This is a genomic window from Streptomyces sp. NPDC045287 (assembly GCF_056432325.1).
Map to the genome: position 1 here is coordinate 1 of NZ_JBWKJG010000007.1, position 111,368 is coordinate 111,368.

General features: G+C 74.0%; 107 protein-coding genes, 1 tRNA gene, 1 rRNA gene and 1 pseudogene (1 of these 110 running past the window's edge). 53 read left to right on the forward strand and 57 right to left on the reverse strand.

What is annotated here, in order from left to right:
* A 5S ribosomal RNA gene (rrf, locus tag AC07D6_RS13480) occupies positions 1-93 on the forward strand; the annotation flags it as partial.
* A gap of 69 nt (positions 94-162) precedes the next feature.
* On the opposite strand, the pseudogene AC07D6_RS13485 reads toward rrf, so the two are convergent.
* A pseudogene (locus tag AC07D6_RS13485) lies at positions 163-759 on the reverse strand (ATP-binding cassette domain-containing protein); the annotation flags it as partial.
* 132 nt (positions 760-891) lie between these two features.
* Between AC07D6_RS13485 and AC07D6_RS13490 the strand changes: the two are divergent.
* Positions 892-1,485 (forward strand): GNAT family N-acetyltransferase, encoded by a 594-nt coding sequence (locus AC07D6_RS13490; protein WP_315880268.1) that lies wholly within the window; start codon positions 892-894, stop codon positions 1,483-1,485.
* Between the two features lie 156 nt (positions 1,486-1,641).
* Here AC07D6_RS13490 and AC07D6_RS13495 read toward each other — a convergent pair whose 3' ends face one another.
* From AC07D6_RS13495 to AC07D6_RS13525, 7 genes are all read right to left on the reverse strand, one after another.
* Positions 1,642-3,261: a type IV secretory system conjugative DNA transfer family protein gene (locus tag AC07D6_RS13495; RefSeq protein WP_479044058.1), complete on the reverse strand. Its 1,620-nt coding sequence runs from the start codon at positions 3,259-3,261 to the stop codon at positions 1,642-1,644.
* 1 nt (position 3,262) lies between these two features.
* Positions 3,263-4,672 carry an ATP-binding protein gene (locus tag AC07D6_RS13500; protein ID WP_315880267.1) on the reverse strand — a complete coding sequence of 470 codons (1,410 nt, stop codon included), beginning with the start codon at positions 4,670-4,672 and terminating at the stop codon, positions 3,263-3,265.
* 163 nt (positions 4,673-4,835) lie between these two features.
* The gene (locus AC07D6_RS13505) at positions 4,836-6,392 is read right to left on the reverse strand and encodes an SCO6880 family protein (RefSeq protein WP_315880266.1); all 1,557 of its coding nucleotides are present in this window, start codon (positions 6,390-6,392) and stop codon (positions 4,836-4,838) included.
* Entirely contained in the window at positions 6,389-7,738 is a 1,350-nt protein-coding gene (locus tag AC07D6_RS13510; RefSeq protein WP_479044061.1) for a hypothetical protein, read from the reverse strand. Before AC07D6_RS13510 ends, AC07D6_RS13505 begins: the two co-directional genes overlap by 4 nt.
* Complete coding sequence (locus AC07D6_RS13515) at positions 7,728-8,591, reverse strand: hypothetical protein (RefSeq protein ID WP_315880264.1); 864 nt, start codon at positions 8,589-8,591, stop codon at positions 7,728-7,730. The genes AC07D6_RS13510 and AC07D6_RS13515 overlap by 11 nt, the downstream gene beginning before the upstream one ends.
* 132 nt (positions 8,592-8,723) lie before the next feature.
* Positions 8,724-9,032 carry a hypothetical protein gene (locus AC07D6_RS13520; RefSeq protein WP_149179851.1) on the reverse strand — a complete coding sequence of 103 codons (309 nt, stop codon included), beginning with the start codon at positions 9,030-9,032 and terminating at the stop codon, positions 8,724-8,726.
* 361 nt (positions 9,033-9,393) lie between these two features.
* Positions 9,394-9,516, reverse strand: coding sequence for a hypothetical protein (locus tag AC07D6_RS13525; protein ID WP_315880263.1), 123 nt, complete (start codon positions 9,514-9,516; stop codon positions 9,394-9,396).
* A gap of 821 nt (positions 9,517-10,337) precedes the next feature.
* On the opposite strand from AC07D6_RS13525, the gene AC07D6_RS13530 reads away from it, so the two are divergent.
* Both AC07D6_RS13530 and AC07D6_RS13535 read left to right on the forward strand, forming a co-directional pair.
* Positions 10,338-11,351, forward strand: coding sequence for a C40 family peptidase (locus AC07D6_RS13530; protein ID WP_479044063.1), 1,014 nt, complete (start codon positions 10,338-10,340; stop codon positions 11,349-11,351).
* Positions 11,352-11,499: 148 nt separating this feature from the next.
* The gene (locus AC07D6_RS13535; RefSeq protein ID WP_479044065.1) at positions 11,500-12,219 is read left to right on the forward strand and encodes a phosphatase PAP2 family protein; all 720 of its coding nucleotides are present in this window, start codon (positions 11,500-11,502) and stop codon (positions 12,217-12,219) included.
* A gap of 67 nt (positions 12,220-12,286) precedes the next feature.
* On the opposite strand, the gene AC07D6_RS13540 is transcribed toward AC07D6_RS13535, so the two are convergent.
* Together AC07D6_RS13540 and AC07D6_RS13545 are read right to left on the reverse strand one after the other, a co-directional pair.
* Positions 12,287-13,927: an FAD-binding oxidoreductase gene (locus AC07D6_RS13540; protein ID WP_479044067.1), complete on the reverse strand. Its 1,641-nt coding sequence runs from the start codon at positions 13,925-13,927 to the stop codon at positions 12,287-12,289.
* A gap of 4 nt (positions 13,928-13,931) precedes the next feature.
* The gene (locus AC07D6_RS13545; protein ID WP_479044538.1) at positions 13,932-14,189 is read right to left on the reverse strand and encodes a hypothetical protein; all 258 of its coding nucleotides are present in this window, start codon (positions 14,187-14,189) and stop codon (positions 13,932-13,934) included.
* 148 nt (positions 14,190-14,337) lie between these two features.
* On the opposite strand from AC07D6_RS13545, the gene AC07D6_RS13550 reads away from it, so the two are divergent.
* A complete protein-coding gene (locus AC07D6_RS13550; protein WP_479044069.1) occupies positions 14,338-15,213 on the forward strand; it encodes an SCO4651 family lipoprotein in 876 nt (291 codons plus the stop codon).
* Positions 15,214-15,490: 277 nt separating this feature from the next.
* Positions 15,491-15,679, forward strand: a complete 189-nt coding sequence (locus AC07D6_RS13555; RefSeq protein WP_315880271.1) for a beta/alpha barrel domain-containing protein — start codon at positions 15,491-15,493, stop codon at positions 15,677-15,679.
* A 76-nt stretch (positions 15,680-15,755) separates the two neighbouring features.
* Here AC07D6_RS13555 and AC07D6_RS13560 read toward each other — a convergent pair whose 3' ends face one another.
* Complete coding sequence (locus AC07D6_RS13560; RefSeq protein WP_315880257.1) at positions 15,756-16,109, reverse strand: metal-sensitive transcriptional regulator; 354 nt, start codon at positions 16,107-16,109, stop codon at positions 15,756-15,758.
* 191 nt (positions 16,110-16,300) lie between these two features.
* On the opposite strand from AC07D6_RS13560, the gene AC07D6_RS13565 reads away from it, so the two are divergent.
* Positions 16,301-16,921 (forward strand): DUF47 domain-containing protein, encoded by a 621-nt coding sequence (locus AC07D6_RS13565; protein WP_189533102.1) that lies wholly within the window; start codon positions 16,301-16,303, stop codon positions 16,919-16,921.
* A 6-nt stretch (positions 16,922-16,927) separates the two neighbouring features.
* On the forward strand, positions 16,928-17,926 hold the full coding sequence (locus AC07D6_RS13570) for an inorganic phosphate transporter (protein WP_315880256.1): 999 nt from the start codon (positions 16,928-16,930) through the stop codon (positions 17,924-17,926).
* A 122-nt stretch (positions 17,927-18,048) separates the two neighbouring features.
* On the opposite strand, the gene pstB is transcribed toward AC07D6_RS13570, so the two are convergent.
* The 8 genes from pstB to mshD all read right to left on the reverse strand — a co-directional run bounded on the left by pstB (position 18,049) and on the right by mshD (position 27,845).
* Positions 18,049-18,825: a phosphate ABC transporter ATP-binding protein PstB gene (gene pstB / locus AC07D6_RS13575; protein WP_479044073.1), complete on the reverse strand. Its 777-nt coding sequence runs from the start codon at positions 18,823-18,825 to the stop codon at positions 18,049-18,051.
* A 53-nt stretch (positions 18,826-18,878) separates the two neighbouring features.
* Positions 18,879-19,958: a phosphate ABC transporter permease PstA gene (gene pstA, locus AC07D6_RS13580; RefSeq protein ID WP_479044075.1), complete on the reverse strand. Its 1,080-nt coding sequence runs from the start codon at positions 19,956-19,958 to the stop codon at positions 18,879-18,881.
* Entirely contained in the window at positions 19,955-20,953 is a 999-nt protein-coding gene (gene pstC, locus AC07D6_RS13585) for a phosphate ABC transporter permease subunit PstC (RefSeq protein ID WP_315880253.1), read from the reverse strand. Before pstC ends, pstA begins: the two co-directional genes overlap by 4 nt.
* Before the next feature lie 107 nt (positions 20,954-21,060).
* Positions 21,061-22,191 carry a phosphate ABC transporter substrate-binding protein PstS gene (gene pstS / locus AC07D6_RS13590; protein WP_479044078.1) on the reverse strand — a complete coding sequence of 377 codons (1,131 nt, stop codon included), beginning with the start codon at positions 22,189-22,191 and terminating at the stop codon, positions 21,061-21,063.
* Positions 22,192-22,701: 510 nt separating this feature from the next.
* Complete coding sequence (locus AC07D6_RS13595) at positions 22,702-23,109, reverse strand: NUDIX hydrolase (RefSeq protein ID WP_315880251.1); 408 nt, start codon at positions 23,107-23,109, stop codon at positions 22,702-22,704.
* Positions 23,106-24,059: a CHAD domain-containing protein gene (locus AC07D6_RS13600; RefSeq protein ID WP_479044080.1), complete on the reverse strand. Its 954-nt coding sequence runs from the start codon at positions 24,057-24,059 to the stop codon at positions 23,106-23,108. The genes AC07D6_RS13595 and AC07D6_RS13600 overlap by 4 nt, the downstream gene beginning before the upstream one ends.
* Entirely contained in the window at positions 24,046-26,289 is a 2,244-nt protein-coding gene (locus AC07D6_RS13605) for an RNA degradosome polyphosphate kinase (RefSeq protein WP_479044082.1), read from the reverse strand. The genes AC07D6_RS13600 and AC07D6_RS13605 overlap by 14 nt, the downstream gene beginning before the upstream one ends.
* A gap of 581 nt (positions 26,290-26,870) precedes the next feature.
* Complete coding sequence (mshD, locus tag AC07D6_RS13610) at positions 26,871-27,845, reverse strand: mycothiol synthase (protein WP_479044084.1); 975 nt, start codon at positions 27,843-27,845, stop codon at positions 26,871-26,873.
* Positions 27,846-28,028: 183 nt separating this feature from the next.
* Between mshD and AC07D6_RS13615 the strand changes: the two genes are divergently transcribed.
* Positions 28,029-29,852 carry a bifunctional metallophosphatase/5'-nucleotidase gene (locus AC07D6_RS13615; RefSeq protein ID WP_479044087.1) on the forward strand — a complete coding sequence of 608 codons (1,824 nt, stop codon included), beginning with the start codon at positions 28,029-28,031 and terminating at the stop codon, positions 29,850-29,852.
* Between the two features lie 419 nt (positions 29,853-30,271).
* Here the strand turns inward: AC07D6_RS13615 and AC07D6_RS13620 are convergent, their stop codons facing one another.
* The 5 genes from AC07D6_RS13620 to AC07D6_RS13640 form a co-directional block, all read right to left on the reverse strand.
* Entirely contained in the window at positions 30,272-31,786 is a 1,515-nt protein-coding gene (locus AC07D6_RS13620; RefSeq protein WP_479044091.1) for a sensor histidine kinase, read from the reverse strand.
* On the reverse strand, positions 31,783-32,511 hold the full coding sequence (locus tag AC07D6_RS13625; RefSeq protein WP_315880245.1) for a response regulator transcription factor: 729 nt from the start codon (positions 32,509-32,511) through the stop codon (positions 31,783-31,785). Before AC07D6_RS13625 ends, AC07D6_RS13620 begins: the two co-directional genes overlap by 4 nt.
* Positions 32,512-32,544: 33 nt before the next feature.
* Positions 32,545-33,621 (reverse strand): S1C family serine protease, encoded by a 1,077-nt coding sequence (locus AC07D6_RS13630; protein ID WP_479044093.1) that lies wholly within the window; start codon positions 33,619-33,621, stop codon positions 32,545-32,547.
* 103 nt (positions 33,622-33,724) lie between these two features.
* On the reverse strand, positions 33,725-34,753 hold the full coding sequence (locus AC07D6_RS13635; RefSeq protein ID WP_315880243.1) for a LacI family DNA-binding transcriptional regulator: 1,029 nt from the start codon (positions 34,751-34,753) through the stop codon (positions 33,725-33,727).
* Positions 34,754-34,777: 24 nt separating this feature from the next.
* Positions 34,778-35,584: a winged helix-turn-helix transcriptional regulator gene (locus AC07D6_RS13640; RefSeq protein ID WP_315880242.1), complete on the reverse strand. Its 807-nt coding sequence runs from the start codon at positions 35,582-35,584 to the stop codon at positions 34,778-34,780.
* A gap of 252 nt (positions 35,585-35,836) precedes the next feature.
* Here AC07D6_RS13640 and AC07D6_RS13645 point away from each other — a divergent pair, with 252 nt between their 5' ends.
* The 8 genes from AC07D6_RS13645 (at position 35,837) to AC07D6_RS13680 (ending at position 41,461) form a co-directional block, all read left to right on the forward strand.
* Positions 35,837-36,730 (forward strand): alpha/beta hydrolase, encoded by an 894-nt coding sequence (locus tag AC07D6_RS13645; RefSeq protein ID WP_315880241.1) that lies wholly within the window; start codon positions 35,837-35,839, stop codon positions 36,728-36,730.
* 34 nt (positions 36,731-36,764) lie between these two features.
* A complete protein-coding gene (locus AC07D6_RS13650; RefSeq protein ID WP_315880240.1) occupies positions 36,765-37,019 on the forward strand; it encodes a MoaD/ThiS family protein in 255 nt (84 codons plus the stop codon).
* A gap of 10 nt (positions 37,020-37,029) precedes the next feature.
* A complete protein-coding gene (locus AC07D6_RS13655) occupies positions 37,030-38,436 on the forward strand; it encodes a hypothetical protein (protein WP_479044096.1) in 1,407 nt (468 codons plus the stop codon).
* A 146-nt stretch (positions 38,437-38,582) separates the two neighbouring features.
* Positions 38,583-39,272: an LmeA family phospholipid-binding protein gene (locus AC07D6_RS13660; RefSeq protein WP_479044099.1), complete on the forward strand. Its 690-nt coding sequence runs from the start codon at positions 38,583-38,585 to the stop codon at positions 39,270-39,272.
* Between the two features lie 427 nt (positions 39,273-39,699).
* Entirely contained in the window at positions 39,700-39,780 is an 81-nt protein-coding gene (locus tag AC07D6_RS13665) for a putative leader peptide (RefSeq protein ID WP_350203226.1), read from the forward strand.
* Between the two features lie 151 nt (positions 39,781-39,931).
* A complete protein-coding gene (locus AC07D6_RS13670; protein ID WP_315880237.1) occupies positions 39,932-40,777 on the forward strand; it encodes a sulfurtransferase in 846 nt (281 codons plus the stop codon).
* A gap of 36 nt (positions 40,778-40,813) precedes the next feature.
* Complete coding sequence (locus AC07D6_RS13675) at positions 40,814-41,101, forward strand: DUF1416 domain-containing protein (protein ID WP_315880236.1); 288 nt, start codon at positions 40,814-40,816, stop codon at positions 41,099-41,101.
* 96 nt (positions 41,102-41,197) lie between these two features.
* Positions 41,198-41,461: a DUF3099 domain-containing protein gene (locus tag AC07D6_RS13680; RefSeq protein ID WP_479044101.1), complete on the forward strand. Its 264-nt coding sequence runs from the start codon at positions 41,198-41,200 to the stop codon at positions 41,459-41,461.
* Positions 41,462-42,475: 1,014 nt separating this feature from the next.
* On the opposite strand, the gene AC07D6_RS13685 is transcribed toward AC07D6_RS13680, so the two are convergent.
* The 3 genes from AC07D6_RS13685 to AC07D6_RS13695 all read right to left on the reverse strand — a co-directional run bounded on the left by AC07D6_RS13685 (position 42,476) and on the right by AC07D6_RS13695 (position 44,132).
* Positions 42,476-42,772, reverse strand: coding sequence for a hypothetical protein (locus tag AC07D6_RS13685; RefSeq protein ID WP_315880234.1), 297 nt, complete (start codon positions 42,770-42,772; stop codon positions 42,476-42,478).
* 224 nt (positions 42,773-42,996) lie between these two features.
* On the reverse strand, positions 42,997-43,239 hold the full coding sequence (locus AC07D6_RS13690) for a hypothetical protein (protein WP_315880233.1): 243 nt from the start codon (positions 43,237-43,239) through the stop codon (positions 42,997-42,999).
* A gap of 530 nt (positions 43,240-43,769) precedes the next feature.
* Positions 43,770-44,132, reverse strand: a complete 363-nt coding sequence (locus AC07D6_RS13695; protein ID WP_315880232.1) for a DsrE family protein — start codon at positions 44,130-44,132, stop codon at positions 43,770-43,772.
* Between the two features lie 123 nt (positions 44,133-44,255).
* Between AC07D6_RS13695 and AC07D6_RS13700 the strand changes: the two genes are divergently transcribed.
* The 4 genes from AC07D6_RS13700 (at position 44,256) to ygfZ (ending at position 46,961) form a co-directional block, all read left to right on the forward strand.
* Positions 44,256-44,492, forward strand: coding sequence for a hypothetical protein (locus AC07D6_RS13700; RefSeq protein WP_479044104.1), 237 nt, complete (start codon positions 44,256-44,258; stop codon positions 44,490-44,492).
* Positions 44,493-44,686: 194 nt separating this feature from the next.
* A complete protein-coding gene (locus tag AC07D6_RS13705; RefSeq protein WP_315880230.1) occupies positions 44,687-45,259 on the forward strand; it encodes a heme-binding beta-barrel domain-containing protein in 573 nt (190 codons plus the stop codon).
* A gap of 56 nt (positions 45,260-45,315) precedes the next feature.
* Positions 45,316-45,765: a Fur family transcriptional regulator gene (locus tag AC07D6_RS13710; RefSeq protein WP_315880229.1), complete on the forward strand. Its 450-nt coding sequence runs from the start codon at positions 45,316-45,318 to the stop codon at positions 45,763-45,765.
* Positions 45,766-45,977: 212 nt separating this feature from the next.
* Entirely contained in the window at positions 45,978-46,961 is a 984-nt protein-coding gene (ygfZ, locus tag AC07D6_RS13715) for a CAF17-like 4Fe-4S cluster assembly/insertion protein YgfZ (protein WP_479044108.1), read from the forward strand.
* Positions 46,962-47,119: 158 nt separating this feature from the next.
* On the opposite strand, the gene dtd is transcribed toward ygfZ, so the two are convergent.
* Entirely contained in the window at positions 47,120-47,545 is a 426-nt protein-coding gene (gene dtd, locus AC07D6_RS13720) for a D-aminoacyl-tRNA deacylase (RefSeq protein ID WP_479044111.1), read from the reverse strand.
* A gap of 114 nt (positions 47,546-47,659) precedes the next feature.
* Here dtd and AC07D6_RS13725 point away from each other — a divergent pair, with 114 nt between their 5' ends.
* Together AC07D6_RS13725 and AC07D6_RS13730 are read left to right on the forward strand one after the other, a co-directional pair.
* Positions 47,660-48,343 carry an RsiG family protein gene (locus AC07D6_RS13725; RefSeq protein ID WP_315880226.1) on the forward strand — a complete coding sequence of 228 codons (684 nt, stop codon included), beginning with the start codon at positions 47,660-47,662 and terminating at the stop codon, positions 48,341-48,343.
* 520 nt (positions 48,344-48,863) lie between these two features.
* The gene (locus AC07D6_RS13730) at positions 48,864-50,132 is read left to right on the forward strand and encodes a GNAT family N-acetyltransferase (RefSeq protein WP_479044113.1); all 1,269 of its coding nucleotides are present in this window, start codon (positions 48,864-48,866) and stop codon (positions 50,130-50,132) included.
* Positions 50,133-50,164: 32 nt separating this feature from the next.
* Here AC07D6_RS13730 and AC07D6_RS13735 read toward each other — a convergent pair whose 3' ends face one another.
* The gene (locus AC07D6_RS13735) at positions 50,165-50,917 is read right to left on the reverse strand and encodes an ABC transporter permease (protein WP_479044116.1); all 753 of its coding nucleotides are present in this window, start codon (positions 50,915-50,917) and stop codon (positions 50,165-50,167) included.
* A complete protein-coding gene (locus AC07D6_RS13740; RefSeq protein ID WP_479044119.1) occupies positions 50,910-52,106 on the reverse strand; it encodes an ABC transporter ATP-binding protein in 1,197 nt (398 codons plus the stop codon). The genes AC07D6_RS13735 and AC07D6_RS13740 overlap by 8 nt, the downstream gene beginning before the upstream one ends.
* Positions 52,107-52,209: 103 nt before the next feature.
* Here AC07D6_RS13740 and AC07D6_RS13745 point away from each other — a divergent pair, with 103 nt between their 5' ends.
* From AC07D6_RS13745 to AC07D6_RS13760, 4 genes are all read left to right on the forward strand, one after another.
* A complete protein-coding gene (locus AC07D6_RS13745) occupies positions 52,210-52,971 on the forward strand; it encodes a TetR/AcrR family transcriptional regulator (RefSeq protein WP_315880222.1) in 762 nt (253 codons plus the stop codon).
* A gap of 61 nt (positions 52,972-53,032) precedes the next feature.
* Positions 53,033-53,719: a TetR family transcriptional regulator gene (locus AC07D6_RS13750; RefSeq protein ID WP_479044122.1), complete on the forward strand. Its 687-nt coding sequence runs from the start codon at positions 53,033-53,035 to the stop codon at positions 53,717-53,719.
* 48 nt (positions 53,720-53,767) lie between these two features.
* Positions 53,768-55,906 (forward strand): HelD family protein, encoded by a 2,139-nt coding sequence (locus AC07D6_RS13755; protein WP_479044125.1) that lies wholly within the window; start codon positions 53,768-53,770, stop codon positions 55,904-55,906.
* A 117-nt stretch (positions 55,907-56,023) separates the two neighbouring features.
* The gene (locus AC07D6_RS13760; protein WP_479044127.1) at positions 56,024-57,211 is read left to right on the forward strand and encodes an ATP-grasp domain-containing protein; all 1,188 of its coding nucleotides are present in this window, start codon (positions 56,024-56,026) and stop codon (positions 57,209-57,211) included.
* Between the two features lie 200 nt (positions 57,212-57,411).
* Here AC07D6_RS13760 and AC07D6_RS13765 read toward each other — a convergent pair whose 3' ends face one another.
* Positions 57,412-58,173, reverse strand: coding sequence for a DUF5710 domain-containing protein (locus AC07D6_RS13765; protein WP_315880219.1), 762 nt, complete (start codon positions 58,171-58,173; stop codon positions 57,412-57,414).
* A gap of 155 nt (positions 58,174-58,328) precedes the next feature.
* Between AC07D6_RS13765 and AC07D6_RS13770 the strand changes: the two genes are divergently transcribed.
* The 3 genes from AC07D6_RS13770 (at position 58,329) to AC07D6_RS13780 (ending at position 59,947) form a co-directional block, all read left to right on the forward strand.
* The gene (locus AC07D6_RS13770) at positions 58,329-58,730 is read left to right on the forward strand and encodes a helix-turn-helix domain-containing protein (RefSeq protein WP_315880218.1); all 402 of its coding nucleotides are present in this window, start codon (positions 58,329-58,331) and stop codon (positions 58,728-58,730) included.
* A 61-nt stretch (positions 58,731-58,791) separates the two neighbouring features.
* Complete coding sequence (locus AC07D6_RS13775; protein ID WP_479044130.1) at positions 58,792-59,481, forward strand: hypothetical protein; 690 nt, start codon at positions 58,792-58,794, stop codon at positions 59,479-59,481.
* Between the two features lie 136 nt (positions 59,482-59,617).
* Positions 59,618-59,947: a DUF2516 family protein gene (locus AC07D6_RS13780; RefSeq protein ID WP_315880216.1), complete on the forward strand. Its 330-nt coding sequence runs from the start codon at positions 59,618-59,620 to the stop codon at positions 59,945-59,947.
* Between the two features lie 296 nt (positions 59,948-60,243).
* Here AC07D6_RS13780 and AC07D6_RS13785 read toward each other — a convergent pair whose 3' ends face one another.
* From AC07D6_RS13785 to AC07D6_RS13795, 3 genes are all read right to left on the reverse strand, one after another.
* On the reverse strand, positions 60,244-61,479 hold the full coding sequence (locus AC07D6_RS13785) for a PP2C family protein-serine/threonine phosphatase (protein ID WP_315880215.1): 1,236 nt from the start codon (positions 61,477-61,479) through the stop codon (positions 60,244-60,246).
* 254 nt (positions 61,480-61,733) lie between these two features.
* Positions 61,734-62,792, reverse strand: a complete 1,059-nt coding sequence (locus AC07D6_RS13790) for a C40 family peptidase (protein WP_479044133.1) — start codon at positions 62,790-62,792, stop codon at positions 61,734-61,736.
* Positions 62,793-63,047: 255 nt separating this feature from the next.
* A complete protein-coding gene (locus AC07D6_RS13795; protein WP_315880213.1) occupies positions 63,048-63,866 on the reverse strand; it encodes a class I SAM-dependent methyltransferase in 819 nt (272 codons plus the stop codon).
* 766 nt (positions 63,867-64,632) lie between these two features.
* On the opposite strand from AC07D6_RS13795, the gene mshA reads away from it, so the two are divergent.
* Together mshA and AC07D6_RS13805 are read left to right on the forward strand one after the other, a co-directional pair.
* Positions 64,633-65,979, forward strand: a complete 1,347-nt coding sequence (gene mshA / locus AC07D6_RS13800; RefSeq protein ID WP_315880212.1) for a D-inositol-3-phosphate glycosyltransferase — start codon at positions 64,633-64,635, stop codon at positions 65,977-65,979.
* A complete protein-coding gene (locus AC07D6_RS13805; RefSeq protein WP_315880211.1) occupies positions 65,972-66,460 on the forward strand; it encodes a type III secretion system chaperone family protein in 489 nt (162 codons plus the stop codon). Before mshA ends, AC07D6_RS13805 begins: the two co-directional genes overlap by 8 nt.
* 152 nt (positions 66,461-66,612) lie before the next feature.
* On the opposite strand, the gene AC07D6_RS13810 is transcribed toward AC07D6_RS13805, so the two are convergent.
* The gene (locus AC07D6_RS13810; RefSeq protein ID WP_479044136.1) at positions 66,613-68,160 is read right to left on the reverse strand and encodes an MDR family MFS transporter; all 1,548 of its coding nucleotides are present in this window, start codon (positions 68,158-68,160) and stop codon (positions 66,613-66,615) included.
* 126 nt (positions 68,161-68,286) lie between these two features.
* Between AC07D6_RS13810 and AC07D6_RS13815 the strand changes: the two genes are divergently transcribed.
* Positions 68,287-69,048, forward strand: coding sequence for a phosphoglyceromutase (locus tag AC07D6_RS13815; RefSeq protein WP_315880209.1), 762 nt, complete (start codon positions 68,287-68,289; stop codon positions 69,046-69,048).
* A 344-nt stretch (positions 69,049-69,392) separates the two neighbouring features.
* On the opposite strand, the gene helR is transcribed toward AC07D6_RS13815, so the two are convergent.
* The 3 genes from helR to phoU form a co-directional block, all read right to left on the reverse strand.
* A complete protein-coding gene (helR, locus tag AC07D6_RS13820; RefSeq protein ID WP_479044138.1) occupies positions 69,393-71,540 on the reverse strand; it encodes an RNA polymerase recycling motor ATPase HelR in 2,148 nt (715 codons plus the stop codon).
* Positions 71,541-72,958: 1,418 nt separating this feature from the next.
* Positions 72,959-73,108: a hypothetical protein gene (locus tag AC07D6_RS13825; protein ID WP_479044140.1), complete on the reverse strand. Its 150-nt coding sequence runs from the start codon at positions 73,106-73,108 to the stop codon at positions 72,959-72,961.
* Positions 73,109-73,266: 158 nt separating this feature from the next.
* Entirely contained in the window at positions 73,267-73,947 is a 681-nt protein-coding gene (gene phoU / locus AC07D6_RS13830; protein ID WP_315880206.1) for a phosphate signaling complex protein PhoU, read from the reverse strand.
* A gap of 206 nt (positions 73,948-74,153) precedes the next feature.
* Between phoU and phoR the strand changes: the two genes are divergently transcribed.
* Positions 74,154-75,386: a two-component system sensor histidine kinase PhoR gene (gene phoR / locus AC07D6_RS13835; protein WP_315880205.1), complete on the forward strand. Its 1,233-nt coding sequence runs from the start codon at positions 74,154-74,156 to the stop codon at positions 75,384-75,386.
* Positions 75,383-76,063 (forward strand): two-component system response regulator PhoP, encoded by a 681-nt coding sequence (gene phoP, locus AC07D6_RS13840; protein ID WP_315880204.1) that lies wholly within the window; start codon positions 75,383-75,385, stop codon positions 76,061-76,063. The genes phoR and phoP overlap by 4 nt, the downstream gene beginning before the upstream one ends.
* Positions 76,064-76,195: 132 nt before the next feature.
* On the opposite strand, the gene AC07D6_RS13845 is transcribed toward phoP, so the two are convergent.
* Positions 76,196-76,876: a DUF461 domain-containing protein gene (locus AC07D6_RS13845; protein ID WP_315877078.1), complete on the reverse strand. Its 681-nt coding sequence runs from the start codon at positions 76,874-76,876 to the stop codon at positions 76,196-76,198.
* A 612-nt stretch (positions 76,877-77,488) separates the two neighbouring features.
* Between AC07D6_RS13845 and AC07D6_RS13850 the strand changes: the two genes are divergently transcribed.
* The 3 genes from AC07D6_RS13850 to ispF all read left to right on the forward strand — a co-directional run bounded on the left by AC07D6_RS13850 (position 77,489) and on the right by ispF (position 79,541).
* On the forward strand, positions 77,489-77,971 hold the full coding sequence (locus tag AC07D6_RS13850) for a CarD family transcriptional regulator (RefSeq protein WP_003953493.1): 483 nt from the start codon (positions 77,489-77,491) through the stop codon (positions 77,969-77,971).
* Positions 77,972-78,316: 345 nt separating this feature from the next.
* Positions 78,317-79,057, forward strand: coding sequence for a 2-C-methyl-D-erythritol 4-phosphate cytidylyltransferase (gene ispD, locus AC07D6_RS13855; protein ID WP_315877079.1), 741 nt, complete (start codon positions 78,317-78,319; stop codon positions 79,055-79,057).
* On the forward strand, positions 79,047-79,541 hold the full coding sequence (ispF, locus tag AC07D6_RS13860) for a 2-C-methyl-D-erythritol 2,4-cyclodiphosphate synthase (protein WP_315877080.1): 495 nt from the start codon (positions 79,047-79,049) through the stop codon (positions 79,539-79,541). Before ispD ends, ispF begins: the two co-directional genes overlap by 11 nt.
* Positions 79,542-79,702: 161 nt before the next feature.
* Here the strand turns inward: ispF and AC07D6_RS13865 are convergent, their stop codons facing one another.
* The gene (locus AC07D6_RS13865) at positions 79,703-79,951 is read right to left on the reverse strand and encodes a DUF5133 domain-containing protein (RefSeq protein ID WP_479044144.1); all 249 of its coding nucleotides are present in this window, start codon (positions 79,949-79,951) and stop codon (positions 79,703-79,705) included.
* A gap of 143 nt (positions 79,952-80,094) precedes the next feature.
* Here AC07D6_RS13865 and cysS point away from each other — a divergent pair, with 143 nt between their 5' ends.
* The 4 genes from cysS to AC07D6_RS13885 all read left to right on the forward strand — a co-directional run bounded on the left by cysS (position 80,095) and on the right by AC07D6_RS13885 (position 85,158).
* Positions 80,095-81,495 (forward strand): cysteine--tRNA ligase, encoded by a 1,401-nt coding sequence (gene cysS / locus AC07D6_RS13870; RefSeq protein ID WP_479044146.1) that lies wholly within the window; start codon positions 80,095-80,097, stop codon positions 81,493-81,495.
* A gap of 84 nt (positions 81,496-81,579) precedes the next feature.
* The gene (gene rlmB / locus AC07D6_RS13875) at positions 81,580-82,530 is read left to right on the forward strand and encodes a 23S rRNA (guanosine(2251)-2'-O)-methyltransferase RlmB (RefSeq protein ID WP_479044149.1); all 951 of its coding nucleotides are present in this window, start codon (positions 81,580-81,582) and stop codon (positions 82,528-82,530) included.
* Between the two features lie 165 nt (positions 82,531-82,695).
* Positions 82,696-84,387 (forward strand): DoxX family protein, encoded by a 1,692-nt coding sequence (locus AC07D6_RS13880; protein WP_479044152.1) that lies wholly within the window; start codon positions 82,696-82,698, stop codon positions 84,385-84,387.
* A gap of 195 nt (positions 84,388-84,582) precedes the next feature.
* Positions 84,583-85,158, forward strand: coding sequence for a helix-turn-helix domain-containing protein (locus AC07D6_RS13885; protein ID WP_315877251.1), 576 nt, complete (start codon positions 84,583-84,585; stop codon positions 85,156-85,158).
* Here the strand turns inward: AC07D6_RS13885 and AC07D6_RS13890 are convergent.
* The 3 genes from AC07D6_RS13890 to AC07D6_RS13900 form a co-directional block, all read right to left on the reverse strand.
* The gene (locus AC07D6_RS13890; RefSeq protein ID WP_315877085.1) at positions 85,155-85,871 is read right to left on the reverse strand and encodes a nucleotidyltransferase family protein; all 717 of its coding nucleotides are present in this window, start codon (positions 85,869-85,871) and stop codon (positions 85,155-85,157) included. The genes AC07D6_RS13885 and AC07D6_RS13890 overlap by 4 nt on opposite strands.
* A gap of 49 nt (positions 85,872-85,920) precedes the next feature.
* Complete coding sequence (locus AC07D6_RS13895) at positions 85,921-86,337, reverse strand: hypothetical protein (RefSeq protein WP_315877086.1); 417 nt, start codon at positions 86,335-86,337, stop codon at positions 85,921-85,923.
* A 230-nt stretch (positions 86,338-86,567) separates the two neighbouring features.
* Entirely contained in the window at positions 86,568-87,704 is a 1,137-nt protein-coding gene (locus tag AC07D6_RS13900; protein WP_315877087.1) for an ABC transporter ATP-binding protein, read from the reverse strand.
* Positions 87,705-87,887: 183 nt separating this feature from the next.
* Here AC07D6_RS13900 and AC07D6_RS13905 point away from each other — a divergent pair.
* From AC07D6_RS13905 to AC07D6_RS13915, 3 genes are all read left to right on the forward strand, one after another.
* A tRNA-Thr gene (locus AC07D6_RS13905) sits at positions 87,888-87,964 on the forward strand.
* A 177-nt stretch (positions 87,965-88,141) separates the two neighbouring features.
* Complete coding sequence (locus AC07D6_RS13910; RefSeq protein ID WP_479044155.1) at positions 88,142-88,393, forward strand: hypothetical protein; 252 nt, start codon at positions 88,142-88,144, stop codon at positions 88,391-88,393.
* 215 nt (positions 88,394-88,608) lie between these two features.
* Positions 88,609-89,082 (forward strand): GNAT family N-acetyltransferase, encoded by a 474-nt coding sequence (locus tag AC07D6_RS13915; RefSeq protein ID WP_315877089.1) that lies wholly within the window; start codon positions 88,609-88,611, stop codon positions 89,080-89,082.
* 388 nt (positions 89,083-89,470) lie between these two features.
* Here the strand turns inward: AC07D6_RS13915 and AC07D6_RS13920 are convergent, their stop codons facing one another.
* From AC07D6_RS13920 to AC07D6_RS13935, 4 genes are all read right to left on the reverse strand, one after another.
* Positions 89,471-90,673, reverse strand: a complete 1,203-nt coding sequence (locus AC07D6_RS13920; protein WP_479044158.1) for a phytoene desaturase family protein — start codon at positions 90,671-90,673, stop codon at positions 89,471-89,473.
* Positions 90,674-91,113: 440 nt separating this feature from the next.
* Entirely contained in the window at positions 91,114-91,614 is a 501-nt protein-coding gene (locus AC07D6_RS13925; RefSeq protein ID WP_479044161.1) for a hypothetical protein, read from the reverse strand.
* Between the two features lie 34 nt (positions 91,615-91,648).
* Complete coding sequence (locus AC07D6_RS13930) at positions 91,649-92,278, reverse strand: response regulator (protein WP_479044164.1); 630 nt, start codon at positions 92,276-92,278, stop codon at positions 91,649-91,651.
* Positions 92,275-93,414, reverse strand: coding sequence for a sensor histidine kinase (locus AC07D6_RS13935; protein ID WP_479044527.1), 1,140 nt, complete (start codon positions 93,412-93,414; stop codon positions 92,275-92,277). Before AC07D6_RS13935 ends, AC07D6_RS13930 begins: the two co-directional genes overlap by 4 nt.
* Positions 93,415-93,990: 576 nt before the next feature.
* Here AC07D6_RS13935 and AC07D6_RS13940 point away from each other — a divergent pair.
* The gene (locus tag AC07D6_RS13940) at positions 93,991-94,596 is read left to right on the forward strand and encodes a GlcG/HbpS family heme-binding protein (RefSeq protein ID WP_315877093.1); all 606 of its coding nucleotides are present in this window, start codon (positions 93,991-93,993) and stop codon (positions 94,594-94,596) included.
* Between the two features lie 178 nt (positions 94,597-94,774).
* Complete coding sequence (locus AC07D6_RS13945) at positions 94,775-96,166, forward strand: M1 family metallopeptidase (protein WP_479044167.1); 1,392 nt, start codon at positions 94,775-94,777, stop codon at positions 96,164-96,166.
* Between the two features lie 12 nt (positions 96,167-96,178).
* On the opposite strand, the gene AC07D6_RS13950 is transcribed toward AC07D6_RS13945, so the two are convergent.
* Positions 96,179-96,691, reverse strand: coding sequence for a GNAT family N-acetyltransferase (locus AC07D6_RS13950; protein WP_315877095.1), 513 nt, complete (start codon positions 96,689-96,691; stop codon positions 96,179-96,181).
* A 126-nt stretch (positions 96,692-96,817) separates the two neighbouring features.
* On the reverse strand, positions 96,818-97,393 hold the full coding sequence (locus tag AC07D6_RS13955) for a TerD family protein (RefSeq protein ID WP_315877096.1): 576 nt from the start codon (positions 97,391-97,393) through the stop codon (positions 96,818-96,820).
* 149 nt (positions 97,394-97,542) lie between these two features.
* Between AC07D6_RS13955 and arfB the strand changes: the two genes are divergently transcribed.
* Positions 97,543-97,980 carry an alternative ribosome rescue aminoacyl-tRNA hydrolase ArfB gene (arfB, locus tag AC07D6_RS13960; protein WP_315877097.1) on the forward strand — a complete coding sequence of 146 codons (438 nt, stop codon included), beginning with the start codon at positions 97,543-97,545 and terminating at the stop codon, positions 97,978-97,980.
* Between the two features lie 32 nt (positions 97,981-98,012).
* Here arfB and AC07D6_RS13965 read toward each other — a convergent pair whose 3' ends face one another.
* A complete protein-coding gene (locus tag AC07D6_RS13965; RefSeq protein WP_391653105.1) occupies positions 98,013-98,558 on the reverse strand; it encodes a flavin reductase family protein in 546 nt (181 codons plus the stop codon).
* 273 nt (positions 98,559-98,831) lie between these two features.
* Between AC07D6_RS13965 and cdgB the strand changes: the two genes are divergently transcribed.
* Positions 98,832-100,553, forward strand: coding sequence for a diguanylate cyclase CdgB (gene cdgB, locus AC07D6_RS13970; RefSeq protein WP_479044170.1), 1,722 nt, complete (start codon positions 98,832-98,834; stop codon positions 100,551-100,553).
* A 65-nt stretch (positions 100,554-100,618) separates the two neighbouring features.
* The gene (locus AC07D6_RS13975; protein WP_479044172.1) at positions 100,619-101,608 is read left to right on the forward strand and encodes a carbohydrate-binding protein; all 990 of its coding nucleotides are present in this window, start codon (positions 100,619-100,621) and stop codon (positions 101,606-101,608) included.
* Here AC07D6_RS13975 and AC07D6_RS13980 read toward each other — a convergent pair.
* From AC07D6_RS13980 to AC07D6_RS14000, 5 genes are all read right to left on the reverse strand, one after another.
* The gene (locus tag AC07D6_RS13980) at positions 101,605-102,471 is read right to left on the reverse strand and encodes a class II fructose-bisphosphate aldolase (protein WP_479044175.1); all 867 of its coding nucleotides are present in this window, start codon (positions 102,469-102,471) and stop codon (positions 101,605-101,607) included. The genes AC07D6_RS13975 and AC07D6_RS13980 overlap by 4 nt on opposite strands.
* 81 nt (positions 102,472-102,552) lie before the next feature.
* Entirely contained in the window at positions 102,553-103,479 is a 927-nt protein-coding gene (locus tag AC07D6_RS13985) for a 1-phosphofructokinase family hexose kinase (RefSeq protein ID WP_479044177.1), read from the reverse strand.
* 139 nt (positions 103,480-103,618) lie between these two features.
* Positions 103,619-104,791 carry an N-acetylglucosamine-6-phosphate deacetylase gene (gene nagA / locus AC07D6_RS13990; protein ID WP_315877103.1) on the reverse strand — a complete coding sequence of 391 codons (1,173 nt, stop codon included), beginning with the start codon at positions 104,789-104,791 and terminating at the stop codon, positions 103,619-103,621.
* Positions 104,791-105,729, reverse strand: coding sequence for an ROK family protein (locus tag AC07D6_RS13995; RefSeq protein WP_479044180.1), 939 nt, complete (start codon positions 105,727-105,729; stop codon positions 104,791-104,793). Before AC07D6_RS13995 ends, nagA begins: the two co-directional genes overlap by 1 nt.
* Before the next feature lie 133 nt (positions 105,730-105,862).
* The gene (locus AC07D6_RS14000) at positions 105,863-106,771 is read right to left on the reverse strand and encodes an SIS domain-containing protein (protein ID WP_479044182.1); all 909 of its coding nucleotides are present in this window, start codon (positions 106,769-106,771) and stop codon (positions 105,863-105,865) included.
* A gap of 139 nt (positions 106,772-106,910) precedes the next feature.
* Between AC07D6_RS14000 and AC07D6_RS14005 the strand changes: the two genes are divergently transcribed.
* The 3 genes from AC07D6_RS14005 (at position 106,911) to otsB (ending at position 109,527) form a co-directional block, all read left to right on the forward strand.
* Complete coding sequence (locus AC07D6_RS14005) at positions 106,911-108,194, forward strand: ABC transporter substrate-binding protein (protein WP_315877106.1); 1,284 nt, start codon at positions 106,911-106,913, stop codon at positions 108,192-108,194.
* Positions 108,195-108,208: 14 nt separating this feature from the next.
* Positions 108,209-108,448 carry a DUF3263 domain-containing protein gene (locus AC07D6_RS14010; RefSeq protein WP_479044184.1) on the forward strand — a complete coding sequence of 80 codons (240 nt, stop codon included), beginning with the start codon at positions 108,209-108,211 and terminating at the stop codon, positions 108,446-108,448.
* A gap of 236 nt (positions 108,449-108,684) precedes the next feature.
* Positions 108,685-109,527, forward strand: coding sequence for a trehalose-phosphatase (gene otsB, locus AC07D6_RS14015; RefSeq protein WP_479044187.1), 843 nt, complete (start codon positions 108,685-108,687; stop codon positions 109,525-109,527).
* Positions 109,528-109,625: 98 nt separating this feature from the next.
* Here the strand turns inward: otsB and AC07D6_RS14020 are convergent, their stop codons facing one another.
* Positions 109,626-111,029 carry an alpha,alpha-trehalose-phosphate synthase (UDP-forming) gene (locus AC07D6_RS14020; protein ID WP_479044189.1) on the reverse strand — a complete coding sequence of 468 codons (1,404 nt, stop codon included), beginning with the start codon at positions 111,027-111,029 and terminating at the stop codon, positions 109,626-109,628.
* A gap of 44 nt (positions 111,030-111,073) precedes the next feature.
* Positions 111,074-111,368 carry the 3' portion of a glucosyl-3-phosphoglycerate synthase gene (locus AC07D6_RS14025; protein ID WP_315877110.1) on the reverse strand. It continues 674 nt past the right edge of the window, so the window shows 295 of its 969 coding nt (coding positions 675-969); the start codon falls outside the window, past its right edge; its stop codon occupies positions 111,074-111,076.

Genomic DNA, 111,368 nt, shown 5'->3' on the forward strand with positions numbered 1-111,368 from the left:
ACGCCCGGTTACATTCCGAACCCGGAAGCTAAGCCTTTCAGCGCCGATGGTACTGCAGGGGGGACCCTGTGGGAGAGTAGGACACCGCCGAACAAATTGTGACGGGAAGCCCCGTGCCGGAAGGCACGGGGCTTTTCGCATTCCCGGGCCGGAAGCCCGCCAGATGATCAGGCGGTCGGCGGTGAGGGCCGTCTCGGACATCTGGTGGGAGGAGACGAGGACGGTGCGGCCCTCGGCGGCGAGGGACTTTAGGAGGGTGCGGATCCACAGGACGCCCTCCGGGTCGAGGCCGTTGACCGGCTCGTCGAGGACGAGTGTCGCCGGGTCGCCGAGGAGGGCAGAGGCGATGCCGAGACGCTGGCCCATGCCGAGGCTGAAGCCCTTCACCCGGCGGTCCGCGACGGCCGTCAGGCCGGTCGTCTCCAGGACCTCGGCGACGCGGCGGCGCGGCAGGCCGTGGGTGAGGGCGAGGGAGTGCAGGTGGGCGCGGGCGGTGCGGCCCGGGTGGACGGCGCGGGCCTCCAGGAGGGCGCCGACCCGGGTGAGCGGCGCCGGGTGGGAGGCGTAGGAGCGGCCGTTGACGGTGGCGCGCCCGCGGGTCGGCGCGTCCAGGCCGAGGAGCATGCGCAGGGTGGTGGACTTGCCGGCGCCGTTCGGGCCGAGGAAGCCGGTGACGGTGCCGGGGCGGACGGTGAAGGTGAGGTCCTCGACGGCGGTTCTCGCGCCGTACGTCTTGGTGAGTTCGTGTGCCTGGATCATGCCGTCGACGCCAAGGAGCGGGGCGCGGCGGGGCGTCCGACCGGGGGTGGGAGCGCGGGCGGGGCCGTCGTACCGGGGTACGACGGGATTATGCGGTTGCTCCGGGGCGGGGGCGGTGGGGAGGATCGGGGGATGACCTATCTGGTGCGCCCCGTGCGGGCCGAGGAGTGGCGCGAGGTGCGGGACCTCCGGCTGGACGCCCTGCGGGACCCGGCTGCGCGGCTCGCCTTCCTGGACACTTACGAGGCCGCCGTGACGCGGTCCGACGCGTACTGGCGGGAGCGGACCGAAGGCGCCGCTGAGGGCAGCGCGACCGGGCGGCAGGTCGTGGCCGTCGCGCCCGACGGGCGGTGGATCGGGTCGGCGACCGCGCTGCTCGAACGGCGCGGCCAAGAGGTGCTGTTCGGCGAGGTGCCGGAGGTGGACCAGACGCACCTCGTCGGCGTGTACCTGCGGCCCGAGGCGCGGGGCGCCGGCGCGGCGGAGGAACTGCTGCGGGCGGCCGTGGACTGGTCGTGGTCGCTGCGGGAGCCGGTGGTGCGACGGGTACGGCTGTACGTGCACGAGCGGAACGCGCGGGCGGCGGCGCTGTACCGGAAGGCGGCGTTCGCGCCGAGCGGGCGGTCCCTGCTGGTGGAGGGGGATCCGGGCGGGGTGGAGCACGAGTACGAGATGTGGCGGCCGGGTGTGCGCGTGGGCGCCGAGGAGGGGTCGCCGGGGCGCTGAGGGGCCGGCTGCCCCGTGCTGGGGGTTCCCTGGGTGGCCTGTGCCGCGGCCGGGCTCGTGGGTGGGCTGGTGGTCCCGGGGCCTGTGTCTCGGTCGGGTTCGTGGGCGGGGCTGGTGGTCCCGGGGCCTGTGTCTCGGTCGGGTTCGTGGGCGGGCTTACGGGGCCGGCGCGGTGAGGGGTTCCTGCCAGCGGGCGCGGGCCTGTTCCCGGGAGCGGAGCAGGACGAGCACCGGGAGGCCCCGGTCGTGGCCGGTGGCGAGGAGCTCCGGAAGGTGGGGGAGCGGAGCGACGGCGGCCACGTCGTCGAGGACCAGGGTCATTGGTGGGTCGAGCCGACCGTCGGATGACCGTGCGGCCATGCGGCGGCCGTGCTCGACCACGTGCGAGGCGAGGGCGGTGAGGAGGGGCATCGCCCCGGGGTTCGTCCGGGGGTCCTCGATCGGTTCGCCCACCACATAGAGGGTGCCCCCTTCGGCGGCGAATGATGCCAGGGTCAGCGCATCGGTTCGATGCGGGGTGCACGCCTCGCGGATGTGGACCGAGGAAAGGGCGGAGAGGGCACGGGAGGTCAGCGCCCGCGCGGCGTCGCGGCGTTCGGGGTGGGCGGTGAGCGCCGACTCCAGGAGACCGGCGTGGCTGTTGGTGGCCTTGGGGTGCGTACGGAGGATGCGTACCGGCTCGTGGGCCGTGCCGTGGTGCTGTGCCCAGCGGTGCACCTGCTTGAACGGCCGGCCGTCGACGGCCGCGGCGTGCAGCCAGCAGCGCAGCAGGGTCTCGGCCGTGTCGGCGACGGCGGCGTCCACGCGGGCCCGGGGGCGTACGGGGGCGAGGAGCGCGGCGGCGCGGGCCGCTGCCGTGGCGGTGTCGTCGCAGCCGTCCGCGGGCGACCAGTGGAGGCGCGCCGGGGTGTCGCAGAGGTGGCCCGGGTCGTAGAGGACGACCGGGCCCAGCTTGGCGCGGGCGTCCTTCGTCTCCGCCCACAGCGTGGGGTCGGACGTGACGACGAGGACGGGGCCCTCGGCGTCCAGGACGGCCTGGAGGGCGCGGGGGCGGCGGGCGGCGCGGTCGCCGTAGAGGAGGCGCGGAGCCGGGGTGCGGGGCGCCGGGAAGGCGGCGGGGGCGGGCGGGACGGTGGCGCCGCGGGGGAGGGGGGCCGGGGCGGCTTCGACCGGGGCCGTACGGGGCTCCGGTACCGGATCGGGCGCGGGCACCGGGGCGGATGCGGGCTCTGGTACGGGCGCGGGCCCTGGGGCGGGCGCCGGTTCTCGTACGGGCGCGGGCGCCGGGGCGGGTGCCGCGGCGGCCGGTTGCGGGGCGGCGGCGGCCGGGGTGGTCGGGGCGGTCGTCGTGGGGGCCACCGGGGCGGTGGCCGGGGTGACCGTGGCAGGGCGGCCGTGCCGGGCGCGGGCCGCCGCCCGTACCGCTCTCCAGCGGGCCACCGTACCCACCACGAACACCGCCAGCACCACGGCCACCATCAGTTCGCCGATCAGCAGCCCCCAGAACACCCCGTACCCGGGTAGCTGATCGGCCGGCGTCAGCGGCCACGCGCCCGCCAGGTCCTGCGGGTCGGTGACCAGGTGGCGCAGGGCCAGCGGGGTGCGGGTGAAGGTGACCCCCGGCGGCCAGGAGCCGTGCGCGAACAGCCCGGCCAGGCCGGTCGCCGTCCACACCGCCAGCGTCATGCCGAGCAGGAACCCCAGCAGTCCCACGAGCAGGCCGTCGGGGACGCCCCGCTCGGCGCCTCCGCCCCGTACGTCCGGTGCGCGGTCCACGTCACGCCACCGTCGACTCGGGCGAGCCGTTCATCTGCCGCTCCATGAGGGCCGCCCGCTGCTCCGCCTCCCACTCGGCGGCCTTGAGGTCCTCCGGCAGTTCGGGCGCGGAGGACTCGGTCATGGCGCGGTCGGTGTAGACGAGGGGCCGTTCCGCCTCGGTGACCAGGTGTTTGACGACCTGGACGTTGCCGTTGACGTCCCAGACGGCGATGCCGGGGGTGAGGGTCGGGATGATCTCCACGGCCCAGCGGGGCAGGCCGAGGACCCGTCCGGTGGCCCGGGCCTCGTCGGCCTTCTGGGCGTAGATGGTCCTGGTGGAGGCCATCTTGAGGATGGCCGCCGCCTCCCGGGCCGCCGCCCCGTCGACCACGTCGCTGAGGTGGTGGACGACGGCGACGAAGGACAGGCCGAGGCGCCGGCCGAACTTCAGCAGCCGCTGGAAGAGCTGGGCGACGAACGGGCTGTTGATGATGTGCCACGCCTCCTCGACGAGGAAGATGCGCTTCTTCCGGTCGGGGCGGATCCAGGTGTGCTCCAGCCACACGCCGACGATCGCCATGAGGATGGGCATGGCGATGGAGTTGCGGTCGATGTGCGACAGGTCGAAGACGGTGAGCGGCGCGTCGAGGTCGATGCCGACGGTCGTCGGCCCGTCGAACATGCCGCGCAGGTCACCGTCGACGAGCCGGTCGAGGACGAGCGCGACGTCGAGGCCCCAGGCGCGTACGTCGTCCGTGTCGACGTTCATCGCCGCCGCCGACTCGGGCTCCGGGTGGCGGAGTTGCTCGACGATGTCGGTGAGGACGGGCTGGCGGTCGGTGATCGTCTCGTTGACGTACGCGTGGGCGACCTTCAGGGCGAAGCCGGACCGCTCGTCGAGGCTGTGGCCCATCGCGACCTCGATGATGGTGCGCAGCAGCGCGAGCTGGCCGGTGGTGGTGATGGCCGGGTCGAGCGGGTTGAGGCGGATGCCGTCGTCGAGGGCGGCCATCGGGTCGAGGCGGATGGGCGTTATCCCCAGCTGCTCCGCGATGAGGTTCCACTCGCCGACGCCGTCCTCGCCCTGCGCGTCGAGGACCACGACCTGGCGGTCGCGGAAGCGGAGCTGGCGCAGGACGTACGTCTTCTCCAGCGCCGACTTGCCGTTGCCGGACTCGCCGAGGACCAGCCAGTGCGGGGCGGGGAGCTGCTGCCCGTAGAGCTGGAACGGGTCGTAGATGTAGCCCTTGCCGCTGTAGACCTCCCGGCCGATGATCACGCCGGAGTCGCCCAGGCCGGGTGCCGCGGTCGGCAGGTAGACGGCCTGGGCCTGGCCGGTGGAGGTGCGGACGGGCAGGCGGGTGGTCTCCACCTTCCCGAAGAGGAAGGAGGTGAAGGCTTCGGTGAGGACGGACAGCGGATCGCGCATCATCAGGCCCCTATCGTCCTATCGTCTCGTCCTGGTCGCCCGTACGGGCCGTGTGAGCCGTGCGGCCCGTACGGTCCGTGTGGCCGCCGCGGCTCCTGCGGCCCGTACGGTGTCGGTGTCTGCGGCCCGTACGGCGTCCGCGTCCGTGCCGCCGGCCGTCGGTTCACCGGCGGATGCCGGTCGCGAAGGGGAGCGTGTTCACGAACGCGCGGTGGTGTTCGCGGTCGCACCACTCCAGCTTCAGGTACGACTTGCCGGCGGACGCCCTGATCGTCCGCTTGTCCCGGGCGAGGGCCTCGGGCGAGCGGGACGACACGGTGATGTACCCGACGAGGTTGACACCGGCCGCGCCGCTGGCGAGGTCTTCACCCCGCTGGTCGAGCCTGCCGTGGGCGGCGATGTCACGGGGGTCGACGGTGCGGTTCATCTTGGCGGCGCGGCTCGCCTCGGCCTCGTCGTTCGTCTTCTCGGTGAGCATCCGCTCGATGGCGACCTCGGTCGGTTCGAGGTCCATGGTGACGGCGACCGTGCGGATCACGTCGGGGGTGTGGACGAGCAGCGGCGCCAGGAAGTTGACGCCGACGGGGGTCATCGGCCACTCCTTGACCCAGGCCGTGGCGTGGCACCAGGGGGCGCGGGTCGTGGACTCGCGGGTCTTCGCCTGGAGGTACGTCGGTTCGACGGCGTCGAGCTCGGCCGGCCAGGCGTTGCGCTTCGACATGGCCTGGATGTGGTCGATGGGGTGGTCCGGGTCGTACATGGAGTGCACGAGCGACGCGAGGCGGGACTGGCCCAGCGGCTGGCGGACGCGGATGTCGGCCTCGGCGAGGCGGGCGCAGATGTCGGTCAGTTCGCGGGCCATGACGACGGCGAGCCCGGCGTCCTTGTCGAGCCTCTGCCGCCTGCCGCCGGCGTGGCGGGTGGCGCGGGCGATGGCGTGGGCCTCGGCGGCCAGTTCGCGCGTGTAGTGCATGCAGGCGACGAGGTACGCGCGGTGCTGCTCGCTGGAGGTCGACACCATGGAGAGCAGCTGGTCGTACGAGTCGAGGAGCCAGCGCGGGGCGTGGGGGTCGCCGCGCTGGGCGACGTCCTTGGCGTGGGCGTCGGGGTCGGCGGGGAGGGTGCGGGCGAGCATCTGGATGCGGGTGACGAAGCCGTCCCCGTTGGCGACGTGCTTGAGGAGCGTACCGAAACGGTCCACCAGGGCTTCCTGGTCCTCGCTGTCGCGCAGGCCGACTCCGGGGCCCTCGATCTCGATGGCGGCGGTGACGGTGCGGCGGTCGGCGTGGAGGAGCACGGCGATCTCGTCGGGGCCGAAGGGGGCGGAGAGCCAGTTGATGCGGCCGATGCCGGGCGGGGGGCCGATCTCGACCTCGCGGCCGTCGAGGCGGGTGCCGGCCTCCATGGCGGCGGAGCGGTACGTGGTGCCCTTGCGGAGGACCCGCTTGTAGCTGCGGTTCACCTCGTACCAGCGGTAGAAGGTCCGGCCGCGGTAGGGAACGTACACGGCGGCGAGGGCGAGCATCGGGAACCCGGCGAGCAGCACGATGCGCAGCGAGAGGACCGGGACGAGGAGGCCGCACATCATGCCGACGAACGCGCCGGCGATGATCAGGGCGATCTCGCCGGTCTCGCGGTTCTTGCCGATGATCGCGTTCGGCCGGGCGCGGCCGATGAGGTACGTGCGGCGGGGCGTGATCGGATGGGACTGGGTCGTCACCGCCCTCCACCTCCTGAGCTGTTGTTGCTGTTGTTACCGGTGTTGCTGGTGCCGCGGCTGGTGTGCGGGCTGTTGGCGGTCGCCGAGGGGCTGGGCGCGCTGCGCGGCGGGGGCGTGCCCGTGGGCGTACCGCTGCCCCGGCCGCTGTGGGCGGCGACACCGCCGGAGACGGCGTGGGACCCGGCCGGGGCGCCGGCGCTCTGCTGCTGGTGGCTGCGGGAGCTGTGGGTCTTGATGCCCTGGGAGACCAGTGCGGCGGGGGAGGAGATGACGGCGGCGGCCTGCGCGCCGTCGGTGGCCTGCTTCCGGTTGGTGCGGGCGGTGGCGATCTCGTCGCCGAAGCCGGGCACGAAGCGGTAGATGGCGGCGGACGCGAAGATCGCCAGCAGGATGATCGCGAGGCCGGAGACGACGGCGGAGAACGCGTCGGGGCCGTCACCGGAGGAGAGCGCCCCGGCGAGGCCGAGGACGATCACGATGACGGGCTTCACCAGGATGATCGCGATCATGATGCCGGCCCAGCGGCGGACGTGGCCCCACATGTTCTTGTCGACGAGCCCCGCGTACACGACGGTCCCGAGGAGCGCGCCCACGTAGAGCAGGGCGGCGCGGATCACGAGCTCCAGCCACAGGATGCCCGCGGCGAGGATCGACACGAGCGCGACGACGATCAGCATGATCGGCCCGCCGCCGATGTCGTCGCCCTTCTTGAGGGCGGCGGAGAACGACCCGAAGAACTCGTCGGTCTGGCCGCCCGTACCGGAGGCGATGACCTCGGTGACGCCGTCGGTCGCGGAGACGACGGTGTGCAGGATCAGCGGCGTGAACGCGGAGGCGAGCACGGTCAGCCAGAGGAACCCGACGGCCTCGGAGAGCGCGGTGCCCAGCGGCACGCCCCGGATGGCCCGCTTGGCGACGGCGAGCAGCCACAGGACGAGGGTGAGGATGGTGGAGGCGGCGAAGACGACGGCGTACTGCTTGAGGAACTGCGGGTTCGTGAAGTCGACGGCGGCGGTGCTGTCGACGGCGGCGCTCAGCTTGTCGACGGTCCACGCGGCGGCGTCGGCGCAGCCGCGGGCGAGGGAGGAGAGCGGGTCCACGGCGTCGCCGGGTTCGAGGGGGTTGACGGAGCGGGAGGTGCTCCCGCCGTCCTCGCTCTCGCAGAAGTCGCGGGAGGGGCCGTGGATGAGGTCGCAGGGGTCGTTGCTCCGGCCGGGGGAGGGGGTGGGTGACGGGGTGGGCGTGGGTGCCGCCACGGCGTGCCCGGCCAACAGGACCACGGACGTCTGAACGGACACCAGCAGTGTGCCGAGGGCAGCGGCGCGGCGCCGGGCGTCAGCGGGCATAGGTGAATCCTCCGAACCCGATCACAGCGTCAGCGATTTCTTCTGCGCTGGAGGCACGGGTGTCACCGCCTACCGGGGCCGGCCCCTCCTTCTGCGAGTGGGACACTGCCTTCCAGTCGTTGTTCACCCACTCCAGCTCCATTGTGATGGTGAACCAGCCATTCGTGACCGGCTTGGTGGAACCCTCCCCGGCCAGGCCGAAGAGACCAGCGCACCAGACTTCGACCGTGGCCCGGCCACCGTTGAGACTCATGATCTTCGTACCGATGGGGGCCGTGCGGGAGACGAACGTGAACCCTTCGGGCGCGGTGCCGTCGGACTTGAGACCGACGTTCTGGTAGAAGGACGGCGAATACGCCTTGTCGAGGGTGCTCTGGAAGTGCTTCAGACGCGACGGGGTGATGATGGCGGTCAGGATCTCGTCGCGCTTCACCCTGTCGAACATCTCGGCGGAGCCGAGCGCCACCGCGTAGTTCGCCGCCGCGCTCTGTGCTCCCTGCTCGTCCCGGGCGAAGCCGGCCGGGATCGTGCCGTTCCTGCCGGTGACGGGTTTCGTGCCGGTCGCCGCCGTGGGCGCGGCGGCCCCCTCGCGGGGGCCCTTCGCGGTGTCCTCGCCGTCGCCGCCGCCGGAGCGGTTCGCGAAGGCGATCGCGGCGATCAGCAGGACGACCACGCCGACGACCGTCACCAGCGACCGCGAGGCGCGCGGCGGGCGCCGCGCCGGGCCGCCGAAGCCGTCGCCGAAGTCGTCGGCGGGCTCGTTCCCGGGGAGGCGGGTGCGGGTCCGCCCCGTGCCGCTCCGGCCGCCCCTGCCCCGGCCGCTCCCGCCCTCGTACTCGTCGCCGAAGCTCATGACGGGTACGCCTCCTCGAACGACGACTGCTGCCGTGCTGCTGTCCGCGACACGTGCGCGGTGGGGTGAGTGGACATCAGGAGACGCATCCTCTGCGGGCGCCGGAGCCGAAGGCGGGGCGGGCGGGGCGGGTTAGACGGCCATCCCGTACACGATGGTGAACAGCGTGCCGAGCGATCCGATGATGAAGACGCCGGTCAGGCCGGCCACGATCAGGCCCTTGCCCTGCTCGGCGCTGAACGTGTCCCGCAGCGCGGTCGCGCCGATGCGCTGTTTGGCCGCCCCCCAGATGGCGATGCCGAGGCACAGCAGGATGGCTACGGCCATCACGATCTCGATCATTACGCGGGCCTGGTTGCCCAGGCTTCCGAAGGGTCCCCAGTTCGGGGCGATTCCGCCAATGATGGTGGTGATGTCGCCCTTTTCGGCCGCCAGGTACATGTAACTCACCGCCCCTGTTCGGTAATCTGACACCCCGCCGGATGGCATGGGTCGTCAACTATCTTCGCTGATGGAACCGCCGGCGTACGACGTCTTGGCGGGTCTCTTTACCCGATCCCCGCACGTTTGACCGAGCCGACCCCTCTGACCTGCGTCGGTGGGGGATCGGGCTCGTACGGATACATGTGTGGTCACTCTGTGTATCACGGAGCGTGACTGCGGGCAATGACCGTCGTTGTCCCTTGGGTGGGAGTTTGTCCGTGAACGGCGACGCCGCCGGCGGAATGCTTCCGGCGGCGGCGGTTGCGCGGTACGCGGCGCGCGTGGGTGGGCGCGGGCTGATCGCCCGTCAGGGTCGGGGCTACCCGGTCTGGCTGAGGAGGAAGTAGCCCAGGACCACGATGGCGACGGCGGTCAGTGCGATGACGGCGATCGCGGCGGCCGTTCCCCCGGAGTCTCCGAGACGGCTCACCTTGTTCCCCATGGTGCTCTCCTGTGGTGCTGGCCCCGGCCTGGTCGTCGGCCGGGATGTGGCACAGCCGTTTGCGGCTGCACGCCCAGAGTAGCGCAGTGGTCCAGACCACTTGGCGGGGGTCGGTCGGAGGTCGGACGGAGGTGGAGGGGGGCCGGGTGGAGGGGTTCGGGGCGGGATGGGACCGGGGTGGCGCGATGGTCGCTCTCCCCGTGCGGCCTCATCTGACGAAGTGGAAGCGCCGGCCGTCACCGCAGGTCAGCGCGGGGTAACGCGGATTTGTCCCTCGGGGCCGCGCGGCAGGAAGGGGTGAGCCGAACGGGGCGCCGGGGTCGCCGGCCGTGCTGCTCACGGTCGCCGTGACGGCGGTGGCGGCGGCACTGGACGGGGTGGACGTTCCGGGTGGCGCCGGGCCCCTCCTGTTGGCCCGATGTTCATGTGCGTACACCGGAACCGCCCGGGCGGACGGCCCGGGCGGCAGTCGCCGGCCCGCGGGGCGGCCGGCCGCGGTCACCCGCGGGCCCCCGCAGACCACTCAGCCGCGGTCGCCCCTCCGCGGCCCCCGTGGGCGCTCCCGTACGGCCGGGTGTCGACCCGACCCGGTCTGACCGATCGCGCTGGTCGGCAGGCCCCCGCGCAGCCGGGTGTCGGGGCGGCGGGGAGGCCGCCGAGGAGTTCACCGGCAGGCCACCTCCCCCGCCCAGTCGGATGTCGGACCGTCACATCTGCTGATTTTCGGCTGTGGTGGGCCTCCGCACCTGCTCGGGTGGGCGTCCGGCGCCTAAACTGGCGGAGGCGCGGATGAGGCCCTACTGCCGACGGGGGTTTTGACGGTGCGTAAGACGTGGCTGGTGGGCGGGGTCGTCTTCGGGGCCTGCCTGAGTTTCGTCGCGCTCCTCGTCGTCGGCACCTACATCGTCGCCGCCCAGCTCGTCGGCGGGGGTGGCGTGCGAGGGGTCGTCGGGCTGGCCAAGGGGGCCGTCCCGGCCGCGTACCAGCCGCTCGTGCAGCGGTGGGGGAACCTCTGCCCGGCCGTCAACCCGGCCTTGCTCGCCGCGCAGTTGTACCAGGAGAGCGGCTGGAACCCCCGTGCGCAGAGCCCCGCCCAGGCGCAGGGCATCGCGCAGTTCATCCCCGGCACCTGGGCCGCGCACGGCGTCGACGGCGACAAGGACGGCGACCGGGACGTGTGGGACCCGAACGACGCCATCCCGTCGGCCGCCTCCTACGACTGCTCGCTCGCCACGTACGTGAAGGACGTGCCCGGCGATCCGACCGACAACATGCTGGCCGCCTACAACGCCGGGGCGTACGCCGTCATCAAGTACGGGGGCGTCCCCCCGTACAAGGAGACGCAGAACTACGTCCGGATCATCCGCTCCCTGGAGAAGAGCTTCGCCCGGCCCGTCGGTCCCGTCGAGCCGTCGCGGCAGGCGGCCGGGGCGATCTACTTCGCGCAGAAGCAGCTCGGCAAGCCCTACCTGTGGGGCGGCGAGGGCACGCCCGAGCACGGCGGCCGGTTCGACTGCTCCGGGCTCACCCAGGCCGCGTACAGGACCGTGGGCATCGACCTGCCGCGCGTCGCCAACGACCAGTACAACGCCGGGCCCCACCCCTCCCGGGACGAGCTGCTCCCCGGGGACCTCGTGTTCTTCTCCGACGACCTGACGGACTCCCGGGCCATCCGGCACGTCGGCATGTACGTCGGCGGCGGGTACATGATCAACGCGCCCTACACCGGCGCCGTCATCCGCTTCGACAAGATCGACACGCCGGACTACTTCGGCGCCACCCGCGTGACCCGGGACGGGGCGGAAGCCCTGCCGCAGCACGGGACTGACGCCTGATCGGGCAGACCCGGCCGCAGCGCGGGGATCTCTCTTCGGTAACGTCGTGTGAGCGTTCCGTGGAGGGTGGAACGTACCCTCCGCGCGGGTCGTTCCCCCGACTGACCGCACCCACCGCACCGCAGTACAAGGCAAGGGGCCGCAGCGCATGGCCGGACTCGCATCGGACGGCACGAACCCCGATGTCAGCCTGCTCTACGACATCAACGGGCTGGCGAAGGCCGCCCCGGGCTGGTTCGACCGCGTCATGGGGTTCGTCGGCGAGTACGGGATCATGCTCGGTCTCGTCCTCGTCGCCCTCTGGTGCTGGTGGAGCGTCCGGCGGCGCGGCGCGCCGGAGGACTCCGTCGCCGCGGCCGCCGCGATCGTCTGGGCGCCGCTCGCCGCCGCGGTCGCCGTGCTGGTCAACGTCCCGATCCGCGGCTTCGTCGAACGGCCCCGGCCGTTCTACGACCACGACGGGCTGGAGGTCCTCGTGGAGGGCAAGACGGACTTCTCGTTCGTCAGCGACCACTCCACCATGGCCATGGCCATCGCCGTCGGCCTGTTCATCGCCAACAAGCGCTTCGGCCTCGCCGCCATCGCCCTCGCCCTCGCGGAGGGCTTCTGCCGCGTCTACATGGGTGTCCACTACCCGACCGACGTCGTCGGCGGCTTCGCCCTCGGCACCGCCGTCGCCCTGCTCCTCGCCCCCGTCGCCCTGGCGCTGCTGACGCCGCTCGCCTCCGCCGTCGCCCGCTCCCCGCGCGCGGGGTGGCTCGTACGGTCCCGGAAGGCGACCCAGGGCGGTGCGCGGCACGAGACGGTCGAGTTGACGGACCCGCGCCGGGAGCCGGACGGCGGCGCGGAGCGCGACCTCGCCGCCTAGCCGTTCCAGCCGCACGGCCGTTCCGGCCTCCTGGCCGTTCTGCCCGGGGCGGCCGGGCCGGGGCCGGCTACGGCGACTGGGCGTGGGCGAAGAGGCCCGCAGGGTCGTACCGGCCCCGCAGCGCCGCCAGGCGGTCCGCCGCCTCCCCGTAGTACGCGCGCCGCCAGCCGGCCAGTGCCGGGTCCGGGTAGTTCTGGTACGCCCGCCCCGACGCGTACCGCCGCATCGCGTCCCGCGTCCGCCGCAGCCACCGCTCCTGTGCCGTTCCCGGCGTGCCCGGGCGCCACGACGCGTTGTACTGCGCGAGCATCCGCGACCGGCGGTGGACGAACGCCGTCGCGGACGGGGCGACCCGGTTCACCGCGCCGCCCAGCGCCGTCAGCGCCACCGAGCCGCCGCCCCCGCCCTCCTCCACCGTCGTCCGCGCGAACGACTCGACCGCCGTCGTCAGCGCCGCCCGGGCGGCCCGCGGCAGCGGGCGGTCGAAGAAGTCCGACAGCGCCGTGTACGTCTCCCGGCCCAGCGCCCCCCGCGGGCTCCGCCCCGGCAGCGAACCCGGCAGCCGGCACTGCTCGTCCGTCAGGTCGGCGCACCCCGCGAACGCCAGCATCGCCTCCAGGAACCCCCGCTCCCGCAGCGCCACCGACGGCGCCGGGGCGCCCACCCGGTCCACGAGCCGGTCCAGCGCGTCCTCCAGGTCACCGCGACCGCCCAGGGTCAGCGCCGTCACGGTCACCGACGGGGTCCCGCCGCCCGCGCCGGCCGACAGGTGGAGCTGCGACCAGACCTCGTCCGGCTGGTCCGGGCCCCACTCCTGCCAGGCCGCCAGCACCGCCCGCGCCCGCGGCCAGGGCCAGCCCAGGTAGGCGGTCACCGTGGGCGGCGCCGGGTGCGTACGGAACCGCAGCCCCGTCACCACGCCGAATCCGGCGAGCCCGCCGCCGCGCAGCGCCCACAGCAGGTCCGGGTCCTCGTCGGCGGACGCCCGCACGGTGCGGCCGTCTGCCGTCACCAGGGTCGCCGCCTCCAGACTGTCGCAGGTCAGGCCGTACGCGCGGGAGACGACCCCGTGCCCGCCGCCCAGCGTCAGGCCGGTCACCCCGACCGTGGGGCACGAGCCGGCCGGCACGGTGCGGCCCCGGGCGGCCAGCGCCCGGTACACGGACACCAGCCGCGCGCCCGCCCCGACGACGGCGCCGGACCCGCCGTCCGCCTCCACCCCCGCCAGCCGCGACACGTCCACGACGAGCCGCCCGTCGCCGCTGGACCAACCGCCGTACGAGTGTCCGCCGTTGCGGGCCGCGACCCGGATGCCGTGGCGGCGGGCGAACGCCAGGCACTCCCGTACGTCCTCCTCGCCGGCCGGGTACGCGACCGCCGCCGGGCGCAGGCCGTCGAAGCGGCGGTTGTAGAGCTGGCGCGCCGTCGCGTACGCCTCGTCGCCGGGCAGGACGAGGAGCCCGTCCAGGCCCTCGGCCAGGGCCTTCCAGGAGGGTGCCCGACCCGCCCCGGTCGACGGGGCCGGGGAGCCCGGAGGGGGCGCGGAGGAAGAAGGGGAGGGAGGGGCGGAAGGGACGGACGGGGAAAGTGGGGAGGAAGGGGCGGGGCGCGGGTCCGCGGGGCCGGGCCCGGCGCAGCCCGCCGTCGCGGCCAGTGCCGTGGTCAGCCCTGTCGTCAGGCCCGTGGTCAGCAGCGCGCGCCGGTCCATGGCGTCACTGTGGCACGGGCCGCTCCTGCTCCGACACGTGCGCGACGGATTCCGGTCCGTGCGCGACGGTGTTCGGCCCGTACGCGACGGCTTGCGACACGTGTGCGGCGGCGTCCGTCCGGGCCCGTTCGCGGGAGCGGCGGGCCGGGCCCGACCAGCCGCAGGTGCAGCGCGCCAGGGCGAAGGCGCCGCGTTCGATGGTGTTCGTGTGGTGCGGGACGCCGGTGACCGGCGGAGGCGGGGACGCGTCATGCGGGTGCACGGGGTCCACGGTACCGGGGGTTCCGGAAGGCGTGACGGGTGGCGGGAGCAGTCGTTATGCGAGTGGGTCGTCCCCCGGTCGTGGAGGCCGCGGGCCGAAGGGCGGGGGGTTCGGCAGGCAGCGGCACGGTGTTGGGGGTAGGCAGGCGATGGTGGTGCGGAAGCTCAGGCGGGCGGGTGGCGCGGACGCCGTCACCGCCACCGCGGCGGTGGTGGCGGCGGTGGCCACGGGACTCACCGGGTGCTCGCCGGGCGCGGCCGACGCCGCCCCGCCCGCAGGGGCGGTCGTCGCGAACGGGGGGAAGGCCGGCGACGGCGCCGCGGGCGGGTCGCTCGACGCCGTGCGCGCCGTGCCCGGTCTGCTGGTGCGGGCCGGCACGTCGAAGGCCAGGACGGCCCTGGAGATGGCGACGGGCGGGACGCGGCTCACCATCGAGGGCGAGGGCGGCTACGACTTCCGCGCCGGGCGCGGCCGGGTGCGGGTGCTGCTCCCCGAGGACGGCGACCGGCCGCGCCGGAGGATCACGGAGCTGTTCACGCCGGGCGCGCTGTACATGAAGAACCGCGGCGCCGGCGTCCCCGCCGACAAGTGGGTGCGGATCGACACGACCACCCTCGCCGACGGCAACCTGGTCACGGGCGGCGCCACCGACCCGGGCGCGGCGGCCGAACTGCTGCGGGCGGCGCGGCGCGTCACGTACGTGGGCGAGGCCCGCATCGGGCGCGTGCCGGTCGCGCACTACCGGGGGACCACCGACATCGCCGCCGCGGCGAGGCTCGCCCCGCCGCGCGTGCGCGGGGCGCTGGCGGCCGCGGCGAAAGGGTTCGCCACGGACACGGTGCCGTTCGACGCGTACCTGGACGAGGAGGGGCGGCTGCGGAAGGTCCGCCACCGGTTCAGCTTCACGAACGGGGAGCGGGAGGTCGACGTGGAGTCGACGACGGAGCTGTACGGGTTCGGCGCGCCCGTCGACGTGCCGCTGCCGCCGCAGCGGGACATCTACGCCGGGAAGATCGCCGGTTGAACCGGGGGCCCGGACGTGGACCGGAAGCGGAGCGGGCGCGGAGTGGGCGCGGGGCAGGCGCGGACCGGCCGCGGAGTGGATGCGGAGCAGGTGCGGACCGGCCACGAACCGGAAGCGGAACAGGCGTGGACCGGAAGCGGAACAGGCGCGAACCGGCCGCGGAGGGCCGCGGGAGGCCATCCGGACGGCCCCGAGAATGGTCCGGACGAGTCATGCGAGGTGCGTGTCGCGCTCCCTACGCTGGGAAGCCGACACCGGCTGGAAGAGGTGAACGCGCGTGGCTCGGCCCCTCCGTACGACGACCGTCCAGGACCACATGGCACTCGCCGAGATCGAGCTGTGCGGCGATCTGATGATCGCCGCCTCGGCGACCGAGGCGGAGCGGCTCAGCGCCGACCGGATCGACGAGGTGCTGAAGGTGTCCCCGGGAACCGGTCGTTCCGGAGGCGGCCCGGCCGGGGCGTGAGCGGATGCGCCGGTGCGTACCGCGGGGAGGGACGTACCGGCGGGGAGGGGCGATCGGTTTCGGACAGATCCGAAAGTCAGGTCCGCAGCATCCGGGCGATCGCCTTCGTGGCCTCCTCCACCTTCGCGTCGATCTCGTCGCCGCCCTTGACCGCCGCGTCGGCCACGCAGTGGCGCAGGTGCTCCTCCAGCAGTTGGAGCGCGAAGGACTGCAGCGCCTTCGTCGACGCCGAGACCTGGGTGAGTATGTCGATGCAGTAGACGTCCTCGTCGACCATCCGCTGCAGGCCCCTGATCTGGCCCTCGATCCGGCGCAGCCGCTTGAGGTGTTCGTCCTTCTGCTTGTGGTACCCGTGCACCGCGTGATCGTGGTCACCGTGGGTCCGCTGGGCCTCCGTGACCGGAAGGCCGGCCGGCTCGGTGGTCGTCATGGGGGTCCTCCCGTGGTCCACAAAGGGCGGTATACCCCTCGCGGGTATATGGTACCGATCCTCGCGGGATTGTGCGGGGCCGGTTCTGTTCTCTGTGTCCGATGCGCGACACTGAGGAACGCCGGTTCGCCGTGGCCGGATGATGCGCCTAGCATCAGCCTGACCGACATCCATGCACCGAAGGACCCCACGTGCGCTTTCGTCTGACCCCCCGGGAGACGAGCTTCTACGACATGTTCTCCGCGTCGGCGGACAACATCGTCACCGGCTCGAAGCTCCTGATGGAACTGCTGGGAGCGGAGGCGTCCGCGAGGGCCGACATCGCGGAGCGGATGCGGGCGGCCGAACACGCCGGGGACGACGCCACCCACGCGATCTTCCACCAGCTGAACTCCTCCTTCATCACGCCGTTCGACCGCGAGGACATCTACGCCCTGGCCTCGTCGCTCGACGACATCATGGACTTCATGGAGGAGGCCGTCGACCTCGTCGTCCTCTACAACATCGAGGAGCTGCCGAAGGGCGTCGAGCAGCAGATCGAGGTGCTGGCCAGGGCCGCCGAGCTCACCGCCGAGGCGATGCCGCACCTGCGGACGATGGACAACCTCACCGAGTACTGGATCGAGGTCAACCGGCTGGAGAACCAGGCCGACCAGATCCACCGCAAGCTGCTCGCCCAGCTCTTCAACGGCAAGTACGACGCCATCGAGGTGCTGAAGCTGAAGCAGGTCGTGGACGTGCTGGAAGAGGCCGCCGACGCCTTCGAGCACGTGGCGAACACGGTGGAGACCATCGCCGTCAAGGAGTCCTGAGGTCCCGTGGACACCTTCGCACTGGTCGTGACCGTCGGGGTCGCGCTCTTCTTCACGTACACGAACGGCTTCCACGACTCGGCGAACGCGATCGCCACGTCGGTGTCGACCCGGGCGCTCACGCCGCGCGCCGCGCTGCTGATGGCGGCGGTCATGAACCTCGCCGGCGCCTTCATGGGCAGCGGCGTCGCCAAGACCGTCAGCGAGGGCATCATCGCCACGCCGATCGGCGACAAGGGGATGGGCATCCTCTTCGCCGCGCTGGTCGGGGCGATCGTCTGGAACCTGATCACCTGGTACTTCGGCCTGCCCTCCTCGTCCTCCCACGCGCTCTTCGGCGGCATGGTGGGCGCGGCGCTGGCGGGCGGCACGGAGGTGATCTGGTCCGGGGTGCTGGAGAAGATCGTCATCCCGATGTTCGTGTCGCCGTTCGTCGGCCTGATCATCGGTTACCTGGTGATGGCCGCGATCATGTGGATCTTCCGCAAGGCGGGGCCGCACAAGACGAAGCGCGGCTTCCGGATCGCGCAGACCGTGTCGGCCGCCGCCATGGCGCTGGGCCACGGCCTCCAGGACGCCCAGAAGACGATGGGCATCGTGGTGATGGCGCTGGTCATCGCCGACGTCGAGCAGACCGGGGACCCGATCCCGCTGTGGGTGAAGGTCGCCAGCGCGCTGATGCTGTCGCTCGGTACGTACGCGGGCGGCTGGCGGATCATGCGGACGCTGGGCCGCCGGATCATCGAGCTCGACCCGCCGCAGGGGTTCGCCGCGGAGACGACGGCGGCGTCCGTCATGTACTCGGCGTCGTTCATGTTCCACGCGCCGATCTCCACGACGCACGTGATCACGTCCGCGATCATGGGCGTGGGCGCGACGAAGCGGGTCAACGCGGTGCGCTGGGGCGTCGCGAAGAACATCATCCTGGGGTGGTTCATCACCATGCCGGCCGCCGCGGTGGTGGCGGCGGTGAGCTTCTTCGCGGTGCGGGTCTTCTTCGGCTAGCGGCCCCCGCCGCGGTACGGGACGGAAGCGGGCCCGCCCCCTCTGGGAGTGAGGGGGCGGGCCCTTCGTCGTGCGGTGGCACCGCCATGCAGCACCGCAGGACGTCTGTGGGGCGGGGAGGGTCAGCCGAAGCGGCCGGAGATGTAGTCCTCCGTGGCCTGGACCGACGGGTTGGAGAAGATCCGCTCCGTCTCGTCGATCTCGACCAGCTTGCCGGGCTGGCCGACGGCGGCCAGGTTGAAGAACGCGGTGCGGTCGGAGACGCGGGCGGCCTGCTGCATGTTGTGGGTCACGATGACGATCGTGAACCGCTCCTTCAGCTCGCAGATCAGGTCCTCGATCGCCAGGGTGGAGATCGGGTCCAGGGCGGAGCAGGGCTCGTCCATCAGCAGGACCTCCGGCTCGACCGCGATGGCGCGGGCGATGCACAGGCGCTGCTGCTGGCCGCCGGAGAGGCCGGAGCCCGGCTTGTTGAGGCGGTCCTTGACCTCGTTCCACAGGTTGGCGCCCTTGAGGGAGCGCTCGACGACGTCGTTGAGGTGGGACTTGCGGTACTTGCCGTTCAGCCGCAGGCCCGCCGCCACGTTGTCGAAGATCGACATGGTGGGGAACGGGTTCGGCCGCTGGAAGACCATGCCGACCGTGCGGCGCACGGCGACCGGGTCGACGTCCTTGCCGTACAGGTTCTGGTCGTCCAGCATCACCTTGCCCTCGACGCGACCGCCGGGTGTGACCTCGTGCATCCGGTTCAGGGTGCGCAGGAACGTGGACTTGCCGCAGCCGGAGGGGCCGATGAAGGCCGTGACGGAGCGGGGCTCGACGGTCATCGAGATGTCGTCGATCGCCTTGTGGTTGCCGTAGTACGCGGAGAGGCCGCTGACGTCGATTCGCTTGGCCATCTGAATCACTTCCCAGGGTGCTCCGCCGACCGGCGGAGCCGAATGTCGTGGCCTCAGCGGCCGGTCTTCGGGGCCTTCCAGCGGGCGATGCCGCGGGCCACCAGGTTGAGGATCATGACGAAGGCGATCAGGACGAGCGCGGCGGCCCAGGCGCGGGCCACGGCGGCGTCCGTGCCGACGGCGTACTGCTCGTACACGTAGAGGGGCAGCGACGCCTGGGCGCCTTCGAACGGGTTCGGGTTGATCAGCTTCGTACCGAAGACGAGGAGCAGCACGGGGGCCGTCTCGCCGGTGATACGGGCGATCGCGAGCATGACGCCCGTGGTGATGCCGCCGATCGCGGTCGGCAGGACCACCTTGAGGATCGTCTTCCACTTGGGGACGCCCAGCGCGAGGGACGCCTCGCGCAGCTCGTTCGGGACGAGCTTGAGCATCTCCTCCGTGGAGCGGACGACCACCGGCATCATCAGGATGGCCAGCGCCATCGAACCGGCGAAGCCGGAGGGCCCGAAGCCCAGCATCAGGTTCCAGGTGGCGAGGATGAAGAGGCCCGCGACGATGGACGGGACGCCCGTCATGACGTCGACGAAGAAGGTCACGGCCTGGGCCAGCCGGCCTCGGCCGTACTCGACCAGGTAGATCGCGGTCAGCATGCCGATCGGGGCGGCGATGACCGCGGCGATGGCGACCTGCTCGATGGTGCCGAGCAGCGCGTGGTAGACGCCGCCGCCCGTCTCGGCGTCGAGGACGCCGTTCATCGAGTGGGTGAGGAAGTACGGGTCGAGGACCTCCAGGCCCTTGCTCACCGTGACCCAGGAGAGGGAGGCGAGCGGGACGACGGCGAGGACGAAGCAGACCCAGACGAGGCTGGTCGCGACGCGGTCCTTGGCCTGGCGGGCGTTCTCGACCTTGGCGGTGATGGCGTACGTGGCGGCGACGAACAGCAGGGCGGAGATCATGCCCCACTGGACGCGGCTCTCCCAGCCGGCGGCGAGGCCGATGCCGACGCCGGCGGCGACGGAGCCGGCGGCTATGGCGGCCGGGGCCCAGCGCGGCATGCGCGCGTGGGCGAGCGGGGAGTGGTGGCGCACGGGGACGGCGGCCGGGCGCTGGTCCTGGATGACGTGGCTCATGCGTTGGCCCCCGAGTACTCCTTGCGGCGCGCGATGATCCAGCGGGCGGCGCCGTTGACCAGCAGCGTGATGACGAAGAGGACGAGACCGGAGGCGATCAGCGCGTCGCGGCCGTACTCGTTCGCCTCGTTGAACTTGGCGGCGATGTTCTGCGCGAACGTGCCGCCGCCCGGGTCGAGGAGGCGCCCGGAGATGATGAAGTTGGGGGAGAGGACGACGGCGACGGCCATCGTCTCGCCGAGCGCGCGGCCCAGACCCAGCATGGAGGCGCTGATGATGCCGGAGCGGCCGAACGGCAGGACCGACATGCGGATGGTCTCCCAGCGGGTCGCGCCGAGGGCCAGGGCGGCCTCCTCGTGCATGCGCGGGACCTGGAGGAAGACCTCGCGGGTGACGTTGGTGATGATCGGCAGGATCATGATCGCCAGCAGGATGCCGACGGTGAACATGTTCCGCGCGACGCCCTCGCCGGACTTGTCGAAGACGTACGTCCAGCCCATGTACTGGTCGAGCCACTTGTTGAGGCCGTCCAGGTAGGGCACGAGGAATATCGCGCCCCACAGGCCGTAGATGATGCTCGGCACGGCGGCGAGCAGGTCGACGACGTACGCGAGCGGCGTGGCGAGCCGGCGCGGCGCGTAGTGCGAGATGAACAGCGCGATGCCGATGGCGACCGGCACGGCGATGACCATGGCGATGACCGAGCTGACGATCGTGCCGAAGGCCAGGACGGCGATGCCGAAGACGGGCGGGTTCCCGGCCGGGTTCCACTCGGACGTGGTGAGGAAGTTGCCCTCGTTGTCGGCGATGGCGAGGACCGCGCGGTACGTCAGGAAGACGGCGATCGCCGCCATGATCACCAGCAGGGTGATGCCGGAACCGCGGGACAGCCCGAGGAAGATCCGGTCACCGGCCTGGGACGGGGAGGTCGACTTCGGGGACGCTAGCGGGTCCCGCCCGGAGGGCGGCGGGGTGTGTGTGGTGGCTGTGGCCATCGTTGTGTTCTCCGGTCTGCGAAGCCGTGGCGGCTTCTGGCGGCGGTGCACCGGATGCCGGGGCCGGCCCGGCCCCGAGGGTGGGTGGGCCGGCCCCGGCGGGGTCGTCAGGAGAGCGTGGGGACGATCTCGCGGACCTTGGCCGCGATCTCGGCCGGCAGCGGGGCGTAGCCCGCGTCGGCGAGGACCTTCTGGCCCTCCTCACTGGCCGTGTAGTTGAGGAACGCCTTCAGGGTCGGCAGCGTTTCCGCCTTGTTGCCCTTGTCGCAGGCGATCTCGTACGTGACGAGGATGATCGGGTAGGCGCCTTCGGCCTTGGTCTTGTAGTCGAGGGACAGGGCCAGGTCGCTGCCCGTGCCCTTGATCTTGGCGGCGGCGATGGCCTTGGAGGCGTTCTCCGTGGTGGCCTCGACCGGCTGGGCGGCGCCCGTGTTCAGCTTGACCGTGTTGATGCTGCTGGCGGTGGCGTACGAGAGCTCGAAGTAGCCGATCGCGCCGTTGGTGTCCTTGACGGCGGCGGCGACGCCGGACGAGCCGTTCGCGGCCTGGCCGCCGGGGGCGGGCCACGACTTCGTCTTCGGGTCGTGCTTCCAGTCGGCGGCGGCGGCCTCGCTGAGGTACTTGCCGAGGTTCTGCGTGGTGCCGGACTCGTCGGAGCGGTGGAAGGCCTGGATCGCCACGTCGGGCAGCTTGGCGCCCGGGTTCAGCTTGGCGATGGCGGGGTCGTTCCACTTCTTGATCTTCGAGTCGAAGATCTTGGCGAGGGTGGAGGCGTCGAGGACGAGGTCGTCCACGCCGTCCAGCTTGTAACCGATGGCGACGGGGCCGCCGACCATCGGGAGGTTGACGCCCTTGCCACCCTTGCAGATCTTCTGCGACTCGGCGACCTCCTCCTCCTTCAGGGCGGAGTCGGAGCCGGCGAACGCGACCTGGCCCTGGTTGAACTTGGTGATGCCGCCACCGGAGCCGATGGCCTGGTAGTTCACCTCGACGCCCTCGCAGGCCGCCTGGAAGTTCTTGACCCACAGGTCCATGGCGTTCTTCTGGGCGGTCGAGCCCGCCGCGAGGAGCTGGCCCTTGGCGCCGGCGCAGTCGATGTCCGACGCGGCGGCGGTCTTCTTCGCCCCGTCCGGGCTCGTGTTGTCGTCCGAACCACACGCCGTGAGAACCAGGGCGCCGGAGACGGCGAGGGCGCCGAGCGCGGTGGCGCGAAGCCCGGTCTTGCGATGAAGCTTCACTTTCGGGTGTTCCTTCCAGTAACCGCCGGACTGCGTGGCCGTATGGAGGCTGGTGTCGTGATCCATGTCCATGGCCGGTTGTACGACGGCGTGTGTCGGGGTGGGTGGTGGTGGCGTCTGTCGGTCACCTCGTACGGCTGAAATTAGGCAGATCAGGTGAAGTGGTCGGCGGGGGCGAGTGAACGCGAGGTGAACCGTGCTGTAAGTGCCGGTGAGTATCCCCGGAGGCTGCTCCCACTCGTCCCACCTGCCCCGTACGCCACAGGCTGACCAGGCGGCGCGGGCCGGTCGGGGGGAGGCGGCCGGAGGGGAGGAGGGCACGGACCGGCCAGGACCGGTCGGTGGTCACGGAGCGTTGAGGGGCGGGCAGGACCGGTGAGGGGTCGCGGAGGGGGCGGCGTGGACCGGTGAGGGGTCACGGAGCGTTGTGGGGCGGCGAGGACCGGTCGGGGGTCATCGAGTGTCAGGAGCGGCAGAGGCCGGCCGGGACCGGCCAGGACCGGCCGGGAGTCACCGAGCGGCCAGGAACCAGGTGACCAGGACGCGGTCCTGGGGGTGGCTCAGCAGCCGCCGCGCCTCCTCCGGGGGGAGCCACCGCACGGCGTCGACCTCCCGGTTGGGCGTGAAGGCCCCCGGCCCGGCCTCCGCCGACCAGTACGTGACCTCCTTCTCCCGCGCACCCGTCCAGTAGCGGACCGTGCCGAGCAGGGCGCCCGGCTCGCACGCGTGACCCGTCTCCTCGCGGACCTCCCGCACCGCCGCCGCCCGCAGCTCCTCCCCGGCCTTCACCTTGCCCTTCGGGAACGACCAGTCGTCGTGCTCGGGCCGGTGGATCAGGCACACCTCCACCGCGCCGTCCGCCGCCCGGCGCCACAGGACGCAGCCGGCCGCCCGGACGACCCCGGCGCGGCCGCTCACCGCGCCGTCACCGCCGTGCGCCGCCAGGCGTGGTGGAAGGCGAGGCGGGCGGCCTCCACCTCGTGGCGCTGGTCGGCGTGGAGGACGCCGAGGGTGTACGCCGTCGCCGGGGCGATGCGCGGCGTGCGTGCGGCCGTCGCGGCGGCGACCGCGGCCTCGGCGGCGTCCCGGTGCCGGTCCAGCGCGGTCGCCGCCTCGTACAGCTCGGGGGCCGGGGAGCACCGCACCTCCAGGGCGTACCGGTGGAGGCGCAGCAGGAGCCGTGCCTGGTGCCAGGGCGCGTCCTGGTGCTCGCCGCCCACGGCGGGGCTCATGGGGAGGGCCGCCACGGCCTCCAGCAGGCGCCGCTCCACCGTCTCGGCGGGGACCGGCAGGACCTCCTCGGCGGGGGACGACGCGGCGGGCCCGAGCGGCACCTCCGACGCCAGCAGCGCCACCGCGTCGGCGACCGCGTGGAACCGGGACGAGCCCAGCGCCTCCAGGGCCGCCGAGTGGGCGCGCGTCCGGGCGAGGGTGAGCTGTCGTTCCAGCAGGGCGCCGGCGCGGGCGGCGCCCATCGTGATCGCCCCGCCCCCGGTCCGCGACGTCCCCGCGCGGGCGCCCCTCGGCGCCGGTACGGGCCCCCCGGTCAGCCGGGACAGCGCGTCGACGAGCCGGACGAGCCGGGACGTGCAGGCGTGCTCCTGGGCGAGCGTGCCGGACAGCCAGGCCAGCTCGGTGCGCAGGCCGTCCGCCCAGGCCCCGTCCAGGAGGGGGCGGTAGGTGTGCAGGGTCCCGCTGATGCGCCGGGCGGCGGCGCGCAGCGACCGGGTGGCCTCCTCCGCGCCGACCGTGTCGGAGCCGTTGCTCTCCGTGTGCAGGCGCAGGGCGCGCAGGAAGTCGTTGGCCCGGGCGTGGAGGTACGGCGCCAGGACCTCGCCGGCGGTCGCCTGGTGGTCAGGGTTGTGCACGTCGGCGCCTCCGGGCGTCTATGAGCATCTCCTGGACGTGCCGCAGCGGCCGGCCGTCCGCGTCCGTCGAGTGCCGGGTCCACTCGCCGTCCGGGCCGAGGTGCCACGACGAGGTCGTGTCGGCCATGCCGGTCTCCAGCAGTCGGGTCAGGGAGGCGCGGTGGGCCGGGTCGGCGACCCGTACGAGCGCCTCTATGCGGCGGTCGAGGTTGCGGTGCATCATGTCGGCGCTGCCGAGCCACACCTCGGGCTCCCCGCCGTTGCAGAAGGCGAAGACGCGGGAGTGCTCCAGGAAGCGGCCGAGGACGGAGCGGACCCGGATGTTCTCCGACAGGCCGACGACGCCGGGGCGCAGGGCGCAGATGCCGCGGACCCAGACGTCGACGGGCACGCCGGCCTGCGAGGCGCGGTAACAGGCGTCGATGACGGCCTCGTCGACCATCGAGTTGACCTTGATGCGGATGTACGCGGGGCGTCCCGCCCGGTGGTGGACGATCTCCTTGTGGATCCGCGACACGAGGCCGTCGCGCAGCGACTTGGGCGCGACGAGCAGGCGGCGGTAGGTCTCGCGGCGCGAGTAGCCGGACAGCCGGTTGAACAGGTCGGAGAGGTCGGCGCCGACCTGCGGGTCGGCGGTGAGCAGGCCGAGGTCCTCGTAGAGGCGGGCGGTCTTGGGGTGGTAGTTGCCGGTGCCGACGTGCGAGTACCGGCGCAGCATCTCGCCCTCCTGGCGGACGACCAGGGACAGCTTGCAGTGGGTCTTCAGCCCGACCAGGCCGTACACGACGTGGCAGCCGGCCTCCTCCAGCTTGCGGGCCCACTTGATGTTGGCCTGCTCGTCGAAGCGGGCTTTGATCTCGACGAGGACGAGGACCTGCTTGCCGGCTTCGGCGGCGTCGATCAGGGCGTCGACTATCGGCGAGTCGCCGGAGGTGCGGTACAGCGTCTGCTTGATCGCGAGGACGTCCGGGTCGGCGGCGGCCTGCTCCAGGAAGGCCTGCACGGAGGTGGAGAAGCTGTCGTACGGGTGGTGCAGCAGCACGTCCCGCTCGCGCAGGGCGGCGAAGATGTCGGGCGCGGACGCCGACTCGACCTCGGACAGGTCGCGGTGGGTGCCCGCCACGAACTTGGGGTACTTCAGCTCGGGCCGGTCCTGGCCCGCCATCCCGAACAGCCCGGTCAGGTCGAGCGGGCCGGGCAGCGGGTACACCTCGGCGTCGGAGACCTTCAGCTCCCGTACGAGGAGGTCGAGGACGTACGGGTCGATGGACTCCTCCACCTCCAGCCGCACCGGCGGGCCGAAGCGGCGCCGCATGAGCTCCTTCTCCAGGGCCTTGAGCAGGTTCTCGGCGTCGTCCTCCTCGACCTCCAGGTCCTCGTTGCGGGTCACCCGGAACATGTGGTGGGCCAGCACCTCCATGCCGGGGAACAGCTCCTCCAGGTGCGCGGCGATGACGTCCTCCAGCGGTACGTACCGCTGCGGCGACGCCTCCAGGAACCGCGTCAGCAGCGGCGGCACCTTCACGCGCGCGAAGTGGCGGTGGCCGCTGACCGGGTTGCGGACGACGACGGCGAGGTTCAGGGAGAGCCCGGAGATGTACGGGAAGGGGTGCGCGGGGTCCACGGCCAGCGGCGTGAGCACCGGGAAGATCTGCTGCCGGAACAGCGTGAAGAGGCGCGCCTGCTCCTTCTCGGTCAGGTCGGGCCAGCGGACGAGGTGGATGCCCTCGTCGGCCAGGGCCGGGGCGACGTCCTGCTGGAAGCAGGCGGCGTGCCGGGCCATGAGCTCGCGCGAGCGGGTCCATATCAGGTCGAGGACCTCGCGGGGCTGGAGCCCGGACGCGGAGCGGGTGGCGACGCCGGTGGCGATGCGGCGCTTGAGGCCGGCGACCCGGACCATGAAGAACTCGTCGAGGTTCGAGGCGAAGATCGCCAGGAAGTTGGCCCGCTCCAGGAGGGGCGTCGTGGGGTCCTCGGCCAGTTCCAGGACGCGCTCGTTGAAGGCGAGCCAACTGCGCTCGCGGTCCAGGAACCGCCCCTCGGGCAGCTCCGCGCGCAGGCCGTCCCCGTCGTACGCGTCGAGGTCGGCGTCGAGGTCCGGCGAGAGGCCGGCGGGCGCGCCGGCGACGGCCTGCGGCCGGTGCGCGGCTATGGACCCCACGGACGGCTGCGCGTGCGGGGCGGACGGCTGTACCTGCGGGACCGGGACCTCTGCGGGCTGCTGGCTCATGACACCATTCTTCCGCGCCACAGGCTGGTCAGGCGCGTCGGAGCGGGCCGTGAAGGCGGACACGGCGGGCTTCATTGGCCGAGCTTCGCAAGCGTGTCTGAATGATCGGTGACGAGGACGTGACGTCCCGGGTGCGGGCGGGTGCGGGCGGAGTGTGTACGGAGCGTGTACGGGGGAGGTCCCTCCGGGTTCGCCCCTCTCCCGGCCCCTCTCTTCTCCCGGCCCGGTTCCGCTCGACCGGGGGCCCGATGCCGCTCGGCCGGGGCCTCGGCGGGGCGCGGGGGGCGGACGGGGAGCGGGCGCGGGGAGGGCGGACTCGCCCGCGCGCCCCGGGCTCGTGCGTCCTGCGCGCCCGGTGCTCGGCGTCCCGCGCCCGCGCGCCCGGTGTTCGGCGTCCCGCACCCGGCGCTCGGCGCTCGGCGTTCCGCCTCCGCGTGCCCCGCGTGCCCCGCGTGCCCCGCGTGCCCCGCGTGCCCCGCGCGACCGCCCTCCCCGTGCCCGACCCTCGTGCCCCGCGCCCCGCCGTGCGGGGTCCGCCGTGCCGGGGGCCGGGGCACGAGGGCCGGGGCACGGGGTGCGGGTCACGTCTCCGTGCGGTACATGAGGTCCACCTCGTGGGTGGCGAAGCCCATCCCCTCGTACACGCGCAGCGCCGCGGTGTTGTCGGCGTCGACGTACAGCATCGCCGTCGGCAGGCCCTGCGCGGCGAGGTGGCGCAGGCCGATCGCGGTGAGCGCCTTGCCGAGCCCCCCGCCCTGCGCGTCGGGGGCGATGCCGAGGACGTACACCTCGCCGAGCCGCTCCTCGGCGTGCGTCTTCGTCCAGTGGAAGCCGATCAGGGTGCCGTCGGACTCGCGCTCGGCGAGGAAGAAGCCCTTCGGGTCGAACCACGGCTCGTTCTTGCGGTCGTCCAGGTCGCGCTGGGTCAGGGCGCCCTGCTCCGGGTGGTGTGCGAACGCGGCGGCGTTGACGGCGAGCCACGCGGCGTCGTCCTGGCCGGGGACGAACGTGCGGACCGTGACCCCGGCCGGCAGGTCCGGCTCGGGGATGTCGAGCGGGGCCAGGGGCCGACGGAGCTGCCGCAGCTCCCGGAAGAGGGTGAGGCCCAGCACCTGCGCCAGGTGGCGGGCGGCGGACTTGCCGCCGTGCGCCCACACGCGCAGCCGCTTCCCCGACTCCGCGAGCAGCGCCGAGCCGAGCGCCCGCCCGTGGCCGCGTCCGCGCTGCGCGGGGTCGACGACCAGCTCGGCGGCCGGGGCCTCGATCGGGTCGGTGTCCTCCAGCTGGGCGTAGCCGACGAGCCGGTCGGAGACGGAGAGCAGTAGGTGCCGCACGCCTTCGCGCCGCCCGCCGCCGCCCTCGGCGGAGTCGCCGTGCGCCGTGATGAAGGCTTTCAACTGGAGCCTGCCCTGCTCGGACACCGCCTGCATGCCGTCGGCGCGGGCGGCGTCGGCGAGCAGGTCGAGGACGTCCCGGGCCTGTTCGGGGGTGAGCTCGTCGAAGATCTCGATGCGGCGTCCCGCCTCGGGGGCTGTTGCGCGAACGTCAGTGGTCATGGGTACGAGCCTACGGCCGCGGGTAGCGGCCGTAGGGGGGATGGCAACCAGGTCGTAACCCGTTCCCCCCTGTTGCGCTACGCGCGTTGACCTTAGGCTGCGCTCGGCAGACCAGGAGCCATGACCTCGGCGTCCCCTGACGGCACGTAAGGTCATGTGGTGTCAAAGGGGAAAAACGGACAGATGTCAGCTACACGGCACAAGAAGCGCACGGGACGGCGGATACTCGCCACCGCGGCGGGCGTCGCCACCCTCGGCGCGCTCGTGGCGGCCCTCCCGGCCGGCGCGGCCGAGGAGGCCGGCGCGGGCGGCTGGGCGCACGGCAAGAAGGCGACCGGCCGCACCGTCGACGTGCAGCTGCTCTCCTTCAACGACCTGCACGGCAACCTGGAGCCCCCGGCCGGCTCCTCCGGCGAGGTCACGCACGTCCACGAGGACGGCACCACCGAGAAGATCAAGGCCGGTGGCGTCGAGTACCTGGCCACGCACCTGCGCGACGCCCGCAAGGGCAACCGGTACTCGATCACCGCGGCGGCCGGCGACATGATCGGCGCCTCCCCCCTGGTCTCCGGCCTGTTCCACGACGAGCCGACGATCGACGCGCTCAACAAGCTGAAGCTCGACGTCAGCTCGGTCGGCAACCACGAGTTCGACGAGGGCGCGGCCGAGCTGGCCCGCATCCAGAACGGCGGCTGCCATCCCACGGACGGCTGCGCCGAGGGCACGGCGTACGAGGGTGCCGCCTTCCCCTACCTGGCCGCGAACGTCACGGACGAGAAGACCGGCAAGCCGGTCCTCGACCCGTACTTCATCTGGCAGAAGGACGGCGTCCGCATCGGCTTCATCGGCGTCACCCTGGAGGGCACCCCGAACATCGTCAACGCCGAGGGCATCAAGGGCCTGAAGTTCGGCGACGAGGTCGAGACGATCAACAAGTACACGAAGGTCCTGGAGCGCAAGGGCGTCCGGTCCGTCGTCGCCCTGATCCACGAGGGCGGCGCGCCGGCCTCCTCGGCGTACAACTACGACTGCGACAGCCCCGGCCCGGGCGACGGCATCTCCGGCCCGGTCGTGGACATCGCCAAGAGGCTCAGCCCGCAGGTCGACGCCCTGGTCACCGGCCACACCCACCAGGCGTACGCGTGCACCGTCCCGGACCCGGCGGGCAAGCCGCGCACGGTCACCTCGGCGGCGTCGTTCGGCAAGCTGTACACCGACACGACCCTCACCTACGACCGCGCCACCAAGGACATCGTCCGCACGGCCGTCGCCTCCGCGAACCACGTGGTCACCCGCGACGTCCCCAAGGCCGCGGACATGACCGACCTGATCGCCAAGTGGAACGGCCTGGCCGCGCCGATCGCCAACCGCCCGGTGGGCCACATCGCCGCCGACATCAACGGCCGCGGTTCGAACGCGTACGAGAAGCCGCTCGGCGACCTGATCGCCGACGCGCAGTTGGAGGCCCTCGCCCCGGCCGACAAGGGCGGCGCGCAGATCGCCTTCATGAACCCGGGCGGCATCCGCGCCGACCTGGTGCACGCCAGGTCCGGCAGCGAGGCGGCGGACGGCGTCGTGACGTACGGCGAGGCGTACACCGTGCAGCCGTTCACCAACATGATGACCACCGTCGACCTGACCGGCGCGCAGATCATCACCGCGCTCCAGCAGCAGGTCAGCGGCGTGAACGAGGCGTCGCCGAAGATCCTCCAGGTGTCGAGGGGCTTCACGTACACGCTGGACATGACGAAGTCCGGCGCCGCCCGCGTCGACGTCTCCTCGGTGAAGCTGGACGGCCGGCCGCTGGACCCGGCCGGGACGTACCGCGTCGCGATGAACGAGTTCCTCTCCGGCGGCGGTGACGGCTTCGCGGCCCTCGGCCAGGGCACCGACAAGCTGGTCGGCGCCTCCGACCTGGAGGTCTTCATCGCCTACCTGAGCGCGCACTCCTCGGCGGAGGCCCCGCTGACGCCGCCCGCGGCGGACCGGATCACGGTCGTGAAGTAGGGCGTACGAGCGGAGCGGGGGCGGCGGACGGAACGGTCCGCCGCCCCCTTCTCTCCTCCCGCCCCGCGCGGCGGTGCCGGCCGTCCCGGCCCGCGCGTCCGCACCTTCCCGTACGACGCCGGGGCAGGGCGCCGGGGCAGGGCGCCGCCCGGCGCGGCCCGGTGCGGCCCGGTGCCGTCCCGCGGCCTTCCCCGGGCCCGGCCCGATCGGCCTGGCCCCAGCCCCGTACCCGGGCCGACCTTGCTCCCTGGCCCGGCCCCGGTCCGGTCGGCCTGGCCCCGGCCTCGTCCGGGCCCGGACGGTCCTGGCTCGGTCGGCTCGGCTTCGTACCCGGCCCCGGCCCGGCCCGGTGGACCTCGTACCTGGCCCGGCCCCGCACCCGGGCCCGACCCCGGCCCGGTCGGCCGGGCCCGGACGGCTCACCCCTGCGGCGCGCCCGGCTCCGGCGCGCCCGAAGTACCCGGCGCGCCCGGCCCCGGCGCGTCCGAAGTACCCGGCGCGTCCGAAGCGCCCGGTGGCGGCGTCGGGGCGCCCGGGAGGCGGATCTCCGCGCGCGTGCCGCCGCCCTCCGCCCGGACCAGGGCCACCTCGCCGCCGGCCTGCCGCACCGTGCGGGCCACGATCGACAGGCCCAGGCCCGAGCCGGGCAGGGAACGGGCCGACGGGGAGCGCCAGAACCGCTCGAAGACGTGCGGGAGCTCGTCCTCCGCGACACCGGGCCCGTGGTCCCGCACCGTCACCACCCCGTCCACCAGCCGCACCTCCACGGTGCCGCCCGGCGGGGAGAACTTCACCGCGTTGTCCAGGACGTTGACCAGCGCCCGTTCCAGCGCCGCCGGCTCCGCCCGTACGAACCAGGGCCGCACGTCCCGCGTGAACTCCAGCTCCGGGCCGCGCAGCCGCGCCCGCCCGAGCGCCTGGTCGAGCACGTCGTGCAGCGCGACCACCTCCAGGCGGCCCGCCGCCACCGCGTCCGGCCTGGCCAGCTCCTGGAGGTCGCCGATCAGCGCCGCCAACTCCGTCATCTGCGCCTTCACGGACGCCATCAGCGCCCGCCGGTCCTCCGCCGGGATCGCCCGCCCGGTCTCCTCGATCCGGGCCAGCAGCTCGACGTTGGTCCGCAGCGACGTCAGCGGCGTCCGCAGCTCGTGCCCCGCGTCCGCGATGAGCTGCGCCTGCCGGTCGCGGGAGGACGCGAGCGCCGCGGTCATCGCGTTGAACGACCGCGACAGCCGGGCGATCTCGTCCTCGCCCTCCACCGGGATGCGCACCGTCAGGTCCTCGGTGCGCGCCACGTGCTCCACCGCGCCCGTCAGCCGGTCCACCGGCTTCAGCCCGGCCCGCGCCACCCACAGCCCCGCCGCGCCCGCGCCGACGACGCCTATCCCGGCGAGCGCGGTCAGCAGCAGCGCCAGCCGGCTCAGCGCGGCGTCGACCTCGGTCAGCGGACGCGCCAGCGACACCGCGACGGTCACCCGCGGCGCGACCCCCGGCACGCTCACCGTCTCCCGCACGGTGTGCACCCGCACGGTCTCCCCGCTGTCCGTGGTGGACGTGTGCAGCGCCTCCCGGGCCCGGCCCGCCGCGACGGCCACGTCCTCCGGCGTCACCTTCACCGCCCGCGAGTACCGCGCCACGCACCGCTCGCCGTCCGCCCCGACGAGCTGCGTGTACGCGAAGCCGGGCCGGTCCGGGGCGGGCGGCTCCGGCGACACCCCGGCCCGGCAGGTCACCAGCGCGTCCACCACCTGCTCCTGCAGCGCCGCCGTGTTCTCCAGCGACCGGTCCAGCTCGTCGAGCAACTGCGCCCGGGTGAGCAGCCAGGCCGCCACCGACACGGCCGCGACCGCCACGGCGACCGCCAACGACGTCAGCAGCGCCAGCCGGGAGCGCAGCGGCAGCGCGCGGAAGCGCCGTACGGGACCAGGGGTCACTCGCCGCCCCCGTCGCGCAGCACGTACCCCACCCCGCGCACGGTGTGCACCAGCCGCGGCTCGCCGCCCGCCTCGGTCTTGCGGCGCAGGTACATCACGTACACGTCGAGGGAGTTGGACGTCGGCTCGAAGTCGAAGCCCCACACGGCCTTGAGGATCTGCTCGCGGGTGAGCACCTGGCGCGGGTGGGCGAGGAACATCTCCAGCAGCGTGAACTCCGTCCGCGTCAGCTCGACCCGCCGTTCGCCGCGCGTCACCTCGCGGGTGGCGAGGTTCATCCGCAGGTCCCCGAAGGACAGCACGTCACCGGCGCCGCCCGGCCCGGCGGCCCCGCCCGCCGCGTACGAGCTGCGCCGCAGCAGCGCGCGGATGCGGGCGAACAGCTCGTCCAGTTCGAACGGCTTCACCAGGTAGTCGTCGGCGCCCGCGTCGAGGCCGGTGACCCGGTCGCCGACCGTGTCGCGGGCGGTGAGCATCAGGATCGGCACGGTCGAGCCGGACGCCCGGATGCGGCGGGCGGCGGTCAGCCCGTCCATGCGGGGCATCTGGATGTCGAGGACGACGAGGTCGGGCGCGTACGCCCCGATCTTCTCCAGCGCGTCGAGGCCGTCGACGGCGGTCAGCGTCCCGTACCCCTCGAAGGCCAGGCTGCGCCGGAGCGCTTCGCGGACGGCGGGCTCGTCGTCGACGACGAGGATGCGGTCGGGCTCGGCGGTGGTGTTCATGCGGATCAGCGTCGCACGCGGGTCGCGCGCGGGTCAGTCGCCGCGGAGGGCGTCCAGCTCGGCCTTGAGGGTGTCGATCGGGATGGCGAAGCCGAGGCCGACGCTGCCGGTGCCGCCGCCGGAGGAGCCGGTGGCGGTGCTCGGCGCGTACATCGCGGAGTTGATGCCGATGACCTCGCCCTTCATGTCGATCAGGGCGCCGCCGGAGTTGCCGGGGTTGAGGGAGGCGTCGGTCTGGATCGCCTTGTACGTGGTCTTCGAGGAGCCGGTGTCGCCGTTGAACCGCTGGCCGCCGTACTCGAACGGCCAGTCCCCCCGCTGGGTCCCGCCGCTGCCGTCCTCCTCCTTGGCGACGGTCACGTCCCGGTCGAGGGCGGAGACGATGCCGCTGGTCACGGTGGAGGTGAGGCCCTCGGGCGAGCCGATCGCGACGACCTGGTCGCCGACCCGGACCGCACTGGAGTCCCCGAGCACGGCCGCCTTGAGGCCCCGGGCGCCGCGGAGCTTGACCAGCGCGAGGTCCTTGGCGGGGGCGGTGCCGATCACGTCGGCGGTGCGGGTGGTGCCGTCGGTGAGCCGGACCTCGACCTCGGAGGCGCCCGCGACGACGTGGTTGTTGGTGACGACCTCGCCGTCCGCCGTGATGATCACTCCGGAGCCGGTGGACTGCCCGGAGCCGGAGGCGGCCCTGATCTCCACGACGCTGGGGGAGACGGCCCGCGCCACCCCGGCGACCGTGCCGGTGCCCGACTGCGAGACGGCCGTCCCGGCGGTCCCGGCCGTCCCGGCGGCCCCGGTGGAGGTGGCCGCCGACGCGTCGGTCGTGAGGTCCTGGACGAGGGCGCCGGCCCCGCCCCCGAGGGCGGCGGCCGCGACGGCGACGGCGGCGATCAGCCCGACCGGCCGCCCGGCCCGGCGCCGGTGCCGGGTGCCGGACCCGCGCCGGGCCACCGCGGTCACCGGGGGCACCGAGGCTGCCGGGGCATCCGGGGCGTACGCGGGCGCGTACGGGGGTGGCGGCGGTGGGCCGGCCGGGTCGTGGAACCCGGCGTACTGCTGCGGTTCGTCGTTCCCGTGGTGGCCGGCGCTCCGGCGGGCGTGGTCCGTCATGCGTACGACTGTCGCTCCCGTGAATGAGAGGTTCCTGAGGACGCCCTGAGAGGGGCGACAGAACCTCGTATGCCCGGGATGAGGACCGGCAGTCGGGCGGGGACTACGCGCCGTTGCAGCCGCAGCTGTGGCGGATCACCAGTGCCGACGGGAACTGCTTCACGCGCTCCCTGCGCCCCCCGGAGACCTTCAGCCCGTCGTCCAGGACCAGGTCCACCGCCGCGCGGGCCATCGCGGGCCGGTCCGACGAGACCGTCGTCAGCGGCGGGTCCGTCAGCGCCGCTTCCTTCACGTCGTCGAACCCGGCCACCGCCAGGTCCCCCGGCACGTCCAGCCGCAGCTCCCGCGCCGCGCGCAGCACGCCGATCGCCTGGTCGTCCGTGGCGCAGAAGATCGCGGGCGGCCGGTCGGGGCCCGACAGGATCTTCAACGCGGTCTCGTAGGCGTCGTACCGGTCGTACGCGGCCTGGTAGAGCCGTCCCTCGATGGAGCGGCCCGCCTCCCGCATGGCGCGGCGCCAGCCCTCGACGTGGTCGGCCACCGGGTCGCCGACGGACGGCGTCGACTCGATGCCGCCCAGGCACGCCACGTATGCGTGGCCGTGTTCCAGCAGGTGGCGGGTGGCCAACTGCGCGCCGCCGATGTCGTCCGTCACGACCGCCACGTCGTCCAGGGCCTCCGGGCGCTCGTGCAGCAGCACCACGCGCGCGTCCCACGCCTCGATCTCCTGCGCGGCGCGCTCGCTCATGCCCTGGCTGACCAGGATCAGACCGGCGACCCGCATTCCGAGGAACGCGCGCAGGTAATGGATCTCGCGCTCGTCGCGATAGTCCGAATTGCCGACGAGGACCATTTTCCCGCGGTCGGCGGCGGCCCTTTCCACGGCGTGCGCCATCTCGGCGAAGAACGGCTGCCGTGCGTCCGGGACGATCATGCCTATGAGGTCCGTGCGCCGTGACGCCATCGCCTGGGCGACCCGGTCGGGCCGGTAGCCCAGCTCCTTGATGGCGGCGAGGACACGCTCGCGCGTGGCCGGGGCGACCGGCCGGGGTCCGTTGTTGATGACGTAGCTCACGACCGCGGTGGAAGTCCCCGCCAGTCGTGCCACGTCGTCCCGCGTCACCTTGGCCACGCGCGGCAGTCTACGCGGGGTGACCTACCTCTGGGCAGGTCGTACGGCCGCTTCCCGTCGATCTTTCCCGTCCGCCATCCGGAGGACCTCCGGCGGCGCCTCCTTGGCACGCGGCTCCGCGCGTGCGCCCGTCCGCGCGTCCTCCGCGGCGCGCTCCGCCTTCTCGGGCGCCACGAACCGGTAGCCGACGTTGCGCACGGTGCCGATCAGCGACTCGTGCTCCGGCCCCAGCTTGGCGCGCAGCCGCCGCACGTGGACGTCCACCGTGCGCGTGCCGCCGAAGTAGTCGTACCCCCACACCTCTTGGAGGAGCTGCGCGCGCGTGAAGACCCGGCCCGGGTGCTGCGCGAGGTACTTGAGCAGTTCGAACTCCTTGAAGGTCAGGTCCAGGACCCGGCCCTTCAGCTTCGCGCTGTACGTCGCCTCGTCGACCGACAGGTCGCCGTTGCGGATCTCCATCGGGGAGTCGTCGGCGGTGATCTGCTGGCGGCCCATCGCGAGCCGCAGCCGCGCCTCGACCTCCGCCGGGCCCGCCGTGTCGAGCAGCACGTCGTCGATGCCCCAGTCGGCCGTGACGGCCGCGAGACCGCCCTCGGTGACCACCAGGAGCAGCGGGCAGCCGGGGCCCGTCGAGCGGAGGAGCTGGCAGAGCGACCGCACCTGCGGCAGGTCGCGGCGGCCGTCGACGAGGATCACGTCGGCGCCGGGGGTGTCGACGAGGGCGGGGCCCTCGGCGGGGGCCACCCGCACGTTGTGCAGCAGCAGGCCGAGTGCCGGGAGCACCTCGGTCGACGGCTGCAGGGCGTTCGTCAGCAGCAGCAGAGAACTCATCGTGTCCCACCCGCCTGGGTCGTCTGGGTCGTCGTCCTGCTGGTCGTCGTCCGGTCGTGCACGGTCAGCTCGCCCATAACGTCGGTTCCTCCTCGGTCCGTGCGAGGACGTTGCGGCACTGCTTCCTTCGGTCCTGCGGCGGCTCCCGCGCCCCTGAGAGCCTTTGTTCACCCGCCCGTAACAGGAGCGGGAAAACACAAAAGGACCCGGGGGCTGCTTCGCCCGGATCCTCTGCCGGCCACAATAGCCCACATGAGATCCGGGACAGAGGGCCTATTCCACAGTGTGGATGTTTCCTCGCCCACGTGCGTCCCCCTGGATGAAACCTTGCGTATGTCTTTGCGCACTCCTGACGGAGTGCTCCTGGAAGCCCGTTACGACCCCTGCACCGCCGGCCCGGCCGACACGGCGGTGGTCGTCGCGCACGGCTTCACCGGGTCGGTGGACCGCCCGGCGCTCCGGCGCGCCGCGGCCGTCCTGACCCGGCACGCGGCGGTGGTGACCTTCTCGTTCCGTGGTCACGGCCGCTCCGGCGGGCGCTCCACGGTCGGTGACCGGGAGGTGCTCGACCTGGCGGCGGCGGTGGCCTGGGCGCGGGAGCGGGGCCACGCGCGCGTGGCGACGGTCGGCTTCTCCATGGGTGGGTCGGTGGTGCTCCGGCACGCCGCGCTGTACGGGAAGGAGCACGGGGGGCGCTCGGAGGCACGCACGGACGCGGTGGCCGCGGTGAGCGCGCCCGCCCGCTGGTACTACCGGGGCACGGCCCCGATGCGGCGCGTGCACTGGCTGGTCACCCGCCCCGCCGGGCGGCTGGTGGGCCGGTACGGCTTCGGCACCCGCGTCCACGACCGCGACTGGGACCCCGTGCCCCTGTCGCCGGTGGAGGCGGTGCCGCTGATCGCGCCGACGCCGCTGCTGGTCGTGCACGGGGACCGGGACCCGTACTTCCCGGTGGACCACCCGCGGTCGCTGGCCGCCGCGTCGGGCGGACACGCCGAGCTATGGCTGGAGCCCGGCATGGGGCACGCCGAGAACGCCGCCGGGGAGGAGCTGCTCACGCGGATCGCCCGGTGGCTGACGGGGGCGGCCGGGGCGGGTCCGTCCCCGGCGGCAGGGGCGGGCCCGTCCCCGGCGGCGGGGGCGTAGCCCATCATGGAAGCCTGACGAAAGGAGCCCTCCCATGGCAGCGGGAACGATCCGCTACTGGGCCGCGGCCAAGGCCGCCGCCGGCACCGCCGAGGAGCCGTACGCCGCGGAGACCCTCGCGGAGGCGCTGGCCGCCGCCCGCGAGCGGCACCCGGGGGAGCTGGTCCGGGTGCTGCAGAGGTGCTCGTTCCTGGTGGACGGCGACCCCGTGGGGACGCGCGGGCATGAGACGGTACGGCTGGCGGAGGGCGGCACGGTAGAAGTGCTCCCGCCGTTCGCAGGAGGGTGAGCCGCACAGCATGAGCAGCGATCAGCAGTACCCGTACGACCCGCGCGCCCCGCGCGACCCGTCGCCGTACGCGGGAGGGCCGTACGGGGAGGCGTCCTTCGCGGAGCCGTTCCCCGCCGACGCGGGCGCCGCGGACGCGGACGTCGCGCAGACCTGGCAGGGCCAGACGTGGGACACCCACTACCAGCCGGCCGTCCGGCCCGGGCAGCCGCCCGCACCGGGTGGTCCGGGCGCGTACCCGCTGCCGCCGGAGGCCCCGGCGGGGCACGGGACCGGGTACGACGCCCCGACGGCGTACCTGCCGCCGGTGGCCGGCCACGGACCGGCACCGCACGACCAGGCCCCCGCGTACGGCCAGACCCCCTCGTACGGTCAGGCGTCCGCGTACGGCCAGGCGGCCCCTGCGCCCGCGTACGGCCAGACCCCTTCGTACGGCCAGGCTCCCGCGTACGGCCAGGCTTCTGCCGACCGCTCGTCAGGCGATTCCGGTTCGCAGGCCCCCGCGTACGGCCGGGCCGCGCCCGCGTACGGGTACGGGTCCCCGTCCGGGCAGCCCGAGGCCCCGGTCGCCACCGCCCCCGCCCCGGCGCCCGGCACCCCGGCCGCCGCGCCCGCCGGCGAGCCCGCGTACGGCGCGCCCACCACCCTCGGCAGCACCCGCCTCACCGACGCGCAGCGCGCCCGCGCCGAGGGCCGGTCGCCGATCATCGACCCGGGCATCCAGCCCGCCGGGCTCACCGCGCTGCTGGGCGTCCTCCTCGCCGGGGGCGCCGCCCTCGGCGCGTACGGGCTGCTGGTCCCGCTGGTGCTGCTCCAAGCCGTCACCGCCGCCGGCTGGTTCCGGCTCAACGGCATGTGGCCCGCCCGCCAGGGCATCGCGCTCGCCTTCCTCGGCGGCGCCGTCGCGGACGCCGCGCTGCTCGCCGTCGGCCGGGAGCACGCGCCCGCCGCGATCCTCGGCACGCTCGGCGTCTGGGTCCTCCTCGTCCTGGTCCTCCAGTTGCGCAGCCGCGCGGCGGCGGAGGAGCGGCTGTACGGGCTGATGGCGACGGTCGTGTCCTCGGCGCTCGCCGTCGTGGCCGCCGGGTTCCTGGCCGCCGAGCCGGACGCGGTCGTCGTCGGCGCCCTCGCGGTCGCCGCCGCGGCGGTCGCCCGCGCGCTGCCCCTGCCGGGCGCCGTCTCCCTGGTGGCGGCCCTGCTGGCGGGAGCGGGCGCGGGCGTCGCGTCGGGTGCGGCGACCGGTCTGGGTGGCCAGGGCGCCGTCCTGGGCCTGGCCGCCGGGGTGTGCGCGGTGATCGGGCTGCGCGTGGCCGCGTACGACTACCCGTCGCGGTTCGTCCACATGACGGCCGGTGTCGCCCTGCCGCTCGCCGCCGCCGCGCCCGCCGTGTACCTGCTGGGGCGGGCACTGGTCTGACCCTCCGGCCGGCTCCTCCGGTGCCCGTGACACGCCTGTGGCGTGTGTGACGTCGGAGGTTACGGGGAACCAATGCCCGGTCCCGTACGTCGATCATTCACGTCGGCGGGGGCCGGGCACCAACAGGGCGGGGGAAACACCGAGCCATGCGAGCACTGCGCACACTGCTGATCGTCGCCGTCGTCCTCGGCGGACTCTTCACCCTCGTGGACCGGCTGGCGGTCGCCGCCGCCGAGTCGGAGGCCGCCGACCGGATCCGGGCCGCGCAGGGCCTGACCGGCACGCCGGACGTGTCGATCCGGGGCTTCCCGTTCCTGACCCAGGTCCTCGGCGGGTCGCTGGACCAGGTCGACGTGGCCATGACCGGCGTCGAGGCGACGGCGGGCGGACACACGGTCCGGGTCGGCGAGCTGAGCGCGGAGCTGCACGGCGTACGGCTGGAGAACGGCTACTCGCGCGCGGTCGCCGGGTCCGCGAGGGGCACGGCCCGCATCTCGTACGAGGAGCTGCGCAAGGCGTCCGACAACGACATCGCCCTCGGCTACGGCGGCGACGGCAAGCTGAAGGTCACCGGCAGCGTCGAGGTGCTGGGCCGGACGGTGACGCGGAGCGTGCTGTCCACGGTGAGCGTCGTCGACGGCGACACGCTGCGGGTGCGGGCCGACGAGGTGCCGGGCGAGGGGATACCGGGGATCGAGGAGCTGGTCCGCCAGCGGACGGACTTCGACCGCGAGGTGAAGGGCTTCCCGGTCGGTCTGAGGATCCAGAAGGTGGAGGCCACCCCCGACGGCCTCAAGATCACGGTGGCGGGCGGGAACGTGGTCCTGGCGGGCTGACGGGGCCCGCGGACCTCCGACCACGGCTCGCGGCCCCCCGGAAGCCCCGGGAGCCCCGGGAGCCCCGGGAGCCCCGGAAGCCCCGGAAGCCCCGGAAGCGAGGGCAGCGGGGCAGCGGGAGAGGGCCGAGGCCACGCCTCCGGCACCGCCCGCCCTCCCGCTCCCGTGCCCGGCGCCTGCGCCCGTCGCCCGTGCCCGGCTCCCGGCGCCCCGCCGGGCGCCCTCCGGGCGGGTGGAGCCGGGACGAGGGGACCACATCGCGAGACACCCCCGTCCGCCCCCTAGACGAACTGCGGGAACGCCCTCGGCGGGACCGGTCCCGAACCGGCCCCGAAGACGTTCTCGTCCCGCCATACGGATGTTCTCGTCTCAACATGCGACACGCCGGTGACACGGCCGCCTGTCCGTCCCTACGATCGGTCCCATGATGAAGCGACAGGCGGACCTCACGAAGCGGCGGGCAGTAGACCTGTGCCGCGTCGCCGCCATGCTCTGTCGCACTGTCTGAGCGGGGCTCTCGCACCCCGCGTTCCCGGCCCTTCCGCCCTGGGGGGCCTCCCGTGCGCCGCAGCCGCCCCGCATCCCCGTACGCGTAGAGCGCTCGGCGCGACCTGCCGTATCCGCATCCCGCCGCAGACTGCCCCGGAGGAGAAGACAGTATGAGCCGTAGCGACGTCCTGGTGGACGCTGACTGGGTCGAGGCCCACATCGACGACCCGAAGGTCGTCATCGTCGAGGTCGACGAGGACACGTCGGCGTACGACAAGAACCACATCAAGAACGCCGTCCGGATCGACTGGAAGAAGGACCTCCAGGACCCGGTCCGCCGCGACTTCGTCGACCAGGAGGGCTTCGAGAAGCTCCTCTCCGCGAAGGGCATCGCCAACGACGACACCGTCGTCCTCTACGGCGGCAACAACAACTGGTTCGCCGCCTACGCCTACTGGTACTTCAAGCTGTACGGCCACGAGAGCGTCAAGCTCCTCGACGGCGGTCGCAAGAAGTGGGAGCTCGACTCCCGCGACCTGGTCGACGGCTCCGAGGTCCCCGACCGCCCGGCCACCGAGTACAAGGCCAAGGCCCAGGACACCTCGATCCGCGCCTTCCGCGACGACGTCGTGGCCGCCATCGGCAACTGGAACCTGGTCGACGTCCGCTCGCCCGACGAGTTCAGCGGCAAGCTCCTCGCCCCGGCGCACCTGCCGCAGGAGCAGTCGCAGCGCCCCGGCCACGTGCCGAGCGCCCGCAACATCCCGTGGTCGAAGAACGCCAACGACGACGGCACGTTCAAGTCGGACGAGGAGCTGAAGGCCCTCTACGCCGACGAGCAGGTGGACCTGGAGAAGGACACCATCGCGTACTGCCGCATCGGCGAGCGCTCCGCGCTGACGTGGTTCGTCCTGCACGAGCTGCTCGGCCAGCAGAACGTCAAGAACTACGACGGCTCGTGGACCGAGTACGGCTCCCTCGTCGGCGTGCCGATCGAGCTCGGCCCCGCCAAGTAATCCGCCCCACCCGCGACGCGTAAGGACAGGTACGACATGTGTGGAGCCCAGGCCGGCGGCCCCGACGCCTCCGCGATCAAGCCCGGTGAGACGACGATCCAGGGGCAGGTGACCCGCGACGGCGAGCCCGTGACCGGCTACGTCCGGCTGCTCGACTCGACCGGCGAGTTCACCGCCGAGGTCCCGACCTCCGCGACCGGCCAGTTCCGGTTCTACGCGGCGGAGGGCACCTGGACCGTCCGCGCCCTGGTGCCGGGCGGCACGGCGGACCGCCAGGTCGTCGTGGAGACCGGCGGCCTCGCCGAGGTCGCGATCGCCGTCTGACGCGGCGGTACACCGAACGGCCGAAGGGCCGCACCTCCTGGGGGTTGGACGCTTTCCGGGACTTGAGGTGCGGCCCTTCGGTCATACCCTGGAGGTGTGTACGCACGGCGCCGGCGCACGTACTTCGCGCTGATGGGCACCTGCCTCGCCCTCTTCGTCAGCGCGTGGACCTTCGTGCGGCTGTGGTCCGTGGAGGCCGCCGCGGGAATGGCCTTCGCGGCGGCGCTCCTGCCGCCGCTCGCCGCGTGGGCGGCGAACCGGCGGGGCCCGGACGACCGCTGGTGGGACGACCCCACCGGGGACCGGCAGTCCGACGAGTGGTGGGACGAACTGGACGGCAAGAGGAAGCCGGGGCCGTAGCGCGTGTGCGGGGCCGGCCGTTCCGCCCGGGTGCCTTGGGATGCCGTCCGGGGCCTTGGGGCGGCTTGGGGCGCTGTCCGGGGCCTTCGGGTGCCGGGTGCCGGGTGTCGCGTGCTGTCCGGGTGCCTTGGGATGTCTTGGGGCGCCTTGGGATGCTGCCCGGGGCCTTCGGGTGCCGTGCGCTGGCCGGGGGCCGCGCGTGCCGCGCGGACGCGGGGGGCACCGGGAGGAGGGTTCTTCGGCCGGGGCGTCCCGGGCGGACGCCGGCTGCGGGGACCGCGCCCCGAGGGCTCGAGGGCCGCGCTGCGGGGCGGTCGGGATGGGACGGGTGGCGGCTGGGGAACCGGCGGGGCCGGGCGGCCGGAGAGTCGGGCGGCCGAAGGGGTCGGAGGCGCCGGCTGGCTGGGAGCCGGAGGGACCGGCAGGGCGGGCGGCGAGCCGGGCGGCCGGAGGGTCAGGGAGGCGGGCGGCCGGGAGTACGACGTACCGCCGAAGGCGTTCCGGTTCGGCCACCGTGAACCGCCACAGCCCCCTGCACCGGTTCACCGCCGGCCAGCCCCTGGGAGAGGGGTGTCGGCGACCGGACATCAAGTCCGGTGGAGACGTGGATGCCCGGCACGCCCGTGCTTCGGGCCGATCCACCGTGCCCGCCGGTCCGCGGATCTCCCGCGTACCGGGGGTGCGGCCGGACCTCACCTGAGTGCTGTCGACCGTCGATGGAGTGGGCCCCTGGCGCGGGGCGGGCGGGGCCTGCCGTCGTCTTCACCGGACAAGCGGCTGTGTCCGGTCGGCTGGGCCGGTGGTGGGTGCAGGGGGCGGCGGGGCCGGGTTCGGCGACCAGAGCGCGCGTGCGCCGGTGGCGGGTGAAGGAAGCGGACACCGCCACAGGCGCGGGACGCGCGCCCCGGCCGCCGAGACGCACCCAGCCCATCCAGCCGCCCCGGACAGAGTCCGGAGCGGCTGGACTCCACGGTTGCTCGCGTCTTCGCGGATGCGGGGACGCGAGCCGCGTGATCAGCGGTTGTTGTGGTGCCCCTTGGGCAGGACCACCGCGGTGGCCTGGGCGTTGTCCTCGTCGACGATGTGCACCGACTCGTTCTCCTCCTCCTTGATGGTGTCGGAGCAGTCGACGGTGTTGTTGGCGGCCGAGAGGATCGGGATGTCGATGACCTCGACGATGTCGCAGCTCAGGACCTGCGTGCTGTTGTCGATCTTCGACGTGTCGTCGTCGGCGGCCTGAGCGGTGCCGGCGGCACCACCCGCGACGGCCAGGGCGGCGAACGTGCAGGCGAGGGCGCTCTTGATCTTCATCCTTCTCTTTTCCTTCTGAGTCTGAGAGATTTTCATGTCGTTGCGCCGACAGGGCGGAACGCCTGTGTGACTGATATTCAGTACCGGGTTCAACCGCAATGCCGGATTGTGGTCACTTCTGCCGTCAGGGTGCTAATGCCGGTGGGCATCAGGTCCGTGTTGCGGCGTCACCAACCAGTAAAACGAAGCGCGACCCCCGGGGGTATTGCTCCGACTGGGTGGTGTCAGTGTCGCGTCTCGTACGTGACGCTCTGGTTCTTCTCGGAGCTGTAGTTCTTCGAGCAGTCAACGGTGTTGTTCGCGGCGGAGGCGATCGGGATGTCCAGGATTTCCAGACTGAAGCAGGAAAGGATCTGGGTCTCGTTGTTGAACTTCGGCGCCTCATCCGCGTGCGCCAGGCCGCCGCTCCCACCCGTCAGGAGGGCTGCGGCGGACAGGGAGAGTGCCGCGAATCCTTTTTTGCTCATGGGAGCCTCCACCAGGTCTGGTCTCGTCGTTGTCACGTCTGTGCTGTCATCGAGCAGGGAAAGTACCCACCCACTCGTTGAACGAGGACAAGCGAAACGAGACATGCCGCCATAAGAGTGGTGCATTCAGCACTGCGGCGGACGGAGGCGCGAAGAAAAAGGCCGCGGAGAGGGAAAAGCGGTGCCGGCCTGTCCGTGAGAAGGATCAGTAAGACAGCAGGCCGACACCGCCGCTTCAGAGGCAAGGAGTACCCCTCCGAAGGTGCCGAAACAGGGCCGCGCCCGTGGTCCAGGGAGACCCGCGTATTCGTTGCTGAGCTTCGGCTCACTGTGCAACTCGTCGCGGCGGTACAAGGTTCTCCGGCATCACTCGGATGCACGATTGTCATGACAAGCGGTGTTTCCGGTCGGGCCGCCGCGCGGAAAGCGGGGATTTTGACGGCGGTCCGGGGTCCGGCGGGCCGCGGACCGGGCGGGGACCGCCGGGCCGCACCGTACGGGGGGAGCGGGGGAGCGCGGGGCGTCCGGCCTCAGTAGACGAGGGCCTGGACCCCGTCCTCCATGACCTCGCTCAGGAACACCTGGGCGCCGGCGATCCGCACGCCCTCGATCAGGTCCTCCTCCGTGATCTCCCGGCGGGCCGCGCACTGCGTGCACAGCGTGATCCGGCCGGCCGCCCGGATCGACTCGATCAGGTCGGGCAGCGGCGCGGCGTGCGGCAGCGCGAACTCGGCGGCCTTCCCCGGCAGCGCGAACCACGAGGACTCCCCGGTCAGCCACAGCGACACCTCGACGCCGCTGGCCGCGGCGACCGCCGCCACCGTGAACGCCTGCGAGCACCGCTCGGGGGCGTCGGCCCCGGCGGTCACCTTGATCACGAGCTTCTTCGCCATGTCCCGAACTGTAATGCGAACGCGTGCGGCCCAGTCGGAGGTCGGCCCCGGCCCGCCGCGGACGCGGCGCTCACGAGCGCCCCGGAGACCCGGCTCGACGAGTCGTGGGAGTGGGACGACCCGGTGGCCCCCGCCACCCCCGACGTGTACGAAGGGACCCGGCCGTACGGGGTCGGGCACACACGGCAGGCGTACGTCCTGGCCGGGGACGTCCTCGGAATGGTCGTCCAGTCGCGGAAGGGAACCGCCCCGGCCGTTCCCTTCCGCCGGACCCTCGTCCGGCAGGGCCGGCTGCTCGGCAGGGGCGCGGGCGTCCGCGCCCTGCGCCCTCGCAGGAACGGGCCGGGCCCCACCCATTAGGCTGGGACCCGGCCCCTTTACCGTCGTCCATCGCCCACCCGAGGAGCACCCCGTGCTTGAGGCTTTCTTCTCCGCCCTGCTGGTCCTGGTCTGCGTCGGCGTCCTCGCCTTCGCCGGGCTGACCGTGAAGAAGCTGTACCAGGGCCAGCGCTGACCCCCCGCACCCGCACAGATCGCCAGAGCAGCCTGACATCATGATCCAGATCCCGTCCGACCTGCACCCGGACCTCGTCCCCCTCGCGTTCCTCCTCGGCACGTGGGAGGGCGCGGGCGTCTCCGACTTCCCCGGCGCCGAGAAGTGCAACTTCGGCCAGTCCGTGACCTTCGGCCACGACGGCCGGGACTTCATCGAGTACACCTCCCACACCTGGGTCCTGGACGCCGAGGGCAACAAGGTCCGCCCGTTGGAGAGCGAGAGCGGTTACTGGCGCATCGACAAGGACCGCAAGGTCGAGGTCGTCATGGTCCGCGACCAGGGCATCGTCGAGGTCTGGTACGGCGAGCTCGCCGACAAGAAGCCGCAGATCGACCTGGCGACCGACGCCGTCGCCCGCACCGCCGCCTCCGGCCCGTACAGCGGGGGCAAGCGGCTGTACGGGTACGTCAAGAGCGACCTGATGTGGGTCGGCGAGAAGGCCACCCCCGAGGTGCCGCTCCGCCCGTACATGTCGGCGCACCTGAAGAAGGTCGTCACGCCGGAGGAGGTCGAGGCCATGGCGAAGAGCCTGGGCGACCTGCCGGACGACGGCATCGCCTTCTTCAAGTAATCGCGGTTCTTCACGTAATCCCGGCGGATCCGGTCGGTGCTCCTACACTGGAGCGCGTGGTGAGCACCGACTGGCAGAGCGACCTGCGGCAGCGCGGTTACCGGCTGACGCCCCAACGCCAGCTCGTCCTGGAGGCGGTGGACGTGCTGGAGCACGCGACGCCCGACGACATCCTGACCGAGGTGCGCAAGACCGCCTCCGGCGTCAACATCTCCACCGTCTACCGGACCCTGGAGCTCCTGGAGGAGCTGGGTCTGGTCAGCCACGCCCACCTGGGGCACGGCGCGCCCACGTACCACCTCGCCGACCGCCACCACCACCTGCACCTGGTCTGCCGGGACTGCGAGGGCGTCATCGAGGCGGACGTGACGGTCGCCGCCGGCTTCACCCGCGAGCTCCTCGACACGTTCGGCTTCGACACGGACCTGAAGCACTTCGCGATCTACGGCCGGTGCCGGGACTGCACCGCGAAGAGGCGGGCGGAGGCGCCGGACGCCGGGTCGTAGCCCGGGCGGTGGGGCCCGGGCGGGACGGCGGGTCGTGGTCCGGGCGGTGGGGCCCGGGCGGGACGGCGGGTCGTGGACCGGGCGGTGGGTCGTGGGCCGGGCTCGGAGGCCGTGGGCGGGACAGTGGGCCGTGGACCGGCGGTGGATCGGGCTGTCGGCTGCGGGCCGGACGGCGGAACGCAGGCCCGACGGCGGGTCGTAGGCTGGACGCCATGCAGCGACCTTCACCGACCAGTCCCCTGCTGTCCCAGCCAGGCGCCGTACCCGCCGAGGGGCGGGACGAAGGTGTCGCCGCGCACTACGGCGACCCGTTCCGCGAGCAGCGCGCCCTCGCCGCGGGAAGCGGTCTCGTCGACCTCTCCCACCGGGGCGTCGTCACCGTCAGCGGCGAGGACCGGCTGAGCTGGCTCCACCTGCTGCTCACCCAGCACGTCAGCGAGCTGCCCGCGGGCCGCGCCACCGACGCGCTGGTCCTCTCCGCGAACGGCCACATCGAGCACGCCCTGTACCTCGTCGACGACGGCACGACCGTGTGGGCGCACGTCGAGCCGGGCACGCGGGAGGCGCTCCTCGCCTACCTGGAGTCGATGAAGTTCTTCTACCGCGTCGAGGTCGCCGACCGCACGGACGAGATCGCCGTGGTCCACCTTCCGGCCGGCTCGATCGCCGAGGTCCCGGACGGCGCCGTCGTCCGGGAGACCCCGCACGGCCGGGAGGTCTTCCTGCCGCGCGGCGAACTGGAGGCGTACGCCGCCGCGCACGGCCCGCTCGCCGGGATCCTCGCGTACGAGGCGCTGCGCGTGGAGGCGCACCGGCCGCGGCTCGGCTTCGAGACCGACCACCGCACGATCCCGCACGAGATCGGCCTCATCGGCCGGGCCGTCCACCTCCAGAAGGGCTGCTACCGGGGGCAGGAGACCGTCGCGCGCGTCCACAACCTGGGGAAGCCGCCGCGCCGCCTGGTCTTCCTGCACCTGGACGGCAGCGAGGTGCACCTCCCGGCGCACGGCGCGCCCGTACGGCTCGCCTCGGACGGCCCGGACGGGCGGCAGCTCGGCTTCGTCACCACGGCGGTCCGCCACTACGAGCTGGGCCCGATCGCCCTCGCGCTGGTGAAGCGGAACGTGCCGGTCGACGCGACGCTCGTCGTCGCCGAGGGGACGGCGGCGGCGCAGGAGCCGGTGGTGGAGCCGTAGGGGCTCCGCACGAACCGGGCGGTGGGGCTTCGACGGGCGTCGTGGACGGGCGCCGGGGACGGGGTCGGGTTCCGGCGAGCACCGTGGACGCGGTGGGGCTTCGACGGGCGTCGTGTGCCGTGAGTGCGGTGGGGCTTCGACGGGCGCCGTGGGCGCGGTCAGACCTCGACGAGCACCGTGAACGGGCCGTGGTTGGTGAGCGAGACCCGCATCTCCGCGCCGAACCGGCCCGTCGCCACGGTCGCCCCCGCCTCCCGCAGCCGCGCCACGACCTCGTCGACCAGCGGCTCGGCCACGTCGCCGGGTGCCGCCGCGTTCCACGTGGGGCGGCGGCCCTTCCGGGCGTCCCCGTAGAGGGTGAACTGGGAGACCACCAGCAGGGGCGCGTTCACGTCCGAGCAGGACTTCTCCCCGTCCAGCACGCGCAGGCTCCACAGCTTCCGCGCCAACTGCGCCGCCTTCTGCGGGGTGTCCCCGTGGGTGACGCCGACCAGGACGCACAGGCCCTCGCCGACGATCTCCCCGACCGTCTCGCCCGCGACCTCGACCCGCGCCCCGTCGACCCTCTGCACCACTGCTCGCATATGCCCCAACTTACCGGGGGCCGAACGGGTGCACACGCCTGCGCGGCGCATGCGGGAGTGGCACCATGCCTGTCAGGCGGTGCCCCTGAAGCACCGGTCGAGGGGACGGAACACATGAGCACACCTGGCGCCGGGCAGCAGCCCGGCCCCGCATCGATCACCTGTGTCGGTCCAGCGTCCGAGCGGTCCCGTCCGCCGGTGCAGCGGTCCGCGACCGAGCCACCCGCCGCCACCGGGACGGTGACGAGGACGGTCGGGACGACACGGGCCGTCGGATTCGCCGCGCTGGAGGCCGTACGACCGCCGGAGTCCGCCGTGACCCCCGACCTGAAGGCGCTCCGCCTCGACGAACTGCGGGCGCTGCGGCGCGACTCGCACACCGACGAGGCCGACCTGAGCTATGTGCGGCGGCTGCTGCAGGGCCGCATCGACATCCTCCGCGCGGAACTGGCGCGGCGGGCGGCGCCGGAGGTGCCGGTGATGCACCGGCTGTCGGAGATCCTCGCCGACGCGCCGTCGGCCCGTCGCCCCGGTTCGGTGCGGCACATGACGCTGTCCACGCCGAGGAGCGAGGAGTACCGGGTGCTGGCGGCCGAGATGCTCGCCGAGGTCGAACTGTCCGACCTCGACGCCCGTACGGACGCCGAACTCCACGAGGCGATGGGGCGGCTGGCCCGGTACGAGCAGGTCGTCTCCCGCCGCCGCCAGGAGCTCCAGCGCACGGCGGACGGCTGCAGCGCGGAGATCGCCCGCCGGTACCGGGAGGGGGAGGCACAGGTCGACGACCTGCTGGCGTGAGGGATCGGCCCGGGCGCGGACCGGCGGCGACCGGCCCGCGCCGTCCGCCGCGGTCGAGCCTCCCGCCGATCTGTCCCTTCTGCTCCTTCTGTCGATCTGCCCCTTCTGCCGGCCGCCCCTTCTGCCGGCCGTGCCTTCCGCCGGTCCGCGCCTTGCGTCGGTCGCGTCTTCCGCCGGTCGCTTCAGGTGCCGGCCGAGGGCCGGTGGTGGCCGCCGGGATTGGTGGGAGCCGGCCAGGGGCGGCGGTTCCGGCGGTGACCGCAGGGGGCGCCGGGGGCGCAGGGGGTGTCAGGGGCGGTGGGGCCCGGCGGATCCGGCGACCGGCTGTGGCTCCCGGGGTCCGGCGTTGACCGCCGAGGGCCGCCGGGGCGCCGGAGCCGACCGGGGTACGGCGGGGGCCGACCGGAGGTGACCGGGGTACGGCGGGGGCCGACCGGAGTCGGCGAGGACCGGTGGGAAGCGGGCCTGACAGGGGAAAACCCTGGTGCGGCCGGGGCTGACGGCTGTCTAGCGTGGCCGCATGACGTCCGACCCCACCGCCTCCGGCTCCCTCGTCCCGCGCGTCCTCACCGAGAGCGACTACCCCGACTGGCTCCGCGCCCTGCACACCGGGTTCCTGCGGCCACCGACGCCCTCCCCGGAGGAGATCGCGATACGCCTGCCCCACCAGAACTTCCCGCGGATGCGCGGGGTGTTCGACGAGGGGCGGTGCGTGGCGACGTTCCGCTCGTTCGCGCAGGAGGTGACGGCGGTCGGCGGCGCCCCCGTGGCGGCGAGCGCCGTCACGAACGTCTCCGTCTCGCCGACGCACCGGCGCCGGGGCCTGCTCGGCCGGATGATGGGCGCCGAGCTGGCCGAGGCGAAGGAGCGCGGTGACGTCCTGGCGACGCTGATCGCCGCCGAGTACCCGATCTACGGCCGGTTCGGCTTCGGCCCGGCCACCTGGCTCACCCGGTGGAAGGTGGACCTGCGCCGCGCCGCCCTGGACCCGCGCTGGTCCGGGCCGGAGGACGGCGGCCGCATCGACCTCGTCGACGGGGAGGCCGTCCGCAAGCTGGGCCCGGAGCTGTACGACCGGGCGCGGGCCGTGCGCCACGGCATGGTGAGCCGCGCCGTGCGCGACTGGGAGCGCCGCACCGGCTGGGATCTCCCGCCCGGCGAGTCCTGGACGGAGCCGTTCTACGCGACGTACCGCTCCGCGTCCGGGGAGCTGGAGGGGTACGTCGCGTACGCCGCCGACGAGACGTGGGACGAGGGCAAGCAGCCGCTGAACACGCTGACGGTACGGGACCTGATCGCGGTCACCCCGGCCGCCGAGCGGGCGCTGTGGCGGTACGTGTGCGCGATCGACTGGGTGACGTTCGTGGAGAGCGGCAACCGCGCCCCCGACGACCTGCTGCCGCTGCTCCTCCCGGACCCGCGGGCCGCCCGGGTGGTGACGTACGCGGACATGATGTGGGTGCGGGTCCTGGACGTCGTACGGGCGCTGGAGGCGCGTGCGTACGGGACGGCGGGGTCGCTGGTGCTGGACGTGCGGGACGCGGCGGGGTTGGCCGGGGGCCGGTTCCGGCTGGATGCTTCCCCGGAGGGCGCCGCGTGCGCGCCGACGGCCGCGCCGGCCGACCTGGTGCTGGACGTGGCCGACCTGGGAGCGCTGTACCTGGGCGACGAGTCCGTGGCGCGGCTGGTGGCGTTGGGCCGGGTCGAGGAGTCGGCGCCGGGGGCGGCGGCGCGGACGGACCTGCTGCTGCGGGCCCCGCGTCGGGCCTGGTGCCCGGACATCTTCTGACGGCGGGCCCCGGGGGGCCTTCCTGGCCGCCCTCACCGGGTGCGCGCCCGGAACAGGGCCCCCGACAGGGCCAGGGCCAGGGCCAGCAGCCCGGCGCACCACGCGAGGGCGGTCCACGGGGCGCCGCCCACCGGCCGGTCCAGCAGCAGGCCCCGCAGCGACTCGATGACCGGGGTGACCGGCTGGTGCCCGGCGAAGCCGTGCAGCCAGCCGGGCATCGTGTCGACGGGGACGAACGCGCTGCTCGGGTAGGGCAGGAACATCATGAAGAAGGTGAACCCGCTCGCCGCCTCCGGCGTGCGCGCCAGCAGCCCGGCCGCCGCCGACAGCCACGACACGGCCAGCACGAACGCGAACAGCAGTCCCAGCGCCGCCGCCCACCCGGCGGGCCCGGCCTCGGGCCGGAAGCCGATCAGGAACGCGACGCCGACGACGAGCGCCGTCGACAGCAGGTTCCGCACGAGGCTCGCCCCGACGTGCCCGGCGAGGATCGGCACCGCGCCCACGTCGAGGGAGCGGAACCGGTCGACGATGCCCGCCTTCATGTCCTCGCTGACCCGCACGGCGGTGGTGGACGCGCCGAACCCGGCGCACAGCAGGAGGACGCCGGGGACGACGTACGTCACGTACGAGGTGTGCGTGCCGGTGTCGATGGCGCCGCCGAAGAAGTAGACGAAGACCAGCATCAGCATCACCGGCAGCACCATGGCGGTGATGAGCGCGTCGGGGTTGCGGCGGCTGAGCCGGACGCCCCGGCCGACGAGGGTGAGGGCGGCGTCAGTCACGGGTGGTCTCCTTCGCGGTGGCGGCGCCGGTCAGCGCCAGGAAGACGTCGTCGAGGGTGGCGGTGCGCACCGCGAAGCGGGCGATGTCCGTCCGGCCGGGGTCGAGCGCGTCGAGCAGCGCCCGCACGTGCGGGGCGGTGCCGTCGGTGGGGATGCCGAGCGTGAGGCTGCCGGGGGAGCGCAGCGGGGCGGGGTGCGGCGCGACGCGCGCGGGGTCCGAGGGAGGCGTCACGCGCGCGGGGTCCGGGTGCGGTGCGTGGCGCGCGGGGTCCGGTGGGGGTGCCACGCGTGCGTAGGCCGGATGCGGTGCCACGCGCACGGGGCCCGAGGGAGGCGTCACGTGCGCGGAGCCCGGGCCTGGCGCCACGTGCGCGGGGTCCGGATGCGGTGCCACGCGCGCGTAGGCCCCCGCTTCCGCCTCCACGCGCGCGTAGGCCCCCGCTTCCGCCTCCAGGCGGGCGTACGCCGCCGCGTCCGTGGCGACGACGTCCAGCCGGTGGCCCGCCACGCGGGACTTGAGGGACTCGGCCGTGCCCTCCGCGACGACGCGCCCCGCGTCCATGACGGCGACGCGGTCGGCCAGTTGGTCGGCCTCCTCCAGGTACTGGGTGGTGAGGAACACCGCCGCGCCGCCCGCCGCCAGGTCGCGCACGACCTGCCAGAGCTCCTGGCGGCTGCGCGGGTCCAGGCCGGTCGTCGGCTCGTCGAGGAAGACCACCTCGGGCTCGCCGACGAGGCCGGCCGCGAGGTCGAGCCTGCGCCGCATGCCGCCCGAGTACGTACCGGCGGGGCGGTCGGCGGCGTCCGCGAGGCCGAAGCGCTCCAGCAGGTCGGCGGCGCGGCGGCGCGCGTCGCGGCGGGACAGCCCGGACAGCCTGCCCATCATGCGCAGGTTCTCGGAGCCGGTCTGGAGGTCGTCGACGGCGGCGTACTGCCCGGTGAGGCTGATCGCCCGGCGCACCCGGGAGCGCTCGGCGACCACGTCGTACCCGGCGACCCGCGCCCGCCCGCCGTCCGGCGGGGTGAGCGTGGCCAGAACGCGGACGGTGGTGGTCTTCCCGGCGCCGTTCGGGCCGAGGAGGGCGAAGACGGCCCCGCGCGGAACGCGCAGGTCGATGCCGTCGAGGACGGGGGCGTCCCCGTACGACTTGCGGAGGCCGACGGCCTCGATGGCGGTGCTGCCCGGCATGGCGATCCCCTTACTGCGTATGTCATACGCACTACTGTGTAAGGGTTACGCATTACTAGGATGGGCGTCAAGCGGTCCGGCGTCCGGGCCGGAGGCAGGGAGGGTGAGGCCGGTGGCGGACAGTGGCGGTACGGGGCTCCCGCCCGGCCTGGAGGCCGCCTGGGGCCTGCGCGAACGCCCCGCGAAGGGGCCCAGGCCCGGCCTGAGCGTGCACCGGATCGTGGACGCGGCGGTCGCCCTGGCCGCGTCGGAGGGGCTCGCCGCGGTCTCCATGGGGCGCGTCGCGAAGGAACTGGGCGTCTCGACGATGTCGCTGTACCGGTACGTCGGCGCCAAGGACGAGCTGTACGTGCTGATGCAGGACGCGGCGATCGGCGCGCCCCCGGACCCGCCGCCGCCCGGCACCGGCTGGCGCGAGGGGCTGGCCCGCTGGGCGTGGGCGCAGCGGGCGGTGTTCCAGCGGAACCTGTGGCTGCTGCGCATCCCGGTCTCGGGGCCCCCGGCGACGCCGAACTCGGTGGCGTGGTGGGAGGCCGGGATGGAGGCGCTCGCGCCGACCCCGCTCGACGAGGGGGCGAAGATCTCGGTGGTGCTGCTGGTCGGCGGGTTCGTCCGGAACGAGGCCGGGCTGATGGCGGACCTCGCCGCGGCGGTGACGGCGACGGGCGGGACGCCCGAGCAGGTGATGGCCCGCTACACCCGCACGCTGCGGCTGCTGGCGGACCCGGAGCGGTTCCCGGCGGTGGCGCGGGCGCTGGAGTCCGGGGTCATGGACGGCCCGGACGACCCGGACCACGAGTTCCGCTTCGGCCTGGAGCGGCTGCTGGACGGGGTCCAGGTGATGGTGGAGCGGACGGATGGGTGAAGCGGGCAGGGGCGCGGGCGGGCCGGCGGGTGCGGACGGGCCGGCGCATAGGGCGGGGTCGGTGAGTACGACCGGGTCGGCGGATAGGGCTGGGTCGGCGGGTGCGGGCGGTGCCGAGGGGGTCGGTGCGGGTGTCGGTGCCGGTCTGCGGGAGCGGAAGAAGGCGCGGACGTACCGGGCCATCTCCGACGCGGCCGTCGCGCTCTTCCTGGAACGCGGCTTCGACCGGGTCTCCGTCGCCGAGGTCGCGGCGGCCGCCGAGGTGTCGAAGCCGACGCTGTTCCGGTACTTCCCGGCCAAGGAGGACCTGGTCGTCCACCGGTTCGCGGACCACCGCGACGAGGCCGCGCGCGTGGTCGCCGCCCGCGCCGAAGGCGTCGGGCCGCTGACGGCCCTGCACCGGCACCTCCTCGACGGGCTCGACCGCCGCGACCCCGTCACCGGGCTGAGCGACGAACCGTCCGTCCTCGCCTTCCACCGGCTGCTGTACGGCACGCCGAGCCTGGTCGCGCGGCTGTACGCGTACCAGGGCGAGTCCGAGCGGGCGCTCGCGGAGGCGCTCGGCGGGGACGTCGGCGCGCGGCTCGCGGCGGGACAGGTCATCGCCGTGCTGCGGGTCCTGGCGGAGGAGAACTGGCGGCGGATCGAGGCCGGGGAGAGCGCGGACGCGGTGCACCCGGACGCGGTCGCGGCGGCGGACGTGGCGTTCCGGCAACTGGCGGAGGGGCTCGCGGACCGGCTCCAGTAAAACGTTACTCGGTAAAAAAAGATACTCGGTTGCGTTATTCTCGGAGGAATGACGCCACTCGACCACGACCTGCACCAGGAACGGGCCTTCCACGACCTCTGCCGCGCCGCGCTGACCTGCATGGCGGACGGCGCCGCCGAACGCGTCGTCACCGGTGAGGACGTCTCGGCCTCCGGCGCCGACGCCGAGGACCTCGGTTACCACCTGCGCAGCCACGCCAAGGAACTGCGCGAGGAGCCGCCCGGGCCGCTGTTCTTCGGCCGCCTCGACCACACCGACGGCCGCCGCCACCACATCGGCCGCCGCCGCGTCAGTGCCCACCCGGCCGAGCCGCCCCTCGTCGTCGACTGGCGGGCGCCCGTGGCCCGCGCGTTCTACCAGGCGCGGCCGGACGACCCCCAGGGCGTACGGGTCCGGCGGCGCTTCGGCTGGGCGCCGTACAGCAAGGGCGACTCCGCCGACCTGACGGGCCTGGAGGACGAGCACCTGCAAGGCCCGGCGGGGGCGGCCGGCACGGGCGGCGGAGACGTCGCGGGCGGTGCGGCCGGCGCGGGCGGCGGGGGCGGCACGGGCGATGCGGCCGGAGAGGCCGGTGCGGCTGGAGGGGCCGCCGCGCGCTCCGGCGGGCTGCTCGCCGCCGAGATCGAGCGACCGCGCGTCGGGCCCATGCGGGACATCGCCGCGACCATCCAGCCCGAGCAGGACGACCTCGTCCGCGCCCCGCTCGGCACGTCCCTCTGCGTCCAGGGCGCCCCCGGCACCGGCAAGACCGCCGTCGGCCTGCACCGTGCCGCGTACCTGCTGTACACCCACCCCGGGCGCGTCCAGCGCGCGGGACTGCTGATCCTCGGGCCCAACAGGGCCTTCCTCGCGTACGTCTCCGAGGTGCTGCCCGCGCTCGGCGAGCGGGACGTGCGCCAGACCACCGTCGACGAGGAGATCGCCCGCGCCGTCGGCCACGAGCCCCGCGCCGAGGACACCGAAGCGGCGGCGGCCGTCAAGCACGGCGCCCGCATGGCCGCCGTCCTGCGCAGGGCCCTCTACGCGCGCGTGGTGCCTCCGTCCGCGGAACTGGCCGTCCCGGACGGCGCCTACCGCTGGCGCCTCCCGGCCGACGAACTCGCCGTGCTCGTCGAGGGCGTACGGGCGGAGGCCCCGCCGTACCTGGTCGGCCGGGAACGCCTGCGCAGCCGCGTCGTACGGGCCCTGCGCACGCGTGCCGAGCGGCGTGCCGGTCCGGTGGGCGCCGCCTGGGAGCGGCGGGTCGGCCGGTCGCGCCCCGTCACGGCCCTGCTGGACGCGTGCTGGCCCAGGGTCGCCCCCGAGCAGGTGCTCGCCGAGGTGCTGGCCGACCCGCGCGATCCCGCGCTGACCGGTGCCGAGCGCGCCGCGATCCGCTGGGCCAGGCCCCCGCGCTCGTACCGCTCCGCCCGCTGGACCGCCGCCGACCTGGTCCTCCTCGACGAACTGGCCGGGCAGCTCGAACGCACCGCCGGGTACGGCCACATCGTCCTCGACGAGGCGCAGGACCTGTCGCCCATGCAGTGCCGGGCCGTCGCCCGCCGCACCTCCGCGTCCGGTTCGCTGACCGTGCTGGGCGACCTCGCGCAGGGCACCACCCCGTGGGCCGCCCGCGACTGGCGGGAGCAACTGGCGCACCTGGGCCGTCCGGACGCCCGGATCACCGCGCTGACCGCCGGGTACCGGGTGCCGGGCGCCGTCGTGGACCTGGCCAACCGGCTGCTCGGCGCCCTGGGCGTGGACGTGCCGCCCGCGCGGTCGGTCCGGCGGGACGGCGAGGTGACCGTGCGGGCGGTGACCGGCCTGGAGGAGGCGGTGGTGGACGCGGTGCGGGCGGCGCTCGACCGGGAGGGCTCCATCGGCGTGGTCGTGGCGGACGCGGCGTACGAGCGGCTGCGCGGTGCGCTGGAGGCGGCGGGCGTCGCGACGGGGCACCCCGGCGACGTGGCCGCCGGCGCGCCGCGCGTCACGGTGGTGCCGGCCGGGCTGGCGAAGGGCCTGGAGTACGACCACGTCGTCCTCGCCGAGCCCGCCGCCGTCGCGGACGCCGGGCCGCGCGGCCCGCACCGGCTGTACGTGGCGCTCACCCGCGCGGTGTCCCGGCTGGACGTCCTCCACACCCGGCCGCTGCCGGGGGAGTTGGGCGCGGCCGTCGGGATGTCGTGACCGCACGGCCCGGGGGCGCGCACGGGCCCGGAGGGGGCGCCCGGCCACTACGATCACCCGTGTGGAGTGGGGGGACGGACACCGCACCGGCCGGGCGCGCGCCCCGGGGCGCGCGCCGTGACGCTCGTGGTCCTCGGCGCCGACGCGGCGGTCGCCCGCGCGGCGGCCACGCTGCCCGTCGACGTCGTCCACGTACGGCTGCCCGGCGCGGCTCCCCTCGACGCGCCCGCCGTCGCCCACCACGCGGTCGACTACCAGCACGGGCCCACGTTCCTCGCCTTCGTCGACGAGGTGCTGCGCCCCCTGTCCCCGGCCGCCGTCGTCTCGCTCACCGAACTCGGCCTCGAACCGGCGGCCGTCGCGGCCCGCCGCCTCGGCGCGGCCGGGGCGCCCCCGCAGGCCGTACGGGCCACGCGCGACAAGCTGGAGATGCGGCGCGTACTGGAGCGGTCGGCCCCGCACCTGAACCCGCCGTTCGCGGCCGGCGACGACGCGGAGGCGGTGGCCCGGCTGTTCGGCGCGGACCGCGGCCCGAAGGCGCCGGTCGTCGCCAAGCCGGTCGCGGGCACCGGCAGCAACGCGGTCACGCTCCTGAGGTCGGCGGCGGACCTGCCGGAGGACCGCAGGACCCGGGCCACGCTGCTCGAACGGTACGTCGGGGGACGGGAGTACAGCGTCGAGACGCTGTCCTCGGGCGGGCGCCACACGTGCCTCGGCATCGCGGAGAAGCGCACCGAGGGCGAGGCGTTCGTGGAGGTCGCCCACCTGATGCCGGCGCCGTCGCTGGACGCGGCCGGGCGGCGGCGCGTGGAGCGGGCGGTCGCGGAACTGCTCGACGCGGTGGGCCTCACGGACGGCCCGGCCCACACGGAGGTCAAGGTCGACGGCGCGCGCGTGACCGTCATCGAGACGCACAACCGCCCCGGCGGCGACGGCATCCCCGACCTCGTACGCCTCACCCGGGGGGTCGACTGGCGGCGTGCCGCGCTGGGCTGGCCGGTCGGCGTGGGCCCGCGCGAGGAGCCGGACGGGGCGGTGGTGGCCGCGGCGGCGACCGTGTTCGTCACCGCCCCGCCGGGCCGGGTGGCGGCGGTCGCCCCGCGGCCCGCCCCGACCGGGTGGCGGCTGGTGCGCTGGGACGTCCCGGTGGAACCGGGTGACCCGGTCTCCCCGCTCAGGTCGTCGGCGGACCGGCTGGGCATGGCGGTGCTGACGGCGGACGGCACGCGCGCGTGCGCGGACGCGGTCGACGAACTGAGGTCCCGGACGATCGTGACGACCCACCCCCCGGAGGACGGCGCGTGACGGCGCCGGATGCCGCCTTGGCTCCGGACGCCCCTTGGCGCCGGATGCAACCCAACGCCGTCGGACCCCCGGCCGTCCAACGTCGTCTGGGACCCCGGCCGCCCAACGCCGTCGGGGGCCTCGGTCGTCTGACGCCGTCAGGACCACCGGTCGGCCCGGTCGAGGTCCCAGCCGCCCAACGCCCTCAGGGCTCCGGCCGTCTAGCGCCGCCCGGACCGCCGGTCGGCCCGGTCGGGGCCGGGCCGGTGGGGCACTGCCGGCCGGCCCTCGGCACGCAGCGTCTCCGCGGCGACCCTGACGCGTTCTCCCGCCCCGGGGGGCGGGGCGAGCCTGATCCCGGCGTCGGTGAGGATGCCCAGGTCCAGCTCCCAGGCGACCTGCGAGCGCCTCTCCCACACCGCGAAGGCGGTCCGGACGTGCTCCCGGGCCTGCGGCTCGGTCATCCCGGTGACCTTCACCAGGTGGGCGAACGCCCGCGCCTCGACACCGCGGACCTGGGCGTAGCCGTAGTGGGTGACCGTGTGGCAGTCGGTGCACAGGCAGATGAGGCGCTTGAGGGTCTGCACGCGCGCGGCCTCGTCGAAGGTCCACCGCTCGTGGGCCTCCAGCCACCGCTTCTGCTCGCGGTCCTCGGCGGCCCCGCAGACCTCGCACCGCTGCCCGGCCCGACGGGTGATCATCCGGCGGAGCCGCTCCCAGTCCCTCCCGTCCACACAGGAGCGGACGTTGGTGAACCAGCAGGTCTGCGGCACCAGGTCGACGAACAGGCCGCTGCCGAGGCTCCGGTCCTCCCCCGGCAGCAGATCGGGAACGTCCGGCGCGGCCGCCCACCGCTCCAGCTCCGCCATCCCCGGGCGCGGCGCGTACCAGCGCTTGGCGGCGGGGTCCCACCGGGCCCCGCCCTTCTTCGCCGCGTCCTTCTCGGCGAACGGCACGTCCAACCAGACCCGCTCAACAGCCATGGTGGCCCTCCCCGTTGACGTCTTCTCCCATGCTGGCACGGGACGCGGAGGAGGGACCCGCGGGGCGCACCTGTCCTGTCCGCCGGATGTCCGGGTTGAGTAACTGCGGCAAGCATGTGCTTGCAATTGTTAGCGAGGGCGGGCAGCATCGGAGCATGGCATCACTCAACGTCGGCAACCTCGGCGAGTACCTGCGCGAGCAGCGGCGCACCGCGCAGCTCTCGTTGCGGCAGCTCGCGGAGGCGGCCGGGGTGTCGAATCCGTATCTGAGCCAGATCGAGCGCGGGCTGCGCAAGCCGAGCGCGGAGGTGCTCCAGCAGGTCGCCAAGGCGCTGCGGATCTCCGCGGAGACGCTGTACGTGCGGGCCGGGATCCTCGACGAGCGGGACCGCGAGGAACTGGAGACGCGGGCCGCCATTCTCGCCGACCCCTCGATCAACGAGCGGCAGAAGCAAGTGCTGCTGCAGATCTACGACTCCTTCCGCAAGGAGAACGCGCTCGACACGGACGGCGGCACCGGTGATGCCGGAGCAGGCACAGGATCTACCGAACTCTGACTCCGCGACGATCGCGCGCACCGCCGCGCGACGAACCCGCGACACGGGAGGACCACAGACCATGGCCATCATCGACGAGCTGCGTACGCCCCTCTACTTCGCCGCCGGTACCGCCGACCTCGCCGTGCAGCAGGCCCGCAAGATCGCTGCCGAAGCCCCGTCCCGGCTCGACGCGGTGCGCAACACCGACCCGAAGGCGGTCCAGGAGAAGGTCGCCGCGCAGGCCAAGGAGGCCCAGGCGACGCTCCAGGCCAAGTTCACCGAGCTGGTCGGCGGCTTCGACACGGACCTGAAGAAGCTCGGCGAGACCGCCCAGGGCCTGGCCCTGCGCGGGGTCGGCGCCGCGGCCGAGTACGCCGTGAAGGCCCGTGAGGCGTACGAGAAGGTTGCCGAACACGGCGAGCAGGCCGTCAAGGCGTGGCGCGGCGAGGCGGCCGAGGAGATCACCGAGATCGCCATCGCCGTCGAGCCCGACTCCGCCCCGGCGCCCAAGACCGGCAAGAACGAGGACACCGAGAAGGCCGAGAAGGCCGGGAAGGCCGAGGACGCCGGGAAGGCGGCCGGGGCCGCCGATGAGGCTGACCGGGCCACCGGTGCCGAGGAGCCCGCTCCGGTCGCTCCGGTCGGGGCGGACGCCGAGGCCGCCGAGTCCGGCACCGCGTCCGCCGAGTCCGGCACCGCGCGGAAGACCTCCGCCCGGAGGAGCACCGCCCGGAAGACCGCCTCCTCGGGCACCGCCGACGAGAAGTGAGCCGCCGCGCCCGGCCGGACCGCACGCCGACACCGCGTCGGCGTACGGTCCGGCCAGGCACCTTCACGGTTGCCGGGGCGTTGTACGGGTACCTTGGCCGCGAGGCGCTCCATCCACCTACCAGGCGGTGCTCACCATGCTGATGTCCGGTTTCAACTCGTTGGTCGGGCTGCTCTTCCTCGCGATGCTCGTGTTCGCCGTCGTCGCGCTGGTCTTCGCCGCCCTGGCGCGCGAGGACGCCTACCGGGCCGCGGACAAGCAGACCAAGTCGTTCTGGCTGATCATCCTGGGGGTCACGGTCGCCGTGGACCTCTTCGTGAACTTCCTGGTCCTCCAGCTCGCCGGACTCGTCGCGACCATCGTCTTCATGGTGGACGTACGCCCCGCCCTCCGCCAGGTGTCGGGCGGCGGCCGTCGCGGCTCCAGCAGCGACGGCCCGTACGGCCCTTACAACGGCGGCCGGTAGCGGCCCGGACGGGCCGGACGACTCCGGGCAGGATCGGACGACCCCGGGCAGGGACGGGCGACCCCGGGCAGGATCGGGCGACCCCGGGCAGGGACGGGCGACCTCGGATGGCCGAGCGACCTCGGGCAGGGCCGGGCGACCCCGGGGACAGGGCCAGGCGACCCGGGAGAGGACCGGACGCCTCCGTGCAGGGCGGGCGACCTCGGACGGCCGGGCCGTCCGGCGCGGGGCGTGTGGGGCCAGCGGGCCGCGCACGCGGACCGCGACCGGAGCGGCCCGTCAGGCGGGCGGCCCCGTCAGCGGGCGGCGCGGTCCAGGAGGAGGACCGCCACGTCGTCCGTGAGCTCCCCTTCGTTCAGGTCGCGGACCTCCGCCACCGCGGCCTCCAGGAGCTCCTCGCCGGCCAGGCCCCTGGCCAGCTGGCGGTTGATCATGTCGACCATGCCCTCCTGTCCGAGCCGTGGCGAACCGGGGCCTGCCGAGCGGCCCTCGATCAGGCCGTCGGTGTACATCATCAGGCTCCACACCCCGCCCAGCTCCACCTGCCGCCGCGGCCACCGCGCCTTCGGCAGCACGCCCAGCGCCGGGCCGCCGTCCTCGTACGGGAGCAGCCGGGCGCCCTGCGCGGGGCGGGCGAGGAGCGGCGCCGGGTGGCCGGCCAGGCACAACCCGGCCCGCCGCCCGTCGGGCGCGATGTCCACGGTGCACAGGGTCGCGAAGATCTCCTCGCTCTCCCGCTCGTGCTCCAGCACCTGCTGGAGCGTCGACAGCAGCTCGTCCCCGCACAGCCCCGCGAACGTCAGCGCCCGCCACGCGATGCGCAGCTCAACGCCGAGTGCCGCCTCGTCGGGGCCGTGCCCGCACACGTCGCCGATCATGGCGTGCACCGTGCCGTCCGGGGTGCGCACCGTGTCGTAGAAGTCACCGCCCAGCAGGGCGCGCGAGCGGCCCGGCCGGTAACGGGCGGCGAACCGCAGGTCGGAGCCCTGGAGCAGCGGTGTCGGCAGGAGCCCGCGCTCCAGCCGGGCGTTCTCCTGGGCCCGCAGTCGCGACTCGGCCAGCTTCACCTGCACCGAGTCGGCGCGCTTGCGCTCCACCGCGTACCGGATGGCCCGGCTCAGCAGCGGCCCGTCCAGCTCCTCCCGGAACAGCCGGTCCTGCGCGCCCGCCCGTACCGCCTCCGCCGCGAGCTCCGCGCGCTCCGACCTCGCCAGGGCGAGCACGGCGTGGCGCGGGGCGACGCGCAGGACGTGCCGCAGCGCGGACAGAGGATCGTCGCCGCGCCGCGCGTCGGTGGGCAGGTCGAGGTCGACCAGGACGCAGTGCACGTCGTCGGTGAGAAGCCGCTCGGCCTCCGTGAGGTTCCGGGCGGTGCGTATGCGGACGCGGCCGCCGGCGGCGTCGACCAGTTCGGGGACGGTGAAGGTGCCCGCCGGGTCCTCCTCGATCACCAGCAGAGTGAGGTCACCGTTCGACACGTCGAGCGTGTTCACCCTCTGCCGCTGTGCGGGCACGGGCGCGGGTACGGGCATCGGTTCGGTTTCCTTCCCTCCCCCCGAGGGTGCGGGTGGAGCGCCGGACGACGCTCCGCCGACGGGGACCATAGCGGCACCCGGCGCCCGAACGGAATGGCGATCAGTGAAGACTCCGCGGCATATGCCGTGCATGGGGAGGTAGTTGGCCCCCTCCTCATGAGAAACATCACGTGAGGAGCGTGCTCCACCCGCGCCCGGACCCACCGGACGCCCCCGGCCGACCTGCCCGTGACGCAGCTCCCGTAATGCGGCTACTTGTCCGGACGGACGACACCCAGGATCGGTATCGAACCGGCACCCGCCACCGTGATGTGCCGCCCCGGCCGCGGGGCGTGGACCATCGAGCCGTTCCCGATGTACATCCCCACGTGGCTGGCGTCATCGAAGTAGATGATCAGGTCGCCGGGCCGCATGTCCTGGACCGCCACCTTCGGCAGCAGCCGCCACTGCTCCTGCGACGTGCGCGGGATGCCGCGGCCGGCCGCGCCCCAGGCTCGCTGCGTGAGCCCCGAGCAGTCGTACGCGTCCGGGCCCTCCGCGCCCCACACGTACGGCTTGCCGACCTGGGCCATGGCGAACGCGACGGCCTTCTCGCCCTGCGCGCTCGCGCCGCGTCCGGCCTCCTTCAGGGCGCCCGACGCCAGCCACGCCGCCTGTGCGTTCGACTGTGCCTGCCGCTCCAGGAGCCGCAGCCGCTCCCGCTCGGCGGCCTCCAGCCGCGACTCCAGCTTCTCCGCTGCGGCGATCTTCTCCGTTATCAGCTTCTTCGCCCTGGCCTGGCGGGCGCGGTTCGCCTCCAGGCGGGTCCACTCGGCGCTGGCGTCCCCGGTGTACGTCTCCAGGTCCTCCTGGCGCTGCTGGAGCTCCGCCAGCAGGTCCTTGGTCGCCTTCTGGCCCTGCGCGAGACGGTTGGCGCCCTCCAGGAAGAGCTGCGGATCGTCGGTGAGGACGAGCTTCGCCTCCTCCGGGATGCCGCCGTTGCGGTACTGGGCGCGGGCGGCCGCGCCGGCGCGGCGCTTCAGCTCCTCGATCTTCTCCTGGCCGTCCACGATCGCCCGGGACAGCTTCACGATCTCGGCCGACTGCTTCTTCGCCTGCTCCTCCGCGAGGTTGTACGCGTCGGTGGCGGAGGCGGCCTGCCGGTACAGCGCCTCGATCTCGGCGCGCACCTCCTCCAGGCTCTTCTCCGGCAACCGGGCGGTCGCACCGGGCGTCGGCGCGGGTGCGGGCGCGGCGTGGGCCGGCGCCGCGAGAACGGTCAGGGCGCACACCGCGGTGATCGCGACGGTGACGCGACGGCGTCGATTCACAGGCTTCCCCCTCCGGACGTCGACCGACCAGGCGGCACCGCTCCCCATCTGATTTACCGTCAGTAACTCTCGGTGCCGCTGGCGATCGTGCCATGTCACCGGTGAAAGTAACAGGGCCGGGAGGGGGTCCCGACCGGCTGTCCACAGACTGGGGGCGAGTGGCGCCACCAGGGCGGTTGTCCACAGGGCGGGGTTGCGGTGCCGCGGGCCGCCGTGCTCCTGCCGGGGCGTCGTGCTCTACCGGACCGCCGTGCTCTACCGGGGCGCCGTGGGCCAGCCCCGCGGCGCCAGCGCGTCCCAGCGCACCGTCAACTCGCCCTGGCGCCAGCGGCGACGCCCGTCGGCCAGCGGCCAGTCCGCCGCCAGGGCCGAAGCCGTCGCGATCCACCGCTGGCGGGCCCCCAGGGAGGCGTACGGGGCAGCCGCCGCCCAGGCCCGGTCGAAGTCCCGCAGGAACGCGTGCACCGGCTCACCCGGGACGTTCCGGTGGATCAGCGCCTTGGGGAGCCGCTCCGCCAGGTCCGAGGGGCGCTCCAGGGAGCCGAGGCGCGTGGCGAACGTCACCGTGCGCGGCCCCTCGGGGCCCAGCGCCACCCAGACGTGGCGGCGGCCGATCTCGTCGCAGGTGCCCTCCACGAGGAGGCCGCCCCGCGCCGCGAGGCGCCCGCACAGGCGGGCCCACACGTCCGCGACCTGGTCCTCGTCGTACTGGCGCAGGACGTTCGCCGCGCGGATCAGGGCGACCGGGCCGTCGACGGGCACCTCGAAGCCGCCGTGTGCGAACGACAGGCCCTCGCGCGCGTAGGGCCGGGCGGCGGCCACGCGCGCGGGGTCGATCTCCACGCCCACGACCCGGGCGCGAGGGTCGGCGTCCCGGCGGAGGCGGTCCAGCAGCTCCACGGCGGTCCAGGGGGCCGCGCCGTAGCCGAGGTCGACGGCGACCGGCGGGGCGTCGGCACGCCGCAGGTCGGCGCCGTGGGCATCGGCGATCCAGCGGTCCATGCGGCGCAGCCGGTTGGGGTTGGTGGTCCCGCGCGTGGGACTCCCGACAGGGCGTGTCATCCGCGGAGCCATGCCCACGAGCGTAGACGCTCCCCTGGACCCCCCTTCCCGGACGCCCGTCCCCCGGCTCGGGCTCCGGCTCCGGCTCCAGCCCCGGAGCCCCGGCCCGGGCGCCCCGGTCCCGGCCCTGCTCGGAGAGCCCTGGGTGGTCCCCGCCCCGCGGGGTACCACCCGGACGCGCGCTCACCCGGGAGACTCCGGCTCCGAACCCCCGGCCGTACGCCCGGGCCCCGGAGTCCCCGACCGGAGAACCCCGGGCACGGCGCTCACCCGGCGAGGTACCCGGACGCGCGCCCACCCGGGAGGCCCCGGCCCCGACACCCTGGCCCCCGGCTCCACCCCTGCGCCGGAGCCCCGCCCGCGAGGTACCCGGACACGTGCGCCCGCCCGGAGAGCCGCCGGGCGTGAGACCCCGCCCGCGAGGTACCCGGACACGCGCGTCCACCCGGGAGAACCCGGCCCAGACCCCGGACCATCACCTCAGTCCCGGCCCGTCACCCCAGCTCCAGGCCCCAATCTCACGCCCCGGCCCACCCCGACCCCCCAGCCCCGGCCCGAGCCCCGCCCCTCACCCCGACACCCCGGCCCCGCCCGGGACGCCCCCGCCCGGGACGCCCCGGCCCCGGGCCCTGGACCGTCCCCGACCCGGCGTAATGAATTGGCAAAGCGGAAATGAAAGGGCACCCCCGCGCTGTTGTGGCGGGGCGGAGAGGGGTCTGCCGGCCTCTTCCCTGCCATGCCGTGCCCGCCCCTGACCCTGAGCGGAAGGACCGACGAGGTGAGCCAGTACGTGTCCCGGTTCTCCGGCACCCTGGTACCGCCGCCCCGGCTCAGGCTGCCCGGACGGCACCGCCGCGGACCGCGGCGGGTCGCCATGCTGAGCGTCCACACCTCCCCGCTCCACCAGCCCGGCACCGGCGACGCGGGCGGCATGAACGTCTACATCGTCGAGCTGGCGAAACGTCTCGCCGCCATCGACATCGAGGTCGAGGTCTTCACGCGCGCGACCGCCGGCGGCCTGCCCCGGTCCGTCGAGCTCGCGCCCGGCGTCCTCGTGCGGCACGTCGAGGCAGGCCCGTACGAGGGCCTCAACAAGGAGGACCTGCCGGCCCAGCTCTGCGCCTTCACCCACGGCGTCATGCGCGCGTGGGCCCGCAACCGGCCCGGCCACTACGACCTGGTCCACTCCCACTACTGGCTCAGCGGCCACGTCGGCTGGCTCGCCGCCGAACGCTGGGGCACCCCGCTCGTCCACGCCATGCACACCATGGCCAAGGTCAAGAACGCCGCGCTCGCCGAGGGCGACACCCCGGAGCCCGCCGCGCGCGTGATCGGGGAGACGCAGATCGTACGGGCCTCCGACCGGCTGATCGCCAACACGGCCGGCGAGGCCGACGAGCTGGTCCACCACTACGACGCCGACCCCGCGAAGGTGGCCGTCGTCCACCCCGGCGTCAACCTGGATCGCTTCCGCCCCGCCGACGGCCGCGCCGCCGCACGGGCCCGCCTCGGCCTGCCGCAGGACGCCTTCGTCCCGCTCTTCGCCGGCCGCATCCAGCCCCTCAAGGCCCCGGACGTCCTGCTCCACGCCGCCGCCCGGCTCCTCGACGCCGACCCGTCCCTGCGCTCCCGCACGGTCGTCCCCGTCGTCGGCGGGCCCAGCGGAAGCGGCCTCGCCAAGCCGGAGGGCCTGCAGAAGCTGGCGGCCCGGCTCGGCATCGCCGACGTGGTCCGCTTCCACCCGCCCGTGGCGCAGCAGGAACTGGCCGACTGGTTCCGCGCGGCGAGCGTCCTCGTCATGCCGTCGCACAGCGAGTCCTTCGGGCTCGTCGCCATCGAGGCGCAGGCCACCGGCACGCCCGTCGTGGCGGCAGCGGTCGGCGGCCTGCCGGTGGCCGTGCGGGACGGCGAGACCGGCTTCCTGGTCGAGGGCCACGATCCCGCCGACTACGCGCGCGTACTGGCCCGGTTCGCCGCCGACCCGCACCTCACGGACCGCCTCGGCGACGCCGCCGCGCACCACGCGCGGTCCTTCGGCTGGGACCGGGCCGCGGCGGCCACCGCGGAGGTGTACGCGGCTGCCGTGCACGAGCACCGCCGTCGCGTACGCTCGCCCCATGGCTGACGCACAGCAGATCATCGAGTCCGCACTGCGCGACGCCGACCTGGCCTGGGAGTCACCGGAGCCCGGCTCGTACGTCGTCACGCTCCCCGGCACCAAGAAGCTGTCCACCACGCTCTCCCTGCGCCTCGGCAACCACTCGCTGTCCCTCAACGCCTTCGTCATCCGCCACCCGGAGGAGAACGAGGCGGCCGTCCACCGCTGGCTGCTGGAGCGGAACCTGAAGCTCTACGGCGTCGGGTACGCCGTCGACCCGCTCGGCGACGTCTACCTCACCGGCAAGCTCCCGCTGTCCGCCGTCACGCCCGACGAGCTGGACCGCCTGATGGGCTCCGTCCTGGAGGCGGCGGACGGCGCGTTCAACACGCTCCTGGAGATGGGCTTCGCGTCGGCGATCCGCAAGGAGTACGAGTGGCGGGTCTCCCGCGGCGAGTCCACCCGCAACCTGGAGGCGTTCAGCCACCTCACGCAGCCGTCGAAGTGACGCCACGGCCTGCCGGCCACCCATACGGTCCGGCTGGTCAAGCTTGACCAGTGCGCTCGAAGGGCCCCGCCCCGCCCCACCGCACGTACCGGGGGCGTACGACACCCCCGTGTCCGTACGCCCCCGGAGTCTTCGCGCCGCCCGGCGCGCCCTCACACCGCGCTGAGCCCGGCCTCCCGGCTACCGGCCGTCTCGGCTTCACCGGGGCTCTCAGCCACTTCGGCCTTCACACCCGCACCGGTGGCCACACCCGCGCCGGCCACCACCACCGCACCCGTACTGGCCTTCATACCCGCACCGGTCGTCACGTCCACCTCAGACACTGCTACCGCACCGGACACCGCACTCGCCCCGGTCGCCACACTCGCACCCGTACCGGTCGCCGCACCCGCCCCAGACACCGCACTCGTACCCGTACTAGTCACCGCACCCGTCCCGGACACCGCACCCGTACCAGCCACCGCGTCCGCCCCGGCGCCCGCCTCGCCCCCGCTCAGCGCGCGCCGCAGCAGCAGCGCGTACCCGGCGGCCGCCACCAGCGCGACGGCGGCGCACCCCAGCCACAGGAAGCCCGGCCCCGGACCGGTCACGACCCAGCCCGCCGTGATCGGCGCGACGAACCCGCCGACCGACCACGCCATCCCCATCACGCCCTGGTACCGGCCGCGGGCGTGCACCGGCGCCAGCCGGGCGGTGGCGGCGGCGTTCGTCGGGACGTAGACCATCTCGCCGACCGTCCACACCACCACGGTCACCGCGAACATCAGCGGCGTCCCCACCAGCGCCGTCGCCCCCGTACCCACCGCGAACAGCAGCGCCGAGACGATGAGCAGCGCGACCGGCGACCGCCGCTCGGTGATCTTGTTGACGAGCAGCTGGAAACCGACGATGACGACGCCGTTCACCGCGATGACCATGCCGTACGCGTCCGGCTCCAGCCCCTTGGAGGTCATGGTCAGCGGCAAGCCGACCCACGGGGTGCTGAAGACGGTGCACACGAGCAGGCTCAGCAGCACCAGCGTCCGGAACGGCCCGTCCCGCAGCACGTCCAGCGTCGTCAGCCGGGGCCCGGCGGAACGCTTCCCGTCCGCGCCCACCGGCGTCTCGGGCCGCGTCTCCGGCAGCCGTACGAACACGATCAGCGCACACAGCGCCGTCGCGACGGCCTCCGCCAGGAACAGCGTCCGGTAGCCGAGGAACAGCGCGGCGCCGCCACCGGTCGCGGCGATGGCGAAGCCCAGGTTGAGGGCCCAGTAGTTCAGCGCGTACGCCCGCCGCCGGTCGTGCTCCGGCACCTGGTCCGCGATGGTCGCGCCGATGGCGGGCCGCACGGACTGCATCGCGACACCCATGAGGAGCACCACCGCGGCGACCGCCCAGGGGCTGGTCACCACCGCCAGCGCCACCGCGCACCCGGCCCCCGTCAGGTGCCCGGCCACCATCGTCGGCCGGCGCCCCCACCGGTCGCTGAGCATGCCGCCCAGCGGTGACCCGGCGATGCCGCCGAGCCCGTGCAGCGCGACGACGAGCCCCGCGTACCAGCCGGAGAAGCCCAGCTCCTGGGTGAGGAAGAGCGACAGGAACGTCAGGACGAACGCGCCCGTACGGTTCACCAGCGTCGACAGCCACAGCCACCAGAACCCCTCCGGGAGCCCCGACACCGTGCGCCGGGCTGAACGTATGAGCGGGACGATGGACACGCGAGCTCCCTGGTAAGCGGCTTTTTGCTTACCTAGGTCTTACGCGTTTCCACGGCCCGTTGGCCACTGGATTGACGGGGACCGTCAAGCGTCCGAGCGCCGGGAGCGTCCACTAATCTCGTACGCATGGCCGACGCACCGTACAAGCTGATCCTCCTCCGCCACGGCGAGAGCGAGTGGAACGCGAAGAACCTGTTCACCGGTTGGGTGGACGTCAACCTCACCGAGAAGGGCGAGAAGGAGGCGGTCCGCGGCGGTGAGCTGCTCAAGGACGCGGGTCTGCTCCCCGACGTACTCCACACGTCCCTCCAGAAGCGCGCGATCCGCACCGCGCAGCTCGCCCTGGAGGCCGCCGACCGCCACTGGATCCCGGTCCACCGCTCCTGGCGGCTGAACGAGCGGCACTACGGCGCGCTCCAGGGCAAGGACAAGGCGCAGACGCTCGCCGAGTTCGGCGAGGAGCAGTTCATGCTCTGGCGCCGCTCGTACGACACCCCGCCGCCGGTCCTCGCCGACGACGACGAGTTCTCGCAGGCCGGCGACGCGCGCTACGCGACGATCCCGCCGGAGCTGCGTCCGCGCACCGAGTGCCTGAAGGACGTCGTCATCCGCATGCTGCCGTACTGGTACGACGGCATCGTCCCCGACCTGCTGGCGGGCCGCACGGTCCTGGTCGCCGCCCACGGCAACAGCCTCCGCGCCCTGGTCAAGCACCTGGACGGCATCTCCGACGCCGACATCGCGGGCCTGAACATCCCGACGGGCATCCCGCTGTACTACGAGCTCGACGCCGACTTCAAGCCGGTCACCCCGGGCGGCAAGTACCTCGACCCCCAGGCCGCCGCAGCCGCCATCGAAGCCGTGAAGAACCAGGGCAAGAAGAAGTAGCCGCCCACGAACAAGCCCCCGACCTGCGGTTCCCCCGCCGGGAGGGGGCTTTTCGCTGCCTCTGGGCCCTCTCCGGGCCGTCAGGGCGATGGGGCCGTGTGCTCTCCGGATTCCGGCTCCTGGCCGGGCCCCCACGCCTCTGTCCCCGCCCGGCCGCCCCGGTGTTCGCGTTCGCGGTTGGCGTCGTTGGGACGGTTCGGCGCCCGCTCGCGCGGTGCCTCGTGCACGACGCCCCGGCCCGGTCCACCGCCCACCTGCGTGGCGCCTCTGTGCGGGCCCCCTCCCGGGTGCTTCGGTGGCGCGTGGTGCCGAAGCGTTCGGGAGGGGGAGGGGTGGCCGGGGTGTCAGGGGCTGGTGAGGACGACGAGTTGGCGGGTCGCGCGGGTCATCGCGACGTAGCGGTCCACCGCCCCCTCCACGCCCCCGCCGAACGCCTCCGGGTCGACGAGGACCACGAGGTCGAATTCGAGCCCCTTCGACAGCTCCGGCGTCAGCGACCGTACGCGCGGCCTCTCCCGGAACGCGGGGGCGCCGATGACGCAGGCGGTCCCGTCGGCGTGCGCGGCGAGCCAGTCGTCGAGGACCGCGTCCAGGTCCGCGGCGGACCCGTGGACGACGGGGACGCCGCCGCTGCGGATGGAGGTCGGCACGTTGGCGTCCGGGAGTACGGCCCGGATGACCGGTTCGGCCTCCGCCATGATCTCCGCCGGCGTCCGGTAGTTGACGCTCAGGGAGGCCAGGTCGATCCGGTCGAACCCGACCCGCTCCAGCCGTTCCCGCCACGACTCCGTGAACCCGTGCCGGGCCTGGGCGCGGTCCCCGACGACGGTGAAGCTCCGGGACGGGCACCGCAGCAGCAGCATCTGCCACTCCGCGTCGGTCAGTTCCTGGGCCTCGTCCACGACGACGTGCGCGAACGGTCCGGCGAGCAGGTCCGATTCGGTGCCGGGCAGCGCGGTCTCGTCGATCAGGGCGTCCCGCAGGTCCTGCCCGTGCAGCATCGTCACCGCGCCCTCGCCGTCGTCGTCGGCGGCGAGCACGTTGTCGATGACGCCCGCCATGCGCTCGCGTTCGGCGGCGACGGCGGCCCTGTGCCGGCGCCTGCGCAGCGCCGCCCCCGGGTCGCCGAGCCGCTGCCGTGCCGCGTCCAGGAGCGGCAGGTCCGACACCGTCCACGCCTGCGCGTCCGCGCGCTGCAGCTTTTGGACGTCCTCGCGGCTCAGCCAGGGCGCGCACATCCGCAGGTACGCCGGTACGGACCACAGGTCCCCCACCAGGTCCGCCGCCTCGATCAACGGCCACGCGCGGTTCAGGGCCCCGGTCAGCTCCGCGTCGTGCCGCAGCGCCCTTCGGAACAGCTCGGCCGGTACGTCGCCGCCGTGCCCGTCCAGCAGGATCGTGGCCAGCTCCTCCCAGATCAGGTCCCGCGCCTCGTTGTGCGGAGTGCCCGGTTCCGGTGCTTCGAACGCCTCGGCCCAGTCGTCGGCGCTCAGGTGGACCTCGCCCCAGGGCGTCGTGACCGTCATCCCCTCGGTGGGCGGCGCCTCGTAGAACCCGACGGCCTTCTCGATCGCCTTCACCATGTCCGCGGACGACTTCAGGCGGGCCACCTCCGGGTCGGTCTCGGTCGTCGCCCCGGCCCCCTCGGCGACGAGGTCCCGCAGGGTGCAGGTCTGCACGCCCTCCTCCCCGAGGCTGGGCAGGACGTCGGCGACGTACCCCAGGTAGGGCTGGTGCGGGCCGACGAAGAGCACGCCGCCCCGGCGGTGACCGAGGCGGGGGTCGGAGTAGAGGAGGTAGGCGGAGCGGTGCAGGGCGACGACGGTCTTCCCCGTGCCCGGGCCGCCGTCGACGACGAGGGCGCCGCGGGACCCCGCGCGGATGATGGCGTCCTGGTCGGCCTGGATGGTGCCGAGCACGTCCCGCATCCGTGGCGACCGGGTGCCGCCCAGGCTGGCGATGAACGCGGACTGGTCGTCGAGCGCGGCGTGCCCGGCGAACCCGTCCGGGGTGAACACCTCGTCCCAGTAGTCGCTGATCCGGCCGCGCGTCCAGCGGTACCTGCGGCGGCTCGTCAGGCCCATCGGGTTGGCGTGGGTGGCCCCGAAGAACGGCTCGGCCGCGGGGGAGCGCCAGTCGAGCAGCAGCCGGCGGCCCGTGCTGTCCGAAAGGCCGAGCCGCCCCACGTACACGGGCTCGGGGTCGTCCGCGCCGACCATGTGCCCGAGGCACAGGTCCAGGCCGAAGCGACGCAGCGTACGCAGACGGGCGGAGAGCCGGTGGACCTCCGTGTCCCGGTCCATCGCCTCCCGGCCCACGCCGCCGGGCGCCCTGCGTACGGCGTCGAGGCGGTCGGACAGTTCGGCGATCGACTGCTCCAGGCACTCCGCGATGGCCGCGAAGTGCTCCTCGTCGCGGGCGATCAGCGCCGGGTCGGCCTTCGGGGCGAGGCGGTCGGGGAGGTCGAACGCACTGGTGGTCAGGGGGGTCACGTCATCAGCTCCGATCGGGGGCCGCGCGGCCATGGTGCGCGGCGGGGCGTCCGTACCGGCGCGGCGGCGGACCGGACGGCCATGGCGGGCGGTGCTCCGCCCGGTGTGGTGGGTCCTGTGGCCGCTGCCGGTCGGGGGCGCCGGGGTTCGCGGGTTGTCGTGTTCTGGTCCGGCTCGACGGGCCTGTGCGGTGCGGGTGCGGCGGGCTTGTGCGGTTCAGGCTCGACGGACTTGTGCGGTTCGCGCGTACGCGGGCGGCCTTTCCCGGCCGGCCACGTCGAGCACCAGCGGTACGCCGACACCGGCCGACCGCCGCGCGAAGTCGTCGTCCGGCGGCGCGCACCTCCGCACCTCCGCGCCGAGGGCCCGCAACCGCGCCGCGAGTGCCCCCGGAGGTTCGACGCCCTCGCGCGATCCGTACGTCGTCAACAACACCCGCACTTTGGTGACTCCCTTTTTCGCCGGCTCTGGCTCAGGCCGGAAATTCTGCGGCATGACCGGGGCCTTGCCGCAAGCCCCCCTGTGCGATATAAGTTAAAAGTGGCGGGGAGCAGGTACTCCCTTCATCCCTCCCCGCGAGCCGCCGCTGATCGGCGGCCGGCGACAGGCGGTCCCTACGAAGGCCGCCCCTCGAAGAACCCCGTGAGAGCCGGTTCGTCCGCGGTACGTGGACGGCGAGCGGGACGTCCGGTGCCCGGGCCCGGAAATATCAGCAACCCGGAAGAGTCGAAAGCGCCCCAAAAGCCCTTTCCCGTACGGGCGTTATGGCGGGCGCCGGAGAAATGGCCGTCCCGGAGTTCACGGAAAAGCCCCGACCGCTTTTACGGCCTGCTCCGTGGAATCGACCGGCCGATACGACTCCGGGCCGAAGGGGAAAGGCGGGAGGGGGGAGAGGGTGTTGTGGCGGGCCTGTCCGGGCCGGTCACAGCGGCACGGCGGCACGACGGTCCTGCGGATGCGGACCAGTACCCGGCCTACGGGTTCCCGCACCGGCCCCGAGCGGCTCCGCCGCCGTCTGGGCGGCGGGGGCTCCACGCCCTCGGTGCGGCGGGACGCGGGCCTGGGGGCGGGCGTACCCGGTCACCGCCGGGTCTCCGCCATCGCCCCGCCGCCGACTACCACCCGCACCGCCGACCACCACCCGCACCGCCAGGCCCCCACCCGCACCGCCAGGCACCGGCCACCACCCGCACCGCCCGCACCACCAACCATCACCCGCACCACCAACCACCGCCCCCGCCACCCACCGCCCCCGCCACCCCCACCCCCGCACGCGTAGGGCCCCGGCCGAGTCATCCCGGCGCGGGGCCCGTCGTACGGGGAAGGGGGTACGGGCGCGGTGCCCGGACCCCGTGCCCGCGGGCGCCGCGGGTCGCCTTCACCCGCCGCCCGGGGCCGCCGTCACACGGCCGTCGCGGTCACCCGCAGCTGCCGCTGCACGAGCAGGGACCGCCCGACTGGCAGCCGCAGCTACAGCCGGAGCCGCACCCGCAGGCGCCGAGCAGGGGCAGGTGGGTCGGTTCGACGGGTGGCTCCTGCTCGGTCCGGGTCGTGGGGGAATCTGCCATGGCTTCCTCCTCAGCGGGGGGCCTGTGTCGCCTCGCCCCTCATTGCACGCCCGCCGGTGAGGGCGCATCAACGGCGCATGGAGGCGCCGCGCCGTCCCCGCGCCTCTGCCGTACCACCAGGCGCCCGGGCGGGCCCGTCGGGCCCGAAAGCGCCGCCCTCACGCCCCTTCGACCGGCGCCTCCGGCTGCTGGAGCTCGTCGGCGTGCTCACCCGTCACCAGGTACACCACCCGCTTCGCCACCGACACCGCGTGGTCCGCGAAGCGCTCGTAGTAGCGGCCCAGCAGGGTGACGTCGACGGCCGTCTCGATGCCGTGCTTCCAGCGGTCGTCCATCAGGTGCTGGAACAGCGTCCGGTGCAGCAGGTCCATCTCGTCGTCGTCCTGCTCCAACTGGAGCGCCAGGTCGATGTCCTTCGTGATGATGACCTCCGCCGCCTTGGCCATCAGGCGCTGCGCGAGCTGGCCCATCTCCAGGATCGTGGCGTGCAGGTCGCCCGGGACCGCGCGGTTGGGGAAGCGCAGCCGGGCCAGCTTCGCCACGTGCTGCGCCAGGTCGCCGGAGCGCTCCAGGTCGGCGCTCATGCGCAGCGAGGTCACGACGATCCGCAGGTCCGTCGCCACCGGCTGCTGGCGCGCCAGCAGGGCTATCGCGCGGGCCTCCAGGTCGTGCTGGAGGTCGTCGATCTTCTGGTCCGCGGCGATCACCGCCTCCGCCAGCTTGAGGTCAGCGTCGAGCATCGCCGTCGTGGCGCGCCCGATGGCCGACCCGACCAGCCGGGCCATCTCGACCAGCCCTTCGCCGATCGAGTCCAGTTCCTCGTGGTACGCGTCCCGCATGGATGTCCCTCTCTCACTACGCTCGGGGTCCCGGTGGGGCTGGGTGGTGCTCGGGCCCCACGGTGCCACGGTCACGGGACGACACGTCGGGGGCCTCCCTCCCAAGTGAACCGTCACCATCCCCTCGGTGAACTCTGAGCGACGACTGTTCGAGCAGCCACTCGGACGGCTGGGAGTGCGCCGTTGACCATGCCTAACCTGGATGCATGGACGTGAACGCGGCGGTCGCCGCAGTGGCAGCGGTCGCCGGGTTGCTCACCGGTGTCATCGCCATGCTCGCGTTCCGCTGGAGCGAGCGCGACCAGGCGAGGCCCACCCGGACCTCGCTGCACACGGACGCGGTCCTGCCCCCCGGTGTCGACACGGTCCTGTCGGTGCTGCGCTCCTCCGCCGTCGTGCTCGACGAGAGCGACTCGGTGGTGAAGGCCAGCTCCGCGGCGTACGCGCTCGGCCTGGTCCGGGGCGGGAAGCTGGCCGTGGAGCCGATGCTCCAGATGGCCCGCGACACCCGGCGGGACGGCGAGATACGGCAGGTCGAGCTGGACCTGCCGCGGCGCGGTACGGGCCGGGGCGAGGCCCTCGCCGTCTCCGCGCGCGTGGCGCCGCTCGGCTCCCGGCTGGTGCTCCTCCTCGTCGAGGACCTGACCGAGGCCCGCCGCATCGAGGCCGTGCGCCGCGACTTCGTCGCGAACGTCAGCCACGAGCTGAAGACGCCCGTCGGTGCCCTGTCCCTGCTGTCCGAGGCGGTCATGGATGCCGCCGACGACCCGGAGGCCGTGACCCGGTTCGCCGGGCGCATGCAGATCGAGGCGACCCGGCTGACCAACCTGGTCCAGGAGCTGATCGACCTCTCCAGGGTCCAGAACGACGACCCGCTGGAGGACGCCGAGCCCGTGCGCGTGGACGAGCTGGTCGCCGAGGCCATCGACCGCTCCCGCCACACGGCCGGCACCAAGAACATCACCATGGCCGCCGGAGGCACCACCGACCTGCGGGTCTGGGGCCACCGCGGTCAGCTCGCCGCGGCCCTCGGCAACCTCGTCGAGAACGCCGTCAACTACTCCCCGGCCCACACCCGGGTCGGGATCGCGGCCCGCCGCGTCACCGCCCCCGGCGGCGACCTCATCGAGATCGCCGTCACCGACCAGGGCATAGGGATCCCCGACAAGGACAAGGAGCGCATCTTCGAGCGCTTCTACCGCGTCGACCCGGCCCGCTCCCGCGCCACCGGCGGTACGGGCCTCGGCCTGGCCATCGTCAAGCACGTGGCCGCCTCGCACGGCGGCGAGGTGACCGTCTGGTCCACCGAGGGCCAGGGCTCCACCTTCACCCTCCGCCTCCCGGAGGCGGGCGCGCGCCGCGACCGCTCCCGGGACCGCCGTACCCCCAGCTCCGAGATCACCAACGAACCGTTCACCGCCCCGGAGGTCCTTCCGTGACCCGTGTGCTTGTCGTCGAGGACGAGGAGTCCTTCAGCGACGCCCTGTCGTACATGCTCCGCAAGGAGGGATTCGAAGTCGCCGTCGCGACCACCGGGCCGGAGGGGCTCGACGAGTTCGAGCGCAACGGCGCGGACCTCGTCCTGCTCGACCTGATGCTCCCCGGGCTGCCCGGCACGGAGGTCTGCCGCCAGCTCCGCGGCCGGTCGAACGTGCCGGTCATCATGGTCACCGCGAAGGACAGCGAGATCGACAAGGTCGTCGGCCTGGAGATAGGCGCCGACGACTACGTGACCAAGCCCTTCTCCTCGCGGGAGCTGGTCGCCCGCATCCGCGCGGTGCTGCGCCGCCGCGGCGAGCCGGAGGAGTCCGCCCCGGCGGCCCTGGAGGCGGGCCCGGTGCGGATGGACGTGGACCGGCACGTGGTGACGGTCGACGGCAACAAGGTGGACCTGCCGCTGAAGGAGTTCGACCTGCTGGAGATGCTGCTGCGCAACGCGGGTCGCGTGCTGACGCGGATGCAGCTCATCGACCGGGTGTGGGGTGCCGACTACGTGGGCGACACCAAGACCCTCGACGTGCACGTCAAGCGGCTGCGCGCCAAGATCGAGCCGGACCCGGGGGCCCCGCGCTACCTGGTCACGGTCCGCGGCCTGGGCTACAAGTTCGAGCCGTAGGCCGCGGCGGGGACGGGGCCCGGCGCCGACCCCGTCCCGCGGTGACGACGTGAAGGGCGCCCCACCGGTGTGACCGGTGGGGCGCCCTTCACGCTGTACTCGCGCCCCGGCGCGCACGCCGGGGGCCGCGCCTCAGTGGCTGTGGTCGCCCTCGGCGTGGTCGTCGTGCGCGTCGTCCCCCGTCGCGGAGGCCGAACCGGTCGGCGTCGCGCCCGGCGTACCGGCCGGGGAGCCCGACGGCGAGGCCGCGGGGGAGCCCGACGGCGTACCGGCCGGGGACGGCGAGGCGGCCGGGGAGGACGGCGCGCCGCTCGGCCCGAAGCCCTCGTAGTAGCCGTTCGCGGGGTGGACGAGCGCCCGGAGCTTCACGTCGCCGGTCTCGCTGAGCCGGAAGACGACCTCCTGGGCGGAGCCGTTGACGGAGCCCTTGAGGCCCTCGACCACGACGGAGGCGTTGCCCTGGCCGCCGAGGATGAGGGAGCCGCCGGCGGGGACGGTGAGGGGGCCGGAGCCCTTGGCGGGCTTCAGCTCGACCTTGGCGCCGGAGCCGGGGAGCTGGACGGCCTCCAGCGTCTCGGCCTTGGCGCCCTCGTTGAAGACGGTGGCGGAGATGGCCGCCGGGCCCCCGGCGTCCCCGGCAGGGGTGATCACGAGGGCGTTCTGGACCTTGATGTCACCGACGGTGGTGGCGGCGTTGTCCGGCTTGATTTGGAGGCTCTGTGCGTCGTTGCCCGCCCCGCATGCGGTGAGCGAGGCGAGGGAGACCACGAGGGCGGTGGCGGCGAGGGCGCCGCGTCGAAGGCTGCGGCTCACGGCGGCGGCAACTCCTAGACGTACGGACGGGAGGACGGACACGGTCGGTGGAACGGATGCGACCTTTTCCGGACCGGACCGGCAGGACCGGTCAAGGAGCGGTCAGCGGGCTCAGGTTACCGACCCCGTGTCCCCGTCCCGCACCCGACCCGCCCTGTGCCGCCACCGGCGCTCCCGCCGCGTGCGTGGCGAGGGTCCGCCACGCCCGGGGCGTCCGGCTTCTCGGCGCCGTTCGCATAACTGGCTTGATCAATTCTCCGGTGCTCACACATTCCCCACGGAAAAGCCACCCGTGATCAATTCGGGAAAGTTCCCGGCTTCCGTCCGTGCGAGTGACCGACGACCGAACGGAGTACGGGAACTGGCCGCCTTCGAACCAGACAAACCGGGACGTTTCACCCTTGCGGCGGCCCCTCGGGTGACTGCGACCGAGGCGTTTCGGACCGTGTCCACAGCCGCTCCGACCTGCGAATACCCGCTTGCGACGACCCGTCACAGCACGTCCGCGTCGCTGTTGTCAAGCCCCGAGATATGCCCTGACCTGCGAAAACGCCATTCAGAAGAAGCCGTATCCGTGTTACCCTGGATAGCCACGGAAGGGGTACCTGTCACATGACGTTCAAGGTTGGCGACACCGTGGTCTATCCCCATCACGGGGCCGCGCTGATCGAGGCTATCGAAACTCGCCAGATCAAAGGCGTGGACAAGACCTACTTGGTGCTCAAGGTCGCCCAGGGTGACTTGACGGTACGTGTCCCGGCGGACAACGCGGAGTTCGTCGGTGTGCGCGATGTGGTCGGCCAGGACGGGCTGGACCGGGTCTTCGAGGTGCTCCGCGCACCGTACGCCGAGGAGCCCACGAACTGGTCCCGCCGCTACAAGGCGAACCTCGAGAAGCTCGCCTCGGGCGATGTCATCAAGGTCGCCGAGGTGGTGCGCGACCTGTGGCGCCGTGAGCGCGAGCGCGGTCTCTCCGCCGGAGAGAAGCGCATGCTCGCCAAGGCGCGCCAGATCCTCGTCAGCGAGCTCGCGCTCGCGGAGAACACCAACGAAGACAAGGCCGAGGCCCTGCTCGACGAGGTCCTCGCGTCCTGACGCCGGGCCCTCGGGCCCACGCCGCCGCACCCGGAAGGGGACGGCCGGACCGGAGTCCAGAGCGCCGAGTACCGAAGTGAGCCACCGCGTGTGCGGTACCCACTGTGCGGTACGCCTCACATGGTGAAAGTGGTAACCACTGCCGCGGTGCCCGATGACATGCTGTGAAACCACAGCTTCGTCGCCGGGCGCCGCGGCATGTCCGCACCCGTGAAGGGCCCCGGCTGCCGGCGACCGGGCGACTCGTTCGACCAGCGTCACGGAAGGGTCTGGTCAAGGGGTCGCGCCCGCGTCTGTGGCCATACCCATGTCGGCCGAGTAAACAAACCTGCCGGAGTGCAACCGATGTCAGACACCGCACATCCTGCCCGCACCGCGGCGGTCATCCCCGCCGCGGGCCGAGGCGTACGGCTCGGGCCGGGCGCCCCCAAGGCGCTCCGCACGTTGGGCGGCATCCCGATGCTGGTCCACGCCGTGCGGGCCGTGTCCGCCTCCCGCGCCGTGTCCCTGGTCGTCGTCGTCGCACCCCCGGACGACGTGGCGGGCGTACGGGCGCTCCTGGACGAGTACCCGGCGCCCGAGCGCACCGAGGTCCTCGTCGTCCCCGGCGGCGCCACCCGCCAGGAGTCCGTGCGGCACGGCCTGGAGGCGCTGCCCGACACGGTCACCACCGTCCTCGTCCACGACGCCGCCCGCCCCCTCGTCCCGGTCGACACGGTCGACGCGGTCGTCGAGGCCGTACGGGACGGGGGCGCGGCGGCCGTCGTGCCGGCCGTGCCGCTCGCGGACACCGTCAAGGAGGTCGAGCCGGCCGCCGACGGCACGCCCGAGCCCGTCCTCGGCACGCCCGAGCGGGCCCGGCTGCGCGCGGTGCAGACCCCCCAGGGCTTCGACCGCGCCACCCTCGTGCGCGCCCACGCGGAGGTCACCGGCGAGGTCACCGACGACGCGAGCATGGTGGAGCGGCTCGGCGTCCGGGTCGTCGCCGTGCCCGGCCACGAGGAGGCGTTCAAGGTGACGCGCCCGCTGGACCTGGTGCTGGCGGAGGCCGTCCTGGCGCGCAGGAGGGTGAACGATGGGTTCTGAGGGGCTGGCGCTGCCGCTGGTCGGCATCGGCACGGACGTCCACGCCTTCGAGCACGGCCGCGAGCTGTGGTGCGCGGGGCTGCTCTGGGAGGGCGAGGAGTACGGCCTGGCCGGGCACTCCGACGGCGACGTGGCCGCCCACGCGGCGTGCGACGCGCTGTTCTCCGCCGCCGGGCTCGGCGACCTCGGCGCGCACTTCGGCACGGGCCGGCCCGAGTGGTCGGGCGCCTCCGGCGTCACCCTCCTCGCGGAGGCGGCGCGGATCGTCCGCGCGGAGGGGTACGAGATCGGCAACGTTGCCGTGCAGGTGATCGGCGTGCGGCCGAAGGTCGGCAAGCGCCGCGCGGAGGCGCAGCAGGCGCTGGCCGCGGCGGTGGGCGCCCCGGTCGCCGTCTCCGGGACGACCACCGACGGGCTCGGCCTGACCGGCCGGGCCGAGGGGCTGGCGGCCATCGCCACCGCGCTGGTCGTACGACGGCCGTAGGCCACCGCCTCCCGCGGGCCGCCCCCGCCGACCGGACGGAGCGGCCGGCGGGGCGGGCGGCGGTCTCCCGGGCGCGTCGGGCCGGAGCCGCGACCGGGCCCCGGGCGCGCCGGCGGCGCCTTCGCCGCACCGGAGGACCGGGGCCCGACGGGGGAGGGGCGTCAGGCCGCGAGCTCCGCGCGGTCCGCCTCCAGGACGGGCGGGGCCGTGGTGGCGGCCGGTGCGGCGAGCAGGGCGTCGGCGGTCGCCAGGGCGTCCTCTATGCGGGTGGTCCCGGTGGCGACGCACAGCGTGTAGGTGACGTCGTCCAGGGGCTGCTCGAGCCCCTGCTCACCGCGGCTCTGTGCGATGCGCAGGTCCGCGTAGCGGGCGAGCAGGGAGCGCAGGTAACGGGGGTCGGGTGTCAACACGGGTGCAGACCTCCATCGTTGGGCCGGGACTGCGCGCCTACCCCGTCTTCGATCAAGCATGCGCGGCGTCGCGGAGAACGATGCGGCCCCGGCTCCCCGCGGATCGGGCGTGGGCACCGGCGACCGCCCACTACTCTGGAGTGGTGACTATTCGGCTGTACGACACCAGCGCCCGGCAGATCCGCGACTTCGCCCCCCTCAATCCGGGGTGTGTCTCGATCTACCTGTGTGGCGCCACCGTGCAGGCGGCCCCGCACATCGGGCACATCAGGTCCGGGCTGAACTTCGACATCATGCGCCGTTGGTTCGCCTACCGCGGCTACGAGGTGACGTTCATCCGCAACGTCACGGACATCGACGACAAGATCATCGCCAAGGCCGCCGACCAGGGGCGCCCGTGGTGGTCGATCGGGTACGAGAACGAGCGCGCCTTCAACGACGGCTACCGGGCCCTCGGCTGCCTGCCGCCGACGTACGAGCCCCGTGCCACCGGGCACGTCACCGAGATGGTCGAGATGATGCGCGGCCTCATCGAACGGGGCCACGCCTACGAGGCGGACGGCAACGTCTACTTCGACGTGCGGTCCTTCCCCGGCTACCTGGAGCTGTCCCGGCAGGACCTCGACGACCTGCGCCAGCCGTCCGGCGAGGGCGAGACCGGCAAGCGCGACCCGCGGGACTTCGCCATGTGGAAGGCCGCCAAGCCCGGCGAGCCCAGCTGGGAGACGCCCTGGGGCCGGGGCCGGCCGGGCTGGCACCTGGAGTGCTCGGCCATGGCCCACAAGTACCTGGGCGAGTCCTTCGACATCCACGGCGGCGGCCTCGACCTGGTCTTCCCGCACCACGAGAACGAGATCGCCCAGGCCAAGGCGTACGGCGACGAGTTCGCCCGGTACTGGGTGCACAACGCCTGGGTGACGATGAGCGGCGAGAAGATGTCGAAGTCGCTCGGCAACTCCGTCCTCGTCTCCGAGATGGTCAAGCAGTGGCGCCCCGTCGTCCTGCGCTACTACCTCGGCACCCCGCACTACCGGTCGATGATCGAGTACAGCGAGGAGGCCCTGCGCGAGGCGGACGCCGCGTACGCGCGGATCGAGGGCTTCGTCCAGCGGGTCGTGGAGAAGGCCGGCCGGGTCGTCGAGCCCGCGCCCGAGGTGCCGCCGGCGTTCGCCGAGGCGATGGACGACGACCTGGGCGTCCCGCAGGCGCTCGCCGTCATCCACAACACGGTCCGGCAGGGCAACAGCGCCCTCGCCGCGGACGACAAGGACGCCGCCGTCGACCGCCTCTCGGAGGTCCGGGCGATGCTCGGCGTCCTCGGCCTGGACCCGCTCGACCCGCACTGGGCGGGGGAGGCCGGCGGGGACAAGGACCTGCACGGCGTCGTCGACAGCCTCGTGCGGATGGTCCTCGACCAGCGGGAGGCGGCCCGCGCCCGGAAGGACTGGGCCACCGCCGACGCGATCCGCGACCAGCTCGGGCAGTCCGGGCTCGTCATCGAGGACGGTCCGGACGGACCCCGCTGGACGCTCGGCGCCCGCTGACGCACTCTTGATGTGCCGCCCGGCCCGGCCGGGCGGCACACTGACGTATGTACGACTGTGAAGTTTGACGGAGACAGGTAGGTCATGGCCGGGAACAGCCAGCGCAGGAACCGCCGCACCAGCAACAAGAAGGGCGCGACGGTCGGCAGCGGTGGCAATCGGCGCCGCTCGCTCGAAGGCAAGGGTCCGACGCCGCCCGCGCACATGCGCAAGGGCCACGTGAAGAACCGCGTCGCCAACGCCAAGGCCAAGCAGGCCGCGCGCCGCCCCGTCGCCCGGCGCGGCGGCAAGGGCCAGTCCGAGATGGTCGTCGGCCGCAACCCGGTCTACGAGGCCCTGCGCGACGGCGTCCCCGCGACCATGCTGTACGTCCAGCAGTTCATCGACAACGACGAGCGGGTGCGCGACGCGCTCAAGCTCGCGGCCGACCGCGGCGGCATCCACCTGATGGAGGCCCCGCGCGCGGAGCTCGACCGGATGACCAACGGCCTGAACCACCAGGGCCTCGTCCTCCAGGTCCCGCCGTACGAGTACGCCCACCCGGAGGACCTGGCCGCCGCCGCGTACGACGAGGACGAGGAGCCGCTGATCGTCGCCCTCGACGGCGTCACCGACCCGCGGAACCTCGGCGCGATCGTCCGGTCCGTGTCGGCGTTCGGCGGGCACGGCGTCGTCGTCCCGGAGCGGCGCGCCGCCGGCATGACGGCGGGCGCGTGGAAGACGTCCGCCGGTACGGCCGCCCGCACGCCCGTCGCCCGCGCCACCAACCTGACGCGCACGCTGGAGGCGTACCAGAAGGCCGGGCTGACCGTCGTCGGCCTCGCCGCCGAGGGCGAGACCGAGGTCGGTGACCTGGAGGCGCTGGGCGGCCCGGTCGTCATCGTCGTCGGCAGCGAGGGCAAGGGCCTGTCCCGGCTCGTCGGGGAGACCTGCGACCACCTCGTCCGCATCCCGATGCCGGGCGGCGCCGAGTCGCTGAACGCCGGTGTCGCCGCGGGGGTCGTGCTGTACGAGGCGGCGCGCCGCCGCGGCTGACCCCTCCCGACCCGGGCGCCCCACCCGTAGCGGATGTCACGTCCGTCACGGGCGTCTCGCCCGCATCATCCGCCCCTGTCGTACCGGGACCCGTCGTGATCTTGACGGGTCTCGGACATTTGGAGGCCGTCGCGGCAGTGTCCTAAAGCGTCATCACTCGGTTAGATGAGTGTGGACACCAGAACGCCCCGGCCCGGCTTCGACGATCAGCCCGCGCTGAACATGGTCAAGGTGCACAGCGACCCCGCGCAGGTCATCGTGAACCACGCCAGTTTCCGGGTAGAGCTCGCCCCGATCCGGAAGCCCCGGTTCGTCGACCCCGCCCGCGTCCCCGCCATGAGCGGCGCGGCGCCCGACGGGGGTCGGCGGCGGGCGCCCGTCGTGTGGAGCGGCAAGTCCTCGCCCGGCGACCCCGGCGCGACCGGACTCCTCCAGGCCGTACGGGACTCCGCCGCCGTCGACATCCTCGACCGCACGACGGCCGTCCCGCTCCTGGACACAGGAGGGGACGCCACCCGGGTCATCCCGCGCGTGGGCCACCCCGACGACACGCTGCCGACACCCGTCGTCGGCGGGCGGCGCGGCCCCGGCGCGCCGCCGCTGCTGCCGCCCATGCGGCGCGCCGAGGGCGCCTACGACACGGTCCCCGAGGACACGGCGGAGCGGGGCGGCCACGACTCCCGGTACGAGCCGGCGTACGACGCGGACCACGACTCCGACGCGTACGACGACGCGTACGACGAGTACGGGGACCGGTACGACGCCGAGGACCGCGACGCGTACGCCGACGGCTCCGCCGCCCACCACCGCCACGCCTACTACCCCGGCCGCCGGATGAACCTCGGGGTCGTGCTGCTGCCGCTGCGCGTCTTCCTCGGCCTCATCTCCATCTACGCCGGCATGGGCAAGCTCTGCGACCCCGTCTACTTCGACGGCGGCGAGCGCGGCTCGATGGTCCGGTGGCTCACCTCGCTGAACCCGTGGCCGCTCGCCGAGCCGCTGCGGGACTTCGCGCTGGCCCACCCGGTCGGCGCGGGCCTCAGCGTGTCGTTCGCCCAGGTGGTCGTGGGCGTCCTCACCATCCTCGGACTGTGGCAGCGGGTCGCCGCCGCGTTCGGCGCGCTGCTGTCGGCGGCGCTGCTGCTGACGATGAGCTGGCGGGCCGTACCGGTGTACGAGACGCCCGACATCATCTACCTCGCCGCCTGGTCGCCGCTGCTCATCGCCGGGGCGCCCGTCTACTCCGTCGACGGTCGCCTCGCGAGCGAGGCCTGGCGGACGCTCGGACCCCGCGCCGCGCTGTGGGAGCTGCGCCGCCGCGTCCTGCGCCGCGGCGCGGTCGTCGCGGCCGTGGTGGCCGGGCTGACGCTGCTCGTCGGCTCGGTGCTCGGCGGGGCCGTACGCTCCTCCGACCTGATCACCGTGCCCGGCCCGAACGACGACCCGACGAACCACCTGCCCGGCCGACCCCTCCCCGAGGAGCCGGTGGAGAGCGGGTCCGCGAGCGCGTCGGCGGAGGAGCCGGAGCCGTCCGAGACGGCGTCCCCGTCCGAGACGGCGTCCCCGAGCCAGAGCCCCGCGGCCGGCCAGGAGGCCGAGGAGGAGCCGGTGCGCGAGAGCGAACGGACCGAGGAGCGGCCCACGGCCACCCAGGGGATCGGCGAGGTCCCCCAGGAGCCCCGGCCCGAACCGCCGCCGATCACCAGCGCCGGCCCCACGTCCAGCGGCGGCTCCGGCGGGAGCACCGGCGGCGACGAGGGCTCCGGGCCGGGCGGCACGGAGGACGGCTCGTCCGGCGGCTCCTCCGACGGCGGCACGGGCGGCAACCGCAACCCGCTGGGCGGCCTCCTCGGCTGACCCGCCTTTCCGGAACGTGGGCGGTCACCGGGCGCGCGAAGGCGCGCCGGTGACCGCCCACGGCCGTTTCCCGGAAACGGCAACAACGGTTGCCGTTCCCGGAACGGCCGGGATCCAATGACGGACATGCGGCACGAGACGGCGGAACACCGGCCGGCGCGGCGGCGGACCCCCTCCGCCCCGCGGCCCGTCGACATGGAGGAGGCGCTCGCCCGGGTCGGGCCCCGGTTGCGGGAGCTGCGGCGGAGGCGCGGGGTGACCCTCACCGCGCTGTCCGACACGACCGGGATCTCGCGCAGCACCCTCTCCCGGCTGGAGACCGGGCAGCGCCGGCCCACGCTGGAGCTGCTGCTGCCGCTCTCCCAGGCCCACCAGGTGCCGCTCGACGAGCTGGTCGGCGCCCCCGACGTCGGGGACCCGCGCGTACGGCTCAAGCCGCGCACCGTGCACGGCTCGACCGTCGTGCCGCTCACCCGACAACCCGGCCCGCTCCAGACGTACAAGATGGTCGTCCCGGCGTCCCGCGCCACGCCCGACCCGCGCGTCCACGAGGGGCACGAGTGGCTGTACGTGCTGGCGGGGAGGCTGCGGCTGGTGCTCGGCGACCACGACGTGGTGCTGGGGCCCGGCGAGGCCGCCGAGTTCGACACGCGGGTGCCGCACTGGTTCGGCAGCACCGGGGACGGCCCGGTGGAGCTGCTCAGCATCTTCGGCAACCAGGGCGCGCGGATGCACGTACGGGCGCGGACGCGCCGCGACGACGCCGGTTAACCGCCGTGCGCGGCCAGCTCCTTGGCGGCCTCCGCCAGGTCCTTCGCCGTGTCGATGGCCCGCCAGTAGGCGCCCTGCGGCAGCGGGAACCCGGCGAGGCGCCGCTCGCGGGCGAGCCGCGGAAACGTGGTCCGCTCGTGGTCGCCGCGCTCGGGCAGCAGGTCGCGGAAGGCCGCGGAGAAGACGTACACGCCCGCGTTGATCAGGTACGGCGACGGGGGCGCCTCGATGAAGTCGGTGATGTGCCCGAACGCGTCGGTCTCGACGGCGCCCCAGGGGATGCGGGGGCGGGCCAGGGCGAGCGTGGCGGTGGCGTCGCGCTCGGCGTGGAACCCGGCCATCTCGCGCAGCGAGAACCGGGTCCAGATGTCGCCGTTCGTCGCGTACCAGGGTTCGTCGGGGTACGGCAGGTGGGCCGCCGCGTACTTCAGGCCGCCGCCGCGACCGAGCGGCTCCTCCTCGACGACGGTGGTGACGCGCAGGGGCGGTTCGGCGTCGTCGAGCCACTGCCGCAGGACGTCGGCGAGGTGGCCGCAGGAGACGACCGCGTGGGTCACGCCCTCGGCAGCCAGCCAGGACAACTGATGGCCGATGATCGGGGTCCCGGTGCCCGGGATCTCGACCATCGGCTTGGGGCGGTCATCGGTGTAGGGGCGCAGCCGGGACCCCTGGCCGCCAGCCAGGACCACGGCCTGCGTCGGAGTGGTGTGCATACCGGGCACGATAGGCGTACCGCGGCGGTCACGGGGGCGCTCCGCTGTCTCAGCTCGCTGAGGCGACGCCACCGGCGAACGACGTGTCGCAGACGGGCCGCGAGTAGGACTGCGCCTCGGTCGGGCCGTAGACGCGGACGGCGGCGGCGCCCAACTCGCGGGCGATCGACATGCAGTGCTTGGCGAGGGACGGGCGGTCCTCCACGGCGCGCTGGAGGTGTGTCAGGGCGACGCCCGGGTCCTCGCGCTCCAACTCGGCCAGGAGGCGCTCGCGGAGCACGTCCTGCGGGGCGAGCGGCTTGGCCGTGCGCGCCGGGACGTTCTCCGCGGAGGCGGTGAGGAGTTGGGTGTCGGAGCGCTGGCCCGCCCAGGGGACGCTGGAGACCGCGAGCGTACCGGAGAGGACCAGGACGACGGGCAGGACGAGGGCGAGGGAACGGCCGATGCGGCGTGCTGTCTGGTTCACGGTGGCGAGCGTAGCGCTCGGTGAAGTTTCAGGGACGCGCAGTCACTCGCACGGGGGAGTCTTCTCCACCCTTCCGTACGTCCCGTGTTGACGAACGCCACCCGAAAAGGTCGGTGTGCCGGGGTATCGCCTCCGAAGGGGCCGCCCCACGCGAACGGCTCCGGCGGGGCCACCCACGCGAACGGCTCCGCGTGGAGCACGCGGAGCCGTCGGCGGTCGGTCGGGCGGGGTCAGTCGCTGAGGCGCTCGCCCGTGGAGGTGGAGAAGACGTGCAGCTCACCCGGGAGCGGGACGACGTGCAGCTCGGAGCCCTTCTCCGGGATGGCGCGGCCACCGACGCGGACCACGAGGTCCTTCAGCTCGCCGCCGACCTGGGCGGAGCCGTACACGTAGCCGTCGGCGCCGAGCTCCTCGACGACGTTGACGGAGACGGCGAGGCCGGCCGGGGCGGAGGCGTCCTTGGACAGGGCCTGCGCGGCGTCGGCGCCGCCGTGCTCGACGACGTCGAAGTGCTCGGGGCGGATGCCGACCGTGACGGTCCGGTCGCCCTTGGCGGTGGCGGCGGCGAGCGCCTCGCGCGACACGGGGACGACGCTGTTGCCGAACATCACGCCGCCGTCCGTGATCGGCACCTCGACCAGGTTCATGGCGGGGGAGCCGATGAAGCCGGCGACGAAGAGGTTGGCCGGGCGGTCGTACATGTTGCGCGGGGTGTCGACCTGCTGGAGCAGACCGTCCTTGAGGACGGCGACGCGGTCGCCCATGGTGAGGGCCTCGACCTGGTCGTGCGTGACGTACACGGTGGTGATGCCGAGGCGGCGCTGGAGGGACGCGATCTGCGTACGCGTGGAGACGCGGAGCTTGGCGTCGAGGTTGGACAGCGGCTCGTCCATGAGGAACACCTGGGGCTCGCGGACGATGGCGCGGCCCATGGCGACGCGCTGGCGCTGACCGCCGGAGAGCGCCTTCGGCTTGCGGTCCAGGTACTCGGTCAGGTCGAGGATCTTCGCCGCCTCCTCGACCTTCTTGCGGATCTCCGCCTTGTTGACGCCGGCGATCTTGAGGGCGAAGCCCATGTTGTCGGCGACGGTCATGTGCGGGTAGAGCGCGTAGTTCTGGAACACCATGGCGATGTCCCGGTCCTTCGGCGGCAGGTGGGTGACGTCGCGGTCACCGATGCGGATCGCGCCGGCGTTGACGTCCTCCAGGCCCGCGAGCATGCGCAGGGAGGTGGACTTGCCGCAGCCGGAGGGACCGACGAGGACGAGGAACTCGCCGTCCGCGATCTCGATCTCCAGCTGGTCGACGGCGGGCTTGGTGCCGCCCGGGTAGAGCCGGGTTGCCTTGTCGAACGTGACAGACGCCATGGTGATGGGTCCCTTCACCGGCAGGAACGTGCCGGACGATCCGAGTAAAGGAGAGATGTGTGTCTGGTCCACCTAGGTGAACTCCCGGTGACCGTACCTGGCGGGGGCGCCCCCTGTCAGCAGTTCGAGCCCGGCGAAATTTTCGGCGCCGGGGTGCCCGCGGTTGGTTACACTGGCCCGGCTGCCGCCTTAGCTCAGTTGGCTAGAGCGCTTGACTTGTAATCTTGAGGTCGTCGGTTCGATTCCGACAGGCGGCTCCACCGGAAGACTCCTGGCCCGTTCGGCCGGGAGTCTTCGGCGTTCGGGGGGCGGGGCTGGGGCTGGGGTTGGGGTCCGGGCCTGGGTCGGGGGTTGGGATCTGGGCCTGGGTCGGAGGGTCGGGAGTTGGGGTGTCTGGGCCTGGTCGGGGCCCGGGGGTCCGGGGAGGCCAGGGGGGCGTGGAGATGTGGCCGGTGTGGCCGGTGTGTCCCTGCTGCGAGCAGATGTTCGTCCAGGTGTACTGCTTCAAGGACAGCGGTGAGCCGTTCCTGCTGTGCTCGGAGTGCGACGCCTTCTGGTGGCCCGACGACGTGGTGGGCGAGGACACGGCCCGGCTCCTCGACGACGTGGTGGCTGCGCGGCTGGGCGTCGCGAGCGACGGGGTGTGGGCGGACCGCACCTGGTCCGACGTCCTGGAGCTCCAGGGGTGAGCGGGTCGCCTGGGAAGGGCCGGTTGCCTGGTGCGGTCGGGCCGCCCGGGGAGGATTCGGTCACCAGGGGCGGGACGGTTGCTCGGAGCGGGCCCGGTCGTCGGGACGGTTGCTCGGAGCGGGCCCGGTCGTCGGGGCGGGCGGGGACGGGGCGGGGCGAGGCGGGGTCGGGAAGGCGCTGGACGGAGGGCCGGGGCGCGGGGGAAGCTGCGGGGATGATCCGTATCGCCACCCCGGCCGACGTGCCCGTCCTCCACGCCATGATCCGCGACCTCGCCGAGTACGAGAAGGCGCTGCACGAGGTGCGGGCCACCGAAGGGCAACTGCGGGAAGCGCTGTTCGGGGAGCGGGCGGCGGCGTACGCCCACATCGCGGAGGACGAGAGCGGCGAGGCGGTCGGCTTCGCGCTGTGGTTCCTGAACTTCTCCACCTGGCGCGGGGTGCACGGCATCTACCTGGAGGACCTGTACGTACGGCCCGAGGCGCGCGGCGGCGGGTACGGGAAGGCGCTGCTGCGGGAGTTGGCGCGGATCTGCGTGGAGCGCGGGTACGAGCGGCTGGAGTGGGCCGTGCTGAACTGGAACACCCCGTCGATCGACTTCTACGAGGCGCTGGGCGCGCGGCCCCAGGACGAGTGGACCGTGTACCGGCTGACGGACGACGCCCTGGCCGAGCTGGGGGCGCGGTAACCCGGACACCCGGAGGTCCGGCCGCCCCACCGGGCACCGGGCGGGGCGACCGGCCGGGGGCTCGCGCCCCGTCCTCGAACGTCACGGGGGCGGTCACGGCCGAACCACTTCCAGACGTCCGGCCCGGCAGGCTCTCCGGCCCGGCAGGCTCCCCGGCCCGCCTGCGCCGCCCTCCCGCCGGGGTCGCCCTCCTGTCCCCCTCGGGGAGTCGGCACGGACGTCTCGCGCGAAAGCCGCGGGCGGAGCGCCGCGACGGCACGAGCGGCGCTCACAGGGACAACACCCACCAGTACCAGCGGTGTTCGGGCCCGGGACTGACCCGGCCGTTCGCCGGGGGCCGTGACGCGGCGCGCGGTGAGCGGTGGAGCGCAGGGGACGGTTGTTGTCCTCAAGCGTGGTTGAGGTCGAGGTGGGGGGCCGGGTGGGGTGCGCCGAGCGACTCGACGGCGAGGGCCGCCGCCGTCAGGCCGCTGGTGAACGCGACCTCCGCCAGGAGGCCCGGCGCCGCGACGGCGTCGCCCGCGAGGAACAGCCCGTCGCCCCGTACGATCGCCGGCCGGTCCCGCCAGGTCGTACCGGGGCGGTCGACGGCGCCCGTACGGCCCTGGGCGAGGGCCTCGCGGCGCCATTCCGTACGGTCGCGCCAGCCGGGGAAGCCGAGGTCGAGCAGGCGCTCGGCGCGCGCGATCCCCACGGACCCCGACTCGCCGGGCGCCACGGGGAACTGGCCCTGCAGCAACTGCCGTCCGGCCGGCGCGAGGCCCGGGTCCTGGGCGCTGAACCGTTCCAGCCAGCCCGGCGCGTCCAGGTCGGACACGACGAACGGGTCGCCCGCGCGGGTGCGCAGCCCCAGGTCCAGCAGCGCCGTACGGCCGCTCTCCCAGGTGAGCGTCGGGTCATCGAGGAGCTGCCGGGCGGCGTCCAGGGACGTGGCGACGACGACGGGCCCGCCGGTCCCGTCCGGCAGGGCGTCCACGCGGGCGCCGACCTCGATGCGTACGCCCAGGTTCCAGGCGTGCGCCGCCATGCGTTCCACGACCTGGCCCCAGCCGCCGCGCGGGTAGCGGGCCTCGGGCGGCAGGGCGGCGGCGCGGCGCAGCCGCTCCTGGACGAAGCGGGCCGACAGGGCGCCGGGGTCGTGGTGGTACAGGGCGACGCCGCTGTAGTGCGCGGCGGCGTGGGCGGCGGCCGGTCCGACCCGGGTGGTGGCCCACGTCAGGAAGTCCGCGTCCACCGGCGCGTCCCCGGGGTCGCGCCGGGCCAGGCGCAGCAGGCCCAGGGGCGGGGTGCGGCGCAGGGCCCCGCCGCGGTGGAACCGGAACCGGGCGCCCTCCCGCGGCGGGATCGGCGCCATCGGTCCGAGCAGCCCGCGTTCCTCCAGCCAGGCCCAGTGCGGGCCGCGGCGGTACAGGGCGTGCGGGCCCTCGTTGGTGCGGTACGGGGCGCCGGCGGTGCGGGCGCGACCGCCGAGCGTGCGGTGGGCCTCGTACAGGGTGACGCGGACGCCGGCCTCGGCCGCGGTGATCGCCGCGGTCAGCCCGGCGAAGCCGCCGCCTATGACGGTGACGCGCCGGCCGGAACGGGGGGCCATGACTCCTCCTGGTGGTGCGGGGCGCTCTCACCGGGAGGACCGGGCAGGAGGGCCGTTTCGTGACGGACCGGCGCGGGTGTGGGGGTGGGCCGGGCCGGGTCAGGGCGCCGGTACGGGTCAACTCGGGGCGGGTGCGGACCGGGCCAGGGCCGGTGCGGGCCGGCGTGGGTCGGTTTGGACCGGCGGGGGTCGGGCCGGGGCGGGCCGGCGTGGGTCGGCGTGGGTTGGCTTGGGCGGGCGTGGGTCGGGACAGGGCAGGCGGGGCCGGGGCAGGGCCGGCGCGGACCGGCTCAGCACGGGCGTAGGCCGGTGCGGACCGGGCCGGGTCAGGGCGCCGGTGCGGGTCGACTCGGGGCGGGTGCGGACCGGCTCAGGACGGGTGCGGACCGGTTCGGGGCCGGCTCGGAGCCGCGGGCCGGCCCGGACCGGCGGGGGCCGGGTCAGGGCAGGCGGGGGAAGCGGGCCTGGAGGTCCCAGACGACGGGGTTGTCGGCGAGGTCCTCGTGCAGGTCGACGAGGTCGGCGATCAGGTCGTGCAGGAAGTCCCGCGCCTCCCGGCGCAGCTCGGCGTGGCCGAAGGTGAGCGGCGGCTCGTCCCCGGGCATCCAGTCGGCCTCCACGTCGACCCAGCCGAAGCGGCGCTCGAACAGCATCCGGTCGGTGGACTCGGTGAAGTCCAGCTCGGCGTACTGCGGCCGGGCCGAGCGGCTGCCGAGCGGGTCCCGGTCGAGCCGCTCGACGATGTCGCACAGCGCCCACGCGAAGTCGAGCACCGGCACCCATCCCCAGGCCGTGGACACCTCCCGGTCGGCCTCGGTGTCCGCCAGGTACACGTCCCCGCAGAACAGGTCGTGCCGCAGGGCGTGCACATCGGCCCGCCGGTAGTCGGTCTGCGGGGGGTCGGGGAAGCGACGGGAGAGCGAGTAGCCGATATCGAGCACGTACGCGATGGTGTCACGTCGGTCGGGCCGGGGCTCACGGGAGGAGGCGCCGCTCCTTGGCGACCGCCACCGCGCCCGCGCGGGTGTCGACGCCGAGCTTGGCGTAGACGCGGCTCAGGTGGGTCTTGACCGTCGCCTCGCTGATGAAGAGGGCGCGGGCGATGTCGCGGTTGCCGAGCCCGCGGGCCAACTGGCCCAGGATGTCGCGCTCGCGGGCGGTCAGGGAGGGGCCGGCGGTGCCGCGGACGCGGTCCATGACGCGTTCGGCGACGGGGGCGGACAGGGTCGTGCGGCCCTCGGCGGCCGCGCGGATCGCGGCGAACAGCTCCTCGGGGCGCTCGGCCTTGAGGAGGTAGCCGGTGGCGCCCGCGCCGATGGCGCGGGTGATGTCGGCGTCCGTGTCGTACGTGGTGAGGACGAGGACCCGGACGCCGGGGGAGACGATCCGGCGGGTGGCCTCCACGCCGTCCATGCCGGGACCCAACTGGAGGTCCATCAGGACCACGTCGGGGCGCAGCCGCGCCGCCCGCGCGACGGCCTCCTCGCCGCTGCCCGCCTCGCCGACGACCTCGATGCCCGGTTCGCTGCCCAGCAGGGCCAGCAGGCCGGCGCGGACCACCGCGTGGTCGTCGCAGAGGAGGACGCGGATCGTCTCCGCCGTCATCGGGCGGCCCCTTCCACGGGGATCGACGCCGACAGGACGGTTCCCTCGCCCGGCGCGGACTCCACCGTCAGGGCGCCGCCCAGCGCCGCCAGGCGGGCGCGCATCGCGGGCAGGCCGTGGCCGCGCACGCCCTCGCCGCGCGCCGGGGCGCCGGACGGGTCGAAGCCGCGGCCGTCGTCCGCCACGTCCAGCACCACCTGGTCGTCCAGCCGCGTCAGGGTCACCGCGGCGGTGGTGGCGCCGGCGTGCTCCCGTACGTTGGCGAGGGCGCCCTGAGCGATCCGCAGCAGCGCGGACGCCACCCGGTCGGGCAGGGGCCCGCCGTCGCCCTCGGCGTGGAAGCGCACCCGGAGCGCGGCGGTCGTCTCGCGGGCGGCGAGGGTCCGCAGCGCCTCCGCCAGGTCGCCGCCGCCGGCCGCCAGGTCGGCGGGCGCCAGGTCGTGGACGAAGCGGCGCGCCTCGGCGAGGTTGTGCTCGGCGATCGTCGCGGCGGTACGCACGTGGCGGCGCGCCGTCTCCGGGTCGCCGTCCCACGTGCGGTCGGCGGCCTGGAGCAGCATCCGCTGGCTCGACAGGCCCTGCGCGAGGGTGTCGTGGATCTCCATCGACAGCCGCTGCCGCTCCGCGAGGGTGCCCTCGCGCCGCTCGGTCGCGGCCAGCTCGCGGCGGGTGCGCAGCAGGTCCCCGATGAGCGCCCGCTGCCGGTCGGCCTGTTGTCGGGCGTGGGCGAACACGGCCGTCGCGATGGCCGCGGCGGCGGGCGGCGCCACCAGCAGCATCGGGTCGACCCCGGAGTCCGCGAGCTTCTGCAGGGCGACGACCACGAACAGCGTCAGCAGTGCGACCAGCACCAGCGCGGCCCGCGGCGGCAGCAGCCGCAACCCGGTGTACAGCAGGGGGACGGCGCACAGCGCGAAGCTCGGCGCCACGACCACCAGCACCATCCACACCGCCACCACGGCGAGCAGCCACACCCGGCCGCGCCGCGCGGGGGCCGCCGCGCCGGGGCCGAGGACGTACAGCCCGGCCAGCGCCGCCGACAGGGCGACGACCCAGCCGGCGGGGCCGTCCCAGGGGTGGCGCAGCAGGTAGCGGGCCAGGGAGGCGGCGAGCAGCAGGAAGAAGGCCGCGTGCATGACCCGCGCCAGCCGACGGGCGTCCGCGTCCCCGGCCTCGTCGGTGGCCGCGCCCGCGTTCCCGGCCCCGGCCCCCTCCACATTCCCGGCCCCGGCCACGTCCACGTCTCCCGCCCTGGCCGCATTCCCGGCCGCGTCCACGTCCCCGGCCCCGGCCGTATTCCCGGCCCTGGGCAGGTCCGCGTCCCCGGTTTCGGCCACGTCTCCGGCCTCGCCCCCGCTCCCGGCCCTGGTCGTACTCCCGGCCCCGGCCCCGGTCGCGTCCACGGCCCCGGTCGCGTCCACGTCCCCGGCCGCCTCCACGTCTCCGGCCCCGGCCGGGGCCGGGTCGGGGCCCGGGGCCGTACCTGGTTCCGGGGCCGGGACCGGGTCGGGTTCCCGGCCGGGGGCCTTCGGGCTGTCCGCGTGCGTCACGCCCCCATCCTCCGCCGTTCCGCGCCCCGCGGCATCAACCGATCGGCTGACCCCCCTGTCGCCCCCTCCGGCGACGCGGAAGCCCAGGTCACGGCGGGATGGTGGAGGTGCCGCACCGGGCCCGGCCTTTCCGGCGGCCGGCCCCCGACACTTGGAGCCCCCATGGAAACCCACCGCGAGAAGTCCTCCCCGCGCACCCGCCTCCTCATCGGCGGCCTCGCCGCGGCCGCCCTCGCCGCCGGTACGTTCGGCGCGGTCTCCGCCACCGCCAGCGCCTCCACGCCGCAGCAGGCGCAGACCGCCGCCGGCGCCTCCGCGCCGCAGCGGACGCAGACCGCCCCCGAGGCCGCCGACCGGAACACGCACCAGACCCGCCACCTCACCGTCGACGCCGCCACCCGCGCCGCCCAGGCCGCCCTGAAGGCCGCCCGTCAGGACGGCCGGCGCGTCACCGTCGCCGTCGTCGACCGCGACGGCAACACGATCGCCGTCCTGCGCGGCGACGGCGCGGGCCCGCAGTCGTACGAGTCGGCCGAGCGCAAGGCGTACACCGCCGTCTCCTGGAACGCCCCCACGTCCGCCCTGGTCGAGCGCCTGGAGACCACGCCCACCCTGAAGGACATCCCCGGCACGCTGTTCCTCGGGGGCGGCGTCCCCGTGGCCGTCGGAGGCACCCCCGTCGCCGGCATCGGCGTGGCCGGCGCCCCGAGCGGCGCCCTCGACGAGGAGTACGCGCGGGCCGGTGCCGCCGCGCTCGGCCTCCGCTGACCGGACGCCGGGGCGTGGCGCCCGTTGGCCGGACGCCGGGGCGTGGCCTCCACTGGCCGGGAGCCAGAGAGCGGCGCCCGCTGACCGGACGCCAGAGAGCGGTGCCCGTTGGCCGGACGCCGAGGTGCGCCCTCCGCTGACCGGACGCCGGGGCGCGGCGCCCGTCTAGGATCACCGGGTGATCCACGGGAAGAGGGGGAGGGCCCCCGCCTCCGCGTCGCTCGCCGCGCTGCTGCTGCTGTCCGCGGCCGGCTGCACGGGTGGCGTCACCGGCACCCCCGGCGCCGCCGGCGTGCGCGACCCGTACTTCCCGCGCCTCGGCAACGGCGGCTACGACGTACGGCACTACGCCCTCACCGTCGCCTACGACCCCGCCACCGGGCGCCTCGACGGCACCGCCGAGATCACCGCCCGGGCCACCCAGGGCCTCAGCTCCTTCAACCTGGACCTGGCCGGGCTCACCGTCCACGGCGCCACCGTCGACGGCGACCCGGCCTCCGTCCGGCGCGCCGGGCACGAGGTGACGCTCCGGCCGCGCGCCGACATCGACGACGGCGCCGCCTTCCGCGCCGTCGTGCGCTACTCGGGCGTCCCGCGCACGATCACCGACCCCGACGGGTCGGAGGAGGGCTGGCTGCGGACGGCGGACGGGGCGGTCGCGCTCGGGGAGCCGACCGGTTCCACGGCGTGGTTCCCCGGCAACCACCACCCGTCCGACAAGGCGACGTACGCCCTCACGGTCACCGTCCCGGCCGGTTACCAGGCCGTCGCCAACGGGCTGCCCGGCCGGGCCCTCACCCGGGGCGGCCGGACCACCGCCACCTGGCGGACCACCGAGCCGATGGCGAGCTACCTGGCGACGCTCGCCGTCGGCCGGTTCGACGTCACCACCACCCGCACCCCGGCCGGGCTGCCCGTGCTCACGGCGACCGACCGGACCGTCACGCGCGAGAGCGCGGCCCTGCTGGGCCGGCTGCCCGGATTGCTGGCCTGGCTGACGGAGAACTTCGGCCCGTACCCCTTCTCCTCCGCCGGGGTGATCGTCGAGCGGCCGGGCGACTCCTCGTACGCCCTGGAGACGCAGACGCGGCCGGTCGTCCCGCGGGACCTGTTCACCCCCGGGGTCCTCGTCCACGAGCTGGCCCACCAGTGGTACGGGAACTCCGTCTCGCCGCGGTCGTGGCGGGACATGTGGCTCAACGAGGGCTTCGCGCAGTACGCCGAGTGGCTGTACGCGGAGGACTTCGGGGGCACGCCCGCGCAGGAGAGCTTCGAGGCGGCCTTCGCGGACCCGGCCAACTGGGCGTTCCCGCCCGCGGAGCCGCCGACCGCCGCCGACGTCTCCGGGCCGCCCGTGTACGGCGGGGGCGCGATGGTGCTGCACAAGATCCGCCAGGCGGTCGGCGACGACGCGTTCTTCGGCCTGCTCCGGGGCTGGGCGGCCGAGCACCGGCACGGCAACGCCTCGACGGACGACTTCACCGCGTACGTGGAGGAGGAGACCGGCGAGGACCTGACGGAGCTGTGGGACACCTGGCTGTACGGCGGGGAGAAGCCGGACGCGCCCTGACCCCGGCCCGGGCTACAGCGGCTTGCGGAGCACCACGCAGTCCCGGCCCGGCGCGCGCTCCCGGCGGCGGCCGACCTCCTCGTACCCGAGGGACCGCCAGAAGGAGAGCGCCTTGCGGTTGTTGTCGAGCACGGCGAGCTTGACGCCCGTACGGCCCAGGGCCCGGAACCGCTTCTCGACGATCTCCGCCAGCTCCCGGCCGAAGCCCATGCGGTGGTCCCGGCCGTGCACCATCAGCAGCCCGATCCACGGGTCCGGGTCGTCCGGGTCGGGGTGGTGGGCCAGGGTCACCGAGATGCCGATCACCCGCCCGGCCGACCGGGCCAACAGCACCTCGGCGCCCGGCCGGGCCAACTCCTCGGCGAGCGAGGCGGCGACCTGCTCGGGCCGGATGTCGTCGGGGTCCGGGAACTCCCCGCTGAGCTGCTGGAACTCCCGGTTAGAGGCGTACAGGTCGGTGAGTTCGGTGAGGAGCGGGCCCGGCAGGGCGCCCTCCTCGCCGAGCTCCAGCGGTTCGACGATCATGCGGCCCACAGTAGGCAACGACGGGCCCCGGAGCGGCGACCGCCACCGGGGCCCGTCGTTCGCGCCCGCGCCGGACGCCGGGGCGTCAGCGGGGCGCGCGGGTCGGACGTGCGCGCCGAACGCGGGTCAGACGTTCACGCCGAAGTCGCGGGCGATGCCCTCCAGGCCCGAGGCGTAGCCCTGGCCGACCGCGCGGAACTTCCACTCGGCGCCGTTCCGGTACAGCTCGCCGAAGACCATGGCGGTCTCCGTCGCGGCGTCCTCGCTGAGGTCGTAGCGGGCGATCTCGGCGCCGCCGTTCTGGTTCACGATGCGGATGTACGCGTTGCGGACCTGGCCGAAGTTCTGCGAGCGGTTCACCGCGTCGTAGATGGAGACCGGGAAGACGATCTTCTCGACGTTCGCCGGGAGGCCCGCCAGGTTGACGTTGATCTGCTCGTCGTCGCCGCCGCCCTCACCCGTGCGGTTGTCACCGGTGTGGACGATGGTGCCGTCCGGGGTGGACTTGTTGTTGAAGAAGACGAAGTGCGCGTCGGAGGCGACCTTGCCGGCCGCGTCGATGCCGATCGCCGAGGCGTCGAGGTCGAAGTCGGTACCCGTGGTGGTGCGGACGTCCCAGCCGAGGCCCACCGTGACGGCGGTGAGGCCCGGGGCCTCCTTGGTCAGCGAGACATTGCCGCCCTTGGACAGGCTTACAGCCATGGAAGTCCCTTTCCTCTACCTGAGTGCACCTGCGTGCACCTGAGTGCTGTGTGCGTCACTGCTGATAACGCCCGGAGGGGCGAGGAGGTTCCAGGTTCGCCCGTCACCGGGGGAAAAGCGCGTGACGCGGCGGACGCGCGTCGGGGAACATGGACGGCATGCCCGGTCCCCATGTCATCAGGGGCTCGGTCTCCCTGCCGGAGTCCGAGCTGATGTGGCGTTTCTCCAGGTCCTCCGGGCCGGGCGGGCAACACGTCAACACCAGCGACTCCCAGGTGGAGCTGCGCTTCGACCTCGCCCGTACGGAGGCGCTGCCGCCGGTCTGGAAGGAGCGCGCCCTGGAGCGGCTCGCCGGGCGGCTCGTCGACGGCGTCCTCGTCGTACGGGCCTCCGAGCACCGGTCGCAGTGGCGCAACCGGGAGGCGGCGGCCGTGCGGCTGGCGGGGCTCCTCGCGGAGGCCACGGCGCCCCCGCCGCGCCCCCGGCGGCCCACGAAGGTCCCGCGCGGCATCAACGAACGGCGGCTGCGGGAGAAGAAGCAGCGGTCCGAGACCAAGCGCGGACGCTCGGCGCGCGACTGGTCGTAGCGCCCCGGGAGGCGCCCGGGGGACGGCCCGGCCTACCCCAGACGGCGGTACTTCCCGCGGAAGTACGTCAGGGGCGCGCCCTCCGGGCTCGGGAAGGCGGCCGTCAGGACGCGGGCGACGACCAGGGTGTGGTCCCCCGCCTCCACCCGCTGCTCCGTCCGGCACTCCAGCGTCGCCAGGGCCCCGCCGACCAGCGGCGCCCCGGTCAGCTCCCCGCGCGTGTACGGGATGTCCGCGAAGAGCAGGCGGTCGCTGATCCGGCCCTTCATCGAGAACCGGCCCGCGATGTGCCGCTGGCTCTCCGCGAGGACGGAGACGCCCCACAGCGGCTGCTCCGCCAGCAGGTCGTCCATGCGGGAGCCCTCGCGCAGGCTCACCAGGACCAGCGGCGGGTCCAGGGACACCGACACGAACGCCGTCGCGGTCATGCCGACGTCCTCGTCCATCGGCGGCTCCACCGCCGTCACCAGGACGACACCGGCCGCCAGCCGGGACATCGCCGCACGGAACTCCTCGCTGCCCACCCCTTCAGGATGGGGCAGGTCGGAGTCTGACACCGGGGTCCGAGTTGTTGGCAGCACACCGGGAACGCTAGTCTCGCCCGCCATCCGGCCGCATCGGGCCAAGGGACCAGTTGGAGCCGCGCCGGACCTAGGTCCCCCGGTCGGTTTGCTTCCGGGATCTCCCCGAGTTCCCCCTCGATCATGTGACTTGAGTCACAGAGGGCAGTAATTGTTGACCCTGTGTACCGACGGAACAGCTCGCTGTGATTCAGTGGCCGGTGACACCGCACGAGAACGCCGATGACACACCTGGAGTTGTTGCTGTCGAGGTCTCGGGGAGAGCGAGCAATGGAGACCGAGTCGGAGCCGTACGTCCGTCTTGCGACCCTGCGGCAGCTGCACCAGGTCGTCGCCAGCCTCAACACGGCCCGCAGTCTGGCCGACACGCTGCAGACCGTCGCCGACGGCGTCATCACCGGCCTCGGTTACGAACTGGCCTGCGTCAACCTCGTCCGCCCCGACGGTGACCTCGTCGTCGCCGCGTTCGCGGGGAACGCCGCGGCGGAAGCCCTGATCACCGGCCGGGTCGGCTCCCGCGTCTCCTGGGAGCGGCGCCTCCACATGGGGGAGGCGTGGGGCGACCTCCGGTTCATCCCGCACACCGAGGGCTGGGTCCTCGTCGACGACGACGTGCCCCAGTGGCACACGGACGGCCCCGAGCCCCGCTTCGAGGACGAGTGGCACCCCCGCGACCGGCTCTACGCCCCCATGTACACCACCGGCGGCCAGCGGGAGCTGCTCGGCGTCATCTCCGTCGACCGGCCCCGCAACGGCCGCCGCCCCGGCGCCTGGGGCCGTGAGGCGCTCCAGATGTACGCCTCCCAGTCGGCGATTGCGATCAGCAACGCCCGGCTGCGAGCAAACATGCAGCGGGCGCTCGTACGGCTGGAGCGCGAGCAGCAGGCGCTGCGGGCCAGCGAGGAGTCGTTCCGGCAGGCGTTCGAGTACGCGCCGTCCGGGATGGCCATCGCGGAGATGGGCGGCGACCAGCACGGCCGGCTGCTGCGGGCCAACGACGCGCTGTGCCGGCTGCTGGGCCGGCCCGCCGCGGTGATGCGCCGGTACTCCTTCGCGGACCTCGTCCACCCCGAGGACGTGGGCACGCTGCTGCGGACGTCCCCCGAGGGCGGTCGCGCCGAGCTGCGCCTCGCCCGCCGGGACGGCACGTACGTGTGGGTCTCCCTGCGCAACTCGGTGGTCGCCGACACGGCCGACGGCCCCCGCTTCCTCCTCACGCACGTCGAGGACATCGAGGAGCGCAAGAGGCACGAGCTCCAGCTCGCCCACCGCGCCTCCCACGACGCGCTGACCGGCCTGCCCAACAGCGCCGAGCTGCGCGCCCGCCTCAGCGCCCGGCTGTGCTCCCGGCCCGGCGGTCGCGTCCGGGCCACCGCCGCCGACGCGGCCGGCCTCGAACCGGCCTACGACGACGCGTACGAGTACGTCGGCGCCACCGGCGCGTACGACACCGCGCACACCGGCGCCACCGGCGCGTACGAGTACGAGCACGCCTACCGCGGCGACGGTTTCGGCTTCGCCCCCTCCGGGGGCGTGGGCGCCTACGACGGGCACGTGCACGCCGTCGCGCCCGACGAGGAGGTCGACGACGGGACGAAGGGCCTCGCCGTCCTCTTCTGCGACCTCGACGGCTTCAAGTCGATCAACGACCGGTTCGGGCACCACACGGGGGACGCCGTCCTCATCGAGGTCGCCCGCCGGCTGTCCGCCGGGGTCCGCGACGGCGACACGGTCGCCCGGCTCGGCGGTGACGAGTTCGTCGTCCTCGCCGACGGGCTCGGCGCCGCCGACGCCGCCGACCTCGCCGCGCGCCTGCGCAGCGGCATCGTCCCGCCGATCAGGGTGGACGGGCGCGCGGTGCGGGTGGGCGCCAGCTTCGGCATCGGCTGGGCGGAGTGCGGGATGTCCGTCGAGGAGGTGTTGAACTCCGCCGACCAGCGGATGTACGTGGAGAAGCGGTCCCGGTCCAAGGTGCACCGCCGGGCGGGGTAGCCCGTTCGGGGTAGGCTCGCCGGGGTCGGTGACGGCTGGCGAGCACGGATGAGGAGTGACCAGGGATGGCTGCCGGAAACCACGGCAACGGTGAGGGCACGCCCGAGAACGACGACCCGTTCGGCTACCTGTACGCGGACGGCCAGGCGTCCGGTGCCCAGCGGGGCGGTGGTCAGGGCGGCTACGGCTACCCCGGTCCCGCCGGCGCCCAGCCCGGGCGCCCCCGTACCTCGTACAACCAGGTCAGGGCGGTCGGAGAGCGCCCGCGCGGGCAGGTCCCGCCGCAGCCCCAGTACGGGCAGCAGCACGGGCAGCCGCACGGCGCTCCCTACGGCCAGCCGCACCCGCAGTACGCCGCGCCCGAGACGTACCCGGGCGGCGCCCCGACCCGGCCGGTCCCGGCCCAGGGCGGCGGTCGCGGCCGGAGCGGCGGCCCCAACACGAAGGGCCTGCTGATCGGCGCGGTCGCGGTGGTCCTGGTCGTGGTGGCCGGGATCACGGTGGCGTTGCTCACCAACAACGACGACGACAAGGCCGGGCCGGCCCCCACTTCGGCCTCCTCGGCCCCGGCCTCCCAGGGCCCCGCGGACCCGGACCCCTCCCCGTCCGCGGACGCGGGCGCGGTCGAGCTGCCGAAGCGGGACGCCGCGACGCTCCAGCTCACCCCGCCGGCCGTGCTCGGCACGGAGGTGAAGGGCGCGCAGGGCGCGGGCGGCGCGTACGTGATGTTCAACGGCGTCGGCGGCGCGGCCAGCTGGAAGGTCGACGTGCCGCAGGACGGCCCGTACACGCTGTTCCTCACCTACAGCGTGCCCGGCAAGGACGCCAAGGCGTCCCTCACCGTCAACGACGGCCGGCCCCGCGAGATCAACATGTCGAACTTCGCGCACGCCCCCGAGGGCGACTGGGAGAAGGGCTGGACCCGGACGTACTCCTGGGTCCAGCTGAAGAAGGGCGAGAACACCCTGAAGATGTCCTGCGAGGCGGGCAACGTGTGCGATGCCTACCTCGACCAGGTCTGGCTCAAGCCGGGCCAGCTCCGCGGCGACGGCTAGCCGTCGCCGTCCCCGCCCGCGACCACCGTCAGGTAGTGGGCGACCGTCTCCGCCATCGCCTCCCGGGCCCCCGCCAGATAGCGGCGGGGGTCCACCGTTTCCGGGTTCGCCGCCAGGAAGGCGCGGATCGCCGCCGTGTAGGCGGTGTTCAGGGCCGTACCCACGTTGATCTTGGTCATGCCGGCGCGGACCGCCGCGCGGAGCTCCCCGTCCGGGACGCCCGACGAGCCGTGGAGGACCAGGGGGACCGGCAGGGCCTCGCGGAGGGCGGCGATCAGGGCGTGGTCCAGGGCGGCCGTGCGCTCCGTCATGGCGTGGGCCGAGCCGACCGCGACGGCCAGGGCGTCCACGCCCGTCTCCGCCACGTACGCCGCCGCCTCCACCGGGTCCGTGCGGGCGCCCGGGGCGTGGGCGTCGAGCGGCGGCTCGCCGTCCTTGCCGCCGACGCGGCCCAGCTCCGCCTCCACCCACATGCCGCGCGCGTGGCCCCGGCGGACCGCCTCCGCGGTGGCCTTCACGTTGTCGCCGTAGTCGAGCCGGGAGGCGTCGACCATCACCGAGCCGAAGCCCGCCGCGTGCGCGGCGCGCACCAGCTCCGGGGTGACCACGTGGTCGAGGTGGAGGGCCAGGGGCGCGGCGGAGGCGCGGGCCACGGCCGTCACGGCCGCGGCGACGGCGAAGAGGTCGCCGCCGTGGAAGCGGACCGCGTTCTCCGAGACCTGGAGGACCGCCGGGAGCCCGGTGCGCTCGGCGCCCGCCGCGACGGCCTCCGCGTGTTCGAGGGTGATGACGTTGAACGCGGCGACCGCGCGGTGGGCCGCCCGGGCCGGGACGACGAGGTCGGCGGTGGTGACGAGGGGCATGCGCGGGTCCTTTCCGCGTCGGGGGAGCGGAGCGTCTCCCCGTCGGGGGTGCGGTGCGTTTCCGCGTCGGGGGGCGATGCGTCAGGCCGCGGTGGCGTGCTCCGTGACCGTCACCCGCTCCAGCAGTTCTCCGTACCGGGCCGCGTCGAACTCACCGGCGGTCCGCGCGTACACGGTGGCCGTCGCCAGGGCGGTCGCGCGGGCCAGCCGCCGCGGCCACGGCTCGCCCTCGACCAGGGCGGACAGCAGTCCGGCGACCGCCGAGTCGCCCGCGCCCGTCGGGTTGCCGGCGACGCGGGCGGGCGGGGCGGCGGCCCACGTGCCGTCCGGGGTGACCGCGAGGAGCCCGTCCGGGCCGAGGGAGGCGACGACCGCGTGGGCGCCGCGACGGCGGGCGTCGCGGGCGGCGCGCAGCGGTTCGCGGGAGCCGGTGAGGGCGGCCAGCTCGTCGGCGTTCGGTTTGACCAGGTCGGGGCGGGCGGCGATGCCCCGGCGCAGCGGCTCGCCGCTCGTGTCGAGGAGGACGGGGACGCCGGCGCGGCGGGCGCGGCGCACCAGCTCCCCGTACGCGCCGACGTGGACGCCGCGCGGTAGGCTGCCGCACAGGGCGACCGCCCGGGCCCCGGCGAGCAGCTCCTCGTACGAGGAGACGAGCGCCGCCCACTCCGCGGGGGTGATCACCGGGCCGGGTTCGTTGAAGTGCGTCGCGTCGCCCGTCGCCGTGTCGACGACGGCGACGGTGCGGCGCGTGGCGTCGGAGGTCGGCACCAGGGCGTCCCGTACGGGCAGCGGGGCGAGCAGGCCGCGCAGGACCTCCCCGGTGGGGCCGCCCGCGAAGCCGGTGACGACCGTCTCGTGGCCGAGGGCGGCCAGGACGCGGGCGACGTTGACGCCCTTGCCGCCGGGGCGCTCGGCCACGTCGGTGACGCGGTGCGTGGTGTGCGGGGTGAGCGCGGGCACCGCGTAGGTGAGGTCGAGCGCGGTGTTGAGCGTGACCGTGAGGATCACCGGTTCCCCCACCCCCGGAAGTCGTGGACCGGTTACGCCTCGCTGTCCGGTCCGGAAAAATCGCGGCCACGATCATGCCAAACGGAAGGCGGCCCGCCCAGTCCTCGGGTGGGCCGCCTTTCCGTGGTTCGCCGGGAAATCACCCCACTTGGGGTTCAATCACCCATTCGCCCTTGCGCATCACACCCCTGAGGGTGAACTCCTCGTCGAGGACGACCAGGTCGGCGTCCTTGCCGGGCTCGATCGAACCGATCCGGTCGTCCAGGCCCAGCAGCCTCGCCGGGTTGGCGGAGATGGCCCGGACGATCGCCTCGACGGGCAGCCCGTCGACGGTGGCGGCGCGCCGGAAGGCGGTGTCGAGGGTGAGGGTGGACCCGGCGATCGAGCCGCCCTCGACGAGTCGGGCCACCCCCTCCCTGACCTCGACCTCCAGCGGACCGAGGTGGTAGACCCCGTCCCCGAACCCGGCCGCGTCCATCGCGTCGGTGATGAAGGCGACCCGCCCCGCGCCGGCGTGGTGGAACGCCAGCTCCAGGGCGGCGGGGTGGAGGTGCGTACCGTCGTTGATCAGCTCGACGGTGACCCGCTCGTCCTCCAGGAGGGCGGCGATGGGGCCGGGCGCGCGGTGGCCCAGCCCGGGCATCGCGTTGAACAGGTGCGTGGCGACGGTGGCGCCCGCGTCGATGGCCTCGGCGGTCTGCTCGTAGGTGGCGTCCGTGTGGCCGATGGCGGCGATGACGCCGTGCTCGGCGAGGAGGCGCACGGAGTCGACGCCGCCGGGCAGCTCGGTCGCGAGGGTCACCATGCGGGCGTGGCCGCGCGCGGCGTCGACCAGCTTGCGGACCTCGGCCGGGTCGGGGTCGCGCAGCAGGGCCTCGCTGTGGGCGCCCTTGCGGCACGGGGAGATGAACGGGCCCTCGAAGTGGATGCCGGCGATGTCGCCCTGCTCGGCCAGTTCGGACAGCTCGCCGGCGCGGTGGGCCAGGAAGTCCATGTCGCCGGTGACGGTCGACGCGACGAGGGTGGTCGTGCCGTGCGCGCGGTGGGTGCGGATGCCGTGGAGGACCTCGTCGAGGGTGCCCGAGGTGAAGGAGGCGCCGCCGCCGCCGTGGTTGTGGAGGTCGACGAAGCCGGGCACCAGCCAGTGCCCCGTCAGGTCCAGCGCGGGCGCGTCGGCGGACGCTTCGGCGGGTGCGGCGGCGGTGTCGGCGATCCGGGCGCCCTCGACGGTGACGCGCCCGCCTTCGACGACGCCGGTCGGCAGCACCACGCGGGCCCCGGCGAGGACCTTGCGGTCGGCGTGAACGGCCATCAGGCGGATACCTCCAGATCGGTGGCGAGCAGGTCCCAGGCGAGGAGCCCCGCGCCCAGGCAGCCGGTGGTGTCCCCGAGGGCCGCGGGCACGATGGCGGGCGTCCGCTGGAACGTGACGCGCTCCTCGACGGCGGCCCTGAGGGGTGTGAACAAGGTTTCCCCCGCCTCGGCGAGTCCGCCACCGATGATCAGGGTGCGGGGGTCCAGCAGGGTGAGCGCGATGACCAGCCCGTCCGCGAGCGCGTCGACGGCGTCCTGCCAGACGCGTACGGCGCGCGCGTCGCCCGACTCGACGGCCTTGGCGCAGTCGGCGGCGTCCGCGTCGGGGTCGCCGCTCGCCTCCGCCCAGGCGCGGGTCACGGCGGCGGCCGACGCCAGGGTCTCCAGGCAGCCGCGCTGCCCGCAGCCGCAGACGGGGCCGCCGGGGCGCACGACGACGTGGCCGATCTCGCCGGCGTAGCCGTGCGCGCCGGCCTCGATGGCCCCGCCGATGCCGATGGCGCCCGCGATGCCGGTGCCGAGGGCGACGAACAGGAACCGGTCCGTGCCCCGGCCCGCGCCGACGCGCCCCTCGGCGAGCCCGCCGGTGCGCACGTCGTGGCCGAGGGCGACGGGCAGGCCGCCGAGCCGCTCGCCCAGCAGGGCGCGCAGCGGTACGTCGCGCCAGCCGAGGTTCGCGGCGTACACGGCGACGCCGCCGTCGGGGTCGACGATGCCGGGCACGGCCACGCCGGCGGCCTCCGCCCGTACGCCGTACCGCTCCTCGCCCCGCGCGAGCAGGTCGGCGGCGAAGTCGAGGATCGACGCCACGACGGCGTCGGGGCCGCGCTCGCGGCCGGTCGCGCGCCGCGCCTCGTACAGCAGTGCCCCGTCGGCCCCGACCAGGGCGGCCTTCATGCCGGTGCCGCCCACATCGAGGGCGATGACGTGTCTCACGGGAGACAGTGTCGCCCGAGCGACCTTAAAGGTCTAGTCCACTTCGGAGGATTGTTGCCGCGACATACAAATGCAATGAGGCGGGCCGTCCGCCGCCCGGTGGGCGGGTCCGCGCCGGGCGGCGGGGCCGGGCTCAGGAGAGGATCACGCTCCGCGAGAGGTTGCGGGGGCGGTCCGGGTCCAGGCCGCGCGCCTGTGCCAGCGCCTCCGCCAGCCGCTGGGCGCGCACCAGGTCGGCCATCGGGTCCGCCGACGCGTGGGCGCGCAGCGTCCCGCCGACCCGCGCCACGTCCGCCGCCAGGCCCTCCGGCAGCGGGCCGAAGACCCAGGCCACCCGGTTCGGGCCGGTGATCGCGATCGGGCCGTGGCGGTACTCCATCGCCGGGTACGCCTCCGTCCACGCGCCCGCGGCCTCCCGCATCTTCAGCGCCGCCTCCAGGGCCAGCCCGTACGTCCAGCCGAGCCCCAGGAACGTCCACTGCTCGGCCGCCAGCACCGCCTCCGGCAGCGGTTCCGTCACCGCCAGCTCCGCGTCCAGCGCGGCCTCCTCGACCGTCTTCACCCCGGGTACGGCCCCGAGGCCGGCGCGCAGGAAGGCCAGCGCGGTCGTCGCGAACCGGGTCTGCACCACCGACTCCTCGTCCGCCCAGTCCAGCACCGCGACCGCGTCCGCCGCGTCCACCACCGGGGACTTCGCGTCGGCCGTCAGCACCGCCGTGCGGGTCCTCCCGCGCAGCCGGGCCAGCAGGTCCAGCACCTCCGTCGTCGTGCCCGAGCGGGTGATCGCCACCACCCGGTCGTACGCCGCGGCCCGCCCGGCCGGGAACTCGGACGCCGCGAACGCGTCCGTCTCGCCCTGCCCGGCGGCCTCGCGCAGCGCCGCGTAGGCGAGGGCCATGAACCAGGACGTGCCGCAGCCGGTCACGGCGACGCGTTCGCCGGGGCGGGGCAGCACCCCGGCCGCCGCTTCGTCCGCCGCGGCCCCGGCGGCGCGGCGCCAGCAGCGGGGCTGAGTGGTGATCTCGGCGGCTGTTCGAGACATGCGCGGGCTCCCGGGGTCGTCGTCTGCGGACGCACGCAACGTACCGAACTGCGGGGGCGCTGAACCCGGTGGTTTAGACCTAGGTGTAGACCTCTTATCCTTCCGTGAGGAAAAAAGCGCAGCTCGACGTGGAGCAGGGGTGGGTAAGGCAGTGCGCCGCTACAGGGGAACGACCGCGGTGCTGGCCGCACTGACGATCACGGCGACGTTGTCGGGGTGCGGGGCGGGCGCCGCCGACGGGGTGACGCTCAAGCTCGTCGCCGCCGACTACGGCAGCACCGACGCCAACACGTCGGAGAAGTACTGGAACGACCTCGCCCGCGCGTACGAGAAGAAGACGCCCGGCGTGAAGATCGACGTCACCGTCCTGTCCTGGAAGGACGTCGACCGCGAGGTCGCCGGGATGGTCGAGCGCGGCGAGGCCCCCGACCTGGCCCAGATCGGCGCGTACGCCGACTACGCGCACGAGGGGAAGCTGTACCCGGTCGACACCCTCGTCTCCGTCCCCACCCAGGCCAACTTCCTCCCCATGCTGCGGCAGGCCGGCGAGGTGGACCGCGTCCAGTACGGCCTGCCGTTCGGCGCGAGCACCCGCATGCTGTTCTTCAACGAGGAGCTGTTCGACAAGGCCGGGGCCGCGCCGCCGGCCGACTGGGACGGGCTGCGGACCGCCGCGCGGAAGCTGGAGGCGAAGGGCGTGAAGTTCCCCTTCGCGCTGCCGCTCGGCTCCGAGGAGTCCCAGGCCGAGACCATGATGTGGCTGCTCGGCGGGGGCGGCGGCTACCGCGACACGACCGGCACGGCGTACCAGATCGACTCGCCCGCCAACGTCCAGACGATGACGTGGCTGAAGGAGGAGCTGGTCGGCGAGGGCCTCACCGGGCCCGTCGCCCCCGGTGACCTCGACCGCCAGCAGGCGTTCGACGCGTTCGTGCGCGGCGAGGTCGGCATGCTGAACGGCCACCCGACGCTGATGGAGACCGCCGAGAAGGCCGGGGTGAAGGTCGGCACGGTCCCGCTGCCCGGCGTGAACGGCAAGGCGAAGGCGACGCTGGGCGTGGCCGACTGGATGATGGCCTTCAAGGAGAACGGGCACCGCAAGGAGATCGGGGAGTTCCTCGACTTCGTGTACACGGACAAGAACGTGCTGGAGTTCTCCGACCGGTACGACCTGCTGCCCGTCACCGTCACCGCCAGCACCGCCATGGAGGCGGACCCCGAGCACGCGGCGCTCCGGCCGTTCCTGGAGGAGCTGGCCGGGTCGGAGCTGTACCCGGTGGGCGAGACGTCCTGGGCGAAGGTCAGCGAGAGCGTGAAGAAGAACATCGGCAGGGCCGTCGCGCCGGACGGGAACCCGCGGGCCGTGCTGGGGGAGATCGCCCGGGACGCCAGGGCGGCGGAGGCGTCGGCGTCGGCGCGGTAGCTTAAGTTGCTGATATGACCGAGCAGCCTCCCGCCCTCACCGACCGCGAACGCGCGGTCCTCGCCATGGAACGGCGCTCGTGGCCGGGGCCGGGGGCGAAGGAGCGGGCGATCCGGGAGCAGCTCGACCTGTCGCCGGTGCGGTACTACCAGCTCCTGAACACCCTGCTGGACGACGAGCGGGCGCTGGCCCACGACCCCGTCACCGTCAACCGCCTGCGCCGCCTGCGCGCCTCCCGCGAGTCCCGCCGCTGAGGGACACCCGGCGAACGGCTCCCGGCGGGCGGGGGCCGCCGGGGCGGCTTCCGGTGGGGGCTCCCGGCGGTGCGGCTTCCGGTGGGTGGGCCCGGTGGGTCGGGTCTGCCGGGTCGGGACCGCCGGGGTGACTCCTGGCGGTGCGGGTCCCGGCGGGTCGGCTTCCGGCGGGGCGGGTCCTCCGGGACGCGGGCCCGCAGGTGTGGTGTGAGGGGCTTGTGGATAGGTACGCACACATGTCCAGCAACTCGCTCCCCCGACCCACCACCCCCGCCGGCCGCGACGCCCTGGCCACGATCCTCGCGCACCCCTCCGCCACCACCGTCGCCGTCGACTTCGACGGCACCCTCGCCCCCATCGTCGCCGACCCCGAGCAGGCCCGCGCCCACCCCGACGCCGTTCCCGCGCTCGCCGCCCTCGCCCCGCGCGTCGCCTCCGTCGCGGTGATCACCGGCCGCCCCGCCGGTGTCGCCGTCCGGTACGGCGGCTTCGCCGGGGTCCCCGGCCTCGACCACCTCGTCGTCCTCGGCCACTACGGCGCCGAGCGCTGGGACGCCGCCACCGGCGAGGTCCGCGCCGCCCCCGAGCACCCCGGCGTCACCGCCGTGCGCGCCGAGCTCCCCGGCGTCCTGGAGCGGGCCGGCGCCTGGCCCGGCACCTGGATCGAGGAGAAGGGCCGCGCGGTCGCCGTCCACACCCGCCGCGCCACCGACCCGCAGGCCGCGTTCGACGCCCTGACCGAGCCGCTCGCCGACCTGGCCACCCGCCACGGCCTCGTCGTCGAGCCGGGCCGCATGGTCCTCGAACTGCGCCCCCCGGGCATGGACAAGGGCCAGGCCCTCATCGAGCACGTACGGGAGACGGGCGCGCGGGCCGTCGTCTACGCCGGCGACGACCTGGGCGACCTCCCGGCCTTCGCGGCGGTCGAGAAGCTCCGCGCGGACGGCGTACCGGGCCTGTTGATCTGCAGCGGCAGCGACGAGGTCCAGGCCCTGTCCGCCCGCGCGGACCTGACGCTCCGGGGCCCGGCGGAGGTCGTCGCCTTCTTCGCGTCCCTCGCCGCGGCCCTGCCCGACTGAACGCCCGCACCCGGCCCCGACCTCCGGCCCCGTGGCTCCGGCCTCCGGCCCCGCAAGCCCCGGCCTCCGGTCCCGACCGGGACCGGAGGCCCGGGCCGCTAGCCCGCCGTCCCGCCCCGCAGCGCCTCCAGCTGGTCCAGGAACCAGCGCTGGGGCGGGAGGGCCGTCGCCGCGGCCGCCAGGCGCTTCGTGCGGTCCGCGCGGTCCGCGGGCGGCATCGACAGGGCCTCGTGCAGGGCCCGGGCCGTGCCGGTCACGTCGTACGGGTTCACCGTCACCGCGTCGGCGCCCAGTTCCTCGTGCGCGCCCGCCTCGCGGGACAGGACCAGGGCGCAGCCCTCGTCGGAGACGACCGGGACCTCCTTCGCGACCAGGTTCATCCCGTCCCGGATGGGGTTCACCAGCGCCACGTCCGCCAGGCGGTACGCCGCCAGGGAGCGGGCGAAGTCGTCCTTCACGTGGAGCAGCACCGGCGTCCACGTCTCCGTGCCGTACTCGGCGTTGATCTCCTCCGCCAGTCGCGAGACCTCCGCCGTGTACCGCCGGTACACCTCCAGGTCCTGCCGGGACGGGTACGCGAAGGCGATGTGGACGACCCGCTCGCGCCACTCCGGCCACCCGGCCAGCAGCTCCCGGTACGCCAGCAGCCCCCGCACGATGTTCTTCGACAGCTCCGTGCGGTCCACCCGGATGACCGTCTTGCGGTCGGCCCCGCCGATCTGCTCCCGCAGCGTCGCCATCCGCTCCTCGACGTCCGCCTCCCGCGACCGCGCCCGCAGGAACCCGGCGTCCGCGCCCAGCCCGTGCACCCCCACCTCGGTCGTGCCCGTGCCGCCCACCGCGCGGGCGCAGCACGCCGTGAACGCCTCCGCCCAGCGGCGCGTCAGGAAGCCGAGCCGGTCCGCGCCGAGCATGCCGTTCAGCAGCTCGCGCGCGATGTCGTCGGGGAGCATCCCGAAGTAGTCCGGCGGTGCCCACGGGGTGTGCGAGAAGTGTCCGATGCGCAGGTCCGGCCGCAGCTCGCGCAGCATGCCCGGCGCCAGCGCCAGGTGGTAGTCCTGGATCAGGACCGCCGCGCCCGGCGCCGCCTCCGCGGCGAGCGCCTCCGCGAAGGCCCGGTTGTACGCCCGGTACGCCTCCCACCGGCGGCGGAACTCCGCGTCGAAGACGGGCTCCAGCGGCGTCTGGTACAGCATGTGGTGGACGAACCACAGCACCGAGTTGGCGATGCCGTTGTACGCGGCGGCGTGCGTCCCTTCGCCCGCCAGCGCGTCGATGTCCAGCATCCGGACGCCCGGCTCGGAGACGCCGCGCCGCACCCCCTCCCGGTCCCCCTCGCCCAGCGCCGCGCACACCCACACCGCGCCCGCGTCGGGTCCGATCGCGGAGAGCCCCGACACGAGCCCCCCGCCGCCGCGCCGCGCCTCCAGCCCGCCGTCCGCCTCGCGCAGCGCGTAGCTGACCGGACCGCGATTCGATGCCACCAGGATGTCCGAGACCATGAGCCCAACCTAGCCCGAGCGGGAAACGCTCAAACGTACGGAGATCAGGCCACCCGGCGCTTGCGCTGGTACTCCGCGACCTCCCGCATCGGCGGCCGTTCCTCCGTGTCCACCGGGTGGGTGCGCGGCGCGAAGCCCGTCTCCGTGCGGTCGAACTGCGTCAGCCGGGGCCGTACGAGGTGCCCGCGCGACAGCCGCAACTGCGCCGTCCGGTAGATCGCCGCGGCCATCCGCCCCAGCGCCCGGTCGTCCTGGTGCCGGTGCAGCCGTACGCCCACGTCGACCTGGGCCAGCGCGTCCAGGCCCACCAGGTGCAGCGCGTCCACCAGCAGCCCCAGC

What these genes read in the sequence shown, in the direction of transcription:
- AC07D6_RS13780 (WP_315880216.1), top strand. Translation starts at nt 59,618, where the DNA reads ATGCTGATGTCCGGTTTCAACTCGTTGGTCGGGCTGCTCTTCCTCGCG.
- AC07D6_RS13795 (WP_315880213.1), bottom strand. Translation starts at nt 63,866, where the DNA reads ATGGCTCCGCGGATGACACGCCCTGTCGGGAGTCCCACGCGCGGGACC.
- AC07D6_RS13630 (WP_479044093.1), bottom strand. Translation starts at nt 33,621, where the DNA reads ATGACGGACCACGCCCGCCGGAGCGCCGGCCACCACGGGAACGACGAA.
- ygfZ (WP_479044108.1), top strand. Translation starts at nt 45,978, where the DNA reads ATGCAGCGACCTTCACCGACCAGTCCCCTGCTGTCCCAGCCAGGCGCC.
- AC07D6_RS13890 (WP_315877085.1), bottom strand. Translation starts at nt 85,871, where the DNA reads ATGCACACCACTCCGACGCAGGCCGTGGTCCTGGCTGGCGGCCAGGGG.
- AC07D6_RS13880 (WP_479044152.1), top strand. Translation starts at nt 82,696, where the DNA reads ATGAGTGTGGACACCAGAACGCCCCGGCCCGGCTTCGACGATCAGCCC.
- mshD (WP_479044084.1), bottom strand. Translation starts at nt 27,845, where the DNA reads ATGACCACTGACGTTCGCGCAACAGCCCCCGAGGCGGGACGCCGCATC.
- AC07D6_RS13605 (WP_479044082.1), bottom strand. Translation starts at nt 26,289, where the DNA reads ATGAGCCAGCAGCCCGCAGAGGTCCCGGTCCCGCAGGTACAGCCGTCC.
- AC07D6_RS13740 (WP_479044119.1), bottom strand. Translation starts at nt 52,106, where the DNA reads ATGCCGGGCAGCACCGCCATCGAGGCCGTCGGCCTCCGCAAGTCGTAC.
- pstC (WP_315880253.1), bottom strand. Translation starts at nt 20,953, where the DNA reads ATGGCCACAGCCACCACACACACCCCGCCGCCCTCCGGGCGGGACCCG.
- phoR (WP_315880205.1), top strand. Translation starts at nt 74,154, where the DNA reads ATGGACGTGAACGCGGCGGTCGCCGCAGTGGCAGCGGTCGCCGGGTTG.
- AC07D6_RS13885 (WP_315877251.1), top strand. Translation starts at nt 84,583, where the DNA reads ATGGAGGAGGCGCTCGCCCGGGTCGGGCCCCGGTTGCGGGAGCTGCGG.
- ispD (WP_315877079.1), top strand. Translation starts at nt 78,317, where the DNA reads ATGTCAGACACCGCACATCCTGCCCGCACCGCGGCGGTCATCCCCGCC.
- AC07D6_RS13930 (WP_479044164.1), bottom strand. Translation starts at nt 92,278, where the DNA reads ATGACGGCGGAGACGATCCGCGTCCTCCTCTGCGACGACCACGCGGTG.
- AC07D6_RS13755 (WP_479044125.1), top strand. Translation starts at nt 53,768, where the DNA reads ATGACGCCACTCGACCACGACCTGCACCAGGAACGGGCCTTCCACGAC.
- AC07D6_RS13625 (WP_315880245.1), bottom strand. Translation starts at nt 32,511, where the DNA reads ATGAACACCACCGCCGAGCCCGACCGCATCCTCGTCGTCGACGACGAG.
- phoU (WP_315880206.1), bottom strand. Translation starts at nt 73,947, where the DNA reads ATGCGGGACGCGTACCACGAGGAACTGGACTCGATCGGCGAAGGGCTG.
- AC07D6_RS13655 (WP_479044096.1), top strand. Translation starts at nt 37,030, where the DNA reads ATGAGCAGCGATCAGCAGTACCCGTACGACCCGCGCGCCCCGCGCGAC.
- AC07D6_RS13490 (WP_315880268.1), top strand. Translation starts at nt 892, where the DNA reads ATGACCTATCTGGTGCGCCCCGTGCGGGCCGAGGAGTGGCGCGAGGTG.
- nagA (WP_315877103.1), bottom strand. Translation starts at nt 104,791, where the DNA reads ATGGCCGTTCACGCCGACCGCAAGGTCCTCGCCGGGGCCCGCGTGGTG.
- AC07D6_RS13955 (WP_315877096.1), bottom strand. Translation starts at nt 97,393, where the DNA reads ATGGCTGTAAGCCTGTCCAAGGGCGGCAATGTCTCGCTGACCAAGGAG.
- AC07D6_RS13645 (WP_315880241.1), top strand. Translation starts at nt 35,837, where the DNA reads ATGAGATCCGGGACAGAGGGCCTATTCCACAGTGTGGATGTTTCCTCG.
- AC07D6_RS13940 (WP_315877093.1), top strand. Translation starts at nt 93,991, where the DNA reads ATGGAAACCCACCGCGAGAAGTCCTCCCCGCGCACCCGCCTCCTCATC.
- AC07D6_RS13950 (WP_315877095.1), bottom strand. Translation starts at nt 96,691, where the DNA reads ATGATCGTCGAACCGCTGGAGCTCGGCGAGGAGGGCGCCCTGCCGGGC.
- arfB (WP_315877097.1), top strand. Translation starts at nt 97,543, where the DNA reads ATGGACGGCATGCCCGGTCCCCATGTCATCAGGGGCTCGGTCTCCCTG.
- ispF (WP_315877080.1), top strand. Translation starts at nt 79,047, where the DNA reads ATGGGTTCTGAGGGGCTGGCGCTGCCGCTGGTCGGCATCGGCACGGAC.
- AC07D6_RS14020 (WP_479044189.1), bottom strand. Translation starts at nt 111,029, where the DNA reads ATGGTCTCGGACATCCTGGTGGCATCGAATCGCGGTCCGGTCAGCTAC.
- AC07D6_RS13670 (WP_315880237.1), top strand. Translation starts at nt 39,932, where the DNA reads ATGAGCCGTAGCGACGTCCTGGTGGACGCTGACTGGGTCGAGGCCCAC.
- AC07D6_RS13785 (WP_315880215.1), bottom strand. Translation starts at nt 61,479, where the DNA reads ATGCCCGTACCCGCGCCCGTGCCCGCACAGCGGCAGAGGGTGAACACG.
- AC07D6_RS13915 (WP_315877089.1), top strand. Translation starts at nt 88,609, where the DNA reads ATGATCCGTATCGCCACCCCGGCCGACGTGCCCGTCCTCCACGCCATG.
- AC07D6_RS13550 (WP_479044069.1), top strand. Translation starts at nt 14,338, where the DNA reads ATGGTGGTGCGGAAGCTCAGGCGGGCGGGTGGCGCGGACGCCGTCACC.
- AC07D6_RS13640 (WP_315880242.1), bottom strand. Translation starts at nt 35,584, where the DNA reads ATGAGTTCTCTGCTGCTGCTGACGAACGCCCTGCAGCCGTCGACCGAG.
- AC07D6_RS13615 (WP_479044087.1), top strand. Translation starts at nt 28,029, where the DNA reads ATGTCAGCTACACGGCACAAGAAGCGCACGGGACGGCGGATACTCGCC.
- AC07D6_RS13825 (WP_479044140.1), bottom strand. Translation starts at nt 73,108, where the DNA reads ATGGCAGATTCCCCCACGACCCGGACCGAGCAGGAGCCACCCGTCGAA.
- AC07D6_RS13805 (WP_315880211.1), top strand. Translation starts at nt 65,972, where the DNA reads ATGGCTGACGCACAGCAGATCATCGAGTCCGCACTGCGCGACGCCGAC.
- AC07D6_RS13765 (WP_315880219.1), bottom strand. Translation starts at nt 58,173, where the DNA reads ATGGCTGTTGAGCGGGTCTGGTTGGACGTGCCGTTCGCCGAGAAGGAC.
- AC07D6_RS13705 (WP_315880230.1), top strand. Translation starts at nt 44,687, where the DNA reads ATGATCCAGATCCCGTCCGACCTGCACCCGGACCTCGTCCCCCTCGCG.
- otsB (WP_479044187.1), top strand. Translation starts at nt 108,685, where the DNA reads ATGTCCAGCAACTCGCTCCCCCGACCCACCACCCCCGCCGGCCGCGAC.
- rlmB (WP_479044149.1), top strand. Translation starts at nt 81,580, where the DNA reads ATGGCCGGGAACAGCCAGCGCAGGAACCGCCGCACCAGCAACAAGAAG.
- AC07D6_RS13695 (WP_315880232.1), bottom strand. Translation starts at nt 44,132, where the DNA reads ATGGCGAAGAAGCTCGTGATCAAGGTGACCGCCGGGGCCGACGCCCCC.
- dtd (WP_479044111.1), bottom strand. Translation starts at nt 47,545, where the DNA reads ATGCGAGCAGTGGTGCAGAGGGTCGACGGGGCGCGGGTCGAGGTCGCG.
- AC07D6_RS13815 (WP_315880209.1), top strand. Translation starts at nt 68,287, where the DNA reads ATGGCCGACGCACCGTACAAGCTGATCCTCCTCCGCCACGGCGAGAGC.
- AC07D6_RS13675 (WP_315880236.1), top strand. Translation starts at nt 40,814, where the DNA reads ATGTGTGGAGCCCAGGCCGGCGGCCCCGACGCCTCCGCGATCAAGCCC.
- AC07D6_RS13660 (WP_479044099.1), top strand. Translation starts at nt 38,583, where the DNA reads ATGCGAGCACTGCGCACACTGCTGATCGTCGCCGTCGTCCTCGGCGGA.
- AC07D6_RS13650 (WP_315880240.1), top strand. Translation starts at nt 36,765, where the DNA reads ATGGCAGCGGGAACGATCCGCTACTGGGCCGCGGCCAAGGCCGCCGCC.
- AC07D6_RS13980 (WP_479044175.1), bottom strand. Translation starts at nt 102,471, where the DNA reads ATGCCCCTCGTCACCACCGCCGACCTCGTCGTCCCGGCCCGGGCGGCC.
- pstB (WP_479044073.1), bottom strand. Translation starts at nt 18,825, where the DNA reads ATGGCCAAGCGAATCGACGTCAGCGGCCTCTCCGCGTACTACGGCAAC.
- AC07D6_RS13500 (WP_315880267.1), bottom strand. Translation starts at nt 4,672, where the DNA reads ATGCGCGATCCGCTGTCCGTCCTCACCGAAGCCTTCACCTCCTTCCTC.
- AC07D6_RS13935 (WP_479044527.1), bottom strand. Translation starts at nt 93,414, where the DNA reads ATGCACGCGGCCTTCTTCCTGCTGCTCGCCGCCTCCCTGGCCCGCTAC.
- AC07D6_RS14010 (WP_479044184.1), top strand. Translation starts at nt 108,209, where the DNA reads ATGACCGAGCAGCCTCCCGCCCTCACCGACCGCGAACGCGCGGTCCTC.
- AC07D6_RS13510 (WP_479044061.1), bottom strand. Translation starts at nt 7,738, where the DNA reads ATGCCCGCTGACGCCCGGCGCCGCGCCGCTGCCCTCGGCACACTGCTG.
- AC07D6_RS13920 (WP_479044158.1), bottom strand. Translation starts at nt 90,673, where the DNA reads ATGGCCCCCCGTTCCGGCCGGCGCGTCACCGTCATAGGCGGCGGCTTC.
- AC07D6_RS13690 (WP_315880233.1), bottom strand. Translation starts at nt 43,239, where the DNA reads ATGAGCAAAAAAGGATTCGCGGCACTCTCCCTGTCCGCCGCAGCCCTC.
- AC07D6_RS13525 (WP_315880263.1), bottom strand. Translation starts at nt 9,516, where the DNA reads ATGGGGAACAAGGTGAGCCGTCTCGGAGACTCCGGGGGAACGGCCGCC.
- cdgB (WP_479044170.1), top strand. Translation starts at nt 98,832, where the DNA reads ATGGAGACCGAGTCGGAGCCGTACGTCCGTCTTGCGACCCTGCGGCAG.
- AC07D6_RS13520 (WP_149179851.1), bottom strand. Translation starts at nt 9,032, where the DNA reads ATGTACCTGGCGGCCGAAAAGGGCGACATCACCACCATCATTGGCGGA.
- AC07D6_RS13850 (WP_003953493.1), top strand. Translation starts at nt 77,489, where the DNA reads ATGACGTTCAAGGTTGGCGACACCGTGGTCTATCCCCATCACGGGGCC.
- AC07D6_RS13975 (WP_479044172.1), top strand. Translation starts at nt 100,619, where the DNA reads ATGGCTGCCGGAAACCACGGCAACGGTGAGGGCACGCCCGAGAACGAC.
- AC07D6_RS13515 (WP_315880264.1), bottom strand. Translation starts at nt 8,591, where the DNA reads ATGAGCTTCGGCGACGAGTACGAGGGCGGGAGCGGCCGGGGCAGGGGC.
- AC07D6_RS13725 (WP_315880226.1), top strand. Translation starts at nt 47,660, where the DNA reads ATGAGCACACCTGGCGCCGGGCAGCAGCCCGGCCCCGCATCGATCACC.
- AC07D6_RS13775 (WP_479044130.1), top strand. Translation starts at nt 58,792, where the DNA reads ATGGCCATCATCGACGAGCTGCGTACGCCCCTCTACTTCGCCGCCGGT.
- AC07D6_RS13900 (WP_315877087.1), bottom strand. Translation starts at nt 87,704, where the DNA reads ATGGCGTCTGTCACGTTCGACAAGGCAACCCGGCTCTACCCGGGCGGC.
- AC07D6_RS14000 (WP_479044182.1), bottom strand. Translation starts at nt 106,771, where the DNA reads ATGTCTCGAACAGCCGCCGAGATCACCACTCAGCCCCGCTGCTGGCGC.
- AC07D6_RS13685 (WP_315880234.1), bottom strand. Translation starts at nt 42,772, where the DNA reads ATGAAGATCAAGAGCGCCCTCGCCTGCACGTTCGCCGCCCTGGCCGTC.
- AC07D6_RS13540 (WP_479044067.1), bottom strand. Translation starts at nt 13,927, where the DNA reads ATGGACCGGCGCGCGCTGCTGACCACGGGCCTGACGACAGGGCTGACC.
- AC07D6_RS13665 (WP_350203226.1), top strand. Translation starts at nt 39,700, where the DNA reads ATGAAGCGACAGGCGGACCTCACGAAGCGGCGGGCAGTAGACCTGTGC.
- AC07D6_RS13560 (WP_315880257.1), bottom strand. Translation starts at nt 16,109, where the DNA reads ATGACGACCACCGAGCCGGCCGGCCTTCCGGTCACGGAGGCCCAGCGG.
- pstA (WP_479044075.1), bottom strand. Translation starts at nt 19,958, where the DNA reads ATGAGCCACGTCATCCAGGACCAGCGCCCGGCCGCCGTCCCCGTGCGC.
- AC07D6_RS13730 (WP_479044113.1), top strand. Translation starts at nt 48,864, where the DNA reads ATGACGTCCGACCCCACCGCCTCCGGCTCCCTCGTCCCGCGCGTCCTC.
- AC07D6_RS13770 (WP_315880218.1), top strand. Translation starts at nt 58,329, where the DNA reads ATGGCATCACTCAACGTCGGCAACCTCGGCGAGTACCTGCGCGAGCAG.
- AC07D6_RS13535 (WP_479044065.1), top strand. Translation starts at nt 11,500, where the DNA reads ATGGCCGGACTCGCATCGGACGGCACGAACCCCGATGTCAGCCTGCTC.